The 115,343-nt window shown below is 33.8% G+C and carries 103 protein-coding genes (1 of these 103 cut by a window edge); 64 read left to right on the top strand and 39 right to left on the bottom strand.

The window, feature by feature from the left end; translation table 11 throughout:
• A protein-coding gene (locus NZ698_RS11725) for a Fur family transcriptional regulator (RefSeq protein WP_263003321.1) crosses the window boundary here: on the bottom strand, positions 1 to 137 show its beginning. 283 nt of this gene lie to the left of the window's left edge; only the first 137 of its 420 coding nucleotides appear in the window; the start codon lies at positions 135 to 137; the stop codon falls past the left edge of the window.
• A gap of 97 nt (positions 138 to 234) precedes the next feature.
• On the opposite strand from NZ698_RS11725, the gene NZ698_RS11720 reads away from it, so the two are divergent.
• Positions 235 to 642: a type II 3-dehydroquinate dehydratase gene (locus tag NZ698_RS11720; protein WP_263003320.1), complete on the top strand. Its 408-nt coding sequence runs from the start codon at positions 235 to 237 to the stop codon at positions 640 to 642.
• A 134-nt stretch (positions 643 to 776) separates the two neighbouring features.
• On the opposite strand, the gene pckA is transcribed toward NZ698_RS11720, so the two are convergent.
• From pckA to NZ698_RS11670, 10 genes are all read right to left on the bottom strand, one after another.
• Positions 777 to 2,393 (bottom strand): phosphoenolpyruvate carboxykinase (ATP), encoded by a 1,617-nt coding sequence (pckA, locus tag NZ698_RS11715; RefSeq protein WP_263003319.1) that lies wholly within the window; start codon positions 2,391 to 2,393, stop codon positions 777 to 779.
• A 130-nt stretch (positions 2,394 to 2,523) separates the two neighbouring features.
• Entirely contained in the window at positions 2,524 to 3,426 is a 903-nt protein-coding gene (locus tag NZ698_RS11710; RefSeq protein ID WP_263003318.1) for a GYDIA family GHMP kinase, read from the bottom strand.
• Positions 3,427 to 3,437: 11 nt separating this feature from the next.
• Positions 3,438 to 4,313: an ACP S-malonyltransferase gene (gene fabD, locus NZ698_RS11705; protein WP_263003317.1), complete on the bottom strand. Its 876-nt coding sequence runs from the start codon at positions 4,311 to 4,313 to the stop codon at positions 3,438 to 3,440.
• Positions 4,314 to 4,368: 55 nt separating this feature from the next.
• Positions 4,369 to 6,093 (bottom strand): amino acid ABC transporter substrate-binding protein, encoded by a 1,725-nt coding sequence (locus NZ698_RS11700; protein WP_263003316.1) that lies wholly within the window; start codon positions 6,091 to 6,093, stop codon positions 4,369 to 4,371.
• A gap of 37 nt (positions 6,094 to 6,130) precedes the next feature.
• Positions 6,131 to 7,717, bottom strand: coding sequence for a bacillithiol biosynthesis cysteine-adding enzyme BshC (bshC, locus tag NZ698_RS11695; RefSeq protein WP_263003315.1), 1,587 nt, complete (start codon positions 7,715 to 7,717; stop codon positions 6,131 to 6,133).
• Between the two features lie 11 nt (positions 7,718 to 7,728).
• On the bottom strand, positions 7,729 to 9,666 hold the full coding sequence (locus tag NZ698_RS11690) for a putative porin (protein ID WP_263003314.1): 1,938 nt from the start codon (positions 9,664 to 9,666) through the stop codon (positions 7,729 to 7,731).
• Between the two features lie 77 nt (positions 9,667 to 9,743).
• Positions 9,744 to 10,553 (bottom strand): hypothetical protein, encoded by an 810-nt coding sequence (locus NZ698_RS11685; protein WP_263003313.1) that lies wholly within the window; start codon positions 10,551 to 10,553, stop codon positions 9,744 to 9,746.
• Between the two features lie 23 nt (positions 10,554 to 10,576).
• Positions 10,577 to 12,103 (bottom strand): RagB/SusD family nutrient uptake outer membrane protein, encoded by a 1,527-nt coding sequence (locus NZ698_RS11680; protein ID WP_263003312.1) that lies wholly within the window; start codon positions 12,101 to 12,103, stop codon positions 10,577 to 10,579.
• 17 nt (positions 12,104 to 12,120) lie between these two features.
• Positions 12,121 to 15,006, bottom strand: a complete 2,886-nt coding sequence (locus tag NZ698_RS11675; protein ID WP_263003311.1) for a SusC/RagA family TonB-linked outer membrane protein — start codon at positions 15,004 to 15,006, stop codon at positions 12,121 to 12,123.
• A gap of 378 nt (positions 15,007 to 15,384) precedes the next feature.
• Positions 15,385 to 16,053, bottom strand: coding sequence for a hypothetical protein (locus NZ698_RS11670; RefSeq protein WP_263003310.1), 669 nt, complete (start codon positions 16,051 to 16,053; stop codon positions 15,385 to 15,387).
• A gap of 176 nt (positions 16,054 to 16,229) precedes the next feature.
• Between NZ698_RS11670 and NZ698_RS11665 the strand changes: the two genes are divergently transcribed.
• Positions 16,230 to 18,158: a S8 family serine peptidase gene (locus NZ698_RS11665; protein WP_263003309.1), complete on the top strand. Its 1,929-nt coding sequence runs from the start codon at positions 16,230 to 16,232 to the stop codon at positions 18,156 to 18,158.
• Positions 18,159 to 18,620: 462 nt separating this feature from the next.
• On the opposite strand, the gene NZ698_RS11660 is transcribed toward NZ698_RS11665, so the two are convergent.
• The 7 genes from NZ698_RS11660 to NZ698_RS11635 form a co-directional block, all read right to left on the bottom strand.
• Positions 18,621 to 19,190, bottom strand: a complete 570-nt coding sequence (locus NZ698_RS11660) for a hypothetical protein (protein WP_263003308.1) — start codon at positions 19,188 to 19,190, stop codon at positions 18,621 to 18,623.
• A gap of 90 nt (positions 19,191 to 19,280) precedes the next feature.
• Positions 19,281 to 19,418: a hypothetical protein gene (locus NZ698_RS19570; RefSeq protein WP_438265572.1), complete on the bottom strand. Its 138-nt coding sequence runs from the start codon at positions 19,416 to 19,418 to the stop codon at positions 19,281 to 19,283.
• A gap of 2 nt (positions 19,419 to 19,420) precedes the next feature.
• Positions 19,421 to 19,831, bottom strand: coding sequence for a DUF6705 family protein (locus NZ698_RS11655; protein WP_263003307.1), 411 nt, complete (start codon positions 19,829 to 19,831; stop codon positions 19,421 to 19,423).
• Between the two features lie 38 nt (positions 19,832 to 19,869).
• A complete protein-coding gene (locus NZ698_RS11650) occupies positions 19,870 to 20,424 on the bottom strand; it encodes a DUF6705 family protein (protein WP_368407658.1) in 555 nt (184 codons plus the stop codon).
• A 34-nt stretch (positions 20,425 to 20,458) separates the two neighbouring features.
• Entirely contained in the window at positions 20,459 to 21,013 is a 555-nt protein-coding gene (locus NZ698_RS11645; protein ID WP_368407657.1) for a DUF6705 family protein, read from the bottom strand.
• 34 nt (positions 21,014 to 21,047) lie between these two features.
• Positions 21,048 to 21,620, bottom strand: coding sequence for a DUF6705 family protein (locus NZ698_RS11640; protein ID WP_263003304.1), 573 nt, complete (start codon positions 21,618 to 21,620; stop codon positions 21,048 to 21,050).
• Positions 21,621 to 21,627: 7 nt separating this feature from the next.
• Positions 21,628 to 22,998: a hypothetical protein gene (locus tag NZ698_RS11635; RefSeq protein ID WP_263003302.1), complete on the bottom strand. Its 1,371-nt coding sequence runs from the start codon at positions 22,996 to 22,998 to the stop codon at positions 21,628 to 21,630.
• Positions 22,999 to 23,164: 166 nt separating this feature from the next.
• Between NZ698_RS11635 and NZ698_RS11630 the strand changes: the two genes are divergently transcribed.
• Entirely contained in the window at positions 23,165 to 23,518 is a 354-nt protein-coding gene (locus NZ698_RS11630) for a helix-turn-helix domain-containing protein (RefSeq protein ID WP_263003300.1), read from the top strand.
• Between the two features lie 164 nt (positions 23,519 to 23,682).
• A complete protein-coding gene (locus NZ698_RS11625; RefSeq protein WP_263003298.1) occupies positions 23,683 to 24,426 on the top strand; it encodes a DUF6261 family protein in 744 nt (247 codons plus the stop codon).
• A 195-nt stretch (positions 24,427 to 24,621) separates the two neighbouring features.
• Here the strand turns inward: NZ698_RS11625 and infB are convergent, their stop codons facing one another.
• The 3 genes from infB to rimP all read right to left on the bottom strand — a co-directional run bounded on the left by infB (position 24,622) and on the right by rimP (position 29,415).
• A complete protein-coding gene (gene infB, locus NZ698_RS11620) occupies positions 24,622 to 27,615 on the bottom strand; it encodes a translation initiation factor IF-2 (protein WP_263003296.1) in 2,994 nt (997 codons plus the stop codon).
• Between the two features lie 78 nt (positions 27,616 to 27,693).
• On the bottom strand, positions 27,694 to 28,929 hold the full coding sequence (gene nusA, locus NZ698_RS11615) for a transcription termination factor NusA (RefSeq protein WP_263003294.1): 1,236 nt from the start codon (positions 28,927 to 28,929) through the stop codon (positions 27,694 to 27,696).
• An 18-nt stretch (positions 28,930 to 28,947) separates the two neighbouring features.
• Positions 28,948 to 29,415 (bottom strand): ribosome assembly cofactor RimP, encoded by a 468-nt coding sequence (gene rimP / locus NZ698_RS11610; RefSeq protein ID WP_263003292.1) that lies wholly within the window; start codon positions 29,413 to 29,415, stop codon positions 28,948 to 28,950.
• A 267-nt stretch (positions 29,416 to 29,682) separates the two neighbouring features.
• On the opposite strand from rimP, the gene NZ698_RS11605 reads away from it, so the two are divergent.
• The 19 genes from NZ698_RS11605 to NZ698_RS11515 all read left to right on the top strand — a co-directional run bounded on the left by NZ698_RS11605 (position 29,683) and on the right by NZ698_RS11515 (position 47,513).
• On the top strand, positions 29,683 to 30,996 hold the full coding sequence (locus NZ698_RS11605) for a UDP-glucose dehydrogenase family protein (RefSeq protein WP_263003290.1): 1,314 nt from the start codon (positions 29,683 to 29,685) through the stop codon (positions 30,994 to 30,996).
• A gap of 4 nt (positions 30,997 to 31,000) precedes the next feature.
• Positions 31,001 to 32,080 (top strand): dTDP-glucose 4,6-dehydratase, encoded by a 1,080-nt coding sequence (gene rfbB, locus NZ698_RS11600; RefSeq protein ID WP_263003288.1) that lies wholly within the window; start codon positions 31,001 to 31,003, stop codon positions 32,078 to 32,080.
• A gap of 19 nt (positions 32,081 to 32,099) precedes the next feature.
• Entirely contained in the window at positions 32,100 to 32,960 is an 861-nt protein-coding gene (gene rfbA / locus NZ698_RS11595; RefSeq protein ID WP_263003287.1) for a glucose-1-phosphate thymidylyltransferase RfbA, read from the top strand.
• Positions 32,961 to 33,061: 101 nt separating this feature from the next.
• The gene (locus NZ698_RS11590; RefSeq protein ID WP_263003286.1) at positions 33,062 to 33,910 is read left to right on the top strand and encodes an ABC transporter permease; all 849 of its coding nucleotides are present in this window, start codon (positions 33,062 to 33,064) and stop codon (positions 33,908 to 33,910) included.
• A 60-nt stretch (positions 33,911 to 33,970) separates the two neighbouring features.
• Positions 33,971 to 35,236, top strand: coding sequence for an ABC transporter ATP-binding protein (locus NZ698_RS11585; protein WP_263003285.1), 1,266 nt, complete (start codon positions 33,971 to 33,973; stop codon positions 35,234 to 35,236).
• A 54-nt stretch (positions 35,237 to 35,290) separates the two neighbouring features.
• A complete protein-coding gene (locus tag NZ698_RS11580; protein WP_263003284.1) occupies positions 35,291 to 36,265 on the top strand; it encodes a hypothetical protein in 975 nt (324 codons plus the stop codon).
• Between the two features lie 7 nt (positions 36,266 to 36,272).
• Positions 36,273 to 36,674, top strand: coding sequence for a sugar 3,4-ketoisomerase (locus NZ698_RS11575; RefSeq protein WP_263003282.1), 402 nt, complete (start codon positions 36,273 to 36,275; stop codon positions 36,672 to 36,674).
• Positions 36,671 to 37,123 (top strand): acyltransferase, encoded by a 453-nt coding sequence (locus NZ698_RS11570; RefSeq protein ID WP_263003280.1) that lies wholly within the window; start codon positions 36,671 to 36,673, stop codon positions 37,121 to 37,123. Before NZ698_RS11575 ends, NZ698_RS11570 begins: the two co-directional genes overlap by 4 nt.
• A 1-nt stretch (position 37,124) precedes the next feature.
• Positions 37,125 to 38,192 (top strand): acyltransferase family protein, encoded by a 1,068-nt coding sequence (locus NZ698_RS11565; protein WP_263003279.1) that lies wholly within the window; start codon positions 37,125 to 37,127, stop codon positions 38,190 to 38,192.
• Positions 38,189 to 39,289: a DegT/DnrJ/EryC1/StrS family aminotransferase gene (locus tag NZ698_RS11560; RefSeq protein ID WP_263003277.1), complete on the top strand. Its 1,101-nt coding sequence runs from the start codon at positions 38,189 to 38,191 to the stop codon at positions 39,287 to 39,289. The genes NZ698_RS11565 and NZ698_RS11560 overlap by 4 nt, the downstream gene beginning before the upstream one ends.
• Positions 39,290 to 39,298: 9 nt before the next feature.
• Entirely contained in the window at positions 39,299 to 40,249 is a 951-nt protein-coding gene (locus NZ698_RS11555) for a glycosyltransferase (RefSeq protein WP_263003275.1), read from the top strand.
• Positions 40,250 to 40,288: 39 nt separating this feature from the next.
• Positions 40,289 to 41,179: a glycosyltransferase gene (locus tag NZ698_RS11550; protein WP_263003273.1), complete on the top strand. Its 891-nt coding sequence runs from the start codon at positions 40,289 to 40,291 to the stop codon at positions 41,177 to 41,179.
• Entirely contained in the window at positions 41,176 to 42,300 is a 1,125-nt protein-coding gene (locus NZ698_RS11545) for a glycosyltransferase family 4 protein (RefSeq protein ID WP_263003271.1), read from the top strand. Before NZ698_RS11550 ends, NZ698_RS11545 begins: the two co-directional genes overlap by 4 nt.
• Positions 42,297 to 43,172, top strand: coding sequence for a glycosyltransferase family 2 protein (locus tag NZ698_RS11540; RefSeq protein WP_263003270.1), 876 nt, complete (start codon positions 42,297 to 42,299; stop codon positions 43,170 to 43,172). Before NZ698_RS11545 ends, NZ698_RS11540 begins: the two co-directional genes overlap by 4 nt.
• Positions 43,173 to 43,276: 104 nt before the next feature.
• Positions 43,277 to 43,981 carry a hypothetical protein gene (locus NZ698_RS11535; protein ID WP_263003269.1) on the top strand — a complete coding sequence of 235 codons (705 nt, stop codon included), beginning with the start codon at positions 43,277 to 43,279 and terminating at the stop codon, positions 43,979 to 43,981.
• Positions 43,978 to 44,760, top strand: coding sequence for a glycosyltransferase family 32 protein (locus NZ698_RS11530; protein ID WP_263003268.1), 783 nt, complete (start codon positions 43,978 to 43,980; stop codon positions 44,758 to 44,760). The genes NZ698_RS11535 and NZ698_RS11530 overlap by 4 nt, the downstream gene beginning before the upstream one ends.
• 29 nt (positions 44,761 to 44,789) lie before the next feature.
• On the top strand, positions 44,790 to 45,869 hold the full coding sequence (wecB, locus tag NZ698_RS11525; RefSeq protein ID WP_263003266.1) for a non-hydrolyzing UDP-N-acetylglucosamine 2-epimerase: 1,080 nt from the start codon (positions 44,790 to 44,792) through the stop codon (positions 45,867 to 45,869).
• Positions 45,866 to 46,546: an NAD-dependent epimerase/dehydratase family protein gene (locus NZ698_RS11520; RefSeq protein WP_263003265.1), complete on the top strand. Its 681-nt coding sequence runs from the start codon at positions 45,866 to 45,868 to the stop codon at positions 46,544 to 46,546. Before wecB ends, NZ698_RS11520 begins: the two co-directional genes overlap by 4 nt.
• Positions 46,547 to 46,607: 61 nt before the next feature.
• A complete protein-coding gene (locus NZ698_RS11515) occupies positions 46,608 to 47,513 on the top strand; it encodes a glycosyltransferase family 2 protein (protein WP_263003264.1) in 906 nt (301 codons plus the stop codon).
• A gap of 2 nt (positions 47,514 to 47,515) precedes the next feature.
• Here NZ698_RS11515 and asnB read toward each other — a convergent pair whose 3' ends face one another.
• Positions 47,516 to 49,339 (bottom strand): asparagine synthase (glutamine-hydrolyzing), encoded by a 1,824-nt coding sequence (gene asnB, locus NZ698_RS11510; RefSeq protein WP_263003263.1) that lies wholly within the window; start codon positions 49,337 to 49,339, stop codon positions 47,516 to 47,518.
• Between the two features lie 126 nt (positions 49,340 to 49,465).
• On the opposite strand from asnB, the gene NZ698_RS11505 reads away from it, so the two are divergent.
• Positions 49,466 to 50,476 (top strand): glycosyltransferase family A protein, encoded by a 1,011-nt coding sequence (locus NZ698_RS11505; protein WP_263003261.1) that lies wholly within the window; start codon positions 49,466 to 49,468, stop codon positions 50,474 to 50,476.
• A 2-nt stretch (positions 50,477 to 50,478) separates the two neighbouring features.
• Here NZ698_RS11505 and NZ698_RS11500 read toward each other — a convergent pair whose 3' ends face one another.
• Positions 50,479 to 51,486: a glycosyltransferase family 2 protein gene (locus tag NZ698_RS11500; protein ID WP_263003259.1), complete on the bottom strand. Its 1,008-nt coding sequence runs from the start codon at positions 51,484 to 51,486 to the stop codon at positions 50,479 to 50,481.
• A gap of 73 nt (positions 51,487 to 51,559) precedes the next feature.
• Between NZ698_RS11500 and NZ698_RS11495 the strand changes: the two genes are divergently transcribed.
• The gene (locus NZ698_RS11495; RefSeq protein ID WP_263003257.1) at positions 51,560 to 52,126 is read left to right on the top strand and encodes an acyltransferase; all 567 of its coding nucleotides are present in this window, start codon (positions 51,560 to 51,562) and stop codon (positions 52,124 to 52,126) included.
• Positions 52,127 to 52,205: 79 nt separating this feature from the next.
• Entirely contained in the window at positions 52,206 to 53,012 is an 807-nt protein-coding gene (locus NZ698_RS11490; RefSeq protein WP_263003256.1) for a glycosyltransferase family 2 protein, read from the top strand.
• Positions 53,013 to 53,049: 37 nt separating this feature from the next.
• Here NZ698_RS11490 and NZ698_RS11485 read toward each other — a convergent pair whose 3' ends face one another.
• Positions 53,050 to 53,826, bottom strand: a complete 777-nt coding sequence (locus NZ698_RS11485) for a class I SAM-dependent methyltransferase (protein WP_263003254.1) — start codon at positions 53,824 to 53,826, stop codon at positions 53,050 to 53,052.
• Between the two features lie 94 nt (positions 53,827 to 53,920).
• Here NZ698_RS11485 and NZ698_RS11480 point away from each other — a divergent pair, with 94 nt between their 5' ends.
• The 8 genes from NZ698_RS11480 to NZ698_RS11445 all read left to right on the top strand — a co-directional run bounded on the left by NZ698_RS11480 (position 53,921) and on the right by NZ698_RS11445 (position 61,376).
• A complete protein-coding gene (locus NZ698_RS11480; RefSeq protein ID WP_263003253.1) occupies positions 53,921 to 55,072 on the top strand; it encodes a glycosyltransferase in 1,152 nt (383 codons plus the stop codon).
• A complete protein-coding gene (locus NZ698_RS11475) occupies positions 55,059 to 55,955 on the top strand; it encodes a glycosyltransferase family A protein (protein WP_263003251.1) in 897 nt (298 codons plus the stop codon). The genes NZ698_RS11480 and NZ698_RS11475 overlap by 14 nt, the downstream gene beginning before the upstream one ends.
• A 131-nt stretch (positions 55,956 to 56,086) precedes the next feature.
• On the top strand, positions 56,087 to 57,235 hold the full coding sequence (locus NZ698_RS11470) for a glycosyltransferase (RefSeq protein WP_263003249.1): 1,149 nt from the start codon (positions 56,087 to 56,089) through the stop codon (positions 57,233 to 57,235).
• A gap of 50 nt (positions 57,236 to 57,285) precedes the next feature.
• Positions 57,286 to 57,843 carry a serine acetyltransferase gene (locus NZ698_RS11465; protein ID WP_263003248.1) on the top strand — a complete coding sequence of 186 codons (558 nt, stop codon included), beginning with the start codon at positions 57,286 to 57,288 and terminating at the stop codon, positions 57,841 to 57,843.
• 140 nt (positions 57,844 to 57,983) lie between these two features.
• Positions 57,984 to 58,649: a carbonic anhydrase gene (locus NZ698_RS11460; RefSeq protein WP_263003246.1), complete on the top strand. Its 666-nt coding sequence runs from the start codon at positions 57,984 to 57,986 to the stop codon at positions 58,647 to 58,649.
• A 22-nt stretch (positions 58,650 to 58,671) separates the two neighbouring features.
• Positions 58,672 to 58,974 carry a hypothetical protein gene (locus NZ698_RS11455; protein ID WP_263003245.1) on the top strand — a complete coding sequence of 101 codons (303 nt, stop codon included), beginning with the start codon at positions 58,672 to 58,674 and terminating at the stop codon, positions 58,972 to 58,974.
• 125 nt (positions 58,975 to 59,099) lie between these two features.
• Positions 59,100 to 60,695, top strand: coding sequence for a SulP family inorganic anion transporter (locus NZ698_RS11450; protein WP_263003244.1), 1,596 nt, complete (start codon positions 59,100 to 59,102; stop codon positions 60,693 to 60,695).
• Positions 60,696 to 60,740: 45 nt separating this feature from the next.
• Complete coding sequence (locus tag NZ698_RS11445) at positions 60,741 to 61,376, top strand: carbonic anhydrase family protein (RefSeq protein ID WP_263003242.1); 636 nt, start codon at positions 60,741 to 60,743, stop codon at positions 61,374 to 61,376.
• Positions 61,377 to 61,463: 87 nt separating this feature from the next.
• Here NZ698_RS11445 and pth read toward each other — a convergent pair whose 3' ends face one another.
• The 4 genes from pth to mfd all read right to left on the bottom strand — a co-directional run bounded on the left by pth (position 61,464) and on the right by mfd (position 67,596).
• The gene (pth, locus tag NZ698_RS11440; RefSeq protein WP_263003241.1) at positions 61,464 to 62,027 is read right to left on the bottom strand and encodes an aminoacyl-tRNA hydrolase; all 564 of its coding nucleotides are present in this window, start codon (positions 62,025 to 62,027) and stop codon (positions 61,464 to 61,466) included.
• A gap of 86 nt (positions 62,028 to 62,113) precedes the next feature.
• Complete coding sequence (locus NZ698_RS11435) at positions 62,114 to 63,046, bottom strand: hypothetical protein (RefSeq protein ID WP_263003240.1); 933 nt, start codon at positions 63,044 to 63,046, stop codon at positions 62,114 to 62,116.
• 100 nt (positions 63,047 to 63,146) lie between these two features.
• Positions 63,147 to 64,070: a hypothetical protein gene (locus tag NZ698_RS11430; RefSeq protein ID WP_263003238.1), complete on the bottom strand. Its 924-nt coding sequence runs from the start codon at positions 64,068 to 64,070 to the stop codon at positions 63,147 to 63,149.
• Positions 64,071 to 64,215: 145 nt separating this feature from the next.
• Positions 64,216 to 67,596: a transcription-repair coupling factor gene (mfd, locus tag NZ698_RS11425; protein ID WP_263003237.1), complete on the bottom strand. Its 3,381-nt coding sequence runs from the start codon at positions 67,594 to 67,596 to the stop codon at positions 64,216 to 64,218.
• Between the two features lie 254 nt (positions 67,597 to 67,850).
• On the opposite strand from mfd, the gene NZ698_RS11420 reads away from it, so the two are divergent.
• The 18 genes from NZ698_RS11420 (at position 67,851) to NZ698_RS11335 (ending at position 93,265) form a co-directional block, all read left to right on the top strand.
• Positions 67,851 to 68,243, top strand: a complete 393-nt coding sequence (locus NZ698_RS11420) for a hypothetical protein (RefSeq protein WP_263003236.1) — start codon at positions 67,851 to 67,853, stop codon at positions 68,241 to 68,243.
• Between the two features lie 178 nt (positions 68,244 to 68,421).
• Positions 68,422 to 68,667, top strand: a complete 246-nt coding sequence (locus NZ698_RS11415; protein WP_263003235.1) for a hypothetical protein — start codon at positions 68,422 to 68,424, stop codon at positions 68,665 to 68,667.
• A 285-nt stretch (positions 68,668 to 68,952) separates the two neighbouring features.
• Positions 68,953 to 70,452: a GH3 auxin-responsive promoter family protein gene (locus tag NZ698_RS11410; RefSeq protein WP_263003234.1), complete on the top strand. Its 1,500-nt coding sequence runs from the start codon at positions 68,953 to 68,955 to the stop codon at positions 70,450 to 70,452.
• Positions 70,453 to 70,796: 344 nt separating this feature from the next.
• Entirely contained in the window at positions 70,797 to 71,159 is a 363-nt protein-coding gene (locus NZ698_RS11405) for a hypothetical protein (protein WP_263003232.1), read from the top strand.
• 94 nt (positions 71,160 to 71,253) lie between these two features.
• Positions 71,254 to 72,489 carry an MFS transporter gene (locus tag NZ698_RS11400; RefSeq protein WP_263003231.1) on the top strand — a complete coding sequence of 412 codons (1,236 nt, stop codon included), beginning with the start codon at positions 71,254 to 71,256 and terminating at the stop codon, positions 72,487 to 72,489.
• An 89-nt stretch (positions 72,490 to 72,578) separates the two neighbouring features.
• Positions 72,579 to 74,657, top strand: a complete 2,079-nt coding sequence (locus NZ698_RS11395) for an FIDD domain-containing protein (protein WP_263003230.1) — start codon at positions 72,579 to 72,581, stop codon at positions 74,655 to 74,657.
• Between the two features lie 102 nt (positions 74,658 to 74,759).
• On the top strand, positions 74,760 to 77,093 hold the full coding sequence (locus NZ698_RS11390; protein ID WP_263003229.1) for an FIDD domain-containing protein: 2,334 nt from the start codon (positions 74,760 to 74,762) through the stop codon (positions 77,091 to 77,093).
• A gap of 153 nt (positions 77,094 to 77,246) precedes the next feature.
• Entirely contained in the window at positions 77,247 to 78,827 is a 1,581-nt protein-coding gene (gene dnaB, locus NZ698_RS11385) for a replicative DNA helicase (protein WP_263003228.1), read from the top strand.
• A 95-nt stretch (positions 78,828 to 78,922) separates the two neighbouring features.
• Positions 78,923 to 79,399 carry a ribonuclease HI gene (gene rnhA / locus NZ698_RS11380; RefSeq protein WP_263003227.1) on the top strand — a complete coding sequence of 159 codons (477 nt, stop codon included), beginning with the start codon at positions 78,923 to 78,925 and terminating at the stop codon, positions 79,397 to 79,399.
• A gap of 173 nt (positions 79,400 to 79,572) precedes the next feature.
• On the top strand, positions 79,573 to 81,825 hold the full coding sequence (locus NZ698_RS11375) for an FIDD domain-containing protein (protein WP_263003226.1): 2,253 nt from the start codon (positions 79,573 to 79,575) through the stop codon (positions 81,823 to 81,825).
• Positions 81,826 to 82,052: 227 nt separating this feature from the next.
• Complete coding sequence (locus NZ698_RS11370; RefSeq protein WP_263003225.1) at positions 82,053 to 84,320, top strand: FIDD domain-containing protein; 2,268 nt, start codon at positions 82,053 to 82,055, stop codon at positions 84,318 to 84,320.
• 131 nt (positions 84,321 to 84,451) lie between these two features.
• Positions 84,452 to 85,081 carry an NAD(P)H-dependent oxidoreductase gene (locus NZ698_RS11365; protein ID WP_263003224.1) on the top strand — a complete coding sequence of 210 codons (630 nt, stop codon included), beginning with the start codon at positions 84,452 to 84,454 and terminating at the stop codon, positions 85,079 to 85,081.
• A 30-nt stretch (positions 85,082 to 85,111) separates the two neighbouring features.
• Positions 85,112 to 86,689, top strand: coding sequence for an L-aspartate oxidase (gene nadB / locus NZ698_RS11360; RefSeq protein ID WP_263003223.1), 1,578 nt, complete (start codon positions 85,112 to 85,114; stop codon positions 86,687 to 86,689).
• Positions 86,690 to 86,708: 19 nt separating this feature from the next.
• Positions 86,709 to 87,569 (top strand): carboxylating nicotinate-nucleotide diphosphorylase, encoded by an 861-nt coding sequence (gene nadC, locus NZ698_RS11355; RefSeq protein WP_263003222.1) that lies wholly within the window; start codon positions 86,709 to 86,711, stop codon positions 87,567 to 87,569.
• 212 nt (positions 87,570 to 87,781) lie between these two features.
• Positions 87,782 to 90,490: a TonB-dependent receptor gene (locus tag NZ698_RS11350; protein ID WP_263003221.1), complete on the top strand. Its 2,709-nt coding sequence runs from the start codon at positions 87,782 to 87,784 to the stop codon at positions 90,488 to 90,490.
• An 89-nt stretch (positions 90,491 to 90,579) separates the two neighbouring features.
• Positions 90,580 to 91,020 carry a hypothetical protein gene (locus NZ698_RS11345; protein ID WP_263003220.1) on the top strand — a complete coding sequence of 147 codons (441 nt, stop codon included), beginning with the start codon at positions 90,580 to 90,582 and terminating at the stop codon, positions 91,018 to 91,020.
• A gap of 31 nt (positions 91,021 to 91,051) precedes the next feature.
• Positions 91,052 to 92,044 (top strand): aspartate-semialdehyde dehydrogenase, encoded by a 993-nt coding sequence (locus NZ698_RS11340; protein ID WP_263003219.1) that lies wholly within the window; start codon positions 91,052 to 91,054, stop codon positions 92,042 to 92,044.
• Positions 92,045 to 92,269: 225 nt separating this feature from the next.
• Positions 92,270 to 93,265 (top strand): cation diffusion facilitator family transporter, encoded by a 996-nt coding sequence (locus tag NZ698_RS11335; protein ID WP_263003218.1) that lies wholly within the window; start codon positions 92,270 to 92,272, stop codon positions 93,263 to 93,265.
• A gap of 54 nt (positions 93,266 to 93,319) precedes the next feature.
• Here NZ698_RS11335 and NZ698_RS11330 read toward each other — a convergent pair whose 3' ends face one another.
• Complete coding sequence (locus NZ698_RS11330; RefSeq protein WP_263003217.1) at positions 93,320 to 93,757, bottom strand: exosortase F system-associated membrane protein; 438 nt, start codon at positions 93,755 to 93,757, stop codon at positions 93,320 to 93,322.
• A complete protein-coding gene (gene xrtF, locus NZ698_RS11325) occupies positions 93,744 to 94,274 on the bottom strand; it encodes an exosortase family protein XrtF (RefSeq protein ID WP_263003216.1) in 531 nt (176 codons plus the stop codon). The genes NZ698_RS11330 and xrtF overlap by 14 nt, the downstream gene beginning before the upstream one ends.
• Positions 94,275 to 94,324: 50 nt before the next feature.
• Here xrtF and NZ698_RS11320 point away from each other — a divergent pair, with 50 nt between their 5' ends.
• The 6 genes from NZ698_RS11320 to NZ698_RS11295 all read left to right on the top strand — a co-directional run bounded on the left by NZ698_RS11320 (position 94,325) and on the right by NZ698_RS11295 (position 98,481).
• Complete coding sequence (locus NZ698_RS11320; protein WP_263003215.1) at positions 94,325 to 95,341, top strand: aminoglycoside phosphotransferase family protein; 1,017 nt, start codon at positions 94,325 to 94,327, stop codon at positions 95,339 to 95,341.
• A gap of 99 nt (positions 95,342 to 95,440) precedes the next feature.
• Complete coding sequence (locus NZ698_RS11315) at positions 95,441 to 95,845, top strand: GxxExxY protein (protein ID WP_263003214.1); 405 nt, start codon at positions 95,441 to 95,443, stop codon at positions 95,843 to 95,845.
• Between the two features lie 130 nt (positions 95,846 to 95,975).
• Positions 95,976 to 96,386, top strand: a complete 411-nt coding sequence (locus tag NZ698_RS11310; RefSeq protein WP_263003213.1) for a RapZ C-terminal domain-containing protein — start codon at positions 95,976 to 95,978, stop codon at positions 96,384 to 96,386.
• Positions 96,387 to 96,478: 92 nt separating this feature from the next.
• On the top strand, positions 96,479 to 97,192 hold the full coding sequence (locus tag NZ698_RS11305; RefSeq protein WP_263003212.1) for a nucleotidyltransferase family protein: 714 nt from the start codon (positions 96,479 to 96,481) through the stop codon (positions 97,190 to 97,192).
• Between the two features lie 6 nt (positions 97,193 to 97,198).
• Positions 97,199 to 97,951 (top strand): LOG family protein, encoded by a 753-nt coding sequence (locus NZ698_RS11300; protein ID WP_263003211.1) that lies wholly within the window; start codon positions 97,199 to 97,201, stop codon positions 97,949 to 97,951.
• A gap of 59 nt (positions 97,952 to 98,010) precedes the next feature.
• A complete protein-coding gene (locus tag NZ698_RS11295; RefSeq protein ID WP_263003210.1) occupies positions 98,011 to 98,481 on the top strand; it encodes a DUF6702 family protein in 471 nt (156 codons plus the stop codon).
• A 148-nt stretch (positions 98,482 to 98,629) separates the two neighbouring features.
• On the opposite strand, the gene NZ698_RS11290 is transcribed toward NZ698_RS11295, so the two are convergent.
• Both NZ698_RS11290 and NZ698_RS11285 read right to left on the bottom strand, forming a co-directional pair.
• Positions 98,630 to 100,021 carry a M949_1556 family lipoprotein gene (locus NZ698_RS11290; protein ID WP_263003209.1) on the bottom strand — a complete coding sequence of 464 codons (1,392 nt, stop codon included), beginning with the start codon at positions 100,019 to 100,021 and terminating at the stop codon, positions 98,630 to 98,632.
• A 24-nt stretch (positions 100,022 to 100,045) separates the two neighbouring features.
• On the bottom strand, positions 100,046 to 102,910 hold the full coding sequence (locus NZ698_RS11285; protein WP_263003208.1) for a carboxypeptidase-like regulatory domain-containing protein: 2,865 nt from the start codon (positions 102,908 to 102,910) through the stop codon (positions 100,046 to 100,048).
• Positions 102,911 to 103,156: 246 nt separating this feature from the next.
• On the opposite strand from NZ698_RS11285, the gene NZ698_RS11280 reads away from it, so the two are divergent.
• Together NZ698_RS11280 and NZ698_RS11275 are read left to right on the top strand one after the other, a co-directional pair.
• The gene (locus NZ698_RS11280) at positions 103,157 to 104,344 is read left to right on the top strand and encodes an endonuclease/exonuclease/phosphatase family protein (RefSeq protein ID WP_263003207.1); all 1,188 of its coding nucleotides are present in this window, start codon (positions 103,157 to 103,159) and stop codon (positions 104,342 to 104,344) included.
• A gap of 48 nt (positions 104,345 to 104,392) precedes the next feature.
• Entirely contained in the window at positions 104,393 to 104,812 is a 420-nt protein-coding gene (locus tag NZ698_RS11275; RefSeq protein WP_263003206.1) for a DUF6146 family protein, read from the top strand.
• Between the two features lie 55 nt (positions 104,813 to 104,867).
• On the opposite strand, the gene NZ698_RS11270 is transcribed toward NZ698_RS11275, so the two are convergent.
• Positions 104,868 to 105,464: a superoxide dismutase gene (locus tag NZ698_RS11270; protein ID WP_263003205.1), complete on the bottom strand. Its 597-nt coding sequence runs from the start codon at positions 105,462 to 105,464 to the stop codon at positions 104,868 to 104,870.
• Between the two features lie 175 nt (positions 105,465 to 105,639).
• Positions 105,640 to 107,529, bottom strand: coding sequence for a transcription termination factor Rho (gene rho, locus NZ698_RS11265; RefSeq protein WP_263003204.1), 1,890 nt, complete (start codon positions 107,527 to 107,529; stop codon positions 105,640 to 105,642).
• 145 nt (positions 107,530 to 107,674) lie between these two features.
• On the opposite strand from rho, the gene NZ698_RS11260 reads away from it, so the two are divergent.
• From NZ698_RS11260 to NZ698_RS11245, 4 genes are all read left to right on the top strand, one after another.
• Positions 107,675 to 108,064: a DUF4293 family protein gene (locus NZ698_RS11260; RefSeq protein ID WP_263003203.1), complete on the top strand. Its 390-nt coding sequence runs from the start codon at positions 107,675 to 107,677 to the stop codon at positions 108,062 to 108,064.
• A 216-nt stretch (positions 108,065 to 108,280) separates the two neighbouring features.
• Positions 108,281 to 109,204 carry a M28 family peptidase gene (locus tag NZ698_RS11255; protein ID WP_263003202.1) on the top strand — a complete coding sequence of 308 codons (924 nt, stop codon included), beginning with the start codon at positions 108,281 to 108,283 and terminating at the stop codon, positions 109,202 to 109,204.
• A 50-nt stretch (positions 109,205 to 109,254) separates the two neighbouring features.
• Positions 109,255 to 111,093, top strand: a complete 1,839-nt coding sequence (locus NZ698_RS11250) for an ABC transporter ATP-binding protein (protein ID WP_263003201.1) — start codon at positions 109,255 to 109,257, stop codon at positions 111,091 to 111,093.
• 22 nt (positions 111,094 to 111,115) lie between these two features.
• Positions 111,116 to 111,463, top strand: coding sequence for a DUF1801 domain-containing protein (locus NZ698_RS11245; protein WP_263003200.1), 348 nt, complete (start codon positions 111,116 to 111,118; stop codon positions 111,461 to 111,463).
• A 53-nt stretch (positions 111,464 to 111,516) separates the two neighbouring features.
• Here the strand turns inward: NZ698_RS11245 and NZ698_RS11240 are convergent, their stop codons facing one another.
• The 5 genes from NZ698_RS11240 to NZ698_RS11220 form a co-directional block, all read right to left on the bottom strand.
• Positions 111,517 to 112,212 carry a peptide-N-glycosidase F-related protein gene (locus tag NZ698_RS11240; protein ID WP_263003199.1) on the bottom strand — a complete coding sequence of 232 codons (696 nt, stop codon included), beginning with the start codon at positions 112,210 to 112,212 and terminating at the stop codon, positions 111,517 to 111,519.
• 327 nt (positions 112,213 to 112,539) lie between these two features.
• On the bottom strand, positions 112,540 to 112,842 hold the full coding sequence (locus NZ698_RS11235) for a PNGase F N-terminal domain-containing protein (protein ID WP_438265569.1): 303 nt from the start codon (positions 112,840 to 112,842) through the stop codon (positions 112,540 to 112,542).
• A 234-nt stretch (positions 112,843 to 113,076) separates the two neighbouring features.
• Entirely contained in the window at positions 113,077 to 113,730 is a 654-nt protein-coding gene (locus tag NZ698_RS11230; RefSeq protein ID WP_263003198.1) for a phosphatidylserine decarboxylase family protein, read from the bottom strand.
• A gap of 68 nt (positions 113,731 to 113,798) precedes the next feature.
• Complete coding sequence (locus NZ698_RS11225) at positions 113,799 to 114,671, bottom strand: phosphatidate cytidylyltransferase (RefSeq protein ID WP_263003197.1); 873 nt, start codon at positions 114,669 to 114,671, stop codon at positions 113,799 to 113,801.
• A 24-nt stretch (positions 114,672 to 114,695) separates the two neighbouring features.
• A complete protein-coding gene (locus NZ698_RS11220) occupies positions 114,696 to 115,277 on the bottom strand; it encodes an LUD domain-containing protein (protein ID WP_263003196.1) in 582 nt (193 codons plus the stop codon).
• Positions 115,278 to 115,343 lie beyond the last annotated feature (66 nt).

The following is a 115,343-nucleotide window of genomic DNA, read 5'->3' as shown; positions in this document are numbered from 1 at the left end:
GCATTTTCAAAATAGTTTTCAATTTCAGATAGCGAAAGAGCTGTATTTTGAGAACTTAAAAAATCGTACACCAAAATCCTCATGCTTGTAGGTTTGGTATTTTTGTCGATTAGTTTGTTTTCGATTTCTTCTTTCATGATAAAATCAAATCAGATTTGAAATTATAAGTTAGCAAAAAACTTGCAGACTTCATCTTTTTAAGCTTAAAACAAAAAGAATTCTTATTTTTATCTTATGAAAGTTTTAATTATCAACGGTCCGAATCTGAATCTCTTAGGCACAAGAGAACCTGAAATCTATGGAACTATTTCTATGGAAGATTATTTAGAAAAATTAAAAGGTGAATTTTCTTCCCATGAATTAAATTATTATCAGTCAAATATTGAAGGTGAATTGATCAACAGACTTCAGGTAGATGATTTTGATGCGGTCGTGATTAATCCCGGAGCTTTTACACATTATTCTTATGCGATCGCAGACTGTTTAAAAAACATTCAGAAGCCGAAAGTGGAAGTTCATATCAGTAATATTTACAAAAGAGAAGAATTTCGTCAGAAGTCTGTGACTGCTTCTTTTACGGATGCGGTTTTATCTGGTTTTGGAATGAACGGATATCGATTGGCTATTTTGAGTTTGAAATAAATTTCTGCAAATCACATATTTATTCAAAGATGATGCTAAATTGTTGCGTTAATTTTGCTCTTGGAGATCAAACGGATTATGCAGATTTATTTAAATAAAAAAGCCTCATCAATCGATGAGGCTCTTCACTATTTCTAAATGGTCTGTTCCTGCAATTGAGGACCAGAAGCAATCAGCTTTTTGGCTTCGTCATTACCGCAGTACTGCTCGAAGTTTTTGATATATTTTGCAGCAAGATCTCTTGCTTTTTCTTCCCATTCTGCAACGTCATTATAAGTGTTTCTCGGATCTAAAATCCCCTCAGAAACATTTGGTAATGAAGTTGGAATCTCTAAATTCATGATAGGAATGATTGTTTTATCAGCATTTTCAATTGATCCGTCGATGATTGAATCAATAATTGCTCTTGTATCTTTAAGAGAAATTCTCTTACCTGTACCATTCCAACCTGTGTTTACTAAATACGCTTTTGCACCGTGCTCTTTCATTTTTCCAATCAATGTTTTAGAATACATTGTTGGGTGTAATGTTAAGAAAGCTTCACCAAATGCAGGAGAAAATGATGGTTCAGGTTCTGTAATTCCTCTTTCAGTTCCGGCTAATTTTGAAGTATAACCGCAAAGGAAATGGTACTGAGCCTGATTTTCATCTAAAATAGAAACCGGAGGCAAAACTCCGAAAGCATCAGCAGAAAGATAAACAATCTTGCTTGCATGACCTGCTTTTGAAGGTAAAACGATTTTATTAATATGGTAAATCGGATAAGAAACTCTTGTATTTTCTGTGATTGAACCGTCTTTGTAATCAGCAATTCCGTCGTTAACAACAACGTTTTCTAGGAGCGCATCTCTTTTGATTGCTCTGAAAATATCCGGTTCTTTTTCTGCCGACAAATCGATTACTTTCGCATAACATCCGCCTTCATAATTGAAAACTCCGTTATTATCCCAACCGTGCTCGTCATCACCAATCAAATATCTTTTAGGATCTGCAGATAAAGTTGTTTTTCCTGTTCCTGAAAGTCCGAAGAATAACGCTACATCTCCTTCTTCACCTACGTTTGCCGAACAGTGCATTGATGCCATACCTTTCAATGGAAGGTAATAATTCATCATTGCAAACATTCCTTTTTTCATTTCTCCTCCGTACCAAGTTCCACCGATGATTTGTAATTTCTCGGTAAGGTTGAACATCACGAAATTTTCAGAATTCAATTCCTGTTCTTCCCAATTTGGGTTTGTAGTTTTTGAACCATTGATTACTGTGAAATCCGGCTCTCCATAGTTTTCTAAATCGTAATGAGAAGGACGGATAAACATATTCGTTACGAAATGCGCCTGCCACGCAACTTCAACGATAAATCTTACTTTTAGTCTCGTATCTTCATTAGTACCGCAAAATGTATCGACAACATAGATTTTTTTGGCATCAGAAAGTTGAGTTAAAACTAAATCTTTACAAGATTCGAAAATTTCGGGAGTTGTAGGAAGGTTTACTTTACCGTCCCAGAAAATAGTATCTTTCGTAACGTCATCCTGAACAATATATCTGTCTTTAGGCGAACGTCCTGTGAAAATTCCTGTCTGAACTGATACTGCGCCTGACTCTGTAAGCTCAGCTTTTTCAAACCCTTGGTTTTCAGGTGAAACTTCAGCTTGATATAACTCTTCGTACGAAGGATTATAAGTTAATTCATACTCTCCTTTAATCCCTAATTTTTGTAAATCCTGGATGATTTTAGCGTTTTTCATTTTACTTATATTTTCTGTTTCTTTTTGTTGGCTTAACCATAGTCATATTAACTAATTGTTAAACTTCGATAAATATAAACATATAAGTGAAAATGGCAAATAAAAAATGACATATATATTTAACTGAAAATCAATCAATTAAATCATTCCATTCAAAAACGGTTGAAAAACCTTTTCCCCAAAAATAGTCTTCATAGCCCTCAAATTTTGCACTCATTACAAAATCACCGCCCCAAGCGCCCAAACTTTTGACGAATTTTGCACAATCTGCAAAAAAAATTGATTTAACTGTCGGTATTTCAATAAAATAAGAAATACGTTGCTCATGTATCGTCATTAGGTCTGAAAAATTATCTAATTCATCACACAATAAAATATTTCTTGTGAGATCAGAAAATTCATTGACTAAATTTTGAGACTTCGTTTTAGACTTATAAAGATTGATTCCTTCGCGACTATCTTGCTTTTGATTTAAGTGAATGAAAATCAGTTCATTCTTAAATTTAGGATTGAAATTTACCTTTTCAAAACGAATTTCAGGTTTATTTTGAAATAGGACTGCCGATTTCGCATTTGCGACCGCAATATCATAACCACTCCCTCCCAAACTGATAGAATTGAGATGAAAAGGATCAATATCTGACCATTCCGCAAGATTGTTCATTAAAGTTGAACTGCTTCCTAAACCGTAATCTGATGGAAACTGTAGGTTTGTTTTTAGATGGTAGGTTTGTGAACCTTTAAATTGAATTTCAGAAAGACTCTGAACGTTTTTGAGAGTTTTAAGAATGAACTCTGCGCTTGAAGTAATATTGGTTTCTAAGATCTGCCAGTTTTTATAATCAATGACCGCTTTTAGCCATAATTTATTTTGATGATAAGCTTCCCAGAAAATGATTGATTTCCCGTCATGTATTTCTTCAAAGAAAAACTCTTGTCCTAGCTTTGTTGGTACAGCCAAGACAAGAGCTCCGTCTACAGCGAAATATTCTGAAGTCAGCATCAGCTTTCCCGGTGAATAAATTTCGCCCATTCTTATTTAATTTAAATTGCAGAAGCCGACGAAACTTCGCTGTCAATTTTTTTGATTAAACCCTGTAAAGTTTTTCCGGGTCCTACTTCAATGAAATTGGTAGCACCGTCTTTGATCATATTTTGCACAGACTGTGTCCATTTTACAGGACCTGTAAGCTGAGCAATTAGATTGTTTTTAATTTGTTCAGGATCAGTTACAGCCGTTGTTGTAATATTCTGATAGACAGGGATTGTAGCTTTTCTGAATTTCGTATTCTCAATTGCTGCTGCCAATCTCTCCTGAGCCGGCTGCATCAAAGGTGAATGGAAAGCTCCGTTTACAGGTAACAATAATGCTCTTTTTGCTCCTGCTTCTTTCAACTTTACGCAAGCTTCTTCTACAGAAGCAGTTTCACCAGAAATTACCAATTGTCCGGGACAGTTGTAATTTGCAGGAACCACAATTCCATCTATAGTTGCGCAGATTTCTTCAACTTTAGCATCATCCAATCCCAAAATCGCCGCCATAGAACTTGGGTTTGCGTCGCAAGCTGCCTGCATTGCTTTAGCTCTTTCAGAGACAAGCTTTAAACCGTCGTCAAATGATAAAACACCATTAGCAACCAAGGCTGAAAACTCTCCTAAAGAATGTCCCGCAACCATTTCTGCACCAAGTCCGTTTACCGCTTTCAATGCAGCAACCGAATGAATAAATATTGAAGGCTGGGTAACCTCAGTTTTTTTCAGATCTTCATCTGCTCCATTAAACATAATGGAAATAATATCAAATCCTAAGATTTCATTGGCATACTCCATCAGATCTTTGATGTCTTTACGGGAATCGTACAATTCTTTTCCCATACCTACAAACTGTGAACCTTGCCCAGGAAATACAAGTGCTTTCATTTATTGATTTAAAAATTAATACAAATATATAGTTAAAAGTAGAATTACTTTAAGTTTACGGAACCAATCTAATAACACGGAAACCTGTATTGACATAAGCTCCATTGGTTTTAGACTTCACAAATTCAAATTTTGTAGCAAGCTGAGTCTGCACTTTATTCATTTGTTTAAAGATTTCTCCTTTCTTATTTTCTCTTGCCAGCATATCATTCATCACATCAAAACCGATTACGGCATATTTACCCGGAGTTTTGCAGTATTTAGCTTTGTATGCTGCCAAGATTTCTTTTTCGAAGCTTCCATCGGTATTGATTTTTCTGTCCATCAGATAAACCAAACTTGCCTGACTCAATTCATCGACTTTCTTTTCAAAACTTGGTACAGAGTATAAACTGAATGCTTTCATACCCTGAACTTCTTTCGAAAGTGCAATCATTCTGCTTGAGAAAGCCTCTCCTACATTATCATTATCACTTGCCAAAATTGCAATTACAGGTGCAGACTGTCCTGTCATCATGTTTTGATCCAACTGAATATCTGCAGCAGAACTTACGATCGCGACATTAGCGTTTTTAACAGCTTTTTCTAAATTAGCTTTAATATAATTGGCATTTTCTCTTTTAGAATCTGCAACGATATATATTTTCTGATCAGAATATACTGCTTTTACTTCTTCAACGATTTTATCAGAATACGTCTGATCGTTGGTTTCAACAATAATTAAATTGCTATAATTATATAATTCAGGGGAGTTTGCAAATGGTGCAACAACGGGAATCTTCTGATTTTTTGTAAAGTCAAGCAAATCAATTACATTTGATTTGAAGAAAGGACCTACAATTAAATCTGTGTTATTTGGATTAATCTGCGTTAATGAACTTTTAAATGAGGCTTCATTACCTGAATCAACAATTTTAATATCCAGTTTTTGTCCGTTTGCAGCATTTCTTTCAATGGCTAATTTTGCTCCGGTAAGGAAATCGACTGCCATTGATCTGTATTGGGTTTCGTTGGTGCTGTAACCGAAAGGCAACATCAAAACTATACTCAATGCATCGCCACTTTTCTTGGTATAGGCTGCGTCTAATTTTTTGATTTTAAGAACCATTCCGGTTTTCAAACCTCTTGATAAATCAGGATTCAATGCAATCAGCTCGTCGATTGTAATTCCGAATTTATTAACGATGGAGAAAACTGTGTCTCCTTGCTCAACAGTATACGTCGCATATTCGTCCTGACTGGAGGAAGTGTGAACCGTTGTTGATTTTTCGTTTCCGGAATCTACCTTTGTTTTTGTATTGCTTGGCAGAACCGTTTCTACGGGTGCTTCAGTAGGTTTTGCAGGAGCAACTGTCGCAAGATTTCCACCATATTTTTTAATACTGTCTATTGGCAACGTAATTTCATCACCAATCTTCATGTGAGAATCTAATTCAGGATTTAATTTTCTTAAATCTGCTTCAGAAATTCTGTACTGCTTTGTAATACCGTAAATCGTCTGTTTCGGCTGAAGATAAATTTTCCCTGTTTTTGAAGAAGATACAGATGCTGAAGTTACTTTTACAACTGCAGCACTCCCTCCTTTCACATTAAGAACATCACCAATCGCCAATTTTCCGTCTTTGATTTTTGGGTTGAGTTTTTGCAACTCATCAATAGTAATCCCATATTTCTTTGAAATATTATACGGATTATCACCTTTTATAACCGTGTGCGTCTTCTGAGCAGAGACACTCAGAAACATACATAAACCAGACAGTAAAAAAAACCTCTTAATCATTTTCGATATTATAATGTACAAAAATACTTCTTTAAAATTAAATGGCAACAATTATTAATTTTGATTGTTCAACTTCCATTTCCTCCAAACAGTTTTCGAGCCACGAATAGCCATAATCTGCAAAAAACACAGAGAAATTAAAAATTCTCTCCTGCCATGTTTTTGCAGGATGAACATTTAAAAATAACATTTCTAGCCGTTCAAGCAATTCGTTTTGCTTAATTTTTTCTGCATGAAGCAATCTTTTTTTCATTCTTTCAAAAGATTTCAACTGACGGACTTCTTCAGCTTTCACCAAATTTCCAAAAGATTTTTCAGTGGTTTCTGCCAAACTTTTCAATTCTGAAAAATTATGAATTAAGCTGTTTTCCTTTTCGTCAAGACTTTCAAGGATAGAATTGTTCTGTAAAATTTTTGCGTTGGTAATTTTGGTAAAATTCTGAAAAAAATCTTCAATCTTTAAATCCAGTTTTTCAATTTTACCTAAAGTTTTCTCTTTAATAAAAAGCATTGAATTTCTTGGAATCAAAATCGGAAAAGGAATATTGACTTTTGTAAAATAGTCTTTTAATTCCAGCCAATACATGATCTCTGCATTTCCACCGATGTATGCTAAATTGGGCAGAACTTTCTCCTGAAAAACCGGTCGCATCAAAGCATTCGGACTGAATCTTTCCGGAAAGTTCTCTAATTCAACTAAAATCTCTTCTTTCGTAAATTTCTTATCTGTATCTACAACAAAATAATTTTCACCATCGAAATCGATTCTGTCCCTAGTTTCCGAAAGATAAAACAAATTAATTTCTCTCGGATTTACCTGAACTTTACCATATTTTCCTGTCAGAAAATCTACTTTTTCTTTCGATGTTTTATGCAAGCTGAAATTGAGCAATTCATCTTTAAAAATATCTTTAACCTGATTTTTTAATGCTTTGGAATCGCCATCAAGAATCAGCAATCCGAATTCTGAAAATAATCTGTTGACCAAAATTTGTATCGCTTCAGTTAAAGTATTTCCGACTTTATACGCTTCTTTAAGCATCAAAATCAATTCTGTTCCGAAAATAGAATCTTTAAATTCCTTTTCAAATTCAGAAATAAAAAAGGTATCGTTGATTTTTATTCTACCTACAGCTCCACCCGATTTCTCGTTGATTTCGTAAAAATTATTTTCGGTTTTAAAATGATTAATTTCAGCAAAATCATGATCTTCAGAAGCCATCCAATACACCGGAATAAAACTGAAATCAGGAAATTTCTGTTGTAAATTAGTACAGGTTTTTATGGTCTGCAAAATCTTATACACAAAAAAAACAGGTCCTGAAAAAAGATTCAACTGATGTCCTGTAGTGATCGTAAACGTATTGTGAAATTTTAAACTTTCGATGTTTTCTCTCTGTTTGGACGAAAGTTTTAATTCTGAAAGCTGATCTGAGAATGCTTTATAAATGATTTCTCTTTGAGAATTGTCAAAAAAGTTTTGTTTCTGATTGATCTGCTGAGCAAAATTATCAAATGAAAAAGTTTGTTTTTCAAAACCTTCTATTTCTTGATTTAAAAAATCTTTAACCAATTGAGGAATACTCTCAATATCGTTAAATGCTATTTTATTGACTGTTTTCAATTGGATTGAATTTAGTTGAACAAATACCATACAATTCCGATATTCAGCCTGAAATCATAGACCGGATAATGAGGAAATGCGTAGGCTTTGTTATATGAAAGAAAAGTTCCGATTTGTTGTCCTTCAATATAAAAGAACATTTTTTTTACTTTCATGTTAACATAAAGATCTGCGATAGGCTGCCCTCCGATAGAGAAGGAATCTGCTGTTGGTAGAATATATTCGTTAAGAATTGGGAAATATTCTCTTGAAGCAAATTTTGAGAAATAATACACTTTGATCCCTGCCTGAATTTCCGCAGCGTTTTTAAATGCTTTCGATTGGAAGAAGAAATTTGCTCTTCCGATGAACGATGGCATTGGTAAAAGTTCTTTATTCGTTAAGGCGCTCTGAAACTGAACTCTTGTATTTAAGTGAAATTTTCTATAGCTGAAAGTTGCATCGCCTCCGATTTGAGAGATGTTTAATGAATTGTCACTTTGACGAGGCATTGCTGATGAATCGAAATAGGTATAATTATCTATCCTGAAATAATTGGCAAACAATTCAGATTTGAACCATTTCAGATTAATATTACCACCAATTTCTGTTACTGTCTGATTTTTCGCATCCTGAAGATAATAATTAAAACTTCTATAAACAGAAGAATTGGCAAGATAATTAAACGACGGGTAAACACTTTGGAAATTAACCTTTGCATTGACAAAATAATCTTTGATCGGCTCAAACTTGATGTTGTTTGTTGTTTTCACATAATTGCCAAATTGACTTCCATTTGAAAATTCTAAAAATGAATTTAACTGAAATTTATCAAATAATTTTACCTGCAAATTTCCTACTGCTCCCAATCTGTTTTCTTTTAACTCGGCTGGAACGTCAACAAGTGGCAAATCAATTTCATTTAAACCAAATTTCAACATTTGATATCGTACACCTGCGTCTAGCTTAAATTTTTCATTATCTAAAACCAAACTAACTGTATTGCTGAAATTATTGGAATATTTTTTTGTTGAAGGCGAAAATCCGTTTACAATTTCGGAAGCTGTATCATACCAGTAATTTTCTAACCCATCTTGGAAATAATAATATTTATTTCCTTGATTTGACAAAGTATGTCTTATCCTAAAAGGAAATTTTTCCGAATCGAAAGGAGTAAACTGATGACTTAAATAATAACGTCTGTAGGAAAATTGAGAACTTGACCCAGTTAAATTAACCTGAGCATTTTCTTTGTTACTTTCACTGTTGCCAGATTGAAAAAGCGCATCATCTGAGATTCCGCCATTTTCTTCATTATTAACATTTTGATGTAAATAGTGAGCAAATAGTTCGTAGTTTCCACTTTTTGAAATGTAATGACCGGAAAATAAAGTATTGTTATTGGCTGCTAAAGAATTTCTGTAAAAACCTTGCGAGCGCAATCCCATATATTCTACAGCAAAATTGAATCTTTTACCGATGTTTTGAGTATAAGTGGATGATAGCGCAGCGCCATTTCGCATTGCGGTATGATAAATAAAAGTTGCGGTAGGAGTTTTGACGTCGTAATATTTAATATCATTGACACCTAAAATACCATAGGATTTATTTGCCGGCAAAAGTGATAAATTTCCCTCAGCATTCACTTCATAAGATAAGGGATTGAATCCTGCACCAATATTAGCAAATTGAACCCTACCAAAATTATCCCTATTATTATATTGTGAAAAAACATTTGTTTTATCAAATGTCATCACCGTATCAAAAACTTTCTTCTCAGAAAATTGCGTCTGATATTGATAATCCTGAATGGTTGGTTTGAATATTTTTAAAGAGTCTTTCTTACCGGAGTCAATTACCAAAGTATCTGACAACTTTTTATCCAATCGGTTGGAATCTGTTTTGTTGACGATGACTTGAGCTTGAAAAAACGAGCAAAAGAAAAATATGAAGACAAGTAAGTATTTCATTAAGCGTAATATTACGCAAAAGTAATAAAAAAAAGCCACCTTAAAATAAGGTGGCTTTGAGTATTTTTTAATAAAAATTAGTATCCTGTGAAAACATCTGCATAAGATGTAGCCCCACCAGAAGTGTAAGTTGCACCTCCTGGTGTACCATAAGATAATCTTAAATTCATTATTTTATTGCAAAAATCTACAGTTCCTCTTGAACCATCTATAGCTGGTTTAATAAAAATTACACCATTGGCTCCATTTACATAACCTGTTGATTGTTGTGTAACAGGAAGACTTACTTCACCAGTCAAAGGATTAAAGTTTACAGTAATATCAAATCCTGTTTCGATATAATCTTTAAGGATAAATGTATTTGCTACAGTTCCTGCGACAATTTCAACATCATAGGTACCAAATAATACATTTTTTACTGAAAACACTCCCGGGAAAGTTGCTGCAGGGCATACCAGTGTGAACGCAACTTCCACTTTTTTATTAAATGGTGCCGTACCTAATGTGTTTGATTTCAAAGTGAAAACTGCTTTTTTTCCTAATTTGGCTGCACTTTCTTTAACATTAATTTTAAAATCTCCAACAGCAGAACCGCTTTTTAAAACATCTGTACCTTCTACGATAGTAAAATCTGTGCCTAAAACAGCTGTTGAATTTGCAGCGTCAAAGACTATTTCTACTGTATTGTCTGATTGTGAAGCTTTCGTAACACCATAAGTAACTAAGTAATCTGCATTGTTATTATTTAAGATAACATTTGCTATTTGAGCAGTCTTATCAAAGTTTACTAAAGAATCTCCCTCATAATAAATTTCTTCCTCATCTTTGCAAGAATTAAAAACAAATAGTAATGATACTAATGTAACTAGACTTAAAATTTTTTTCATAACTAAATAATTAAATGTTATAATTAGTAACCAGGATTTTGCTGAATAGTTGGATTTCCATTGATTTCAGCCGCTGGAATTGGTAATGTAAATCTATTATCAGAAATAGAAAGCGTAAGAGGAGCAGTAATAATATCATCTGCAGCATTTCTATCAATACTTACAGCTGCTTCAGCTCCTAATCTTCTAAGATCAACATAACGATGACCTTCAAAGCAAAGTTCTACCCTTCTTTCTTTCAAAATATCTCTTAAAGCTTCTTGTTTGCTTGCATAAACTGGCACAGCAGCAGATCCACTATATTTTCTCGCATCTCTTACAGCTTTAACATAATTAGCAGCTGCGGTAAGACTGGTTTGCGCTTCACACTCTGCTAAAATTAAGTATATTTCTGAAAGTCTGATTACCTTAATATTATTTTTAAGTGGTTGGTTACCCTTTCCAGGATATTTGTCAATCACGTAAATATTATTTGCAGGCGTAGAAGTAGGATCAATAAATGCATATCTTCTAATATCATTTGTATTTGAAGTTAGGTTTGCAAATAAATTTAAACCAAAAGCAAATAAAGGTGATCCAGTAATGTTTGTTGTATTAGTTGTATATAGGGCTGCTATATTTCCACCTGTCCCACCTACTAATCTAGCCAAAGTAAAAATACTCTCTCCAGGAGCTGTATCATTCCAAATTTTTCTGTATGGGTTTGGGTTAGCTGTTTCACTATAAAATACATTATTCCAAGTAGTACTACCAACAGTTCCTGGAGCATTTGGAGTAGACAATGTAAGTGTTAAACCAGAATTATTTACAACATCTAATGCGTATTGCTTAGCCAAAGTATAATTTCCTCTGTAAGTATACATTCTTGCTCTCAGTGCATTAACCATAGTTTTTGATACAAAAAACGGAGATGCATGACCGTTAGTTGTCTGATAGGCTGCATTGATATTGTCAAATGCAAACTGAAGATCTGCCTCAACAAATGACCAAATTGCGCCATTGGTACTTCTAGGTAATTGATCGTTGATTCCTGGAACAGAATCTGATAAAATAACACCTAAAGCATTATTATCTTTCATATTTGTTGAATAATATGATTGTAAAGATATATATGCAAGTGCTCTCACCGCTCTAGCTTCGGCAAGTATATTATTATAACCAGCCTGCTCACCAGCAGTAGGAACAATTTTAGCAGCTGCTTCCAAAAGCCTATTCACTCTATTAATTGTAGTATAATAACCTAGCCAAATCCCTGAAGAATATCCATCATTTGAATTAAGGATAAACCTATGCAAGCCAACATCTTGACCAGTATTTGAAGGACCTAATCTCACCTCGTCAGTAAAGACTGAAGTAAATTTAATTTCATTAGATGTATCAATACTAGTATATACAGATCCAGCTAAATATTTTTCTAAATCTGAAGTAGAACGAAATACGGCTTCATCAGATAGCTCACCATCTTGAACAATATCATACGCATCAGAACATGATACTGTTAAAGCGGCAGTAAATGCTATAATTAAAATTTTATTTATATATTTTCTCATTTCTTTTATATTTATTATTAAAAATCGACGCTTGCTCCTACTGAAATTGTTCTTACATTAGGATATACAGATGTTGAAACAGTAAATACTGGCTCAGGATCATATCCTTTCCATTTTGTCCAAGTTAGTAAGTTTTCTCCTTGTATAAAAAGTTTCGCTCCCTTGATCCCTGTATTTTCAAGAACAGATTTAGGAAGAGAGTAACCTAACACAACATTTTTAAGTCTAATAAAAGACGCATCTCTTAAAAATCTATCTGAACTTCCTGACAACGCAGCATTCGCAGCAGATAATGAAGGGATATTTGTATTTGTATTTGTTGGGGTCCATGCATTTAACAAATCAGAAGAAACATTATATCCTCCTACAGTTGTGGCATCATACACATAATCCATTTGGTTATCATATCTCCAAGCGCCTTGTTGGAAAGTAAAATTCACATCTAAAAAGAAACCTTTATATTCAGAATTAAAACCAAAACCTCCAGTCCATTTAGGTAAGTAGTTTTTACCAGTAGCAACAGCATCTGTATTTGGATTTGGATCTTCAGTTAAATTACCATCTTTATCCAAGAATAATAAATTACCATTACTAGCATTTACTCCAGCATATCTTACTAAAGTCCATTCGGCAAGTTGTCCACCAACAACATTTCTAATTGTTCCAGTTTCATCACCTTTTACAAGGCTTAAGATTTTGCTCTTATTATAAGCAGCATTTGCAAATACCGTAAATCTAGCATTTTCATTTTTAAGAAGAGTATATCTTAGCATTCCTTCAACCCCTTCATTTTGCATAGATCCATTATTACCATTGATACCATATAAGCTGGTGATTGCAGACAAATTGATATCATTATACAGCTTATCTGTTTTCTTCTTATAATAATCAAAAGTACCTTCTAATCTCCCTTTTAAAGTTTTAAAATCTAGACCAACATTAAACTGAGAAATTTCCTCCCATTGCGCTGTAGGATTACCAATAACGCTCGTGTAATATGCTCCGTTTATATTATTATATCCTAAACCAACGGTATTTGTGTTTCTTACTAAGTTTGTTCCTACTAATAATGGATTTGTTCCGTAAGCAGCAGCAACAATCATTTGGTTACCCTGAGTACCATATGAACCTCTTAATTTTAACATATCAAATCCTGAACCTTCCATAAAGTTTTCTTGATCGACATTCCATCTACCAGATACTGACCAAAAAGTAGCCCATTTGTAATCTCCAACGAATCTGTAAGAAGCATCTCTTCTTACTACTCCGCCAACACCATATTTTCCTTTATAATCATAATCTAATGAACCAAAGTAAGCCAACGTTCCTGCGGTAACTTTAGACGCACTAATAGTAGGTCTATAAAATGTAGGATTATTAACATCAAATGGAACATATCCAGTTCCAGCACCGAAAACATAATTTAATGGGTTTAAACCATTCTGAGTTTGCCCAGTTGCAGAATAATGAGTTTTAACATAGTCAAAATAAACACCTGCATCTAATGTATGATCTTCATTAAAGATTTTATGAAAATTCATACTCGTTACTGAGTTAAAGTTAAACTCATTAGTTTTAGTCATACTCTCTGATCCACCGAATGGATTAGGCACAGCAGCCGTAGCGGAAGTTGATGCAACAACTATTGCTAAATATGATTGAGGAGTTCTTGCAAAGGTTCTAGTTCCATATTTATAATCAACACCAGAACGGTTAGAGATTGTCAACTCATCAGTTAGTTTGTATGATGCATTAAAATTCGTCAAAATACTTGTTTCAGTAAGTTCATTTGGCAAAGTTCCTTTTAAAACATCTTCTAAAACATAAACATTTTTACCATTTCCAAAGTCTGATCCGATTGAATTAAATAAAGCTTGTCCGCTGCTAAACTGACCTGAAGCCAATGTTGGCAATGCAGTAATACCTACTAATAAAGGGTTTTGAACAACATTAGCATCAATAGTTGTAGAAGTTTCTTGATCTAACTGATGTCTTTTAGAAAAAGCAACACCAACATTTGCACCAAACGTGAATTTCTGATTTTTAGATTTACCATTGAAGTTATTTCTTAAAGTAAATCTTTGAAAATCAGTTGTAGGTACAACACCTTCTTGATTCATATAACCGAAAGAAGTATAATTTGCAATATTTTCACCTCCAAAAGCCATTGCAACATCATGGTTTTGTGTAAGTCCTTGTCTGAAAAGCACTTTTTTCCAATCTGTATTTGTGCTATATCCAGCAATTTGAGCATCAGTCATGCCAACACCCTGCCCTTGTCCAGCAGCTCTTTGAATTGTCAACAATTGTTGAGAATTTGACAGATCATACTTCGTTTGTGGCAATGTGCTAATTCCAATTGTTCCATTATAGGTAACACCAAATCTATTACCGAATTTTGCTGACTTTGTTTTAATAATAACAACACCATTAGCTCCTCTATTTCCATAAATTGATGTAGCACCTGCATCTTTTAGAAACGACATGCTTTCAATATCACTTGGATTTATATTTCGATATTGAACAGCATTGGAAATCATACCATCAATTACAAACAAAGGATCTGATTGAGAATTAATAGAAGACACCCCTCTAATAATTAAATCAATTTTTGCGGATCCTGGGGAACCGGAAGTTGTACTAACACTTAAACCGGCTACTTCTCCTTGTAACGAACTTAAAAATGAAGAATTTGGTCTATTTTCTAACCTTTCTCCTGAGATTGTTACTGTAGCAGTATTGTCCTTAGGTTTTGACGAAGTTTTACTATAACCTAAAATAACTACTTCATCGATTTTTGTTTCTAAAGTATCTTTCTTGGTTGCAGTTTCTTGCGCGAGTAAGCTTTGCCCACCAATAAAGAACAAAACACCAGCACTTAATACACTTAATTTAACGTTCATATTAACAAAATTTAATATTATTTGCTGCAAATATGTTAAAAAATATTAATACTCGCAAATTTTTTAACTTTATTCTATCTATGTGAATAGAATTTAATGAATTATTCAATCATATATCATATACACCATTTATATAAAAAGCCTTATAATGATATATTTTAACAATTTAATTTTAACGGAAAATAAATTATAAAATTTTAACATTTAAAAATTTCAGTTTTGAATATTTGTTGAAGTAAAAAAATGTAATTATCAAAAACAATTAGTTTTATTAAAAAGGTTCCGTACTATTTAAATTGATCACGAACCTTATAGATTTATAAGGATAATTTTATTCCAATAAATTTTAATTATAACTTTATTTTAAATTCAATAGTCTTAGATCGCCTTTAAAAAATTAATCACATCCGCTTCCTGAGAAAAGTTTGGTTTTTTCGCTTTTATATATTCCTCTATTTGAGATTTTTTTGATGGAAATAAATCGATTACTCTTTTTTTATTATCTGGGAATTGTAAAATCTTGCCGCCTTCGTCTGTTATAAAGTACTTAGGTGATTGTCTTTTGTATTTTGATGGAACGTCAGAATCATAAGATGATGTAGCCGCTCTTCCTTTCTCTAAAGTTATCTTTTCTTTTTTATATAATACAACATCTCCTTTTTTTGCGACTTGGAATAAATACCCTTCTGTCTCATTACCTTTTTCATCATAATATTTTACGAGTTCCAGATATTCATTGGTAGGAAGAAACTTTACAACTTTATACTCGGGTATTTTAGAAATTATAAATCCTTTTTCATCTTTTAAAACCTCCACTTCATCTTTGAAAGCATTATATTTGGCTTTTACATTTGCATTTGCATTTACAATTTCTGCATCAATATAAGATTCTGTAAAAAATTGTGATCCTAAAATTTTCGAATCCTTTTCAGACTCAGAGAAAACACCGTTTCTAATCATAATACTTCTATCAGACTGATCAAAAGATACGTTTTGTCCAGAGATAGAAGTACCAATGGCAAATAACAATAATGGTATAATTTTCATATTTTAATTAATTTTAATATTCAAATATAACATTAAATATTCAATATAAAAAACATTTGAAAGTATCACAATCCCACAATTATTAAGGATATAAAATAAATAATAACTAACATATACATATATTTAATGAATTTATAAAAAAAATATGTAAGTTTGCGTGGACTAAAGTTTTTGAAATGAAAAATAAATATTATTTATTTGCTTCCTTGGTTTTACCTTTCTTTATTAATGCTCAAAGCAGTCAAGAAAGAGAAAGGATAGCAAGTTTTTCTAATAAAGAAGGAAATAAAATTCTTAAAGAAGAGTTATTGAAAGAAGATAGAGAAGCTAAAATAAGAGTTTCTAATTACTTACAACAAAATCCAAATATCAAAAAAGTTACTTATTTCGGAGATAACAATTATGGTATTAAAGAAATAATGGATGTAACCCCAACTGGTGAAGTTTTATATGCACAAACATATAATGAAGGTGCTGCCAATACTGCAAGAGCAAATAGACTTTACAGTGGCGGAGCTTTAGGTATTAATATACAGGGGCAAAATATGATCGCTGGTGTGTGGGACGGAGGAAATGCTCAATCCACTCACCAAGAATTTATGGTGAACGGTGTAACAAAAATTAATCTTTTGGATGGTGCAGATTACCAATCTCACCCTACTCACGTATCAGGAACTATTGCAGCTCAAGGAATTGTAGCGGCAGCAAGAGGAGTTGCATTCAATTCTTCAATAAATTCCTATAACTGGGATTCTGACCTTACAGAAATGTTAACCGAAGCATCTGCAGGACTTTTAACCTCTAATCATTCATATGGTATTGGACAATTGAGCAGTTTGTGGTTTTATGGAGCATATGATTCCCGTGCAAGACAGTTTGACAATATTTGCTATAATAACCCATATTATCTTCCTGTAGTTTCAGCAGGAAACAGCAGAAATGACACAACAGCTCCGGGCACAACACAATTAGCTGCAAAATATGGTTGGGATATGATCTTTGGACATGCCAATGCTAAAAATATAATAACTGTAGCAGCCGTAAATAATGTACCTACATATGTCAATTCTGCAAGCGTAATAATGTCATCATTCAGTAGCTTTGGGCCATCAGATGATGGAAGAATAAAGCCAGACATATCTATGAAGGGAGTTGCTGTATATTCAAGTAATAGTTCTACTGCAAATAATACATCTTATGCATCGATGCAAGGTACTTCAATGGCCTCACCGGGTATTACAGGTGTAGTTTTATTAATACAGCAATATTACAAACAGTTGTATAATACTTATATGAAGGCTGCAACTGCTAAAGGATTAATTTTACATACAGCAGATGAAGCAGGTGATGATATTGGACCAGACTATCAGTTTGGATGGGGACTTGTAAACGCACAAAAAGCAGCGATTGCAATTCGTGATAAAAATTCTACTACAGCTACTAGTAAAAGTGTTATTGAGGAACTTACATTGAGCCAAGGACAAACCTATACAAAAACAGTAACTGCAAGTGGAACTAATCCTTTAAAAGTATCAATCTCTTGGACTGACCCTCAAGCTCCGACTTCAAACTCAGGAACAGTAGATCCTACTACGGTTTATCTTGTGAATGATTTGGATGTAAAAGTGGTTAAAAATGACACTACATACTATCCTTGGAAATTACAGGGTATGTCAGATTTTGCTTCTCCAGCAACACGTACTTCAACAAACAATGTTGACAATTTTGAAAGAGTTGATATTGACAATCCTTCAGGTACATACACAATTACAGTTACTCACAAAGGCACATTGACCAGCGGAAGCCAGAATTTCAGTTTAATTACTACTTCTGACAATCTTTCGACGCTTTCTACTAATGACATCATTGCCGCAAACGATACTAAAGTTGATTTTTATCCTAATCCTGCTAAAAATTATATACAGATTAACGAAAAAGACAAAGATCTACTAATCAATGTTTATGACGTTTCAGGAAAATTAGTTTTAACTTCTAAATTGGTAGATAGCAAAATCAATATTACTACATTAGTTAAAGGTAACTATGTTGCTAATTTCACTAACAAAAAAGGCGTAACTAAAACCTTTAAGTTTATAAAAGAATAAGTAAATAATTTAAATTATAATAAAAACGGTGCTTCTTATTTTAGAGGCACCGTTTTTTATTTATATACTTAAAATTACATTTCCTTTTCTAAATTCAATTGTATTAAGAACCCCCAGTCTATAAAAACCATTATTGAATCATTTTCTCTAATTTTAAAAATAGACTCAATAATATTTGGTAATCCTTTTCACTGATTGGATTTCTTATAAAAGATTTCCCATGACAGCTAAGTTCAACAATTCTTTCTTTATTATACTTTTTTTGTGAGGAAAGAATCCTAACCAAGATTTTATCACTTATCTTTCTTATTTAAATTTATGTTCAAATTCTACATATTCAATTTCATTTTTTTAAGACGTACAAGAAAAAATAAGAAATAATGATAACACAAAACTCTAACAATCATATTCTACTGCTTTATCATTGTCAATTCTCCTTTTGGCAAAGAAGAGTTTGATAAATTATTTTATTTTGACATAATAAATATGAACTTCATCATCTAGAGCTTTTTTCCTTTTTAATGGATTTTTTATCATTCTCCTTTCATCAAGGGTAAAATGTTTATCTCCATTTTTGTCAACTCTCTGCTCTAAGATTAATCTTTTCTCATTATTTATTTCCCTAAAAGACAAAACCCAAACTTCATTCTTGCCAAATCTAATTGTAGGAAAATCAGAATCGGTTTTTTGGGGATAAGCTTCAATTAATAAATCCTGACTTGAAACTTCTTTCTCATTACAACTTGTATCTTCAATGAAAATAATTTTTTCGTCGGTAAAAACTATTAAACTTGTAAATATTATATCTGTATCTTCATTTCTGAGTTTTTTTTTCAGCTTCCATTTTCCCTTTAGTTTATCAACTGTTTCTTTTCTACATATGGGTAATAAATAATCAATTTTGTTATTTGATCTTTTACTTAAATCACTTACGGAATCAGTAGTCTTTATTTGATAATATAATTTTAAAGCCTCATTGTAATCTCCTTTAACTTCAAAATAAAGAGCCTTTCTCTCATAATCTAATAACATTTCATGAGTCGGGTTTTTGATTTGGCTTTGCGAAAGAAAGAGGTGAAGATTAACAAAAAGGTGATACATTTCACATTAGCATTCATCAATCTACTGTTTAGTTAAAATAATATTCACAGGTAAATCTATCGTTAAATCTGGAACCGGATCGCCGTGTATCCTAATGCGAGTTCCCTCATAATTCTCAAATGATATGATTTTTAAACTTGTACTATTTATATAATCCATTTTTATGCGCATGATATTGTTTCTTGAACTATGCTTGAAACTCCTAACAAATTGATTGTAATTATCATCCCAAAATCCAGACGAATAAAGTGAATATAATTTTGATTTTGAAAAGAATTTATATTTTCAAGCGTACTTTCTATTATTATCCCATTTTTAGTATATTTATGAAAGCCAATCAAAACATCTTCACAAGTATCTTCTTTCCATACATCAAGAACTTTTTCTTTCTTTAATACAATTACCAAAGTTTCATTGCCATTTGTCCATTTCCATGTTCCGATAAATTTATCAAATTGATTGTTTGGGGTGTAGCTAGAGCATTGAATGGAAGCAATAGAAGTATTTGGGTTGAATTGTTGAGAAAATACGGATGTTGGCAAAATCATCAACGTCAAAATAAATAATTTCATATTTTTCATATACTAAAACCTCCCGAAAGATGTTCAAATTATTGTTTTGTTAAAATAATATTCTGCGGAAGAGTTATCTCTGAGCTAGGAATGGTTTCACCAGGCAAATAAAGTTTTGTTCCTGGATAGTTCTTGATAGATTTTATTTTAATATGGGTAGCATCAATATATTCTACTTCCATTTTGACGTGACTACCAGTAGATAAATTATCAATACCTGCCCAAAGTATATCACCGGGAATGACACCAGCACCAAATATTGACTTTAATTTTTGACTAAAATTAGTATTCTGATGTTGTAACGAGTTTTCTATAATAACACCATTCTTAATGTATTGATGAAAGCCAATAATATAATCAACGCAGGAATGATCATCTTCAATTATATTATATGTTTTTTCTTTTTTCAGAATCATTTCAAAACTATTGTTGCTGGAAGTCCATTTCCAATGTCCTACAAATTTATCCATAAGAGGATTGGGAATATAGCTTGAGCACTGCATAGGAGTGATCGTTACATTGGGTGACAACTGCTGAGACTTCGCAAAATGTGAAGTAAATAATAAGAGTATTATTAAGGATATATTTTTCATAAACTGCAATAGAAACCTTTGAAGGAGGTTCATATTATTGCTTTGTTAAGATAATATTCTGTGGAAGTGTTATTTCTGAGCTAGGAATGGTTTCGCCAGGAAAATAGACTTTTGTTCCTTGATCGTTTTTTAAAGATATTATCTTAATGTGATTGCTGTCAATATATTCTACTTCCATTTTAACATTATTGCCAGTAGATAAATTATCAATACCTGCCCAAAGTATATCACCGGGAATGACACCAGCACCAAATATTGACTTTAATTTTTGACTAAAATTAGTATTCTGATGTTGTAACGAGTTTTCTATAATAACACCATTCTTAATGTATTGATGAAAGCCTATAATATAATCAACACAGGAATGATCATCTTTAATTATATTAAATGTTTTCTCTTTTTTCAGAATCATTTCAAAACTATTGTTTCCGGATATCCATTTCCAATGTCCTACAAATTTATCCATAAGAGGATTTGGGATATAGCTGGAGCATTCCATAGGAGTAATCGTCACATTGGGTGACAACTGCTGAGACTTCGCAAAATGTGAAGTAAATAATAAGAGTATTATTAAGAATAGATTTTTCATCATTCTATAAAAAGCCTCAGAAAGAGGCTTATATCTATTGTTTCGTTAAAATAATATTCACAGGTAAATCTATCGTCAAGTCTGCAATTGGATCTCCTGGAACAGTAATACGGGTTCCTTCATAGTTCTCAAACGAAATGATTTTTAAACTGGTACTATTTATATAATCCATTTTTATGCGCATGATATTGTTTCTTGAACTATGCTTGAAACTCCCGACAAATTGATTGTAATTATCATCCCAAAATCCAGACGAATAAAGTGAATATAATTTTTGATTTTGAAAAGAATTTATATTTTCAAGCGTACTTTCTATTATTACTCCATTTTTAGTGTATCTATGAAAGCCTAAAAGAATATCTTGACAACTTGAATCATGTTTAAATGGAACTAAAACTTTTTCTTTTTTCAGTACAATCTCTAAAGTTTCACTTCCATCTGTCCATTTCCATGTTCCAATAAATTTATCAAATTGATTATTTGGGGTGTAGCTAGAGCATTGAATGGAAGCAATAGAAGTATTTGGGTTGAATTGTTGAGAAAATACCAGCGAAGGGAAAATCATCAATATCAAAACATTTAATTTTAAAATTTCAAAATTTTTCATAATATTATTAATTACAAGGTGTTGTTATTTTTTGTCCAAAACTTGCGCCTCTTTCTATCATAGTCCAATTATTTAGTGAAGGATCTCCTTTTAAAAGCTTTAATCCTGAACTATAATTCCACATAAACTGTAGAAACCCATCTTCGTTTTGAGATGCCGAATTTCCATGCTTAACACCAGAACTGTGATAAAGCCAATCTACATAATTCTGATCAGCATTTAAGTATTCATTAATAAATAAACTAAAAGCAGCTAAATCATCAATCACAAGCATATACTGTGTACCCTGCGTAGTTGAATTACCAGGAGTGATTACGCCAAAGATGAATGTGCTTGGATCTTTAATTCTCCCCCTCATTTGCATATAGCTAAATGAAGCAAGATCGAATGGTGTAAAGATAGAAAATCCTGTAGGATTGTGATTATGGATATAACCATTAATAGGACTGCCGACACTAAATTTCATTTCATTTTTGCCCAACTCACCTAAAAATTCTTCTTCACTTAGATTCCCCCCATTTTCTGTAAGAGTATATCCTGTTTCTCTATATTTACCGGTAGCAGGATCTGTCTGTGTACTTTTGATTTTCAAAGTTGTCAACAAGTTTTTAGTCTTAGTATTCTTTCCAATAGCTGCAATTTTTTCACAAGGGGTTTTTGTACTGTCTTGTGCAATGCCATTACCACCCAAAGAAGAGTTGTCACAATTCTGATAAGGAGGGCAGCTTGATGGTGGTGGTCCTCCGCAACCGTTATTTTGGTAATCGCTGAGGTCATCACATTCACCAGATCTGCCGGGCGGTATTCTTATCTCTACATAAGAAGGGATGTTTGCCGGCCAGTTAATCACCACTTCCTCTATCTCAGTTTCACCTATTGTTTTTTTGTAGGTCTTATCTATTTTATGCTGCAAATAAGACTGAGAAAAAGCATCCTTTGCTTTATCGATAACGTAGTCTCCGGAGTTGGCATTGTAAAACTGAATATAGTCTTCGTCACTGTTGATATTGGCAGCTAATACTTTTACTACGGTATTGTTTAGCACTACCGGGAAAAGTACCGTCTGCGAACCATCACTTCCAGTAAAAACCTGCGAAGCTTTACTAAAATCTGGTTTTGCAGTATTGTTCCCCAACTGTAGAGTATCTTCAGGATGAAGATCATAATATCTTTTGTAAAGATATCTGAAGCCTTCCTGATAGATCAAATCCCCACCTGTTGTTTTCTGTTGTAGCTTTTTTGCATTTGCAAATGCAGCAAACTTTGCACGTTCTTGGCTTTTTTCGTCTTCCGACATTGCATGATCGCGTATGCAGGATTGTATGGTAAGAGATGAGAAGATAATGGCGACAAGCCATTTCAAGTGCTTTTTAGTCATAAATATAATTTTTTTTAATCAATTGTGTTTTATATGATGTAAATATAAAACTTTTATGTGACAAATGTAAAATAAAAGCTTTAATAACAGAGTGTAGAAAATTACTGATTTCCGTATTATTTTTCTAAAAGAAATTTTATGTACTTTTGAAAAAAATACTTCGATTATGACGCTAGGTGAGAAACTGAAAAAAGCAAGAATCAACAAAAACTTTACGCAGGAATATCTTGCCGAGGTTCTGAATGTTTCGCAAAAAACCTATTCCAACTTTGAGAATGACAAAAGCAAACCCGCATTTGCACAGGTGGAAGATATTGCCAAGCATTTAGATGTAAGTGTTCTTGATTTTTTGAGTAATGATGGGATGTCTTTCAATTATGATAATACACATGGGGGAAATAATGGTTTTATCTATCAAAATCAACTTCCTGAAAAACTCGTCGAGCAATACGAAGAACGCATCAAAGAATTAAAAGAACAGGTAGACTACTGGAAAAGCAAGTCTGAGGACAGCAACTAGCTTTCTACCTTTCCGGAAAGCTTCCTGCACCCTCGCAACAGACTTTCCGGAAGCAGGGAAAAGTTGTCGCACCCCTGCAACAAGCTTTCCGGTAACCGGGAAACTATCTTTCAGCCCTGCGACAAACATTCCGGAAAAAAGACAAAACAAAACATTTTTATAATATGAACGCAATTGAACTAAAATTACTTCGTAATGCAGAATATCTGCAATACGTAAAAGACTACCTAGGAATTATCAACCTGAACACGCCGGAACAGTTAGGGATTGAAGCAAAATTGACAACACTGACAACAAAAGCAACAGAGCTGGAAGCACTGTACAAAAAAGCACTGGCAAGTGACAAAACGAAGGAACTTCTGCTACTGGATGAAAGAAGAGATGATGCCGTAAACGGGATTTATTATTTTCTTCTTGGTTACACCTATTATTTTGAAGCCGACAAACAACAGAAAGCCCAGCTTCTTCTTACCAATATGGAGTTATACGGCAGTGGGATTACGCGTCTCAACTATCAGGCAGAAACCGCTACGGTCAATAATCTTCTCCGCGATTGGGAAAACAAATCTGATCTTGCAGATGCCATCACTTCATTCAATATATCTGCATGGGTCAATGAGCTCAAAACTGTCAATGAAGAGTTTAATGCCAAATACCTATCCCGTACGCAGGAGTATGGCGATGCAAGCCCGGAAACCATTAAAATAAAAAGAGAAGAAACCAATACTGCTTATTATGCATTAAGAGACAGAATAGATGCGCGTCACTTACTGGTAGAAACTCCGCCGTCACCTTATGCTACCGTGATCAATCAGCTGAATGCATTGACGGATCAGTATAATAAATTGCTGATTAATAGAGTAGATAATTCGTCACAAGGAACTCCTGAAAATACTGATCAACCATAAAACAATGAAAGCCACCTGATCGGGTGGTTTTTTTATACTTAGTTTGTATTTCCGGAGGAATCTACATTCACAAAAAACATTGTTTAGATTCCTCCGGAATGACAAACTAATCTATTAAATTTATGACAAACGCACATAAAACAAAAACTGCCCGCATTGGATGATGCGGGCAGTTTTAATATATATAACTGAATATTATTTCAATTTTTTCTTTACAGCAACTTCTTCATATACTTCAAGAATGTCGTTCTGTTCGATGTCGTTGTAACCTTTAAGGTTCAATCCGCATTCGTAGCCTTTTGTAACTTCTCTTACATCGTCTTTGAAACGTTTTAAACTTTCAAGCTCACCATCAAATTTCACAATACCGTCTCTCAGTAATCTTACTTTCGACTGTCTTGTTACTTTTCCGGTAAGAACCATACAACCTGCAATGGTACCGATCTTAGAAATCTTGAAGACTTCACGGATCTCTACATTACCGATTACCTGCTCCTGAATCTCCGGAGAAAGCATTCCCTCCATCGCTTCTTTTACCTCATCGATTGCTTTGTAGATAATAGAATATGTTCTGATTTCTATTTCTTCTCTGTCTGCCAATTCTTTTGCGTTGGCACCGGCTCTTACGTTGAATCCGATGATAATTGCATCTGAAGCCGCAGCTAAGTTGATATCAGATTCGGTGATCTGTCCTACACCTGAGTGAAGAATGTTGACACTGATTTCTTCTGTAGATAATCTCTGTAACTGATCAGAAAGTGCTTCTACTGAACCATCCACGTCACCTTTCAAGATAATATTCAATTCTTTGAATTCTCCTAAAGCGATACGTCTACCCAACTCTTCAAGTGTTGTATGCTTCTTAGTTCTGATAGAAAGTTCTCTTTGTAACTGCTCTCTCTTGTTAGCGATCGCTTTACCTTCACTTTCGTCAGCGTAAACTCTGAATTTATCACCTGCTGTTGGTGCTCCGTCAAGACCTAAGATCGTTGCCGGAATAGATGGACCTGCTTCTTCAAGGTTTTTGCCTCTTTCGTCAAGCAAAGCTTTTACTTTACCGTGATTTTTACCTGCTACTACATAATCTCCAACTCTCAAAGTTCCAGTCTGTACCAACATTGTTGCTACATATCCTCTACCTTTATCTAATGAAGCTTCAATAACAACTCCCTGTGCAGCACGGTTAGGATTTGCTTTTAATTCAAGCATTTCTGCCTGAAGCAAAACTTTCTCTAAAAGGACATCCATATTGTTACCCATCTTAGCAGAAATTTCCTGTGCCTGAACATTTCCACCCCATTCTTCAACAAGAATATTCATTCCTGAAAGTTGTTGACGGATGTTATCCGGGTTCGCATTTGGCTTATCAACCTTGTTGATAGCGATGATCATTGGTACGCCTGCAGCCTGTGCGTGAGAAATTGCTTCCTTAGTTTGAGGCATCACATCGTCATCGGCAGCGATTACGATGATTGCAATATCGGTAACCTGTGCACCTCTCGCTCTCATCGCGGTAAAGGCTTCGTGACCCGGTGTATCTAAGAATGTAATTCTCTGACCGTTTTCCAGTTTCACATTGTATGCACCGATATGCTGAGTAATTCCTCCAGATTCACCGGCGATAACGTTGGTTTTTCTGATGTAATCCAATAATGAAGTTTTACCGTGGTCAACGTGACCCATTACCGTTACAATCGGAGCTCTTGAAACAAGGCTTTCTTCTGTATCGATATCTTCTTCAGAATCTGCTTCTTCAAGATCAGCATCCGAGAATTCAATTTTAAATCCGAATTCGTCAGCTACCAATAGTAAAGTATCAGCTTCCAGTCTTTGGTTCATGGTAACCATTACCCCAAGAGAGAAACATGCAGAGATTACTTCGGTTGCACTTACATCCATCAAACTTGCTAGTTCACCGACCGTGATGAATTCTGTAACTTTTAATGAAGTGTCTCTTGCATCTGCTTCTTGCTGACGCTCATCCTGCTCTCTACGGTAAGATCTCTTATCTTTTCTGTGCTTAGCAGATTTAGATTTACCACCTTTATTGGTTAGTTTTTCAAGGGTTTCCTTGATTTGGTTTTTAACTTGCTCGTCAGTCAATTCGACTGGCATTGTTCTTTGACCAGGTCTGTTGTTGTTTCCAAAACGGTTTCCACCACCTTGTCCCGGAGGTCTATTTCCTTGAGGACCACCCTGTCCTGGAGGACGGTTTCCACCTGGGCCACCCGGACGATTTTGACCGCCTTGTCCCGGAGGTCTGTTCCCTTGAGGACCACCTTGTCCCGGAAGACGGTTTCCACCTGGGCCATTCTGACCTTGAGGACGGTTTTGTCCGCCTTGATTATTTCCGCCTTGCTGGTTGTTCCCAGTATTTTGGTTCGGACCACCCGGCTTTTCAATTCTCTTTCTTTTCTTTTTGGCTCCTGAATTTGATTTTGGCGCAAACTGAGTCAAGTCAATTTTTTCACCTACGATCTTTGGTCCGTCAAGCTTTTGATAAACCGTTTCAATCTTCTGAGATTCCTGAGGTTCTTCCGCTACAGGTGTTGGTTTTTTTTCTTCCACTTTCTCAATTGGTTTTTCAACCGGTTTAGGTGTTTCTTTTACGGGCTCTACCGGTTTTACCTCAGCTTTTACCTCCTCAACTTTAGGCTTATCTTTTTTAGCAGGTCTGTTTCTATTTCCCTCAATTTGAGACAAATCGATTTTATCCAACACTTTAAACTCCTGCTTTTCTGGTGTTGGTTTAGTTTCAGAAACCACTTTTGGTTCTTCCTTCGCTTGTTCTTTTACCTCTTCAACGACCTCCTTTTTCTCTTCAACGGGAGCAACAGGTGCCGGAGCCGGAGTTTCTTGTACAGCTTCAGGTTTTTTAGGCTCCAAATCAATTTTACCTAAGATTCTGGTTTCTGGTTTATTAGCTTTAGCTCTTATTACTTCAGGTGTTTTCTTCTCCTCAATTTCCAGTTTCTCTTCCGGAACTTTAGAAATAACCACCTCATGGGAAGCTTTGCGTTGTTCGCCGTCTTTGGCAAACTCAGCTTCCAATGCAGAATATGCCGCCTCTTCTAATTGAGCGTTAGGATTGTTTTCAACCACGATATCTTTAGACTGTAAAAACTCAACTAGTCTGGACATCGATATATTGAACTCCTTAACCGCTTTATTTAATCTTATTTTTGGCATCTATATTATTTACTGTTTTTTTAATTCTTAAAATTAAAGTATTCTTTTTACTGTTTATTAAAATTTATTTCCGAAATTTTAATCTTCAAATTCCTCTCTTAAGATACGTTTTACATCTTCGATGGTTTCCTCTTCCAGATCAACCATATTCAAAAGACTTTCCGTTTCTTTATCTAAAACAGATTTTGCAGTAGTAAGACCTACTTTTTTAAATTCATCTAAAATCCACTGTTCGATATCATCGTTGAATTCTCTCAAATCAACATCATCATCTTCACTAGCTTCTCTATACACATCAATCTCATACCCCGTCAACCAAGAAGCGAGTCTGATATTTTGTCCTTGCTTACCGATTACTTTAGAAATCTCTTCAACTGGAGTATAAACCATTGCGTAGTTTGTCTCTTCATTGATGTCAATTTTATTGATGGTAACATTTCCTAAAGCTCTCTTCACTAATATTTCAGGGTTTTTCGACCACTGAATTACATCTATATTTTCGTTTCTCAATTCTCTTACCACACCGTGGATTCTTGATCCTTTTACTCCGACGCAAGCTCCTACAGGATCTATTCTGTCATCGTATGCATCAACAGCTATTTTTGCTTTTTCACCAGGAATTCTCACTGCTTTTTTAAGAATGATGGTTCCGTCCTGAATTTCAGGGATTTCCAATTCCAATAATTTCTCAAGGAATTTCGGAGCTGTACGAGAAATAATGATCTGAGGTTTTGAACCTTTAAAATCAACACTTTCTACAATTGCTCTGATATTTTCACCTTTCTTAAAGAAGTCAGAAGATATCTGATTTTCTTTCGGCAAGATAAATTCGTTATCTTCATCATCCAACAAGATCACGTGTTTGTGACGGATATGATGAATTTCTCCGGTTACAATCTCTCCGATTCTGTCTTTGAACTGCTCGTAAAGCATCGCATTGTTATGCTCCTGCAATTTCGTAGCCAAGATCTGCTTCAATGTAAGAATATTTCTTCTTCCCAACTGAGCCACAGGAATTTCCATGGTAAAATCTTCACCTACTTCAAAAGTCGGGTCGATTTTTTTTGCTTCAGTGATTTCAATTTCCAAATCATCATCTTCAGACATTTCGTCTTCAACGATTGTTTTATTTAAAAATATTTGAAAGTCACCTTTATCCGGGTTTACAATGACATCAAAATGATCATCAGAATCAAATCTTTTTCTCAAAAGAGTTTTTAGAGAATCTTCAATAATTGCCATCAGATCGATCTTACTGATCCCCTTTTCGTCTTTAAAATCACCAAAGGATTCAATCAACGCTATATTATCCATTTATCTTTTTTTCTTTTATTAAAATTTAACTACTACCAATGCTTTTTTGATCTCAGAGTACAAAATTTCTTTCTCCTCTTCCACATCTACTTTACCTTTACCGATATCTTTCGGTTTTCGATAACGAAGAATCAATGTAACTTTCTCATCATCAACTTTAGCCAATTCTCCTTCTATAGTTGAAGAATCTTCTAACATGATTTCGATTTCTCTTCCTAAGTTTTTATTAAACTGTCTCGGTGTTGCCAAAGGCTCACTCAATCCCGCAGACATTACCTGAAGGCTGAAATCATGCTCATCACGATCTGCATTGAATTCTATTGCACGGCTTGCATCCAGACAATCCTGCAGAGTCACTCCGTTGTCACCGTCTAAAATCACAGTAACGTCATCTGCTGCAGAAATCTTTAAATCAATAAGAAATAAATCCTCTCTTGTCTCAAGGAAATTACTTAATAATGTTTCAATATTTTTTCTAAACTCCATATATTTATTAATGATGATCTACCTGTACGAAAAAAGGCTTTCTTGCGAAGCCTTCTCATTTTTCCGTAAATCTTATGCAAATATATGACTTTTTTATAAAATAAACAAATACGCTTCATAATCAATTGAATAACTTTTTAAAAAACTCAGATTATTTACCGGAAATAATAAGATTTATCAATGATTTTGAACAACTTATTGTTTATTTAAAAAGACCATGAAAGTATTTTTAGTATTTTTGTCGAGAATTTTTTAAAAACATATATTTTGAATATTACAATAGTAGGAACAGGCTATGTAGGATTGGTTACAGGAACCACGCTTGCAGAACTTGGAAATTCTGTATACTGTGTTGATATAGATGAAAAAAAAGTAGCGGACATGAAAAACGGCATTGTGCCGATTTACGAGCCGAATCTTGAAGAAATGTTCCTGAGAAACATTCAGGCAGAAAGGCTTTTTTTTACCACCAATTTAAAGGAAGCATTAGATAAAAGCGAGGTTATTTATCTCGCATTACCAACTCCACCCGGTGAAGACGGTTCTGCAGACCTTTCTTACGTTTTAAAAGTAGCCAATGATATTGGTGAAATGATGACCGAATATAAAGTTATTGTTAATAAAAGTACAGTACCGGTAGGAACAGCAGATAGAGTAAGTGAAGTTATTTCTTCAAAAACCCAAATAGAATTTGACGTAGTTTCCAATCCTGAATTTTTGAGGGAAGGTTTTGCTGTTGAAGACTCTATGAATCCGGCGAGAGTTGTGGTAGGATCAAGTTCTGAAAAGGCAAAAGATATTATGGCTCAAATTTACCAGCCATTTACCAATACCGGAATTCCTATTATTTTCATGGATGAAAAATCATCTGAGCTGACAAAATATGCGTCCAATTCATTTTTAGCCGTGAAAATCACCTTTATGAATGAGATCGCTAACTATTGCGAAAAAGTAGGCGCTGATGTTGATAAAGTGAGACTTGGCATGGGAAGTGACGACAGAATCGGAAACCGTTTTTTATTCCCGGGAATCGGATACGGTGGAAGCTGCTTCCCGAAAGATGTGAAAGCCTTGATCAAATCCGGAAAGGATGAAGATTTTAATTTTCAGATTTTAGAAGCTACAGAAAACGTTAATATTTCTCAGAAAGTAATTCTTGTTTCAGAGATCGAAAAATATTTCGGAGGAAATCTTGAAGGAAAAACAATTGCAGTTTGGGGACTTGCCTTTAAAGCAAATACGGACGATATAAGAGAAGCATCTTCTTTAGATAATATAGATATATTGCTGAAAAAAGGAGCAAAAGTTATAGCATACGATATCATTGCTGAAAAAAATGTCAAGAAAATTCTGGGTGACAAAATACGCTACGCTAAAAACATGTACGAAGCACTGGAAAATGCGGATGCTTTATTTATTGCAACAGAATGGCCTGAATTTAAAAATCCGAATTTTAAAATGATGGCTGAAAAAATGAATAACAAAGCTATTTTTGACGGAAGAAATATGTATCCACTGGAAACTCCTGAACAAAACGGCTTTTATTACAAAAGTATCGGACGAAAAACAATTTTAAACTAAGAAAATGAAAAATATAATCATCACAGGAGGTGCCGGCTTTATCGGATCTCACGTTGTAAGAGAATTTGTGAAAAACAATCCAGACTCAACCATCATCAATCTTGATGCATTGACTTACGCAGGGAATCTTGAGAATTTAAAAGATATCGAAAACGAACCAAATTACGTTTTTGAAAAAGCCGACATTACAAAGCCTGAAGAACTAAGAAAGGTTTTTGAAAAATATAATCCCGATGCTGTCATTCATTTGGCTGCAGAAAGCCATGTCGACAGAAGCATCACAGATCCGATGGCATTTATCAATACGAATGTCAATGGAACAGCAAATCTTCTGAATCTTTGTAAAGAATTCTGGACATTAAATCCCGATCACACTCACGGAAGATTTCCAAATGAGAAAAGAATCAATCTTTTCTACCATGTCTCAACAGACGAAGTTTACGGAAGTTTAGGAGAAACAGGATTTTTCCTTGAAACAACTGCATACGATCCGCAATCTCCTTATTCTGCATCAAAAGCAGCTTCTGACCATTTGGTAAGAGCTTATGGAAATACGTATGGAATGCCGTTCATCGTTTCAAACTGTTCGAATAACTATGGACCTAATCATTTTCCTGAGAAACTGATTCCGCTTTGTATTTCAAATATTATTAATGAAAAGCCATTACCAATTTACGGTGACGGAAAATATACGAGAGACTGGCTGTTTGTAATCGATCATGCAAAAGCGATTCATCAGATTTTCAATGATGCTAAAACCGGAGAAACTTACAATATTGGAGGCTTCAATGAGTGGCAAAATATTGATTTGGTGAAAGAACTCATCAAGCAAATGGATGAGAAGCTAGGAAATCCTGAAGGTCATTCTGAAAAACTGATCACTTACGTCAAAGACAGACCGGGACACGATAAACGTTACGCAATTGATGCCAACAAACTAAGCAAGGATTTGGGCTGGAAACCTTCAGTGACTTTTGAACAAGGTTTAGGAAAAACAATCGACTGGTTTTTAGAAAATAAAGAATGGCTGGAAAATGTAACTTCCGGAGATTATCAGAAATATTACGACGGACAGTACAATTAATAACATACACCAAACTTTTATGAAAGGAATTATTTTAGCGGGCGGTTCAGGAACAAGACTTTTTCCTCTTACAATTGCTGTGAGTAAACAATTAATGCCGGTTTATGACAAACCGATGATTTATTACCCGCTTTCAACATTATTGTTGGCAGGAATTAAAGATATTCTGATCATTACCACACCGCATGATCAGGCAGGTTTTATTAAACTGTTGGGTGACGGTTCACAAATCGGCTGCAATATAGAATATGTAGTACAGCCAAGTCCGGATGGTCTTGCTCAAGCTTTTATTTTGGGAGACCAATTCATCGGTGATGATTCTGCTGCATTGGTTCTAGGAGATAATATTTTCTATGGTTCTGAAATGGGGACTTTATTGAAAAACAAAACCAATCCTGACGGAGGCGTTGTTTTCGCTTATCATGTTGCAGATCCTGAAAGATATGGTGTTGTAGAATTTGATGAAAATTTCAAAGCTGTCTCCATAGAAGAAAAACCTTCACATCCAAAATCAAATTATGCAGTTCCCGGTTTGTATTTCTACGACAATGAAGTTGTGGAAATCGCTAAAAACATACAACCTTCTCCAAGAGGAGAACTTGAAATTACCGATATCAACAATGTATATTTAAGCAAAGGTAAATTGGAAGTCGGCGTTCTCGACAGAGGAACAGCATGGCTTGACACAGGAACATTCGATTCTCTGCAGGATGCATCAGAATTTGTAAGTGTCATTGAAAAAAGGCAAGGTTTCAAAATAGGATGCATTGAAGAAATCGCTTTCAGAAACGGATTTATAGACGAAGAAAAGCTATTGGAAACTGCCGTAAAGTATGGCAAAAGCGGATATGGAGCTTATCTGAAAAAGCTTGTGCTGTAAAACAAAATTGAAATCTTTTAATTACTATTAGTAAATCCCAATTTAGTAACAAAAGATGTTAATCAATTAATTATTATAAATTTGCAAAAAATTTCCCACAAATGAATGAACCACAACAAAAGTGGACCGAAACCATAGAAGATAGCCATTCTCTTTTAGATTTAAAGCTTAAAGAAGTATGGCGATACAAAGACCTTGTTTATATGTTTGTAAAGAGAGATTTTGTATCAAGTTTCAAACAGACTGTTTTAGGACCTGTTTGGTTTTTTATAAATCCTATTTTCACTACCTTAGCCTATCTTGTCATTTTTGGCAATATCGCAAATTTACCTACAGACGGGGCTCCTAAAATCTTATTTTACCTTGCCGGAGTAATGCTTTGGAATTATTTTTCAACAAGCCTGACAGGAACATCGTCTACCTTTTCGGGTAATGCAGGTATTTTTGGTAAAGTATACTTTCCCAGATTGGTAACCCCTATTTCGGTTGTTATTTCAAACTTAATGAGATTTGGAGTACAATTTCTACTTTTCTTAGCATTTTGGGCATATTTCCTTTTCAAAGGCAATATTCACCCCAATATTTGGATGCTCGCTACACCTTTTTTAATTATCCTCATGGCTGTTTTTGCATTAGGTACTGGAATGATGTTTTCTGCATTAACAACTAAGTACAAAGATCTTAATATGTTATTGGGTTTTGGAGTAAGTTTATACATGTATGCTACACCCGTAATTTATCCAGCATCTGCTTTAAAAGGAATCTGGAAAGAACTTGCCTACTACAATCCATTAACCGGAATTTTTGAATGTTTTAAATACGGGTGGTTGGGTAAAGGTGATTTTTCAGTACCTATGTTGGGTGCTAGTACAATACTTGTTTTTTTAATTTTGGCTTTAGGTACAATCATTTTCAATAAAGTAGAAAAAACTTTTATGGACACGGTATAATGTGTATCTATACTAAGCACGATTAAAAACACGGATTATAAATTTATTAAATTAAAATACATGCTTGCATTAAAGGCAGAAAACATATCAAAACAATATCGTTTAGGACAAGTTGGAACCGGCACATTATCACACGACCTTAACAGGTTTTGGTATAAAGTAAGAGGAAAAGAAGATCCTTATTTAAAAATTGGGGAATCCAATGACAGATCTACCAAAGGTACATCTGATTATGTATGGTCCCTCAAAGATATTAATTTTGAGATAGAACAAGGTGACGCTGTAGGAATTATAGGGCGAAATGGCGCAGGTAAATCTACTTTACTTAAACTTCTAAGTAAAGTAACAAAACCGACAACCGGAAAAATATATACCAACGGAAGGATAGCATCCTTGCTTGAGGTAGGTACTGGTTTTCATCCTGAAATGACTGGTAGAGAAAACGTATACCTTAATGGTGCCATTTTAGGAATGACTCGACAGGAGATCAAGAGAAAATTTGATGAAATTGTAGATTTTTCGGGAGTAGAAAGATACATAGACACTCCGGTAAAACGCTATTCATCAGGAATGTATGTTCGTTTAGCATTTGCTGTTGCAGCTCACCTGGAATCTGAAATTCTTATTGTAGATGAAGTTCTTGCTGTAGGAGATGCGGAGTTTCAGAAAAAATGTCTGGGTAAAATGGGTGATGTAACCAAGGGAGAAGGTAGAACTGTTTTGTTTGTGAGTCATAATATTACAGCGATTAAAGAGCTTTGCAATACAGGAATTTTGCTAGATAAAGGAAAATTAATCAACCATGGAGATGTTAACAAGTGTATCATTGAATATCAAAAAAATAGCGACGTCAAATTTTCTTACAATTCAAGAGAAGATAAAGAAATTTTCGAAAATGAAAAAATTAAAGTAAATCTTTATAAGACAGAGCCTATTAATGGTGATATTGTCGACATAAAATCAGGTATTCTTGTTACAGTATCTTTTAGTTCAAAGTTAGAGAGCATTAATTTAGATTTATCTTTTATACTCAAAAACAGTCAAGATCTTACTGTAATGAGCACAGGATTAGTTTTAACAGAAAATAAGGATTCGCAAAAGGGAGAATTCATCGTTAGCTTTGAAATTCCTCCTTATACACTTAATGAAGACTCATATTATTTCGATTTTTTCTGGGGTATCAATAGATCTGAAATTGCATATAGAACAGAATCTTTTGGTTTTGAAATACATGGCATGAAAAATCAGTTTGGAGAAATCGTGAAATCTCCGGGGGTTTTATTCCCTAAAATACTTCACAAAGTCTCTTATGGTAATAAATTTTAATTTCTTATCTATCTGAAAACAGATAAGAATTAATTAAAAAAAAATTAATTGATTATGATTCTTAATATTATTTTTTCATTTAACCGTGCAATCCAGCTAGATTACTTGCTGCAATCAGCACTAAAGAATTTTAAAACACAGTCGAAAATAGTTATTTTGTATCATACTACAGGATCACATAAGAAAGGTTATGATTTGCTTAAAGAAAAGTATGCGGATAAAAATGTAATTTTTTATGAACGAAAAAATGTTATTTTTGATTTTTCCTTTCTAAAAACAATAAGAACAAGAACAAGCCTTAATTTTTTTTTGAATAAAAATTTGCTCAATAAAAATGGGGACAATTTTAAAGGTTTGCTTCAAAAAATTATGCGCAAAAGCAACTGTGAATTTGTAATGTTCAATACAGATGATGGTGTTTTCTTTAATGATGTCATTATTTCTGAAGAAGTATTTAATATAATAAGAAAAAATCCCGAAAATGCATCATATCGATTGTATGTAGGTGATAATTTAGATGGGTATCCTGAATATCTAGAAAATAAAGGAGACTATTATCAATGGGATTATTATACAGATAAAGAAATACATCATTGGTCATTTCCATTTTCAGTTGACGCCACCATTTACCACACCAAAGGTCTGCTAAAACATTTAGAAAGAATACTTTATCATAACCCTGTAACACTAGAAGATAGAGGCTTTCGGTATATGTGTAAATATAAACTTATGCGTATTGGTCTTAGTCCTATAAAATCATCACTTGTTGCTACAAAATTAAATAGAGTCTCTCAAGATTCTCTTAATCCTACAATTCATATAAAACCCGATTTTTTAAATGAAAAATTTATTGAGGGATACACTTTGGATCTAATAATTCCTGAAAAAATAGATAATGCCAACATAGTACCTTCGGAAATTTATCTTGTAAAGGATAATCACAGAGAACTAATATATTCCTTAGACGATCATGGGAAAAAAGTACAAGGTCTTTTGGGAATTGAGGGAGCAAAAGCACAATTAGAATAATAAGATTATGAATATTCCCCATATTATTGAATTTTCAAAAATAGGTTCGCCTGATTTAGGATATATTACTGTAGCTGAAGAACAAAAAAATGTACCATTCGATATAAAAAGAGTGTATTGGACTTATTACACTCCTCAAGATATCATTAGAGGAGGTCATGCCCATAAAAAACTTCAGCAGATCATTTTTGCCGTATCGGGAACTATAGAATTTAACACCCTTGATCTTCAAGACAATACAAATACCTTCATCTTAGATTCTCCTGCAAAAGGCTTATATCTACCAAAACTCATCTGGAGAGATATAAAATTCAGTCACAGCGCAGTATTGCTTTGTCTTGCATCTGAACTTTATGATGAAAAAGACTATTTCAGAGACTTTGAAGACTTTAAAAATTATAAACCATGATACATCCGTTAGCAGAAGTTCAGTCTACCAACATTGGTGATAAAACTTTTATTTGGCAATTTTGCATTGTACTAAAAGGCGCTAAAATTGGAAAAAACTGCAATATAAACTGTCAGGTCTTTATTGAGAATGATGTAATTATTGGAGACAATGTTACTATAAAACCAGGAGTACAGATATGGGACGGTGTATCTTTAGGAGATGATGTATTTATTGGCCCAAATGTAACTTTTACCAATGACTTGTTCCCAAAATCTAAAAACAAAGATTTTGAATTAAAAAAAACAATTGTAAAAAAGGGTGCTTCTATTGGGGCAAATGCCACAATTTTAGCAGGAATTACCATTGGAGAAAACTCCCTTATTGGTGCAGGTAGTGTAGTTACTAAAAACATTCCTGAAAATGAAATTTGGGTAGGAAATCCTGCAAAATTTTTAAAAAAAAATTAGTGTGAAAAAAAATTTACCCATTTTAACAGGTTTAAGATTTTTTGCAGCGCTCTATGTTTTTATTTTTCATATAAACTTAACACAACCTGTAGATTTTCTTGGCACATTCATCTATTCTTTTATAAAACAAGGAGCTGGAGGTGTTAATGTTTTTTTTATTCTTTCAGGGTTTATATTGTTTTACAACTACTATGGTAAACAAATTAATTTTTCAGAATTTATTCTAAAAAGACTTGCAAAAATATATCCTGTATATTTAGCAGGTTTTTTCATTTGTTTAATTATAGTAAAAGTAATGCAAATTGAAATTAAAGATTTCTTTGAGATTCAGGTAATGAATTTACTAATGGTTCAGTCTTATTTACCCAAGTTTGCACAAGTTTGGTATGGTGGAGGATCTTGGTCTATTTCAACTGAATTTTTTTTCTATCTATGTTTTCCTTTACTTTTACATTTAATTTCAAATCTTTCAAAAAAGAAGGCAATACTAGTTTTTTTTCTTTGTCTTTTATGTTCTATAATGCCTGGAATATTATATAATCTAAAATTGGTTCCTTTTGCTCTTCATTACGCTTTTCCTCCTGCACGAATATTTGAGTTTGCATCGGGAATGATAGTCGCTATGTTAGTAATAAAATATAGAATAACTTTATCTATTATAATTATTTATACAGTTATCTTATGTTCATTTTTATTTTTCTTATTTGTTGGGCGAAAACTTGAAGGATATGTTATTCAGAATATAATTATTATACCATTAACAAGTATTATTCTTATAATCAGTACAACTCCTAAAAAACATATTTTAAATTTTTTAAGAAACAAATTGTTTGTTTATTTAGGAAATATTTCATACAGTTTTTATATTATTCAAATACCTATTTTGATTATTCTTGAGAATATAGATCATTTTAATATATACAATAGATTTGTTACAATAATTATTTTATTCTGTATAAATATTTTAGCAGCAATGATACTTTATCATTTAATTGAAAAACCATTCCATAAAATATTGACGAAAAGAATAAAAGATATATTTAATAAAAACACAGAAACTTTGATATGATAAAATTTCTTGATTTACAAAAAATAAACCTACAGCATCAAGCCGAAATAGAAGCACAGCTTTTAGAAGTTTTCCGTTCTGGTTGGTATTTACTTGGGGGAAAATTGAAAAACTTTGAGGATAACCTTTCTTCTTACATTGGCAGTTCTCATGCAATTGGTGTTGCCAACGGATTAGACGCATTACGTCTCATCCTTAGAGCGTATATAGAGATGGGGGTAATGGCTGTTGGAGATGAGATTATCGTTCCTTCCAACACTTATATTGCATCGATTCTTGCAATCTCAGATAACGGACTTATTCCTGTATTAGTAGAGCCCGATATCAATTCTTATAATTTTGATATTTCTAAAATTGAAGAAAAAATAAGTTCAAAAACAAAGGCCATATTGATTGTTCATTTATACGGACGCATTATTTTTTCTGATCAACTCCATCAAATTGCTCAAGAAAACAATCTTAAAATAATAGAGGATAACGCACAAGCAATAGGTGCAGAATGGAATGGCAAAAAATCTGGAAATCTTGGTGACGCAGCAGGCTTTAGCTTTTATCCGGGGAAAAATCTTGGTGCACTTGGAGATGCTGGTGCAATTACCACAAATGACGATCAGCTTGCAGTAACAATCAGAGCTTTGGCAAATTATGGTTCTAACCAAAAATACATCAATATTTACAAAGGTCTTAATTCCAGATTGGATGAAATTCAAGCTGCAATTCTGGATGTAAAATTAAAATATATAGATTTTGAAAACGTAAAAAGAATTGACATTGCAAAGCGTTATATTTCTGAGATTAAAAATCCGAAAATAATTCTTCCCGAGTTACCCGAAAATGAAAAAGAGCATGTATGGCATCTTTTTGTAATACGAACAGAAAGCAGAAATGAATTACAAAATTATCTTGCTGAAAAAAACATTCAGACATTAATTCACTATCCTATTCCACCTCATCAACAAAATGCTTACAAAGAATGGAATAGTATGTCTTTCCCAATTAGTGAGAAAATTCATAACGAAATACTCAGTCTACCAATATCTCCAGTTTTAGAACACGAGGAAATTGAGATTATTATTAAGGCATTAAATAATTTCTAAAAATTTCAAATGACAGATAATCCTTTAGTTAGTATTTTGTGCTTATGTTATAATCAAGGAAAATTCATTAAAGAATCTCTTGAAAGCATAAAAGCACAAACTTATAAAAATTTCGAAATTATTATTTGTGATGATTTCTCACATGACGAGTCTGTTGAGATCATAAAATCTTGGATATCGGAAAATAAAGATTTAAAAATAGAATTTATAGAGCACCACCAAAATTTAGGAATCACAAAAACTCTGAATGAATTATTGAAAATTTCGCAAGGGAAATATATTCAAATTTTGGCGCTTGACGATATTTTGATAGAGGAAAAACTAGATAGACATGTTGCAATGTTAGAAAATTCATCTGATGAGTATGCATTGGTATTCTCAGATGCTCATTTAATAAATCATGAATCGAAACTGTATCAAAATAAATTTATTGCCCGTCATTTTTCTTATTTGAGTTTAGAGTCTCAAAATTTTTACGAAATGCTACTAACCAAAAACTTCATTCCTGCGATGTCCGTATTAATGAAAAAAAAACATATAATGGCGGAAAATGGATGGGATGAATCTTTACCTTTTGAAGATTATGACATGTGGCTTCGTCTAAGTAAGAACCACAGTTTTTTGTTTGATGATGTTATAACATGCAGCTATAGATTACACGACAATAATTCTCACCGAAAAAAAAATGTAATCAATTACAATGCTTTTTTTAATATATTCATTAAACATACTCAAAATATAAGGGTAAGAAATATATTATTTAGTTACTTAGAAGATATTTACCGAGAAAAGTTATTAACTAATGAACATAAAATTTTTTATAGCCATTATCCTATGAAGTCATTTTCGGAAAGATTTATAAAAAATAATTACAATCCGAAAATCTACAGAGTAGTGCTGGAAATACAGCGTTTTACAAAATATTTCCGAATACTTATCAATAGTATTTTTAGCAAATAATATATTGATAGAAATATTTTTATTTATTAAAAGATCCTCATGAATAAAGTTTCCATAATAGTTCTCACCTACAACCAAGAAAATTTTATCGAAAAAAATCTGCAGAGCATTTTTATGCAACAGGCCAATTTCACGATAGAACTGATTATATGTGATGACTGTTCAAAGGATAAAACGGTATTAATAATTGAAGAATATATAAAACACAAACCTTCTCATATTGAAATTAAATTTTCTTCCCATCAAAGAAACTTGGGCTCCACTCCCAACTTTTATTTCGCTTTACATCAATGTACTGGAAAATACCTGGCTTTTTGTGAAGGCGATGATTATTGGACTGACGCAAATAAACTTCAGATACAATATGATTTTTTAGAAGGAAATGAAGATTACTCAATGTGTTTCCATCAGGCTAAAAATATTTCTCCTAATCCATTAATAAACAATACTATATTTGCAGAAATAGAAGACAGAGATTATTCTGCAGTAGAGATTTTTCAACACTGGATTGTGCATACAACTACAGTATTTATGAAGGTAAATGTTTTAAAAAACAAAGCAGCGCAAGAGCTTTTTAACCATCCTGAACTATTATATTTTGATACTTTTCTGTATATGGCATGTTCTTTAAATGGAAAAATTCATGGATCAAGTAAAACCATGTCGGCCTATCTGCGGCACGAAGAGGGAATATCCAACGGCATTAATTACAAAAGAGATTTGAAACACAATCATCTGGATGAAATTATTGCTGAAACTTACGGTGGAAAAGTAAGAGAGCATGCCAATTGGCAGGTCTTTTCCAGAAGCAGAATAGCTTTTTTGAACCTTCTGAAGCAACGAAAATACAGATTAGCATTTCGACACTTAATGTGGATTATAAAGAAAAAAAACAACTTGAAAATCTATTTAAAAAAGAATTATTTATGAAGATTGGGTTCTACAGTTCAATGCCTTTAGAAGATAAAAAAAACTGGTCAGGAACTATGTTTAAAATGTACGAGCAGCTCCTAATTCAAGGCTACGAGGTTATCTGGGTTCCTAAAGTTAGATTTACAGAAAAAGAAGAAAAGCATTTTAAGCTAATTGAAAAGTGGTTCAATAAAATTTTCAACAGAGGATATAATCGTCATTTATTTATTTATAAAGCAAAAATTGCTGCCAAAAGACTTGAACAAAATTTAAAAAACTTTAAAATAGATGTACTTTTTAATCCAACTCATGTTAACGATTTTGCCTATCTGAAAACCGACATCCCTGTAATCTATTTGAATGATGCAAATGTTGCACAATTGCTGAATTATTATCATTACTATACCGGTTTTGGAATCTTATCAAAAATAGAAACTAAATATCTGGAAAAGAAAACATTGAAAAATGCAGCATATTCTATATTTTCATCAGATTGGGCAAGCAATTTTGCTTCAGATTTTTATGGTATCAATAAAGAAAAAATAAAAACAATAAAATTCGGGGCAAACATCGCTGTACCCGAAACAATTGAGTTTAATAAAAACCCCACGGAATTCACCTTTCTTTTCTTAGCGGTTGACTGGGTTAGAAAAAGAGGAATGCTCGCCTACGAAAGTTTAAAAATTTTAAAAGAAAAAGGATATCCCGTTAAAATGCTGATTGTAGGTTGCAATCCTAAAATAAAAGCTGATTGGGTAACAATAATTCCTTTTCTTAATAAAAATAATCCGGATGAGTTTAGAGAGATTCAAAATCATTTGCTAAGTTCACATTTTCTGTTTGTCCCTACGAAAGCAGACTGTACACCTATTGCGTTCTGTGAAGCTGCGGGATACGGTCTCCCTGTAATTTCTACAAATACGGGCGGCGTTTCTGCTCATGTGATTGACGGCTACAATGGCAGTTTGCTTTCTCCTGAAGCAGAAGCAGAAGATTACGCAGATGAGATTGAAAAATTGCTAAAATCTCCTGAAAAAGTAAGAGAATTCTCGGAAAATGCTCGAAAGCTTTATGATAAAGAACTCAATTGGAAAAACTGGGGCAATGAGTTTACAACAATTATAAAAAACCTGAGATGACTTTAACGATATTCACACCTACTTACAATAGGGCATACCTATTGCCAAAGTTGTTTGAAAGTTTACTACGCCAAGGTTCACAGAATTTTGAATGGCTAATTGTAGATGATGGTTCTACGGATAACACAGCGGAACTTATAAGTGAGTTCCAAAAACAGGCATCATTTAAGATAACGTATTTTTATCAGGAAAATCAAGGAAAACATATAGCAATAAACACTGCATTAGACAAAATTTCAACCCCGTATTTTCTAACTATTGATAGTGATGATTTTTTGAAAGATACAGGTTTAGAAATAGTTGAAAAAAAACTTTCCCTCATCAGTTCAGAACACAAAATTATCGGTATAGCATCACCTATACATATTTTAAATAATAACATCTCTTACACACAAAAAATATTTACCAACATTATAGCAACTACAAACGAACTCAAATTTAAATATGGTTTTGTGGGAGAGCTCACTTTAATTTTTAAGACAGATTTGGCGAAAAAATATAAATACCCCATTTTTAGAGGCGAAAAATTCATGCTGGAATCTGTTGTTTTTGATAGAATGGACAGTAAATATAAATTTTTGTACATTAATGATTCAATTGTAAATGCTGAATACAGACCCGATGGACTCACTCATCAAGGAAAAAAAATATTATTAAATAGTCCTAAAGGTGCTGCACTAGCTTATGAAGAGAAAATGAACAATAAACAATTCCCTCTATCTCACAGAAAAATTTTTGCTGAAAACTATTGGGATTATGAAAGCTTAAATACTGAAAATTTAATTTCAAAATTCAATAAAATTGATGGATTAAAAGTAAAACTTCATATGATCATTTATTTTATCAGCAGAATTTTACAAAAAAAAATTTAGCTTCTGCATTATCATATTAATCAATTAAAAACACATTACAAATGCTTTGAAAAATAAAAAATAAAATACTCTCAAAAATTTTATCAGAGAACGAAACAGTAGTGTTGGTTTTAGAAAAAATAGGCAACCAAATATATACAGGTCCTTTTGCAGGCCTAATAATTCCTGATATTCTAAAACCGATTCTTAAATTATCTGAAACACTTGGTTTATATGAATCGGTATTGCACCGTAATTTTTCTGATTTAATCAATAAAAATATCGAAAACATTATGATTATTGGTGGATATAAAGAATACTATCCTGCAGGGTTGAGTAATCTTTTAAGACCAAAAAACATGTATGTATTTGAGATGGATAAGAATTTTCAACCTTATATTGAGGCTTGGATTTCGATAAATGATTTAATACCTTATCAAACATTTGGCGAAGCCAAAGAAGAAATACTCCTTAATTGGGAAAACAAAATAGATTTTCTACTTATTGACTGCGAAGGTGCTGAAGATTTTCTGTTGCAACCTGATAAATTTCGTTGGCAAAAAGAAACAGATATTTTGGTAGAAATACATCATTTTTATGACAACAAAATTCTTGGTAATTTAGTATCCCGATTCTCAGACACGCATCATCTTACAATCATTTATGATGAAATTGCTGAAAACGAAAAAATTCAGAATATTTTAGATGGATTGGGAATAAAAGGCACGTTTAGAGGGCAGCCAACACATCGTTGGATTTTTGATGAAAACAAGAATAAAATAATTACATCTGGCATTTTTGTATATATGTCGTTAAAAGATAAGCAATGATCCCAAAAAAAATACACTACTGCTGGTTTGGCGGAAATCCAAAACCTGAATCGTTCTACATCTGTCTTGATTCCTGGAAGAAAAATCTTCCCGATTATGAAATCATAGAATGGAATGAAAGCAATTTTGACATCAATTGTTGTGAATATGTACGTCTTGCAGCAGAAAAGAAAAAATGGGCTTTTGTTTCAGATTACGCAAGAGCTCTTGCTTTATTTGAACAGGGAGGAATTTACATGGATATTGACGTTGAGGTGAAATTTTCTCTCGATGAATTTCTTGTTCACCGAGCTTTTTCCGGATTTGAGATTAAAGGATCTCCCTTTACTGCACTTTGGGCAACCGAAAAAAATCATCCCTGGCCAAAAAAAGTATTGGATTTTTATAATGAAAAAACCGATTTTAATTTAACCACAAATACTGTCTTTGTCTCTGATTTATTGATCAAAGAATATAAAGTCGATCCCAACAAAGATGAGTATCAGGAATTAGCCGATGGAATCGCGATCTATCCTTCCACTTACTTTTGCCTAGATTTGCCTAAAAATTATGCAGCTCATCATTTTGTGGGAACTTGGCACGAAAGAGATACACCAAACCCGTTTAAAGATTTTGTACATGCACATTTTAATCTTAAAAATATAGTGGAAATGGAAAGCGGCAAAAAGGAAATTCATAACGTGGTAAACAATATGCAAAAGTTTTCTGCGGATGAGATTCTTAATCAATTTCCTTTAAAAATGCTTTTAAAACATATTGTTAAACGTTTAAAACGATAAGTTTTATTATTTTTACAAAAACATATCAGATGAATGATAAAATTGCGATTATTTACGGAACAAGACCTGAATTTCTAAAGGTTTTTCCAGTAATTGACGAATTCAGAAAAAGAAATCAGACAATCTGTATTGTCAATACCGGACAACACGACTCTCTGCTTACAGAAATGGAACAAAGCTTCACCATAAAGCCTGATTATCAGCTTTCTGTACAATCATTATCTTTTAAAAATTCTAATCTGATCGCAAAATTGATTGATGAAATATCCAATTTGGTTCATCAGGAAAATATTCAGAAAATTATTGCGCAGGGTGACACATTTACAGTTTTAGCATCATCTATGGTTGCTTTTCTTGAGCAAAGAAAATTTTATCATATAGAAGCAGGTCTTCGCACATCTGATATTAAACTTCCTTTTCCGGAAGAATTTAACAGACGCGTCGTTTCGTTAACGACAGATGTTAACTTTGCTCCTACAGAATTATCAAAACAAAATCTTTTAAAAGAAAATATTTCAGAAAATAATATTTCTTTAGTTGGAAACAGTATTGTTGATATGATTCAATATGTTACGAAAAAGGAAAATATAGCCGTCGAGTACAAAGACTTTGTTTTTATTACCGCTCACAGAAGAGAAAACATTGGTCAACCATTAAAAAACGTTGCTCAGGCGATTAAAGAATTGGCCGAAGAAAATCCTGAAACCCAATTTGACTGGGCTCTACATCCCAATCCGAATACGCGAAAAATTATCCTGGAAGCTTTCGAAAACGGAACTCCTGAAAATATAAATTTCACAGAACCACTCTCCTATCTTGAAGCTATCAGAAAAATGGCAAAATCTAAGCTTATCATCTCAGATTCAGGCGGGATACAAGAAGAAGCACCAAGTTTGCAGAAAAGAGTATTAATTTTACGAGAAGAAACCGAAAGACCAGAAGTAATTGAATGTAATTGTGGTATCTTGGTAGGAACAGACATTCAGAAAATTAAGAGCAGCTTTAATTTCATTTATAATAATCCTGAGGAATATATTTTCAAAAGTGAAAACAATCCTTTTGGCGACGGAAAAGCAGCAGAAAAAATCGTTGAAAAAATATTAGAATGATTGTTGGCAGAGGACTTATAGCTTCATTATTTGTTGATTTTGACAGAGAAGACACGATTTTCTTTGCATCCGGAGTTTCAAATTCTTTGGAAACCAGAACTGAAGAATTTGATCGGGAAGAAAATTTGATTAAAAAAACTGTTGCTGAAAATCCAGATAAGATTTTTGTTTATTTTTCTACCTGTAGCATTTACGATTCATCCAAAACTGGTAGTGATTATGTACTTCATAAGCTAAAAATGGAGCAGATCATTAAAAACTCATGCGAAATTTTTTTGATTTTGAGAATAAGTAATGCTGTCGGAAAAGGTGGAAATCCCAATCTTCTGATGAATTATATCTTAAAAGCCATAAAAAATAATGAGACGATTAATGTTCATACCAGAGCAACACGTAATCTCATAGATGCTGATGATATCAAAAATATTACCTTTGACCTGTTGCTGGATAAAGATGATCTTAATAAAATCATCAATGTTGCTTACATTCAAAATTATTCCATAATTGAAATTTTAGAGATCGTAGAAAGATATTATAATATAAAACTTGATATTAATCTGATTAAAAATGGGTCAGGTTATGATATAAATATTCCACATATAGAAAATTATTTTATAAAAAATAATTTGATAAATAAGGAACAATACATTCAAAATATGTTAAGAAAATATTACTAACAATTATTCTTTTTACGTTAAAATTTAAAAATCTATTCTAAATTTATTACACAATTTTAAAATGAAAAAAATTGCCTTTGTCATCCCATATTATAAAATTAATTTTTTTGATGAAACCCTACTGTCTCTTGAGCAGCAAACTAACAAAAACTTTAATGTTTATATAGGAAATGATAAAAGTCCTGATGACCCTTCAGATATTATCAATAAATATCCTAATTTAAACATAACATATAAAGAGTTTGAAGATAATTTAGGCGCCAAAGACTTGGAGGGACAATGGATAAGATGCATCGACTTATCAAAAGATGAAGAATGGATATGTATTTTGGGAGATGACGATTGTCCTAAGAAAAATTTTGTTGAAGAATTTTATAATGTCTTACCTATAGTCTACAAAAAAAACATCAATGTAATTAAAGCAGCCATTACATCTATAAATTCTCAATCAAAAGTAAGGGGAGAAGATCTCATTCATCCGGAATATGACACCTCAATAAATACATTTTGGAGAGATAGAAATCATAAAACACACACAAGCATCAGCGAAAATATATTTAGAAGAAGCTCTTACGAAAAAAAAGGCTTCAGGGGATTTCCATTAGCTTGGGGAACTCCTTTAGTTGCCTGGATTGATTATACGGATGGCGGATTGATTTATGGAATGAACAACACTCAAATGTCTGTAAGATCCTCAGAAATTAATCTCACTAGGGTCAATTCTTTTAGAGATCAAAAAGATGTTGGTGAAGCAATGGTATATGAGATTATTTTCACGGATTATCACGATAGTTTCAGCGATTCTCAACGGCTCTTTTTACTGAAAAAATATCATGCAGTTCTTCATTATTACAAACTTAAAAATAAGCTACCCTCATCAATCATCAATCTTTATGGAAAGTACGGTGGTTTAAAAGCACAGTTGTTTTATATTCTTCGAGAGATTAAATGGAAGTTCAGTAAATAATTTTACGCATGTTCTTCCATCCAAATTCCTAAAACCAGAAGTGACCAGTGCTTATAGTTGTAATTTAAATTTTTCTGAACCTGTTGAAAATCTAGTTTAAGAAAGACTTTAGAGTTTGGATTTCTTAAAATATTTGTTGAAAGTTTTTCCATTGCAGGAATTCTAAGCCATTTTTCTACAGGTGCTCCAAAACCTTGTTTTCGCTTATTTAAAATATTATCTGTCAGCAATTTGCCAAAAGCTTTCCTCAATATAATTTTGGTCTGATCAGTATTTACTTTATATTTTGCGGGAAGTGCAGAACAGAATTCTACCAAATCCTTATCCAAAAAAGGCGTTCTCAACTCAATCGAATGCAACATTGCAATTCGGTCATCTTTTACCATGTAGTCTCCAGGAATTATGTTGGTAAGATCCATCTTCATTGGGGTATTGAGATTTGTTTTATCTAAAACAAAATTATAAGTATGTTCATACTCCGAATAGGATTTCAGAAGCAGATTGGTTTCTTTTTTTGTGAAATTATTGTGTACTTTTTCTTTTTGATAAGAAACAATATCGGGAAATTTTGCTCTGAAAATTTTATCCAGAAAATAATCCTGTCCGTTTTTAAAACCAACTTTTTCACTAATGGTAGATCCAATTTTATAAAAGGTCAAAAATTGCGAATTTAAACTTCCTTTATCCAGAATTTCCTTTTCCTTTTGATACCATTTATAACCGCCGAAAAGCTCATCTCCTGCATTTCCTGTAATTACAACTGTCATGTTTTTTGCAGCCTCTTTACAAATCGCATAGGTAGCTAAAATTGCTGTATCCGCAAGCGGCTCATCAAGATTTTGTAAAACTTCTACCAACAACTTTGGGATTTCCTCATCTTTTAAAGAAACCTCCTTGTGGTTTGTATTATATTTCTGCGAAATACTTCTTGCTTCCGGCATCTCATTCCATTCCCCTTGATATTCAAATCCTAATGTTGTAAGGTTTGAATTATATTTAGAAGACAGCGCAACCAAAGTTCCCGAATCAAGTCCACCACTTAAAAAAGCTCCTACTTTGACATCTGCAATCAACTGCTTTTTTACAGATTTTTGTACAAGTTCCTTAAACTTTTCTATTGCATCCTCTTCAGAAATATTTAATTCTTCTTTGGGTAAATTCCAATATTGTGAAACATCAATTTTACTATCTTTTAGGATTAACTGTGAAGCTGGTGGTAAAACTTTTATATTTTTATAAATACTTTGGTGACTGTCTACATAAGAATGACGTAAAAAATGAAGAACCGCCTGATCATTCAACTCTTCATCTACTAAACCTGTAGCCAAAATAGCTTTAATCTCTGAGGCAAAAATGAATTCACCATTCTTACCTGTCGCATAATAAAATGGTTTCTCTCCGAAACGATCTCGTGCACAAAATAATTTCTGTTGCTGTTCATCCCAGATTGCAATAGAAAACATTCCGTTAAGATGCCTTGGAAGATCGTAGCCATATTTTTGATAAAGCGCAAGTATAACTTCTGTATCGGTATTACTTGTGAAAGGATAGTCAGATATTTCGTTTTTTAAATCTCGGTAGCCATAAATTTCACCATTGAAAACAATACATTCATTTTTTGTACTTGAATACATCGGCTGATGGCCATCTTTTGAAAGATCAACGATTGCTAAACGTCTAAAACCCAAAACACAATTTTGAAAATACTCATGACCCTCATCATCCGGACCACGATGTATAATAGAATCTGTCATGTTTTTCAGATTTCTCTTATAAAAATCATCGTTTAAAATATTTTTTTTTACAATACCTGCAATTCCGCACATAGATCATTAATATCTCACAAATTTAAAACTTATTTACGAAATTGATTAATTATAAATTTTACATTAATACAAAACTCTATTTTTCACATTTAAATTAATAAAATAATTTCGGATATTTGTATAAATATGAAAACACAACCCCTCATTTCTATCATTACAACTTACTATAACTCTGTACAATTGGGAGATTTTGTAAAATCATCAATGAAATGTTTACAAAACCAGACCTACAGAAATTTAGAATTAATCTGCGTAAATGACGGTTCTACAGATTCTACTTTGGATGATTTAGAATATTTCGCAAAACAAGATCCTAGAATTAAAATTTACACAAAAGAAAATGAAAAGTATGCGCAATATTCTAAAGCTTACGGTCAGGATAAAGCTTCTGGAGAATTTATTTTTCTTTTTGACCATGATGATCTCATTGATTTGGATACTATCGAAAAATGTTACCAAACTTTTTTAAGTCATCCCGAACTTGATATTGTAAGTCCCATGGTAATTACAAAATTCACCGATGGAAAAATCAAAAACATCCATAATATTTATCTTTCAAAGTCTTCAGAATTTGAATTTAAAAAATTTGCCGGATCTCAGATTATTCGTGATACTGTCGGCAGATATGACAATCATATACGTGGCTTGTACAGAGCAAAAGTTTTTAAATCTCATTCTTTTCGCTTTACCGAACCACTTTTAAACGCTGATGAAATTGTAGAACGCCTCATTTTTGAAGAAGCAAAATTTGTTGGTAGCTGTAATGCAATTTACACCCATTTTATTCATCCAGATTCATCTGCAAAACTACTTTCTCCAAAGAAAATTGACATCATAAGAACCGATTTCTTATTACGGAAAATCTTTTTACAGAAAGGAATTTATGAGCCAAGAAAATCTATTTTCGAGTTTACAGCTTATAAAAATCTTGTAAATGCTATTAAAATTTTTCACCTTTTTTCAGACAAAATGACTGCTGAAGAAAAATTGCAACAGAAAAAAAGACTTCTGGATTCTTATTGTTCTCTTGAAAAAAAGACCGTTCTATCCCAATTCAAAGGGATTGCTAAAATATATAATACTTTTTTACTTTCGAATTTTAATATAATGTCAGTTTTTTACAAGTATAAAAATTAACATTATCTTTCAAAACGCCATATAAAAAGTTTTGTAGCAAGATATGGAGGAATATTCTGGAAAAAGTTTTTCTTTTTTAGACCAAGTGAAAAACCTGAATCGAAATAGTCAAAAAAACTTAATTTCGTCAGTTTTTGCATTTTAGAAATATTAGTACAAAGATAATTTCCGTCTTTCAAAGATTTCCACTGCATAATAAGAACCATTTCTTTGAAAAGAATAATTTTCTTTTTAATAAGCTTTTTAATTACTGCATGGGGCTCTTCATTATAAGATTTTGTGAAGTGCTCCAAAATTGTAAGGAAGTTTTCAAAATTTTTCTTTTTTCTGTTAAAAATTACCGACTCTCCATGAAGGTAGTACAAATAAGTAATATCGTCAACAATTGCTAGTGTTTTTGTTTTAAGAAGCAAATGGAAAAACCACAGTTCGTCCTGCGCAAACAATCCAGGTATAAAAAAAATTTCATTATCAACAACAAACTGTCTTTTGATCAGTTTATTCCAAGATGAAGATGGGAAATCCCCATTGCTATAAGATGAAAATATTTCTAAATTATCATCAAAGTATTTTTTTGTTGATATTGTAGGGAAACCAAAATCTTTTGTAGTATTATCAAATGTATTAATCCATTTATTTTGAGCAATAATGATTTGCGCATCAGTCTCTAATGCTTTAGCTACTAATAATTCAATGCAATTTGGCGTAATCTCATCATCACTATCAAAAAAATAAATATATTCTCCAGTTGAATTCTTTATTCCTGTGTTTCTAACAACTGAAAGTCCCGAATTCAATTCATGTTCTATGATCTTTACATTAAAATCATAATTTTCACTAGCAAATTTTCTCACTAATGACATACTGTTGTCCGGAGTGCAATCATTCACAAGAATTATTTCTAAATTTTCATATGTTTGATTTTTTACGGACTCAAGACATCTTATGATGTATTTTTCACAATTAAAAACAGGAATATTAATACTGATAAGGGGTCGATTACTTTTCATCAAATTGTTTGCTATTAATAAATTGCGAAATTATAAAGAATTTTAATACTTTTGAATGAAAAACATTTTTTAGATGAAAAGTATTTTAGGTTTTATTTTTTTAAAACTCAGAAATTTCTCAGACAGTTGTATTGCAGATAAAAAAAAGAGTCTTTTTTTTACAAAGAAAAGCAATATACATTCTTCTTTTAAAATAGGAAAAGATAACCATTTTGACATCTCTTCTGACGCTGAATTTGTAATTGGATCAGGTGTGGAAATCAATCAATCCAATTATGTTACTGTAAAATCAAATGCCAAACTGACAATTGGTGAAAACACTTATATAACGAGAGCAACAATTTCGTGTCTTGGTGAAATAGAAATTGGAAAAAATTGTATCTTAGGTGAAGGGATGAAAATTTTTGATCATAATCATCAGTATACAAAAGATCCTTTCACAGTATCAAAAACAAATTTCAATATTGGAAAAGTAAAGTTGGGAAACAATGTATGGACGGGTGCAAATGTCATAATCTTAAAAGATGTCACAATTGGAGATAATGTAATTTTAGGAGCAGGATGTGTCATTCATAAAGATGTTCCTTCAAATTCTATTATAATTAATCAACAGAATCATCAGATAAAACCAATACAATAATGTGTTTTTTCAAACTTTTAAGTGTGAAATAACTTTATACTTAAAGATATTATCGTTTTTTTATTCCAATCTAACTTTCATGATAAAATTCTCAATTCTTATTGCGCATTACAACAACTATGATTACTTTAAGGAATGTTACCACAGTATTCTGAGACAGACTTATCAGAATTATGAAATCATTTTGGTTGACGACTGTTCTGCCGATGAATCTTACCAAAAGATAGTAGCACTTACAAAAGATGATTCTAAAACAAAAGTTTTCAGAAATGAAGAAAACAGCGGTGTAGGATATACAAAAAGAAAATGTGTAGAAATGGCATCAGGAGAAATCTGCGGATTTGTAGATCCAGACGATGCTTTAGTAGAAAATGCTCTGCAAATTAGTATTGAAAATCACATTAAAAACAATGTAGTTACTTACTCATCATTCTATTTGTGTGATGATCAGCTAAAGCCAATCCGTACATTTCAGCATTCTAGAGCTGTAAAAAATAATGATAAAAAATTTTTTAATGTTTTTTTAGAAGCCAATCACTTTTTCACATTTAAAAAAGAAGCGTATGATAAAACTGTTGGTATCAATTCAGAACTCACTTCTGCGGTTGATCAGGATTTGTACCTAAAGCTTTATGAAACAGGAAGTTTTAAATTTATCAATATCCCCCTTTATTTTTATCGTTTACATGATAAAGGTGTTTCTCAGGAAGCTTCAAAAAAAAAGAAACTCAATACAAACTGGCATCAGGTTATTTTAGAATCTGCAAAACGAAGAAATATAGAATATCTCTACGGCAAAAAAATTGATGTTATAGAAAATCTTCCGGAATTTCTGAAAGTAAAGCAAAACAATATTATAACAAAAATTATCAGGAAATTTTTATAAATAAAAAACCACAGAGAAAATTTCTGTGGTATTCGTTTTAATTTTTTATAACAACTCCGGCATATTTGCAGTCAAATTCTATAATATGTGGGGCAAGACCTTTACTTTCACAAAAATCTTTGAAAGCTGCATTGTCGCCAATATCATCGCTCATAAAAATCCCGCCCTTTCTCAATTTGTCCCACAACAACGTGTAAGCCCAAATTCTTCCATCATAGGTTTTATCGCTGTCATAATGTACAACATCTAAAGAATCTGCCTTTGCAAAAATCTTCGGTAAAGATTCTTTGTCTGCAAAACGATATAGATCCCAGTTGTTTTTATATTTTTCAGGAATTACACATCCAACAAAATCTTCACTCTGATTTTGCATAATATATGGCATATCTGAACTGAAAAGTGTTCCGTTTCTCTTTACTAAAGATGCTAAAGCAGCAAAAGAAGACCATCCGTAAGCAACACCGGTTTCTATTGATTTTTGTGCAGAAACATATTCATTAATGTAATAAATAACACTTAAAGAACCTGCTCCACCCATTTTTATGGGTGCTTTTTCCTGAGCTAGCACTGCAGCTTCAAATTCTTGGGGGAAGATTTCCTGAAAAGGAACGAAAGTAATTTTTAATATTTTTTCAATAAATTCTTTTTCAGAAACTGCTAAATTTTTACACCATATTTCAGCTTCTTCTTTACCGCGCAAAGCTGATGAACGATTGAAAAGGTTTTTCCAAATTTTTCGTCTCAACTCGGGATAAAGGTCGGGACGTTTCAGGTATCCAAAAAATGTTGTTGCAATTTCAGCGACTTTACTCATACAATTATGTTTTGAGATGCAAAAATACAAAAGAATTGCTCAAACAATCTTATATTTGCTTTTTTAAGAATTATTTTTTTTGAAAACTACACAAATGCATCAGAAAATAAAAGTGCTTTTCCGCCACAGATCTATGGAAATGGGAGGTGTGGAGAGAGTTCTGATTGATCTTTTAGAAAATCTTCCTAGAGATCTTTTTGATATTACATTTTTCCTTACTTTGAATCAGGGCGAATTGAGAAGTGACATTCCAAAAGATATTAAAGTTATTACTTTTCAAAAAGGAAAAGAAGATATGAGCAACAATAAACTGCTCAGAACATTTCAATTGATCAAGAGAAATCTGACTCTTCTTTTTTACAGGAAAAACCCAAAATTACTTTACAAAAACATTATTAAAGGTGATTTCGATATCGAAATTGCACCTACTTATGCAGAGTTTGACAACATTTTATCAAGTCCTTTAAAATCAAGAAAAATTGCATGGTTTCATACGGATGTAAGTTACGATCCAGATCAGGAAAGAGTTTTGAGCCGAATCAATAATCTGAAAAAATTTGACTGGGTAATTTTCGGATCAAAACAGACAAGAGACGTAATTAAAGATCTTTACCAAATTGAATATCCTAAAAGCTCTGTGATTTACAACGCCATTAAAATCAACGATGTAAGAAAAAAAGCTGAAGAATTTCCTGTAAAATATGATCTGCATCCTGTGTTTTCTTCAATGGGAAGATTACACAGCAGAAAAAACTATCATACTTTAATGAATATTCATAAGAGATTGTTGGATGAAGGATTTTTACACTCAATAGCTGTAATTGGCGGCGGCGGTGAAATGGAAAATTTAAAAAAACAGGCAAAAGAGCTTAATGTTGAAAAAACATTTTTGTTGCTCGATACACAGACAAATCCGTATCCTTATATTAAAAATTCAGATTATTTTGTATTACCTTCAGAATCTGAATCTTACCCTTTAACTATTGGTGAAGTAATGGGACTTAATATTCCAATTGTCAGTACTAATGTCGGCGGTATTCCGGAAATGATTGATCATAATACAGATGGTTATTTGGTAAATCCTGATGAAGATTCTATTTATCAGGGAATGAAACTGTTTCTGACAAATTCTGAAATTCCTGAAAAAATAAAAGAAAATACAGAAAAAGCCGTTGAGAAATTTGACAATCAAAAGATCTATAATGAAGTAACCAAAGTGTTTCTCAGCCAATATGAATGCTCCTAAAGTAACCATTCTTACTCCATCCTACAATCGTGCACACACATTGCTACGGGTTTTTGAATCTTTGCAAAGGCAGACTTTCAAAGATTTTGAATGGATTGTCATTGATGATGGCTCGACTGATAATACTAAAGATTTAGTTGAAGGATTTAAACAAAAAGCTGATTTTAAAATCCGCTATTATTATCAGGAAAATCAACATAAATTTTTAACTTTCTTTCGTGGAATTGATTTGGCCGAAGGTCAATATTTTTCACCGCTTGATTCTGATGATGCTCTTCCTCCAAATTCTATGGAAATTTTGGTGAAATCTTGGGAAAGCATTTCAGCCAGTCAGAATATTGTTTTTGTTTCCACGCTTTGCGAAGATCAATTTGGTAATATTGTGGGAGATCGATTTCCGAAAGATCCTTTTGTATGCAGTATTTTTGATATGCGGTACAAATACAAAATAAAAGGTGACAAATGGGGAATGGGAAAAACAGAAATTTACAAAAAAATGAAACTCAACTTCGGTGATCTTGCCGGAAAAGGCTTCATTCCTGAAGGAGTTTTTCAGTTCCAGTTTGACAAACTTGGTTTTCATTATTGCATTAATGAGGTTACGAGAATTTATTTTAGGGATAAAGATGATGAGCAATCTCTCGCCAATCAATTTTACGATAAAAAAAATGCATTTGGCTTGGCAGAAAACTACAAGGCTTTTCTCAATACCTACAGTTCAAAAATCTGGAGCAATCCAATGACAATTCTTAGAAACTTAGGTGGTTACCTAAAATTCTCAAAGATTGATGGCAGGTCTCTAAAGAAAATCACCTCGGATTTGGATGCGTCTGAAATAAAAACACTTGCCTATTTAATTTATCCATTTTCAAAATTTATTTAAAAAACGCTTCAATCAAAAAGCTTATTTGGAAATTATATTTTTGGAAGATACCACAAACCATTGCTTCAAAATTTCAATATATCGAAGAAAAAATTTAAATTAGTTCTTTCTTACACAATCCCTCAAACAAAATGATCAAGAAAAAAATCCTCATACGTATCGGTTCTCTTCGTCATGGAGGAGCTGAAAAAGTATTGGTAACTTTCCTCAAAAACCTACCTGAAGATAAGTACGAAATTGACTTATTACTAAATTTATACTCAGGGAAATATCTAAGTGAAGTTCCTGACTGGGTGAACGTTATTTATCTCAACAAAGGTGAAATGATCACTACCAACAGACTTCAGGACATCCCTGAAAAAGCAGCAAGAGTTATTTTTCAAAAGGTTTTAAAAGAATTTCCGGATCTTTTATATACGCTTATTTTAAAGGATAAAAAATACGATATCGAGTTTGCAGCTATTCACGGAATGCGCGACGAAATCCTCCACTCCACCAATCATTCTTCAAAAAAAATCATTTGGATTCATAATGATCTTTCGCAGGTGAAAGAGTATACTAATGAAGAAATCAGAAAATTTTTTGGGTTCGATTCCATTATGGTGATTTCAAAAAAAATAGAACAGCTATTCCATGATTTGGCCAAAAATGAAACTGAAAAACAGAAAATTGTAAAGATTTACAATCCTTTGGATACTGAAGAAATTTTAACCAAAGCTCAACAACCGATCATCAACTATGAGTTTGATGAGAAAATTCCGACATTTATTTCTGTGGGAACAGTTTTTCCTCAAAAAGGTTTTGACAGACTTCTTAAAGTTCACAAAAAGCTACTCGATGAAGGTTTTAAACATAAAATTTTGATCGTAGGTGACGGTTATGATTTTGAAAATATTAAACAATTAAAAACTGAATTGGGAGTTGACGATACTGCAACAATGTTGGGTTTCACAGACAATCCTTATCCTTATTTTAAAAATTCTGATTTTTATATTTTAAGTTCAAGATATGAAGGTTTCCCGACTGTTTTGTTTGAAGCAATTACTTTAAAAAAGAAAATTATTGCAACAGAAGTTTCCGGCGTCAGTGAAATGCTGAACAATGGAGAATTGGGTCTGATTGTAGACAACTCCGAAGAAGGAATTTATTTGGGAATGAAAAAAGCTTTAACAAATCCTGAATTTTTCTCAAGATTTACCGAAAAACTTGAAAATTATACAATGCCTTTTAATCTTGATCATTCTGTCGCAAGAATAGTTTCTGTATTAGATGAATTATAATTAAAATTCAATCATAACAAAAATAAAAAGAGAATTCCTAAATTTGCTGCATGCCCAAAAATTACTCTATCATACAAAAAGACTTTTACAGAGAAAGCGGTCAATGGCTTTCGCCGATTCAGATTTTGATGAAATGTATCAATCCGAATCTTCATTTTATCTACATTCTCAGAAAGGCGCAAAAATTTGACAAAACTCCAGTTCTAGGATTTTACTGGAAGATCGTTCTTAGACATTTTCAGATAAAGTATGGCTTCCAGATTTATCCTGAAACTCAGATTGGCGAAGGTTTGTATTTGGGACATTGGGGAAGTTTGGTGGTTAATCCTAAAGCTGTAATTGGTCGAAACTGCAATATTGCGCAAGGTGTGACCATTGGTCAACAAAACCGTGGAAAAAACGAAGGCTTTCCTATCATTGGCGATGATGTATGGATTGGTCCTAATGCTGTAATAGTGGGAAGTATCACTATTGGGAACAATGTTTTGATTGCACCAAATTCGTACGTTAATACTGATGTACCTGATAACTCTATTGTTGCAGGAAATAAGGCAAAAATATATCCTAAAACTGATGCAACTGAAGGGTATATCAATAATAAAGTATAATATTTATCTTTATTAAATTATGTTAAAAATGATTGATAATTCAGTAAAAATTATATTTTTGTAGAATTATTGATTTAGTCTATTGAATTTGAAAATAATTTAAACGAAATAAATAATCATACCCTTTTAAAATTTTATTTATGTCACAATCGTACGAAGCTATTTTTGAAAACAACAAAAAGTGGGTTGAATCTAAAATTGAAAAAGATCCGAAATTCTTTGAGGAACTTGCAAAAACTCAACATCCTGATTATTTGTACATCGGATGTTCAGACAGCAGAGTAACCGCAGAAGAATTGATGGGTACAGAACCGGGTGAAGTTTTTGTGACCAGAAACATTGCTAACGTTGTCAATACTTTAGATATGAGCTCAACTGCTGTTATACAATATGCGGTAGAACATTTGAAGGTAAAACACATTATCGTTTGTGGTCATTACAATTGTGGTGGCGTAAAAGCTGCGATGACTCCCCAAGATTTAGGATTATTAAATCCATGGTTGAGAAACATTCGTGATGTATATAGAACTCATCAAGTTGAGCTGGATGCTATCGCAGACGAAAAACGATATGACAGACTTGTAGAACTTAATGTTCAGGAGCAGTGCATCAACGTAATTAAAATGGCCTGCGTACAGGAACGTTATATTTTAGAAGAATATCCTGTTGTACATGGTTGGGTATTTGACCTGAGAACCGGGAAAATTATTGATTTGGAGATTGATTTTGAGAAAATCTTAAAAGACATCCAAAAAATCTATAATCTTACAAGTTCTGACTGGGTAATGAGCAGAAAGACCAAATAATCTTTCGTTAATTTTTATTAGAATGAAATTCTGGAGTATTATTACATTGATGATCGTCCTCAACTTTACAGCATTGCCGAGCATTGCTGCTATTGCGGACTGGAAAATCATGAGAACCAATGTAATAGTCAATGAAGAAGAAACTCATTCTCACTATTCGTCGCTCTTTTCCGTTTACGAAAAAACACTTCCAAAACCTTTGAATGTCTATGATTATCTTAGATTTTTTGAAGCTGATATTGAAGGTACATCTTTCACACTTATTGATGATGATTTTCATCTTTCCCCTTTACTGAGCATATTTTCTCCGCCTCCGGAAGCTTAGTTATTTTTCAATTTCCATATTCAGATCGTCTTCGATTTTGAACATTTCTACTTTTCATTAATTTCAGTCTTCTTGGATTGATTTTAATCGATAAACTATTTACATCAACGTATTTTTCAATTATCATGAAAAAATCAAAATCTTTCTTTGGAGGAATCAAAGAAAACTTTCCTTCGGGTCTAGTCGTATTTTTAGTCGCACTACCCCTTTGTTTAGGAATCGCTTTAGCATCTGGAGCACCACCACTTTCGGGCATTATTTCCGGTATTGTCGGAGGTTTGGTCATCGGATCAATCAGTAATTCAAATATTTCTGTATCGGGACCTGCAGCCGGTTTGACAGCAATTGTTTTAACAGCAATTACAGATTTGGGCGCATTTGAACTGTTTCTTTGTGCGGGAATTATCGCCGGATTGATTCAGCTTGTTTTAGGATTTGTAAGAGCCGGAAGTATTTCCAATTATTTTCCGAATAACGTAATTGAAGGAATGCTTGCTGCAATCGGTATCATTATTATTTTAAAACAAATTCCTCACGCTTTGGGATTTGATAAAGATTATGAAGGTCACGAATCTATTTTTGATAAAGGTTTAAATTTCGGATATTTTACAGAATTATTCGATGCAATTCATCCGGGAGCCGTTGTGATTACATTAGTTTCTGTTGGAATTCTATTAGCATGGGACAAAATTCCTTTTTTAAAAAGAATAAAAATGCTTCCAGGAGCTCTTGTAGCAGTAGTTGCAGGTATTTTATTGAATGAAGTTTTTAAAATGAGCGGAAGTTCTTTAACCATAGAAAAAAATCATTTGGTTTCACTTCCTGTACCTCAAAGTTTTGATGATTTTAAAAATCTTATCATCATGCCCGATTTTAATGGATTTACCAATCCAAAAGTCTGGATTGCCGGAGCAACCATAGCCATTGTAGCCTCTATAGAAACGCTTCTATGTATTGAAGCTTCAGATCGATTAGATATCCAGAGAAGAATTACCGATACCAATCTCGAACTGAAAGCTCAGGGAATCGGAAATTTGATTAGTTCATTCATCGGCGGACTTCCGATGACTTCGGTAGTTGTAAGAAGTTCAGCAAATGCCAATGCAGGAGCCACTTCCAAAGCTTCAACGATGATTCATGGTTTTTTATTGTTGATCTGCGTTTTGTCTATTCCGTTTTTATTAAATTTAATTCCGTTGGCAACTCTGGCCGCAGTATTGCTTTTGGTGGGATATAAGTTGGCAAAACCTGCAACGTTTAAACATTTCTGGCATCTCGGAAAATTCCAGTTTATCCCGTTTGTAGCAACTGTTGTGGCAATCGTTGCAACTGATTTACTGAAAGGTGTAGGAATTGGTCTTGCAATTTCAATTTTCTATATTCTTCAGGGAAATATGAAGCGTGCATATTATCTGAGCAGAGAAAAACTGGATGATGCAGACGAAATTTCAATCAAACTGGCCGAAGAAGTTTCTTTCCTGAATAAAGCTGCGATCAAAAAAACGTTGAAAAATATTAAACCAAATTCCACCGTGATTATTGATGCTACCACGACGTCATATATCGCAACCGATGTATTGGAAATGATTCAGGATTTTGCCAACATCAGAGCAAAAGAAGAAGACATCGAAGTACAGTTAATGGGATTCAAAACTTCATACAGAGATTATGAAACTGACGAAGATTCTCACATCATCATTACTCACAAAAGAGCAATGTAACAATCAATTTTAATTTAAATATAATTCATAAAAAAATAAATTTATATGAAAGCACATACTTCCGAAACACAGTCAACAATAACTCCTGAAAAGGCATTAGAATTTTTAAAGGAAGGAAATCACAGATTTGTCGGCAACCTGAAAGCAAACAGAGATCTTCTGGAGCAGGTAAATGCTACACGAGAAGGACAATGGCCTTTTGCAGTCGTTTTGAGCTGTATTGACAGTCGTACTTCTGCCGAACTAATCTTTGATCAGGGATTGGGCGATGTTTTCAGCATCAGAATTGCCGGAAATTTTGTTAATCAGGATATTTTAGGTTCAATGGAATTTGGATGCAACGTTGCAGGTTCTAAGCTTGTAGTCGTTTTAGGTCATACTAAATGTGGAGCATTAAAGGGCGGACTTGATGCTGCTAAAATCGAAGGAATGGGTATGGATAACCTGAATCACCTTATCGATCATTTTAATCCGATCATCAATACAATCATCGAAGATGGCGAAGAACGTTCTTCTGCAAACTTAGCCCTTCTTGAAAGGTTAAATCAGCATAATGTAAAGAATGCAATTGATGATATTCGCAAACAAAGCTCGACTCTGAAAAGACTTGAGGATGAAGGCAAGATAAAAATCGTCGGAGCTAATTATGATGTAGAAACCGGTGTCGTAACCTGGTTATAAAATATTTTTCTCCTTATTAATGTAATTCGGGCGGGAGCTTTGCTCCCGCCCGAATTTTTTTTATATCAAATTTAAATATATCTTAAATCATTTGCCGTTGAATGCAGACATTGTATTTCCGATTCCTGCAAACACAAATGACAGACAAGCCTTTGAGAATTTTTCAATTCTTTCTCCTAATTTCTCTCTTTCTTCTTCGTTCCATGTTCCCAAAACATAATCGACCTGTCTTCCTTCAGAAAACTCAGCAGAAATTCCGAAACGAAGTCTTGCATAATTCTGAGTCTGCAAACTCTCATGAATACTTTTCAGTCCATTATGACCTGCATCAGAACCTTTCATTTTCATTCTCAAAGTCCCAAATGGCAAAGCTAAATCATCTGTAACAATCATTATATTTTCTAATGGAATATTTTCTTTCTGCATCCAGAATTTTACTGCATTTCCGGATAAGTTCATATAAGTATCGGGTTTCAGTATAAAAACTTTTCTGCCTTTATATTTTCCCTCTGCCATCCATCCAAAATTAGCGGTATTGAAGGAAACACCTAAGCTTTCTGCTATCTTTTCGGCAACCTTAAAACCAATGTTGTGACGTGTATTTTCATATTCCGGGCCTTTATTGCCCAAACCAACAATTAAATATTTCATGAGAAATTTTTTGCAAAATTAAGAGTTATTAAACAAAAAACTCAATCCTGTGAAGAATTGAGTTTAAATATTTTTTTGATAAAGGATTACAATGGTTTGTAAATATAATTTACTCCAAAACCTCTTATCATATAAGTCTGCGCGTCATATCTGTAATCTGTAGAGAAAATTACTGCAGTTGGAATTGGCGGTACCAAATCTGTAATAGACACTCTCTTCGGACTATTGGGAGATAACATCGAAGATGCATCATCATTGTAATCAGTTGCTAAAATTGTTGAAACTTTATAAGCGAAAGGTAAAAGTGTGTATGGGTTGATTTGAGAATCATAATTCAAAAATTCATACGAATACTTTTCAAGGGCAGGACCATTAACTCCGGCGTTGATTTTACCGTAATTTCTTTCTGCTTTTGAAACATTGTCTCCTAAATAAGTATAGGTTGTTTTAGAATAATCTTTGTATACAAAAGGAGTACCCACAACATCAGGACCATTTTTCATATTGATAACATCTAATTTTCCTGTTGTAGAGCTGTAAGTCAAATCATATAAGACTTTCACCTTAGAATCCAAAGTATAAGGCCCAGGAATAATTGAAGGAGGTATAGGTGCAGCTCTTTTATAAATAGATCTGTTTTCTGAAATGATTGTTAATCTTCCTAAATTTCCGTAAGTGAATAATTGTGTGTAAACGATACTGTCTTTATCTAATATTCCGTCACCATCATTATCTAAATGACCTTTGAAATCGATCTGACTGATTTTATCACCGCTCCACATCACATTTGCTGCAGAATATTTATCTGTAATAACGTTTGACAAAAGAAGTCCGTTATAACGGTATTCCGCAATCGTATCAGAATCAGTAATTTCTCTGAACAAAGCTCTTGGACCATTGAAACCACTTGATTGATTAAGGTCAATCAGAGGGTCTCCTTCTTCATTAACCATATCTTTACAAGAGTGAATAGAAGAGACACCTGCAATAAGTAAAATAAAATAGAAAAGTTGTTTCATTTCCGAAGGGGATTATTTATTTTTTCACAAATATAATTTTTTTTTGAATAAAAAGCACCTTTTTATTTATATTCTCACAAAACTAATAAACAAAAACAACTTATAAAGCCTTATAAATATATTTCTGGGCTTGACCCTGATCTGAAACCGGATAATTCATCGAATCATAAATATAAGTAAAATCACCACTTACCAATGGAGCTGGTACCGATCCGATAGGTGGAAATACAATATTGAAACTCTTAACATTATTAGCTGACAAGGATTGAAAATTAGTAGGATGTACCAAACTCCACATTACAAAAAATGTCTTTGGTAAAGTTGTATACGGGTTTATCTTATCATCGTAAAGAGGATAATTATATGTACCTGCCGACATTAAAGTGGACATATTCGGAACACCAGTTGCACTTGTTGTTCCATTTTCTGCCACCACTTTTGTAATATTATCACCTGTATTAGTAAAGGTATAATTGGTAAACTGAATGTAGGTAGTCCCAGATTTTTTCTTCTCAACAATCTTTGTCATTTTTCCGGAACTATCATAGGTATAGGTATATTCCATCCCGAAATGCGGAGCACCTCCCAAAGTTGTTTGGCAAGAAGTATAATTTATTTTTCCGCTAGAATCGTAGGTGATATCAAAATCATATGCAATATTATTAGCCGGAACAGCACCATTGATTTCCTGCCCAAATTTTACTTTTGTAATTTTTCCTGAGGTATACGTTGGTGTTCCAATAAAAAATGAAGTTGGACCACTTGCTTCTTGAAAAATAGCTTTCTGAAGGACATTTCCAGTGGTGACAAATTCTTGATTAGTCACATTGTTGACAACTATTTTATGTAAAATTCTTGGCCCTGTAATGGTAGGTCCAGTTGTGCCGCTACCACTACCACTACCACCTGTAGAGGGATTATTCGTATTATTGTTGATGGGATCGTTCGTTGTGTTATCACAAGAAGAGAACGTAAAGCTAAGAAGTAATGCCGCCACTACTTTAAAAAAGTTTTTTCTGATCATAGTTTTTATTTTTAATCGCACAAATATAATTAATTTTCAACACGAGCTGAGTTATTTTAAATATTTAACAAAAAAAATCTAAAAACTTTCGCTTTTAGATTTAGATTATGTTAAATGATTCGAAATTCTGAAATAAAGATTAATCCTAAATATCAAGAATAGACTTTAGCAAAACATTCACCTCATCTACATTTTGCACCCCATCTTTTCTCATCATCAGCTGATTACCTTCTTTACCGATTTTCTCTTTAAGTTGCGCTTTGGCAGGATTTTGAGTTAGATAATTAATGATATGTCTGAATTTATCGGTTTGATAAAACTTGTCTTGCGGATTGTTCGGGAAATAACCGAGAAAGATTCCGTTTTTCATGACGATTTTTTCAAATCCAATATCTGCAGCCAACCATTTCAGAGCAACACTTTTTAATAAATTGATAGCTTCAGAAGGCAAAGCTCCAAAACGGTCTGTCAATTCAGATTCAAATTTCTGAAGGTCAATTTCATTATCAATTTCAGCTAATTTTTGGTACAATAACAATCTTTCTTCCGTGCTAGAAATATAAGAATCGGGAAGCATCAATTCAAGATCTGTATCAATATTGACTTCTTTTACTGTTTTAAATAACTTCTGACGATCCGCTTCATTTTCAAATAGATTTTCAAAATCTTTATCGTCTTTCAATTCTTCCAATGCTTCTTGCATCATTTTCTGATAGGTTTCGAAGCCCATTTCGTTGATAAATCCGCTTTGTTCGCCACCCAATAAATCTCCTGCCCCACGAATTTCCAGATCCTTCATCGCAATCTGAAAACCACTTCCCAAATCTGAAAACTGCTCAATTGCTTCAAGTCTTTTTCTTGCATCAGAAGTTACCATATCCAATGGCGGTGTAATCAGATAACAGAACGCTTTTCTGTTGCTACGTCCTACTCTTCCCCTCATCTGATGAAGATCTGCCATTCCGAAACGTTGCGCATCATTAATAAACATCGTGTTCGCATTCGGAACGTCTACTCCACTTTCTACAATGGTTGTCGCCACCAAAACGTCATACTTCCCTTCCATAAAATCAAGGACGTTTCTTTCAAGCTGTTTTCCTTCCATTTGTCCGTGACCAGTAATGACTCTTGCATCAGGAACCAATCTTTGAATCAATCCTGCAATATCTTTCAGATTTTCAACCCTGTTGTTGATAAAATAAACCTGCCCGTCACGCTGCAATTCATACGAAACTGCATCACGAATAATTTCTTCACTAAAACCAACCATATGCGTTTCCACAGGCTGCCTGTTTGGCGGTGGCGTTTTAATCACCGATAAATCTCTTGCAGCCATTAATGAAAACTGTAAAGTTCTCGGAATCGGCGTTGCAGTGAGAGTCAGCGTATCTATATTGGATTTTAATGTTTTTAATTTATCTTTTACCGCAACACCAAATTTATGCTCCTCATCAATAATTAATAAGCCTAAATCTTTAAATTTCACTTTTTCAGAAGCCAATTGATGGGTACCAATAACGATATCAACTTTTCCGTCTTTTAAACCTGCTATCGTTTCAGATTTTTGTTTTGCGGTTCTGAATCTGTTTAAATAAGAAATATTCACCGGAAAATCTTTCAATCTATCCTTGAAACTTCTGTAATGCTGAAACGCCAGAATTGTAGTGGGAACCAAAATCGCAACCTGTTTTCCGTCTGTCGCAGCTTTGAAAGCAGCACGGATCGCAACTTCCGTTTTTCCAAAACCTACATCTCCACAAACCAGTCGATCCATCACGGTTTCGGCTTCCATATCATTTTTCACATCGATGGTTGCTTTTTCCTGATCGGGAGTATCTTCGTAGATAAAACTTGCTTCCAATTCATTCTGAAGATAAGAATCCGGTGTATAAGCAAATCCTTTTGCAGTTTTCCTTTCCGCGTATAATTTAATTAAATCAAAAGCAATCTGCTTGACTTTGGCTTTTGTTTTCTGTTTTAAAGATTTCCAGGCAGGTGAACCTAGTTTGCTCAAAACCACTTCTTTTCCGTCGGGACCGTTGTATTTTGAAATTTTATGGAGTGAATGAATACTTACATATAATAAGTCTCCATTTTTATAAGTCAGTTTAAAACATTCCTGAATTTTTCCGTCGTTATTCACTTTGACCAATCCCATGAATTTTCCGATTCCGTGGTCGATGTGAGCGATATAATCTCCTACTTTTAACGACATCAGATCTTTCAATGTCAATTGTTCAGATTTGGCAAATGTGTTTTTGGCTTTGTATCTTTGGTAACGGTCAAAAATCTGGTGATCAGTATAGACAAGAAGTTTGTGATCAGAATCTACAAAACCTTCGTGAAGTTCAGATTTAAAACTTTTAAATGAAATTTTAGAAGAACCTGACTGAGAGAAATCAATATCTTCAAAAATAGATACTAATCTTTCTTTCTGTTTATCGGTTGCAAAAGAAATCCAGGTTTCAAAACCCTGCTGTTGTTTTTCTTCTAAATCTTCAATCAGCAGCTCAAAATTTTTATGAAACGACGGTTGCTGTATCTGGTTGAGCTGGAGTGTTTCAGAATTTGAAAGTTCGAGAGTTTGCGGACTAAAATCTATGGTTTTAAATTTTTTATAATCAAATAAAAATTCTTCATCCGAAATAAACAATTCCTGCGGCGTTCTGTGCGAAATATCTTTGCTTAAAGTTTCATATTTTTCCAAAGATTTTTCATAAAAACTTCTGATTTTGTTTAAACCTACAACCGCATTTTTAGATATCACAAAACTGTCTTTCGGTAAAAGCTCAAGCAAAGAAACACGATTTCCCGAAACTGAAAAATTCATATTGGAAACCAACTGAAAATCTTTTACTTTGTCAACAGAAAGCTGAGTTTCTATATCGAATGTTTTTATATTTTCCACTTCATTTCCAAAGAAAGTAATTCGATAAGGCTTTTCATTTGAATAAGAAAAGACATCTACAATTCCTCCACGCACAGAAAATTCTCCCGGCTCAGAAACAAAATCAGTCTGCTGAAACTGATAATGCGAAAGCAATTCATCCACAAAATCAAAATCGAGCTGGTCGCCTACTTTTATATGGTGAGAAATCGCTTTAAAATCTTCCTTCTTCAAAACCTTTTCCGACAAAGCTCCCATATAAGCAACAATGATCTTCGGAGATTTTTCAGAATTTATTTTATTGAGAACGTCTGTTCGCAAAACCAAATTGGCATTCTGAGTTTTCTCAACCTGATAAGGTTCGAGATGGGTTGCCGGAAAATACAAAACCTTTTCTTTCCCAAGCAAATCTTCCATTTCGGTATTGATGTACAGAGCTTCTTCTTTATCATCTACAAGATAAAGAATAGTCTTTTTTCGTGTAAGAAAAAGTTCGGCAGTAAAAATAGAAACTGAAGAACCTGCACTTCCTTTCACGGAAAGATGCTGATGATTTTCAAGTTGCACAAAAATTTCTTTTCCGAATTCTTTTTTCAAAAGATCAGGAAGAAAGCTTTCTTTTATGGTTTTTAAATGCATAAAAATTAATATGGGTATAAACGACAAAAGCGATTTCGGGAGAATTCCGAAACCGTTTTTAGCATTACAAAGATAATGCTATTTTTTCTTTAAGCTAAATTGAAATATATTCAAATAAGGAATGATCAACAGTAAACTATTATAAATCACAATTTTTCATTAAAACCCTAAAAAAAAGTTAAAAATAAATCACTTTGAAACCTGCGGCACAATGTTTGAAAAGTCTTCTCCCATAAACCGAAATATTAAATATTATGAAAAATGTAATCAAAATTTTAGGCGTTTTTATGCTGGTAATGTTCACGGCAATCTCATTCACTTCATGTAGTGATGATGACGATCCGGCAAACAATGATTTCTTTGCAGGAACGTACAAAGGAAGTATCTCTTACAATGATGGCTCTAGTAACATATCCACAGACAACGGAAGTGTATTTGTAACAAAAATCGCAAGCGGAACAAAGTATAATTTTGCTTTCTCAAACAGTATTCCTGATCTGAACGGGGTAGAATTTGAGCAACAAGGTGACAACACTTTAGTAAGTGTAGGTTCTACAGTAACATCTTACATCAGAATTGACAACAATGATTTAAAAATCGCTTACGCAAAGGATGGAAAAATCTGGACAGCTAACTGTACAAGATAACAAACTATTCATACATATCAGAAACCTGTTTCTCTTTTGGGAAGCAGGTTTTTTTATATTTAAAATATGTTTAATCTTTTTTTAATCTGTGATAAACTTTAGTTAAGTCCACAAAAATAGATTTTCATGTCAAGATTTTACATAAATTTACTTAAACAAAAACAATAAATATCTACGAATGAAAAAATTTCTTACGGCAATGTCAATCGTTTTAGGATTAGGACTTGCAAATGCCCAACAAGCTGTTCCGGCTACAAAAGCTGCAGTAAAGCAAACAACGAAAACTGTAAAGGCCGCAAAACCGGAAGCTGCAAAACCAGCAGCAAAGCTTAAAAAAGATGGTACACCTGACAAAAGATTTAAAGAAAATCAAAAATTGAAAAAAGACGGAACGCCTGACAAAAGGTATAAAGTGAACAAATAATCAACATTAAAAAATGTTGTCTTTTCATAATCAAATTTCGAAGAACCGATGAATTTTATTCGTCGGTTTTTTTGTGATTAATTGTGCAAATAATATTTAAAATTTGATCTCTTGCGGATTTATCTGATTATGCAGATTTATTTTCACCTAACAATCTGCATAATCTGCGAAATTTAATATATTTTGAACCTAAAATTTTCATTTAATAAACGATTGAAAATTCAGAAATCACTATTTAATTTAAAATATTTGATACAATTCTGTACTTATTTATAAATTTGAACCATGTTAAACTTCTTCAAGAAAAATGCGGCACTGATCTGGGCAAAAAAACATGTGCAGAAAGCAAATGATTTTAAGCAAAATGCAGAAAAAAATCAGGAAAGGCTGCTTTTGGGTTTGGTTAAAACTGCCGAGAAAACACTTTTCGGAAGAGAACATCAGTTTGAGAATATTAAATCTGTTGAAGATTTTCAGAAAAACATACAGATTGCAGACTATGAAGATCTCAAACCTTATATCGAAAAGGTAAAAAAAGGACAACGAAATATTCTCTGGACAGAAACTCCGGAATATTTTGCCAAAACTTCAGGTACCACATCAGGTTCGAAATATATTCCGATCTCAAAAGAAGGAATGCCGTTTCAGGTTGCGGGAGCTCAAAGTGCTTTATTCCATTATATTTCAAAAAAAGGAAATGCAGATTTCGTCAACGGAAAAATGATTTTTCTTCAGGGAAGTCCGGAACTCGAAGAAATTTTCGGCGTAAAAACCGGTCGCTTATCAGGAATCGTGGCGCATCTTATTCCAAATTACTTACAAAAAAACCGTTTACCAAGCTGGGAAACCAATTTGATGGAAGACTGGGAAGCGAAAGTCGATAAAATTGTGGAAGAAACGGAAAAGGAAAACATGACTTTGATTTCCGGAATTCCGCCTTGGTTGATTATGTATTTTGAGAAGCTGATTGACAAAAACGGCAAAAAAATAAAAGAGCTTTTTCCAAATCTTCAACTCATCGTTACAGGCGGCGTCAATTACGAACCCTATCGTGAAAAGATGGAAGAACTTTTGGGAGGAAAAGTTGACATTGTACAGACATTTCCTGCTTCTGAAGGTTTTTTCGCATTTCAGGATGATTATACGAAAGAAGGACTTTTACTTTTGACCAATCACGGAATTTTCTACGAATTTGTTCCGCTGGAAGAATACGGCAAACCGAATGCTCGACGATTGACTTTAAGAGAGATTGAACTCAATAAAGATTATGCGTTGATTTTAACGACAAACTCAGGATTATGGGCATATTCTATTGGTGATGTTGTAAGATTTATTGATAAAAATCCGCACCGAATTTTGGTAAGCGGAAGAACGAAACATTTCACCTCCGCTTTTGGTGAACATGTGATCGCTTTTGAAGTAGAAGAAGCAATGAAAGCAACGGTTGAGAAATTTCCAGCACAAATCACAGAATTTCATCTGGCTCCGGAAGTTAATCCGCAAGAAGGTTTGCCTTATCATGAGTGGTTTATTGAATTTGAAAAGGAGCCGGAAAATTTAGATTTATTTAAAAATGAACTGGATGACCAGCTGAGAAAACGCAATACTTATTATGATGATTTGATTTCCGGAAATATTCTTCAGAAATTAAAAATCAGCAAGCTTTCAAAAAATGCATTTCAGGAATATGCTAAATCTGAAGGTAAACTGGGCGGTCAAAATAAAATTCCCAGATTAGCAAATGATAGAAAAATTGCGGATATTTTGTCACGAAACGTCATTTAACTTTTAGTTTAAATCAAACATGTATATTTAGAAAAACTTTTTTATGAAATTTTTAATTGCAGTTTTAGTCTCACTTACATGCTGTTGCCGGAGTTACCATTATTACTGTGACTCTAATTAATTTGATAAGAGTAGATTCAGAGACTTCTTCACTTGACGACTATAAGTATCAATTGGATTAGTGAAATACGGATTGATCTAAAAAAAATAAGAATTAAGATATCTTGATATTGAATAAAATCCGGAGCAAAAACTATTGATTTATAAAAATTTAAACACATTTTTTGGATTATAAAAACATATATTCAAAAAAATTGATAAATTTGAAAAACTAAAATTTTATAATGAAAGCATCTGTACTTTTAAAATCATCTTTACTAACAGGTTTATTTGTCATCTCATCTTGTGCTACCACAAAGTACAGCGAAAACATTTCAACAAATAATTATTCAAATCTTGAAGCAGGAAAAATGTATGTTGTAACGCCAAGAGACGGATCTAAAAAACAGACCATTCTTTTCAGAAATATCAGTGGTGATAACATTATCGGTACTGCAGGAAAAAAAGACAGTGCTGAAGTAGTAATTCCTAAATCAAATATTGCATCTGTAAAAGACAGATCAAAAGCAAGAGTTGTAGGCGGAGCGGTTGTTATCGGTGCTGCTGGAGTTGCTGCAATCGTTATAAGTTCTTTGAGAGCTGACTAAAATAGATTTTATCTTTCGGAAGAAATTTTTATTATCTTTTGAAATCTCAACATAAAGATAGCCCTGAATGAATATTTAGGGCTATTTTTGCGGAATGATTTCTCTTAGCCCGCTCAAAACTTTAGAAAATATAGAATTCAGGAATCTTCTTACAGGAAGATTTTTTATTGTTTTGGCATTCAGAATGCTTGCCACATTACTTGGATGGTGGGTTTATCAATTAACAAAAGATCCTTTTTCTATTGGTTTAATCGGACTTTCGGAAGTAATTCCGGCGGTAAGTTGTGCATTATATGCAGGGCATGTGATTGATATGAACGAAAAGAAGAAATTACTGCTTATCTGTACTTATCTTTATGTTTTTCTGATCGGATTGCTTTTGGTTCCGGCATTTTTTAATGTTGAACTACATTTTACAGGACACGAAATTACCTATTACATTTACGGAGTTATTTTTTTCACAGGAATTGTAAGAGCCTTTATTGGTCCGATTGTTCCGTCGATGATTCCGAAAATCGTACAGAAGGTAAATCTTCCAAGTGCAATAACATTAAATCAGGGTACTTTTTTGATTTCATCGGTTTGCGGACACGCTGCGGGAGGATTTTTGATTGGTTTAGTTGGTGTAAAATGGACATTGATTGTAATTATTTCCTTAATTTGTGTTGCTTCTATCTTTTTTTGGCTACTCAATAAGCAGTTTTCAGAATATAAAAAAGAAGAAATCAAGGTTTTAGAAAGTATGCGTGAGGGAATTTCCTATATTTTTAAAACGAAAGAAATCCTTGGAGCGCTTTGTCTAGATATGTTTGCTGTACTTTTTGGTGGTGCAGTCGCAATGATTCCCGTTTTTGCGACAGATATTTTAAAATCCGGCGCAGAAGGTTTCGGATTTCTGAATGCAGCTTCAGATATTGGTTCGATGATTATCATCGCTACGCTTTCTATTATTCCTTTAAGAAAAAATCAAGGTAAAGTTTTACTTGCTGTTGTTGCCGGTTTCGGACTTTGCATTATTGGCTTCGGTTTGTCACATTATTATTGGTTGTCGTTTATGTTTCTGGTTTTAAGTGGAATGCTTGATGGAATTTCTGTTGTTATTCGCGGAACTATCGTCCAGTTGAAAACTCCGGATCACATAAGAGGGAGGGTTTTAAGTGTAAATTCGATCTTCATCATGTCGAGCAACGAAATGGGACAATTTGAGAGCGGGCTCGCTGCAAAACTCCTTGGAGTTGTACGTTCGGTGGTATTTGGAGGAAGCATGACTTTACTCATCGCATTGATTGTAGGAGCCACAAATCATAAATTAAGAAAAATGCAATATTAAGACATAATCAACGTTCTACTTAAATATCTTTTAAAACCTTAACCTAAGGTTAATATTTTTTTTATATTTGTATTAAAAATTTTTCGAAAATGAAAAAAACTCTACTCATTTTTTTATTGATACTGTCTCAAGTATTTTCTGCACAGTCAGATTGCCCCACAGCGATTACCGTATGTGGAAACTCGGGTATATCGTATACGCCTACAGGTCCAGGTAGTATTCTGGAGGATCTGCAAGGATGTCTTTCCACAGACGAACATTTTTCGGTTTGGTATACGTTCACTATAGCAACTGGCGGAACATTAACATTTACCATTGATCCTAACAATTTTACGGATGATTATGATTTTGGAGTATATGGGCCAAATAAACCTTGTGGAACCCTAGGTGCACCAATCAGATGTAATTATTCCGGAGCTGACGGACCAACTGGTTTATCTACTGATGCCACTAATCCCAACGGAGGTGGAGGAACAGCTCAGGGTCAATGGAGCAGTGCTATGAATGTACTTCCTGGAGAAACTTATTATCTTGTTGTTGACAACTTTTTAAGTTCAGCAAACGGATTTACATTAACATGGGGTGGAACTGCTACTTTAGCATCTCCATTTAATGATCCGGGATTGATCACAAATCCATTTATTGCTCCAGGACTTCCTAATGCAAACCCTACTTCTCCTAATGAAGTTATAATTTGTACAAATCCCGCAACATTTAATTTCAGCTCATTAACTCCTTCTATTATTAATGGCAATGCAAACTTTACTGTTTCTTATCATTATAATACGAATGACCTTTTGACGGGTTCTAATCCTATCACAACTCCTATTATTGTAAATACTACAGATACTTATTACTATAGCATTACTTATACAGATCCGACAAATCCGAGTAATCCTATCAATAAATGTAAGCAAACCGGTGAGTTTAAATTTAAGGACGGATCTATTGTGGCTACAGATGCAACTCTTACAGAATGTAACAATAATAACGAGGGAACAGCTGTGTTTAATCTGACTACAGCGAATGTTATCAATATCCCTACCGCTACCAAAAAGTATTATCCTTCAATGTTTGATTTGAATGCAAATACTAATGAGATTACCAATCCTTATCAGTACCTATCTGCAGGAGGATCAGTTTTCGTACTGGTAACTTCTCAATTTGGGTGTACAGATATTGCAGAAATCAAATTAAACTTCTTTCCGGTTGTTGTAGTGACAGAAGCTACATTAAGAGCTTGTTTTATCGAGACAAATCCTTCAACAGGTTTATTTAATTTGCAAAATGCTAATGTAACAACATTAGGTGGTGCTACTAAAAAATATTATCCGTCTGCAACAGATGCAATTAATCAGACTAATGAGATTTTAAACTTTACAAATTATATTGCACCAAACGGAGTGATTTATGTGAGAGTAATGAGTGGAGATGGATGTTATACCGTGGCGAAAGTTAATTTGGTTGTAATTCCACCGGTATATTCTACTGTATTGATTGATAAAGTAATTTGTATTGAAGATAAAACAACATTGGATGCAGGACCTGGATTTACAGGATATGAATGGAGCACAGGAGCAACGACTCAAACGATATCAAATGTAGGAGTAGGAACTTATTGGGTTAAATTGAAAACAGGAGACTGTATAGCACTTCAAAAAGTTAAAGTCTATGCGACTGAGCAACCTGTAGTTTCAAACATTGATATTACGAACAATTCTGTTACGGTGAATGTTGTAGGTGGAACGCCGGCTTACCAATATTCATTGGATAATACACATTGGCAGGATTCTAATATATTCACAGACCTTACAAGAGGAGATTACACAATTTATGTAAAAGACGTATATGACTGTAATCCTATAGAAGTGAACTTTTTGGTTCCAAATATGATCAATGTTATCACACCAAACGGAGACGGAATCAATGATGTTATTGACTATTCTGCTTTAAGTAGCAGATCTAATTTGGTATTAACCATCTTTGACAGATACGGTACTAAAATTCATCAGGCAGATAAAACAAATAACTTCACTTGGGACGGAACTATAGCCGGTAAAAAAATTCCTACAGGAACATATTGGTATTCCGTAACCTGGAACGAAAACAATAAAAATAAAACACCTATCAAATTCTCAGGATGGGTAATGGTAAAAAACAGAGATTAATCTCTGTGATAATAACAGTAAAGAAATCGCAATTTTGCGGTTTCTTTACATTTTATACCTCATTGCATTATTTTGTTTAAATTTGCTTTAAATTCATTTCACATGAAAAAATTATTACTCTTTTTTGTTTTAATAACTTCACAGTTATATTTTTCACAATCAGATTGCGTCACAGCGATTCCAGTTTGTGGAAACTCCTCCTTTTCATATACACCTACCGGTTCAGGATCAGTTGATGAAGATTTACAAGGTTGTTTATCTAGTGATGAAAATTACTCTGTATGGTATTCTTTTACTATAGCAACTTCAGGAACACTGACTTTCACTATAGATCCTGCGGTTTTTGCTGACGATTATGATTTCGGCGTTTACGGTCCCAATCTTACTTGTGGTACTTTGGGCGCTCCTATACGATGTAATTTCTCCCCAGCAGACGGCCCTACTGGTCTTTCTTTGACAGCAACCGATCCCAATGGTGCGGGTACCCAGTGGAGCAGTTATATGGATGTAGTAGCAGGACAAACTTATTATTTAGTCATTGATAATTACCTCAGTACATCTAATGGTTTTTCATTAAATTGGGGAGGTACAGCTACTTTAACTTCGGCATTTAACAATCCCGCACTTACCCCAAATCCATTTATAACTCCTGGTACACCAAGTGCAACCGTTGGTGCTCCCAACGAAATATTGAAGTGTGCATTGCCAATGCAATTTGACTTCACAACGCTTTCTGCAGGTATCATCAATGGAAATACTAACTTTACAGTTACATATCATGATACTGAAAATAATGCCATCACAGGAGCTTCACCACTTACTACTGCACTTATAAATGGAACTACAGTTTATTATTACAGACTTAAATATACAGATCCTGCAGATCCAAACAATCCTATAAATGGATGTTTCCAATTAGGGATATTTAAATTTAAACAGGGAAATATTGTCGCATCTGACGCCACAATTACAGCTTGTAATACAAATGGCTTTGGGACTGGAACATTTAATCTCACGACGGCAAATGTGTTTGGAGATCCAACTGCAATAAAAAAATATTTCCAAACATTAAATGATCTGAATGCGGGACTTAATGAAATAACAAACCCTACAGCTTTTGTTTCTGCAGCACCAAAAACAGTTTTTGTAAAGGTAACTTCTTTAGAAGGATGTACTGATATAGCTGAAATAACATTACAATTCTTACCGGCTCTTCCTGTTACTAATGCAACAGTTCTTACTTGTAATAATAATATTACAGGAAGTGGTGTTTTTGATTTGACATCAGCAAATGTGTACACAGGAACAAATATTACTAAAAAATATTATTTAACTTTTGCGGACTTAACTGCAGGAACAAATGAAATCCCAAATCCTGCAACATTCACTTCAGGTGTTCCCAAAAAAGTTTTTGTAAAAGTTATTAATAGTGCTGGCTGTACCGGTAATGGTGAGCTAACATTACAATTTTATCCTACAGTAATTGTAAATTCTGCAACAATAGAGTCTTGTTATATACCTGCAAATATTACTACTGCAGTTTTTGACCTTACAGCTGTAAACGTAACCTCTCAAACAGGCGTTACAAAAAAATATTACACTACTCTGGCAAATGCTACTGCAGACACTAATGCGATTCCAAATCCTTCATTATATATTACTACAAATAGTGAAGTTTTTATCAAAGTATTTAATTCAGATGGCTGTTTTTCTATTGCTAAAGTTACGTTAAAAGTTTTACCTCCTGTAAAATCTACAGTTCTAAAAGATAAAACAATCTGTATTGAAGACAGAACTACTCTTGACGCCGGACCAGGATTTGATGGTTACGAATGGAGCACAGGTGCAACTACGCAGACAATTCAAGGTGTACCTGTAGGAACATATACGGTTACATTGAGAACAGGAAAATGTTTTACAGTACAACAAGTGAATGTTTATGCTTCACAACAACCTGTGATTGCAAGTTTAGACATTACTAATAACACCATTACAGTAAATGCAACAGGCGGAACAGCTCCTTATGAATATTCTTTAGACGGAACTACCTGGCAGAACTCAAATGTATTCACAAATCTTCCAAGAGGTGAAAACAAAATTTACTTAAAAGACTCATTCGATTGTAATCCTATCTTGGTTCAGGTAACAGTACCAAACTTAGTCAATGCGATCACACCGAATGGAGACAATGTAAATGATGAACTAGATTATACATCTTTAGCTTATAAAAAAGATTTAGTCTTAACAATTTACAACAGATATGGAAACAAAATCTACCAGTCTGACAAGATGAGAAATTACAAATGGGACGGTACTTCCAGCGGTAAGAAAATCGTTACAGGAACATACTGGTACACCATTACATGGGGCGAGAATGACGCAAACAATACCCAAACGAAATACAGCGGATGGATATTGGTAAAAAACAGAGAATAAATATCTTTTCATATATTAAAATCACCTCAGCAATGAGGTGATTTTTTTATTAACATCATTCAGCTCCTTTTGATACTGATAATTTATAAGTTATCAACAATAATTATTAATTACTCTTTTCAGATTATTTTTTAAATAAACTATATTTGCAGCATGGCGCAGAAAGAAACATTATCATCTCTTACACAAGGAAACTTTGCCAGAGAATTGTCGATTGCAGATGGAAAAATGCCCCCGAATGCAGTAGATTTTGAAAGATTGGTTATTGGTACTTTTTTAATTGACAAAAAAGGACTTGATCACTCTATTGACCTTTTGACACCCGAAGTTTTTTATGATCCAAGGCATTCAGTGATCTTCGAAGTTATCTTAAAACTGTACGAAGGAAACAGTCCTGTAGATTTGATGACCGTTATTCAGGAACTTAAGAAAACTGAAAAACTAAGTTCTGCGGGTGGTGATCACTATATTATAGAACTTACGATGGGTGTTAGTTCTTCTGCCCACATCGAATATCATGTTCGTGTTATCTTAGAAAAATATATTCTGAGAAGTTTGATTAATGTTTCAGCGAATGTTATTGATACTTCTTACAAAGAGTCTACAGATGTATTTGAACTTTTGGATAAAGCCGAACAGTCATTTTTCGAAATCACCAACGGAACTATTAAAAAAGGCTTCGATACTGCAAATACATTAGTAAAACAAGCGATAGATACTATTAAATCTTTAAAAGATAAAGAAGGAATTTCCGGAGTTCCGTCAGGATTTACAGGAGTTGATAAAGAAACCGGTGGCTGGCAAAATTCAGATTTAATTATTATTGCAGCACGTCCTGCGATGGGAAAAACCGCATTTTTGCTTTCAATGGCTAGAAATATTGCAGTTGGTCACAAAATTCCGATGGCTTTATTCTCGCTCGAGATGGCATCTGTTCAGCTAATTACCAGAATGATTGCTTCAGAAACCAAAATTTCTTCTGAAAAATTAAGAAAAGGACAAATGAGCGATGAAGAATGGCAAAGACTTTTCTCCAACGTTTCAGAACTCGAAAATGCTCCTTTATATATTGACGAGACTCCTTCCCTATCGATATTTGACTTCCGTGCAAAATGCCGAAGACTGGTAATGCAACACGGAGTAAGAATCATCATGGTTGATTATCTTCAGCTAATGACTGCAAGCAGCGGAGGAAAAGGCGGAGGAAATCGTGAACAGGAAATTGCAATGATCTCGCGTTCATTAAAAGCTATCGCCAAAGAATTGAACGTTCCCGTAATTGCACTTTCTCAGCTTTCAAGAACAGTAGAAACCCGTCCCGGGAAAAGACCTCAGCTTTCAGATTTGAGGGAATCAGGAGCGATTGAGCAGGATGCGGATATTGTATCGTTTATTTTCAGACCAGAGTATTATAAAATTGCAGTTTGGGATAATGATGAAGAAGGTCAGGAATCTTCTACCGAAAACCAGGCCGAATTGATTATCGCAAAACACAGAAACGGTGCCACCGCAGACGTAAGACTTTCTTTCATGAAACATTTTGCAAAATTCGGAGATTTGGGAGAAACTGATTACGGTTATCCTTCAGGAGGATCACAATCTCCCGAACCTAGTGGTTTTGAAAAAATAAAAACAACAATTCAACCAGGTGCAGCATTTGATTTACCAGACAATTCGAAAGTTTCCGGTTCTTCAATGAATGATTTGGATGATGAAGACGATTTTCCTTTTTAGAAAATAAAGGTTCTGGTTGAGAATTAGGTTTAAAACCCTATCAAACTTGAACTGTCATTTTATTTAAACTAAACATTATCTTCAACCTACATATTTTGAGAATTGAAATCTACACAGACGGTGCATGCAGCGGAAATCCCGGCAAAGGAGGTTATGGAATTCTTATGAAAGTTCCTGAGAAAAATTATCAGAAAACATTTTCAAAAGGCTTCAGAAAAACCACCAACAACAGAATGGAACTTCTGGCGGTAATTACTGCTCTCGAAAAACTGAAATCTACCGAAAACGACATTCATGTTTTCACAGACAGCAAATATGTTTCCGACGCTATTAATCAAAATTGGATTGCAGGCTGGATCAAAAGAAACTGGAAAAACGTAAAAAACCCCGATTTGTGGAAGCGTTTCATTGTACTTTTTAATCAACATCAGCCTAAAATGCATTGGGTAAAAGGTCACGCTGGTCACTTTGAGAACGAACTTTGCGATAAACTGGCAGTCGCAGCAGCCAATTCACCCAATCTTGAAATTGATTCTTATTTTGAGAATATCGACAGTAATTCTCTGTTTTAATAGTTTAAATTTTGAATCATTCTAATTTCAGATTAAATATTTTAGTTATTCTATTATAAATCACAACATATTTTACCATTTACATATATTTTTTCATAAAATTAACATTATATTTATATTTATTGATCAGGATTTAATACCTTTACGCGTCTAATCATAAAGTACCATGATCAATGAATAAAAATCTACTGTTTTCTTTTTTCATATTCCTTTTTTGTCTTTCCGGAAAACTCAGTGCCCAAACATATCAACTTGCAGGAAATCCCGTAACAACGACAGGATGGACAATGGTTTCTCCTACCGTCGTAAATACAGATTTTATCCAGCTTACTCCGGATACGAATAATCAATCCGGATCAATAAGACTAAATGATCCCATCAACTTAAAATTCTGTGATAAATGGAGAGTCGAATTCGATTTCAGAATGGATTCTAATCAAACCGCAAACGGAGATGGTCTTGCTTTCTGGTATTTAGCAAATCCTCCTGTGGCAAGTGTTTTAGGATCAGGATTAGGCGTTTCTCAGAATGCAGTTGGTTTTATTGCAGGTTTTGACACTTACAACAATACTACGACGGCAGTAATGAGTAAAGTTCATGTTGCTTACGGACAAGTAGTAAACACAACCGACACCAATAATGTTGAGTTTTTCAATACTCCCGGAAGTTCATTCCATTCCCCGGACATGAATACGACTTTGCCTTTTCAAGGGCTAACTTATAAACATGTTGAAGTAAACGCACAAGTAGATCCAGCAATTCCAGCAAACTGGATTGTACAGATAAAAATTGACGGTACGGTAATCTGCAATCAGTCTTTTGCACCTTCAGGCGCTGCTGCTGCAATGACGGTTGGATATTTTGGATTTTCAGCTTCTACAGGTGGAAACAGATCAAGACATTCTATTAAAAATGTAAAAATATACACTGATAAAGTAAGTATTTTGCAACCCAATGCAACACAGACTTACTGTCCAAATCCTTCAACAGGAATTGCGAGCGCAAATTTAACTTTATTCAATCCGCAATTTGTTGCAACACCTGCTAATTATACCTTTACATATGCTGTAGGAGGAACTACAATTACCAATCCTACAAATTATCAGTTCAGCGCAAATACAACAGTCAATGTATTTATAAAAGATAATGCCGGAATCTTATGCGATAACCCCGACGGACAGATTCAGCTTTCGCTATCACCTTTCACGGCTACCAACAGAACGATTTCAGAATGTAATAATAATAATGCAACTACTGCTACATTTAATCTTACAACGGCAAACGTAAGCACTGTTCCAGGTATTACTAAAAAATACTTCAGAACAATGGCAGATCTTAACGCAGGAACCAATGAGATCACCAATCCAACTGCTTTTATATCTGCACCTACAATTGTGTACGTAAAAGTAACAACTCCTCAAGGATGTACAGGTACAGCGCAGATAACATTAAATTTCCTTCCGCTTCCTGTGGTAACTGATGCTACATTGCAGTCTTGTGCAGTTCCGATAAATCCTACAACAGGTTTATTTGATTTAACATCTGCTCCTGTAACTACGGAGGCAGGTATAACTAAAAAATTCTATACCACTCTAGCGAATGCTTTAGCCGGAACCAATGAAATTCCGAATCCGACTCTGTATATTTCTACGAGTACAGATGTTTATGTAAAAGTAACAGCAACAGTTAGCACTTGTTTTATTATTAAAAAAATTACTCTCAAAGTAATTCCTCCTGTGAAGTCTACCGTTTTAAAAGATAAAATCATCTGCATTGATGACAGAACGACTTTAGACGCGGGACCTGGCTTTGACGGTTACGAATGGAGCACAGGAGCAACTACTGCTTCAATCCAAGGCGTACCTGTAGGATCATATTGGGTCATATTAAAAACAGGAAACTGCTACACAACTCAAAATGTTACTGTAAAAGCATCCTCAAACCCGGTAATTGCAAGTTTAGATATTACAAACAACACCATCACTGTCAATGTAAACGGCGGAACAGCTCCTTACCAATATTCTTTAGATGGAATTAAATGGCAGGATTCTAATGTTTTCACAGGATTACCAAGAGGTGAGAACAAAATTTTTGTAAAAGATTCTTACAACTGCGAACCTATTGAAGTACAGATCACTGTTCCGAATCTTCTCAATGCAATTACTCCAAACGGAGATAATGTGAATGACTTCATCGATTATACTGCTTTAGCTTACAAGAAAAATCTTGTCTTCACAGTATACGACAGATACGGAAACAAAAAATTTGAAGCTGACAAAATGAGAAACTTCAAATGGGACGGAACTTCCGGCGGAAAGAAAATCCAGACAGGAACTTACTGGTTCAGCATCACATGGAACGAGAACGATAAAAACAGCACCCCAACAAAATACAATGGATGGGTACTCGTTAAAAACAGAGAATAGCACTAAAAAAATCACTCCTTATTTGGAGTGATTTTTTGTTACAGGAAATGTGAGTGAAAAATTTAACACAAACAATCATTTAAAGAGAATTTTATACAAAATAATCAATATATAAATAAACTTTATGAATTATATTAAACTTTTAAAAACTATCGACAACTATAATTCATTTTCACTAAATTATATTTAAAATAAACTAAACATCACCAATAAACTAATTAAATAAAATGAAGAAAACATTACTATTTTATTTTTCAGCATTACTATTATTTTTCTATCAAAACACAGCAGCTCAAACGTATCAACTAACCGGAAACCCAGTCGTTACTACAGGATGGGACATCGTTCCTTCGGCGACCGTGCCAAACGATTTCGTACAGCTTACCGCAGACCAAACAGGTCAGTTTGGTGCGATTAAACTTTCCAATGCCATCAACTTAAAATACTGTGATAAGTGGAAAGTTGAGTTTGATTTCCGAATCGACGGAAACGGAACTACCGCATACGGAAGAGGTGACGGATTGACTTTCTGGTATCTGTCAAACCCACCAACTGCATTTACAACAGGAGGAGGATTAGGAATTCCGGCCAACGCAAACGGATTGATGGTTGCTTTTGACATCTTCAACAATTCAACTGAGGGACAGATGAGCAAAGTTCATCTTTTGTACGGAACCAACAATACTCCTGCAGGAAACCCGAATATAGAATACAACGTAACAGCAGGAAGCACTTTTCACTCTCCGGATTTGCAATCAACACAACCTTTCGTGGGACCTACTTACAAACATGTTGAGGTGAACGGACAGGTTGATCCTGCCAATCCTGTTAACTGGATTATTCAAATTAAAATTGATAATGTGGTGATTACCAATCAATCTTTCGCACCTTCAGGCGGAGCGATCGGAATGACAACCGGTTATTTTGGGTTTTCAGCCGGAACAGGAGCGGCGAGCGCAAGACATTCAATTAAAAATGCTAAAATTTTCATTGATAAAGTTCCAATTCTTCAAAATACAATCACTCCTTTTGTATGTACTAATCCTTCAACAGGTAACGGTTTTGTCGATTTAACTTCTTATGTGACTCAATTTGTAAACAATCCTGCGAATTACATTATCACTTATTATGTTTTGGGAAGTTCAACGCCAATTGCAACTCCTACCAATTTTCAGTATACAGGAAGCACAACAATCTCAGTGGTTATCAAAGATCCGACAGCAACCTTATGTGACAATGGTGATGCGAGAATTATCTTAAACCCGACTCCATTCGAAGCAGTCGATGCATCACTCACAGAATGTAATAACAATAATGCCGGTGTAGGAATATTTAATCTAAATGACGCTGCTGTAACAACATTAACAGGAGTTACCAAACAATACTATCCTACTCTTGCAAATTTGAATGCAGGAACCAATCAAATCATGAACTTTGGCGCTTTTCCAGCCGCACAGGGAACAACAATTCATGTAAAAGTAACGACAGCACAAGGTTGTGTTGACAATGCAATCATAACTTTGAATACGTATCCTGTTGTAGCTGTAAATGATGCAACATTGAGAGCGTGTTCTGAACCATCCAACCCTTCTTTGGGAGTTTTTAATCTGACAAATGCAAATGTTACTACACAGGCAGGAACGATAAAAAAATACTATCCTTCTTTAACAGATGCAATGAACGGAACAAATGCAATCAGCAATCCTGCAACATACACCGCTCCCAATGGAGTTGTTTACATTAGTGTTATTACTGTCGAAGGATGTTTTTCCGTTGCTAAAGTGACATTAATTGTAATTCCACCTGTATTTTCTACCGTTTTGGTTGATAAGGTAATTTGCATTGAAGACAAAACTACATTAGATGCAGGTCCGGGATTCACCGCATATGAATGGAGCACAGGAGCAACTACCCAAACTATCAGCAATGTCGGAGTAGGAACTTATTGGGTAAAACTAAAAACAGGTGATTGTACCTCAACACAAACCGTGAAAGTTTATGCTTCTGAACAGCCTGTTGTAACTTATATTGACATTTCAAACAAAACAATTACCGTCAATGTAAACGGTGGAACTCCTGCTTATCAATATTCTATGGACAATGTTCATTGGCAGGACTCTAACGTATTTAGTGAAATTTCAAGAGGTATACATAAAATCTACGTGAGAGATTCTTACGAATGCGAACCAATTATTGTAAATGTCACTGTACCTAATCTGATCAACGTGATTACTCCAAACGGAGACGGACAAAACGACTTCATCGATTATTCTGCGTTAGAAGGAAAATTAGATTTAACATTTAATGTATATGACAGATATGGATCTAAACTTCACCAAGGCGACAAAACCAACAGATACATTTGGGACGGAACCGCCAACGGAAGAAAAGTTCCTACCGGAAGCTATTGGTATTCTGTAACATGGAATGAAAACAACCAAAACAAAACTCCAATCAAATTTTCAGGTTGGATAATGGTAAAAAATAGAGACTAATTTTTTTTCATACTTTAATTATATTGAAGCCACTTCCGTAAAAAAGGAGTGGTTTTTTTATTTAAAAATTTAAAAATAGAATTTCGGCACAAAACTCTCTTTATTCATATTCAATTCTTAAATTTGTCTTTATGAATTATTTGGAAGCTTTAAGCAGAAGATATTCTGTAAAAAAATTCAATCCCGAATCAATCATTCCACAGCAAATACTTCTCAATATTCTTGAGTCGGGAAAACTGGCGGCAAGTTCTCAGGGACTTCAACCTTATAAAATATTCGTAATTGAAAGCCAAGAAATGAAGGAAAAGCTGATACCGGCTTTTTATAATCCTTCACAAATTTCCACCTGCTCTCATCTCATTGTTCTCATTTCTAAAAAAATTATTGAAGATAATTATCTTGACGGATATTTCAATCATATCTCGGAAGTGCGCAAACATCCTGTAGAAAATTTAGATTTATTCAGAAAAAGCATCACAAAACATTTCAGCAGACAGGAACATGATGATATTCTGAACTGGGCAGAAAAGCAATCGTATATTGTTTTGGCCAATTTGATGTATGCTGCAGCCATTGAAAATGTAGACACTTGTCCGATGGAAGGTTTCAGGCAAGAGCTCATTGAAGAGATTTTAGATATAGACAACGAGAAAGAAAAAGTCACAGTGACGCTTGCTTTGGGCTATCGATCGGAAGAAGATCAGTTTCAGCACATGAAAAAAGTAAGAAAACCAAACGAAAAATTGTTTAAATTTATGTAATTATTTAGACGATTGTCTTAAAGCAAGAATATGATAAAAGCGGATGTATTAGTAATCGGTTCCGGAATCTCCGGACTTTCTTATGCCATAAAAGTTTCAGAACAATTTCCCGATGCGAAAATAATCATTGTAACAAAATCGGACGAAGACGAAAGCAACACAAAATATGCACAAGGCGGTTTGGCTGTCGTTACAGATTCGAAAAATGATAATTTTGAAAAACATATCGAAGACACAATGCGAGCCGGAGACGGCGAAAATAAACGTGATGTTGTAGAAATGGTCGTAAGAGAAGCACCCGCAAGATTTAACGAAATTGTAGAATGGGGTGCTAATTTTGACAAGAAAAATGGCGAATTTGCTTTAGGAAGAGAAGGCGGCCACACCGAAAACAGAATTGTACATCACAAAGATATTACAGGTTTTGAGATTGAAAGAGCTTTATTGGAAACAGCGAAAAGCAGTCCAAATATCGAAATCCTGGATCATCATTACGTTATTGACATTATTACACAGCATCATGTTCCTGGAAAAGAACTTAATGAAGGTGAGATTAATTGTTATGGTGCTTATATTTTAGATGAAAAGTCTAAAACAATTAAGAAAATCACTTCAAAAATTACTTTAGCTGCGACCGGCGGAGCAGGACATGTTTATAAAAACACCACAAATCCTGTCATTGCAACAGGAGACGGAATTGCTTTCGTAGCCCGTGCTAAAGGAAAAGTGACCAATATGCAGTATTATCAGTTTCATCCAACTGCGCTTTACAGCAAACTTGACGGAATGTTATTTTTAATTTCCGAAGCTGTACGTGGTGATGGTGCAAAACTAAGAACGAAAAAAGGCGAAAAATTCATGCAAAAATATGATGAGCGTGAAGAATTAGCCTCAAGAGACATCGTCGCAAGAGCAATTGATGCAGAAATGAAAGTTACCGGAGATGAATTTGTAGGATTGGACTGCAGAGAGATGAATCACGAAAAATTTTTGGAACATTTCCCCAATATCTATAAAAAATGTAAGGACGAAGGGATCGATCCTTTCACTCAATTAATTCCTGTCGTTCCGGCCTGTCATTATTTAATGGGCGGAATTGAAGTGGATAAAGATGGACAATCTTCACTCAATAATCTTTTTGCTGTAGGAGAATGTACCAATTCAGGACTTCACGGAGCCAACAGACTGGCTTCGAACTCTTTACTGGAAGGTTTGGTTTATGGTCATAATGCAGCAATGAAAACCGTAGAATTACTCAAAGAAAATAAATTTAATTTTGACGATCTGAAAGCCGTTCCCGAATGGAATGAAGAAGGAATGAAAATCATTGACGAAATGGTGATCGTTTCATATCTAAGAAAACAGCTTCAGGAAATGATGAGCGATCTTGTAGGAATCGTAAGAAGCAATAAGCGTCTGAAAATGGCACTTCAAAAGCATCAGGAAATTGCAGCAGCTGTTGACGAAATCTACCACTACTCTATTTTATCACCTCAACTTTCAGAATTAAGAAATCTAACGACCGTCGCGCACCTCATCATCACCCAATCAATGGAAATGACAAAAAATAAAGGCGCATTTTACAATAAAGATTTAGTTCAAGCATAATTGATTATTAAAGAAAATAATGAAAAGACCAAACTACGCAACCGATAAGGTTTTAAAAAAGTTCATTAAAAACGCTTTAGAAGAAGACATTCAGGATGGCGACCACTCTACTTTGTCTACCATTCCACAAGATCTGGAGCAGAGCGCAAAACTTTTGGTAAAGGAAAACTGTATTTTGGCAGGAGTTGAACTGGCTGAAATTATTTTTACAACCTTTGATAAAAATTTAAAAGTAGAAAGATTCATTAAAGACGGCGAAACTGCAAAAGTTGGCGATGTAGCTTTCATTGTTACTGGAAGCGCAAGATCTATATTGTCTACAGAGAGATTGGTTTTAAATTGCATGCAACGAATGAGTGGAATCGCCACACTTACTCAGGATTGGGATTCTAGGTTGATTGGCACAAAAACCAAACTTTTGGACACCAGAAAAACGACTCCCAACTTTAGAGTTTGCGAAAAATGGGCAGTTGCAATTGGTGGCGGAACCAATCACAGATATGGCTTGTACGACATGATTATGCTGAAAGACAATCACATTGATTATAACGGAAGCATCACCAATGCCGTGAAAATGGCAAAAGATTACGTAAAAAAATCAAAGAAGAAGCTTAAAATAGAAGTTGAAACACGCAATCTTGACGAAGTACACGAAGCGATCAATGCAAAAGTTGACAGAATAATGCTTGATAATATGGATCTGGATACAATGAAAAAGGCTGTGAAATTAATTAATGGCGCTTGTGAAAGTGAGGCTTCAGGAGGAATTACTAGAGATCAGTTAAAAGAAATCGCTACTACAGGAGTGACTTTTATCTCAGCCGGAGCACTTACACATTCTGCTAAAAATATTGATTTAAGCTTAAAAGCTGCTATGTAAAACATTACATTTTTAATAAAAACACTGCCACTTTGTTAAAAATTAAATAATATGATTTTTTTCACATTAAAATTCATTATTTTTACATTGTGCTGTAAATCAATTACATAACCCTTATTAAGACTGATTAAAAATTAACATTAAGTTAATAATAGTTAAAATTTATTTGCCGAATTTTGCGGTAAATTTAATTCTAACTATTACTTACGATTATGAAATTAATCAACAAATCAATGCTAACGGTGGTTATCACACTTTCTACAGCTAGCGTTTATTATGCACAACAGACTCAGGACACTGTTAAATCTTCAACAAGGTCTAAAGACATTGACGAAGTAGTATTAATAGGTGTTGCTGATATTGCTAAAGATAGAAAGACACCAGTTGCAGTTTCAACAATTAAAGAAGCTCAGATTGTTGAGAGATTAGGAAATCAGGAATTTCCTGAAATCCTAAACACAACACCATCTGTGTATGCTACTAAAGGTGGTGGTGGTTTCGGAGATTCTAAAATCAATATTAGAGGATTCGCACAGGAAAATATCGCTGTAATGGTAAATGGTATGCCTGTAAATGATATGGAAAACGGACGTGTTTTTTGGTCAAACTGGGCTGGACTTTCTGATGTAACCTCTTCTATGCAGGTTCAAAGAGGTTTGGGTTCTTCAAAATTAGCCATTGCATCAGTAGGAGGTACAATAAATATTTTAACGAGAGCAGCAGATAAAAAACAAGGTGGAATCGTTTCTCTGACAGTTGGTAATAATGACTATCTTAAAACTCTTTTTGCTTATAATACAGGTAAATCTGAAAAAGGCTGGTCAACATCATTCTTGATGAGCAGAGCTTCTGGTTCTACGTTTGCAAGAGGAACTGAATTTGAAGGATACAATTATTACTTTGCTTTAGGATACAACAAACCAAGAAGCAAACATGATTTCCAGTTTACAATTACCGGTGCTCCTCAAGCTCATAACCAAAGAAGTACTTATTCAACTATAGGGAATTATATTAAATATAACTCAGATAAAGACGGAACTCCTGACACAAGATATAATGCAGACTATGGTTATTTGAATGGAGAAGAATATAGCTTAAGAAGAAATTATTACCATAAACCGGTAATGTCATTAAACTGGGATTGGAACATTTCAAGTAAATCTAAACTAAATACTGTTGCTTATGCTTCATTTGGTAGAGGTGCGGGAACAGGAAATATAGGAAATGTAGGAAACTTAGCAAATACTACAACAAGAAATTTAGAATCTTTCAGAACAGCTGAGGGAATTCTTGATTTTGATGCACTTTCTGCAGCTAATGCAGCATCAAATGCTGACAGAGGTATTCTTATCAGAAACTCGTCGATCAATTCTCATAACTGGTACGGAATTATTTCTAGTTTCAATCACAAAATCACTGATCACTTAAATTTCTCAGTTGGTATTGATACCAGATATTACTATGGTTACCATTATCAAGTAGTTAGTGATCTTTTAGGAGGTTCTTCATATAGAGATTCAGCTAATAGAAATCTGTACTTTCCAAATAACAATAATGTATTTGTACCTGGCTATAATTATGTTTCGAACACTTCCAAAGCAGAACCCAATTGGAATCCATTTGGAGGAAAAATTGATGCTTTAGAAAACAGAATCGGATATAATAATGACGGTGAAGTGCTTTGGTATGGTGGATTCGGACAATTAGAATATTCTAATGACAAGTTATCTGCGTTTGTTTCTGGAGCTATATCAAACCAAGGTTTCCAAAGAATTGATAACTTTATTGTTGATGGAAGATCTCTTCTTAATGGAAACGTTGCGGGATATGCTACAAGTAACACAAACCCGGCAATTATTCAACCTACAGCTTTGAATCCTGCTCTTAATACTAAAACAGGATTCAAAAATCTTATCGGATTTAATGTAAAAGGGGGTGCGAACTATAATATTAATGAAAACCATAACGTTTTTGCTAATGTCGGTTATTACGAAAAACAACCGTTCTTAAACTCTGTTTATCCAAACAACAAAAACTTCCTTAATCCAAACTTAACTAATGAGAAAATTTTTGGAGTTGAGGCTGGCTATGGCTTCCGTTCAGGAATTTTCAATGCTAATGTAAATATTTACAGAACTTCATGGAAAGACAGATTCCTTAGAAGAACAAATATTACAACTCCTTTTATAGATCCAACGACAGGTCTTCCTGGCACTACAAATACAGCATATGCTAATATTTCAGGTATTACGGAAGTACACCAGGGAATTGAAATTGATGTAACAGCAAATGTTCACAAAATGTTATCATTTAATGGAATGCTATCTATGGGTGATTGGTATTACAAAGGGAATGCAACAAGTGACTTATTTACAGAAACTAATGATCCTATTATTTTACCGAGTGGCTCATCAAATAGTACAGTTTATTTGGACAATGTAAAAGTGGGAAGTTCAGCGCAGTTTACAGCAGCTGGAGGATTTACTTTCAAACCTACAGAATGGTTTGCTTTAGATGGTACCTACAGAGCAGTTAAAAATTTATATGCTAACGTTAATCCATTAAACTTCCAGACAGCAGCAGCAGGTAATAAGGGGGCTTTAGAACTACCAACATTCGGATTAGTAGATTTAGGGATTACATTTAAAATAAAACTTAGAAACCCAAGACAATACTTTACTGTAAGAGGTAATGTTTATAACGTATTGGATAAAGTTTATATCGCAGAGGCAAATACAAATATTCATGCTAATCTTACAGCACAAGAATATACAGATATCAATGGCGGTACGCTTGCTTCAAATGCAGCAAACTTCGCAACATATCAGGCAGCTGGTAACTACAGTGGTGTAAATCAAACTAACCAAGTTTATTTCGGATTCGGAAGAACATGGTCTGGAACACTATCATTTAATTTCTAATATTTAGATTTTATTAAATACCAAATCCCGGCTTTATAGCTGGGATTTTTTTTATATTTGTACACTTAAAAAATAGAAAAAACAGAAGTATGGATTTTTACAAAATTTTTCTGAGTGCCCATAAAGGAATTGGGTATTTAGAGTTGCTGCTGATAACGTTATTTGTTATTGCGCTTTTAACTACAATGTTCGGATATAGCGGAAAAGTGAATAAATTTCTAAAAAAGACTACCCTCTTTACAATGATTTTTTTCCACGTGCAATTCCTCATTGGAGTATGCTTACTATTCATCTTCTCACCAGGATTCAAAGCAGCTTTGGATGCAGGAATATTAATGAAAGATGCATATAGCAGACAAACATTTGTAGAACATCCATTTTCAATGCTTATTGCTGCAGTTTTGATGACCATTATCAACAAGAAAGTAAAATCTAATGATACAATTTCCTTAGGAATTGTTATCATGGGATTGATTGCAGTAGGCTTATTTGCATTTGCATTTCCATGGACGAGAGTCTTTGGAGCTTAATTATATATTAACTTAATTTTTTTAAACAACAATGAAAGTAGCTGTAGTAGGTTCAACAGGAATGGTTGGACAAGTGATGCTTAAAGTTCTCGAAGAGAGAAATTTCCCTGTAACAGAATTGATTCCGGTAGCTTCGGAAAGATCTATTGGTAAACAGGTGAAGTATAAACAGGTAGATTACACTATCGTAAGCATCGATGACGCTATAGCTGCCAAACCTGATATCGCAATTTTCTCTGCAGGCGGATCAACTTCTTTAGAATATGCTCCCAAATTTGCAGAAGCTGGAATTACCGTAATCGATAATTCTTCTGCATGGAGAATGGATCCTACCAAGAAATTGATAGTTCCTGAAATCAATGCAGATGTTTTGACGAAAGAAGATAAGATTATTGCAAATCCGAACTGTTCTACCATTCAGTTAGTGATGGTTTTAGGTCCGTTGAATAAAAGATATGATTTAAAAAGAGTCATTGTTTCTACATATCAATCTGTTACAGGTACAGGAAAAGCAGCTGTTGATCAGTTGAATGCTGAAATCGCCGGTGACGATTCTGTTGCTAAAGTGTATCCTTATCAAATTTTTAAAAATGCATTGCCACATTGCGACGTATTTTCGGATGACGATTACACGAAAGAAGAGATTAAATTAATGAAAGAACCTAAAAAGATTTTAGGTGATGATACATTTAATTTAACAGCAACAGCAGTAAGAGTTCCGGTACAGGGAGGTCATTCTGAAAGCGTAAACATCGAATTTGAAAACGAATTTGAATTAGACGAAGTAAGAAAAATCCTATCAGAAACTCCCGGAGTAATCGTAATGGATAACGTTAAAGACAACGAATATCCGATGCCGCTTTACTCAGAAGGAAAAGACGAAGTTTTCGTTGGAAGAATTCGAAGAGATCTCTCACAGCCGAAAACACTCAACCTCTGGATTGTGGCAGACAATCTGCGAAAAGGCGCTGCAACCAACGCAGTACAGATCGCAGAATACTTAGTAGCAAACAACTTAGTATAAACTAACAAAAAAGAAAAGAGTCTCCAAAAGAGATTCTTTTTTTTATCGAATATTGGCTTTAAACTTAATATTTAATTTTTCTGAAATTTTGTTTCCCCAACCCTAAAGGGAGCAAAGTTTCTTTGAAAAAACTCTTCAAAATTACACCCTTTAGGGTTGGGGAAATTAATTTTGAAGAGTTTTGAATGATACAAAACATTGAACATTAAAATTCAAGACTGAAAAATGACGACAAAAAATACCACTAAAGATAAAATAGGTTTCCAAAGGCTCATTGCCATTTTTGGGATCATTTTATTCATCGGAAAAATCATCGCATGGAAACTCACAAATTCTGATGCTGTATTTTCTGATGCAATGGAAAGCATTGTGAATGTCATAAGCGCTTTCATGGGATTGTATTCTCTTCACTTGGCTTCAAAACCAAAAGACGAAGATCATCCTTATGGACATGGGAAGGTGGAATTCGTTACAGCAGGAATTGAAGGTGCACTTATCGCCATTGCCGGAATCATGATCATCTATGAAGGCATCAACAGTTTGGTAACCGGAAAAATTTTAAAAGGTCTTGATTGGGGAATAGCTATCATTGCAGCAACAGCAGTTGTCAATTATTTCTTAGGATATATTTCCATTAAAAAAGGTGAAAAAGAAAATTCAATGGTTCTTATATCATCTGGAAAACACTTGCAGTCGGATACCATAACTACTTTGGGAGTTGTTATAAGTTTAATTGTGGTTTATTACACCAAAATTGATTGGATCGATTCTGTTGTAGCGTTGATTTTCGGTCTTTACATCATTTTTGTAGGCTACAAAATCGTCCGTAAATCTTTAAGTGGGATCATGGATGAGCAAAATCCCGAACTTCTCAACAGCATCATCGATCTTTTAGAAAAGAACAGACATACAGAATGGATTGACATTCACAATATGAAAATCCAACAGTTTGGAGCTTCTTTACATATTGATGCACACATCACTTTGCCATGGTATTACAGCCTTCGCGATGCGCATAACGAAATGGAAAAAGTAATCCTCCTTTTAGCAAAAAACACAAAAAGAACGGTTGAGTTTAATTTTCATATGGATGACTGCAAACCCATATCCTGCCCGGTTTGTCAAATCATGGATTGCCCAGTTCGTGAACAGGCTTTTGTCCAAAAAGTAAAATGGACCGCCGAAAATGTCACCAGAGTTGAAAAACATACGGCTAATTAGTCTGTCTGAATACTCAATATTTTTTTTAAGTAAAAATAAAAGTATAGATATACATCACGAGTTTTTCAGCAAGATTTGTTTTCTGTAATAAAACAGCGGAACGATCAGCAGCAAAATCAAAGGCTGAATAACAAACCTCCTCATGTAGAAAGAAAAAAGATAACCAATTTCAAATCTGCTGTGAATGCAGTACAAATAAATTGGAAAAGTGATAGCAAAAATAATTGTAATTAAAACTGCTCCCTGCAAAGTCCATTCTTTATTTTTAAATAAAAAATGAATGATCACACATGAGAAAAAAAGGTTTAATAAAAATCTGAAAAGATGACTGACAATCAATTTTCCCCATTCAAATTCAGGAAAAGAAATATTTTTATTGGCTTCATGGAAGTAATTCAGAAAAGGATCATAAAAAACGTCATTTTCTATCATCCTCACACCAACGAGACCGCAAACTCCGGCAAAAACAAAAAACCAGCTAAGAATTTTCATTTTTTAAGGCAAAAAATTTAATCCAGACCAGCCAGAGAATTACTACACTTCCATAGATTACCGCAGGAAAAAGATAATCATGCGCCAACTTATTGTATTGCGGATAATCACTAGTTACGATATTCAATCCTACAATACGAAAAACATTCATTATATACAAAGCAAGAAGACTTATTCCCACAAAAACAAAAGTTTTAGCTCCTTTATAAAAGGCGAAAATAAATGACACGAAAAGAATAATAACAGAGACCGCATTACAACCTTCCACCATTCTCGTTACATATTTTCCTTTCACAATATAACCAACCTGCTCATTCGGAACGTCATCAAATAAGTACGTCGGAAAGTTGAATTTGTTTTGAATAAACATCACATGATCGGCAATCAAACGTGAGTAAGGATCGAGTCCCTGAGCTTTAAAACTGTTCAGATAAAACTGATAACCAAAGAGCAACACCAGATAAATGATGATGAAACGCAGCAGAATTCCTAAAACAGGCTTAAAGTCCTTTAGCATGATACAAAGATAGAAAATCGAACGTAAATTAGTATATTTGTTACCATATTATGACTTCTGAAAACGCAAAAAGATTTTTTGAAAACCATTTTGGCGAAAAATCAACTCAATTTGTCACTTTAGCTCAAAGCGGTTCTGCGAGAGTCAATTTTTTGGCTCAAAATCAAAGAGATACCTTCATTGTTACGTACAACGAAAACATTCCGGAGAATGAAAGTTTTCTTTATTTTTCCGAAGTTTTTTCAGATTTAAATCTCAATACTCCGAAGATCTATAAAATTTCTGAAGACAGAAAATTATACATTCAGGCATATATGGGAAGTCAGACACTTTCAGAAATTATTTCAAAAGAAGGGTTATCTGAAAATGTAGAATCTTTGGTAAAACAGACTTTAGAAAAACTTTTTCAGCTACAAATTGAAACACAGAATCAGATTGATTTTACTAGAACTTTTGAATATGAATGCTATGACGAGTTTCCAGTAACTCATGATTTATATTATTTCAAAAATTTTATTGCCGATGTTTTGGAGTTGGAATACCATAAATCTACCCTTTTAAAAGAATTTAAAAAAATTGTCAACCTCATCGAAAATCTTGAGCCACAAGGCTTGATGATCCGTGATTTTCAGGCAAGAAATATTATGGTAAATAAGAAAAATGAAGTTTCATTTATCGACTACCAGTCCGCAATGAAAGGACCTTTGATGTATGATGTGATTTCTTTTTTGTTTCAGGCAAAAGCTAATTTTCCTGAAGATTTTAAAAATAAAATGCTTGAATTCTACATTCAACAGTTTGAAAATAAAGAAACTCAAGCTCAACTAAAAAAATCGGTTAAACCTATTCAACTGATGAGATTCTTACAGGTTTTGGGTGCTTACGGTTTCCGAGGACTGATTCAAAGAAAACAGCATTTCATCGCAAGTATTGAAAAGGGAATTGAAAACATCACTACATTTTCCGAAAATTGGAACGAAATGACAAATTTCCCTGAACTAAAAAAGGTGATTGAGCAGTTGAGTTTGGATAAAACGAAGTTGAAAATTGAAGAAATATTGAAATGAATTGAAACATTAAGGGAATGAAAGGTTTAAGATTTATTAAGTAAATCTAAAGATTTTTTGAGCAAGAACTTTTACATTTGTTTAAAACAAATTTTACAAATGACGAAAAAACAGATTACTCAATTATCTTATGAAATTACGGGTTTTGCTATTAAAGTACATAAAAATTTAGGAGCCGGACTTTTGGAAAGTATCTATGAAAAGTGTTTGGTGCATGAACTTATTAAAAATGGATACAGCGTAATACAACAAGTAAAAGTTCCTATAAATTATGACGATATTACAATTGATGCTGATCTTAAAATAGATTTACTGGTAAATGATTGCATCATCGTAGAATTAAAAGCCGTAGAACAAATACTTTCTATACATGAAGCACAACTTCTGACATATATGAAAATACTAAAAAAACCACAAGGTTTACTGATCAATTTCTTCACTGATAATATTACAAAATCCTTGAAGCCTTTTATTAATGAATATTTTAAAAATTTACCAGACTAAACAATACAACGCTTAATTTAGATTTATCTAAACCTTAAAATATCTTATAAACTAAAAAATCTTAATGGTTTAAAATTAAATTATAAAAATAATTATTCGAAATCTATCATCGTTATAAAAAATAGAAAAAATGCTACACATAGACATCCACAGTTTTTCATATAAAAAAGGAGGAATTCCCAAAGACGATTCCGGAAACGGAGGCGGATTCACATTCGACTGCCGTGGAATTTTAAATCCAGGAAGAGTTGAAGAATATAAAATCCAAACAGGAAATGACATCGGCGTTCAGGAATATCTTGAAACAAAAACCGATATGCCTAAATTTTTAGAATTAATTAAAACACTTGTCTCTATCAACATCGACAATTATTTGGGTAGAGGTTTTGAAAATCTTCAGATCAATTTCGGATGTACAGGTGGACAACACAGATCAGTTTATTCCGCTATAAAAATCGCTCATTTTATCGAAGAAAAATATGGTGAAAAAGTAGAAATCAGTCTTCATCACGACGAACAGCACCAACTTAACAATAGGTAATCAGTAATGTGCAATAAGTAATACTATAGCTTCGCTGTTATTACTTACAAATTTTTAAATTACTCATTACCAATTACTCATTACCCACATTTATGAAGGCATTAATTTTTGCAGCAGGAAAAGGAACCCGACTGAAACCCTTTACCGATCATCATCCTAAAGCTTTGGCTAAAGTAAACGGGATCCCACTTTTGGAAAGAAATATTACTTATCTGAAAGGTTTCGGGATAACAGATTTCGTGATCAATGTGCATCACTTCGGAGATCAGATCGTAGATTTTCTAAAGAAAAATGATAATTTCAATTGTAAAATCGAAGTTTCGGATGAATCTGAAGAGCTTCTTGAAACGGGAGGCGGTTTGATTTTTGCTAAAAAATTTCTTGATCATGGGGAAGATTTCATAATCATGAATGCTGATATTCTGACTGACATTAATATTAATAATTTTGTAGAATACCACAAGAATATCAAAGATTTCGCTACTTTAGCAGTCTCAGACAGAGAAAGTTCGCGAAAATTATTATTCAATGATGATTTGGTTCTGAGAGGATGGCTGAATGTACAGACAGGAGAGCAAAGACTTGCCGAATTTAACAAAGGATTTAAACCTTATGCATTTAGTGGTGTACATTGCATAAATCCTGTTATCTTTGATAAAATTAAACGGACAGGTAAATTTTCTGTGATGGAAGAATATCTGGATCTGATGCAGACCGAAAAAATTCATGGTTTTCTGCATGACAGCATCCTGATCGATGTGGGAAGACCGGCATCTGTAATTGAAGCCGAAAAATATTTTAAATAAAGAACAATGGGAATTGAAAGTAGCAAGGATGAAAGTTTACAAAATCCTGAATTAGATATCAACGAATCAATATTACACAATAGTTTCAGACAGAAAACATGGGATGAGATCGTTACCAAAGACAGCTGGATGGTTTTCAAGATCATGGCAGAATTTGTGGATGGCTACGAAAGGATGGCTAAAATAGGTCCTTGTGTTTCTATTTTCGGTTCGGCAAGATTAAAGCCGGAAAGTAAATATTACCAAATGGCTGCAGATATTGCCGAAAAGATCACCAAAGTTGGCTTTGGAATTATTACAGGAGGCGGTCCGGGAATTATGGAAGCCGGTAATAAAGGCGCTTTCAATGCCAAAGGAAAATCAATCGGATTAAATATCGACTTGCCGTTTGAACAGCATTTCAATCCTTACATTAACAAAATGTATTCTCTCAATTTCGATTATTTTTTTGTGAGAAAAGTGATGTTTGTAAAGTATTCTCAAGGATTTATCGTGATGCCGGGAGGTTTTGGAACTCTGGATGAGTTGACGGAAGCTATTACATTGATTCAAACCAATAAAATCGGAAAATTCCCAATCGTATTGGTAGGAACCGAATTCTGGAGCGGATTATTGGATTGGTTTAAAGAGACTTTACTAAAAGAAGGAATGATTTCCGAAAATGATCTTGACCTTTATCGTGTGGTAGATACCGCCGATGAAGCAGTAGAACACATTAAAGCATTTTATGAAAAATATGCTGTGAATGTTAACTTTTAATTGGCATTATATTTGAGCCACATATATTTACTAAGATGATTAACAATCTTAAAACTAAGATGAAAAAACTTTTATACATATCGGGTATTTTATCATTATTTGCATTCATGAGTTTCATGGCGGCAGATTTCTTCTCATCGATGACGAAAGTTGATTATATTGATGGAAGCAAGACATTGAAATTCACAACAAAGATGAATACCAGTCATATTTCGGATGCCATCAAGATCAATCGCAGCACAGCAGGTTTTGAAGCCGAAGTGAAGAAATATGTAAACAACAATTTTGATGTTTATGTAAACAATTCTCCCAAAACTTTAACTTTCACAGGAAGCCAGGTAAGTGGAGAAACTGTATGGGTATATTTTGAGACTGATGGTGTTTCGGATGTAAGCAGTTTAAAGATTAAAAATACAATTCTTTTAAGTGCTTTCCCTAAACAGATCAATTTGGTAAATATTGCCTACAAAGGAAGCCAAAAAACAATGAATTTCCAGCGTGGAAAAGAAATGAACGAGGTTTCTTTTTAATAAGATCTTTATTTAAATTATATAGCCACTGCTTTTTTTGCGGTGGTTTTTTTGTTTAAGTTTTTAAAATATTAAAGTAAAACGAAAGCATAAAAAAAGGAACCACAATATTGCGATTCCTTTTTCTTAAACATGAATTGTTTTAATATTATAAAGCCTGGATGTTATCCAACTGTAGTGTAGTTGTAATTCCACCTGTAGTACCAGTATATTCAAAAAGGATATACCCATTACCTGTCACTGTTGCAGGAATGTTATATGTACCTGCAGGAGCTAATGTTCCATATCCTGTAAGTGGCGTTTGAGGGATTGTGAATGCTGAAGTAATATCAGTTTTAGTAACTGCAGAGATATCACCTAAAGCTGTATAATTTGTAGTATAATAAACTTTTAAAGCATTACCATTCCAGAAACCTACGTTTACGTCAAATTTAAACTGATTTGCAGCAGTAAAATCAACTGGTACGGCAAAATAAGTAATATAACTTCCTGATCCCGCATTTGCTGAAAGCTGAATATATTTGTTATTGCTGAAGGTTTTTAACTGCCAGTAACGGTTTCCAACTAACGCATCATTCACATATTTAGGATAAACTTCTAAATTTGCAGGTGTCAATGAATAGCTTTCAAAATTCTCCAAGAAACTTCCTGAAAAAGTGATCGCAGTACCCCCTTTTGGTGGTGTAGAATCTATTCTTGTACCTGTAAAAGCAAGATCACTTGATTTTCTGATCAACATTTGCCAAGTAGTATTGTAACGACTTACTACAAAAGTTGCATTACCATTTCCTTTTGGTAATAATTTTGAACCCTCTGAAAAGAAACCTGAATTTCTGACTACAACAGAATTTCCTGCAGCATCTTCTAAGTTTCTGTCGGTATCTACACCTGCTCCCAATAAATAATCAATAAATGTTTTATTTACAGGTAAAATATCACCCGTTGTAAATTGTACGTTAGGAACAGTTACCAACATGTTGATATATTTTGCATCTTTTGCATCATTCAAAGTAGCAAGCTGAATAGGTTTTAAAGCTACAACCTCAAGACCATTCCCATTGCAAACTCCAGACATATATCTGCTTACCAATGCTCCCGGAATTCTACCGATGTCATAAGTTGGATCTACAGAACCAATCTTAACAACTCCTCTGTCTGTACCTAATCTTAAACCTTTAGCGTTAATTCTGATATGTGCTCCCACCGGAAAATCTGCATAGTTACTTGCTTTGTCTACTTCAATTTGTAATGCAGCTGTTGGATTTTCAGCTTTATCCTGGAAAGAAATAGTTTTGTAGAAGTTTCCGTTTTCATCAGATGAAGTAACATAACCATCAAAGATTTGGTCAGTAGAAATCAAAACATAACCTGTAGCAGGAGCCAAAGCTTTAAAATTTGCTAAAGTAATATTGGTCGCAGCAAATTTGTTGTTACAGTTGATCGGTGGTGTATCCCACTCGTCTTTCTGAACACAAGAAGTAAGAGAAAGTGCAGCAAATGCAGCTCCTGTTACGATACTTAAGTATTTTTTTATATTCATCTTAATTATTTTAATTATAAGTTTTTAAAATCTGAATTGTAAGTTGACGAAGTATGATCTTCCTTGAGTGTACCAATATTTTGGCCCAAATAAAGTGAATTCTCTGTCATTATCTTGTGCAAAAGTTGGATATTTTGCATTTCTTGTCTGCTCAAAGCCTCCTGTAATGTATCTTGTATTATCAAATACGTTATTTACGGTTGCTGAGATAAGAACATAATATTTACCAATCACCCAAGATTTTCCTGCATTCACATTAAAGAAAAATGCTGAAGGTAATTTGTTTGGTTCTAAAACTCTTCTTACTTCCGAATCTGTAAGACCATAAAAAGGAGTACCTGAAACATTATTCTGTACAAAAGATTCTGTTCTAATCAATGCTGAAGGATCAAGATAATTGTCATCAAGATAATTCCAGTTACCACCAACCCACCAATATTTCGGTGAATTATATCTTGCACCTACTGAATAAGCCTGTTGAGGAGTGCCTCCTTGTTTGTAATTTTTGATGTAAGCTTTTCCTAAATTTACGTAAGAAAGACCATTTGCGAAAGTTCCGGTTGCATCAGATGCAAAGTACGTTACAGGATCATTCTGATAAGTAAACTGTCCGAAACTTGCTAGACCTTGTAAAGATAATGTAGGAATAACTTTTACATCAACACCTAATTCAGCACCCATATTTCTTCTTTTCACATCAGTCATTACCTGAGTTACAAATGCACTCTGAACGTTTGTCTGATTACCATCTGCATCTACACCCTCTAGAGGAATACCATCTGCAAAAAATCTCTGTACAGAAGTTTCGTTGCTTGAATTGATTAAATATCCTGTCAATCTCAATTTCAAAAATGGTGAAGAAATCACATAACTAAGATCATTAGCATTGATCACCATATTCTGAACATTTGGAGCTACAGAACCATTTACTCTTGGATTGATAAACAAATCTTCTAAGTAAGGAGTCTGTGAAAAATAAGCACCATTATAAACAAGGAAATTTCTTCCATTAAGTTTATAAATTGCCTGACCTTTCAAACCATAATTCCAGAAGTTGTAATCCTGACCTTTCCCGAATGAGTCTTTATATAAATAATGATTAAATAATCCTTCTCTGCTAGAAGAAGAATATCCTGCCATCGCAGAAACAAAAACATCAAATTTCCCTGTTGAGAATTTAATCCCAGGATTTACTTTGAATTCCTGTCTTCTGAAAATGTAATCGTAAGTCATTTTATCACCTACTTTTTTTGTCACATTTTCTTCGCCTTCATTATATAATCCTGATTTTCCAGGTTGATTAGTTGCAGCAAAAGGATCTCTGTTCAATACAAAATCAGCTCCTAAAAGATCATTTACTTCTCTGTATTGCTCAGAACGATAATTCTGATAAGATAAGTTTAATAAAAATTTAGTAGTATCATTAAAGTTGTGAGTGAAATGCGTCGCAGCATTGAAGATTTTATCATCACTTACATCATTTACAAGATAATATAAAGCTCTTCTTCCTGTTTGTCCGTAATAAGTTCCGGCAGGTTGTTGCATATTTCTTCTGTAAAGGTTATCCCAATTTAATTGAGTAATATTAGGATCAGCATTTTGCCAACCAGCCATAGAAGTCTGATAAGCATCCTGCGCTGTTGTCATCGCTCCCGAAGGATCTTTAACAGAAGCATTCGGATCTAAAGAATCATAATAACTTGGCAAATTTCTGTAATAAGTTGGTGAAGGATTTTGTACATTCTGCCAATCTAAACGAGAACCTTTATCTTTACCAAACTGATAAGAAACTGATGTCCAAAGATTTGATTTCGGAGTAATCTTCCAGAAATCCTGAAGCTGGAAAATTGGCTGGAAACCTTTTCTCACTCTTTCACTTCTTTGTTTCCCATCCTGATATCCCCAATAAGAATTATAATGTACTCCTCTGTAATCATAAACTTCTTGTGTACTCGGACTTGCTGTAGACCTTCTGTAAGGCGCAGCAATAAAGTTGAATGTCATGCTGTGCTTGTCATTGAATTTTTTCTCAACTCCTAAATATGCACCGTAAGCATCATAAAAAGTACCTTCCTGAATTCCTTCTTCAGCCCATCTTCTTGCTCCCATTACAGTAAACGCCCAACCTTTGCTACTCATTCCTGAGCTGTATCTCAAAGATGTTCTGTTTCTGTAGTTTCTGTTGGTCAAAGACTGTGTAAACTGGAATCCTTTTCTGTATTCGCTTGCTTTCGTATTTTTATAAATAACAGAACTGTTACCTCCAAAAGCATATTCCGACGGAGAGTGGTTTTGAGAAATCTCAGGATATCTTGTGATCTCGTTAAGACCTCCCCAGTTGCCAAAATCTACGTTTCCGTTATCAGATTTGATCATAGAGACACCATTCAGCATGGTTTCTCCCATTCTACCATCAATTCCTCTTGGTCTGTACCAGTAAAAACCTAAGTCAAAAGCAGCAATTCTACTGAAAACATCCATTGAAGATTGTAATAATCCAACGGTTGATGCCTGACTGCTGTTGTCTTCATCATCGTCACTTTCAATAATTGTTAAACCCTGATCTGCGCTTGTAAGACTAGAATTTAAAGTAAGAACACCTAAATCCTTTCTTTTTTCATCACTGGTCACATCAAACGCCATTACTTTTGTCTCGTAATTAGGTTTTGTGATAACCAACTCGTAATGTCCCGGCATCAAATCGACTAGTTGGAAATAACCAATTTTGTCAGCCGTCACATCATTCTCTGTCCCTTTCACATCTACTTCCGCCTGCTCAATCGGCTTTCCTTGAGCGTCCTTCAAATATGCAAAAACTGTGGTCTGTGCAAAATAAAAAGATGCAGGAAGTAAAGTAAATAAAGAGACTAATGATAGTTTTTTAATCATGCGTATATATACTTTGTTTTAATACTTTTTATGTTCGTTTTCAATGGGTTAAAAACTTTGGGGGCACAAATTTAATAAAAATTTATATTTAATAAATTTTTTAACATTATAATTTGTTAACATTGTTAAATTTCTATAATGTATCACAAATACAAATAATATTTAGATGATAAATTTACATTTAATTAAAATGGCATGAATTAAAATTAAGTAAATTTGCAGATTAAATAATTGTAATATTCTGAAATGAAAAAATTTTTGAGTGTTGTAGCGGTCATTTTTTCGGTAATGACATTTGCACAACAAGGTAAGGTAAAAAGAGTGGCAGCAGTAGGATTTCTCAATGTAGAAAACCTTTGGGATACCATTCGTTCTGCTGATTATATAGATGGAACAAAAGATAAAACCAATCCTGCATTTCACAGAAGCATCCCTCTCGATTCCATTAAATTTTTGGAAGCTGAGAAATATGACGGACAATGGAGTGATGGATTACTAGTTGGTAAAAAAGTGATAAGATACCAAAGCGGTTCAGAAGAGTTCACTCCTGCAAGCGGTAAAAACTACAATACTAAGATTTACAAGAAAAAACTGGAAAATGAAGCAAAAGTAATTGCAGAACTAGGTTCTCAATATACAAAAACAGCTCCAGCTGTAGTGGGACTTATCGAAGTTGAAAACAGACAAGTCATTCAGGATCTTGTAAAAGAACCTGCTTTAGCAAAATATGATTACGGAATTGTACATTACAATTCTTATGATTACAGAGGAATCGATGTCGCATTAATTTACCAAAAGAGAAGATTTACAGTAACTAATTCCTTTAAAAAAGAACTGAAAGTATTTGGCGAAGATGGTAAACGAGAGTACACAAGAGATATTTTGGTCGTCACAGGCTTGCTTGATAATGAGAAAGTAGCTTTCTTTATGAATCACTGGCCTTCAAGAAGAGGTGGTGAAGCAGCTTCTCTACCTAAAAGAAATGCAGCGGCAGCTCTACTAAAACAACAAATGGACAGCATAAGAACAGTAGATCCGTCAACAAAACTTTTTGCAATGGGAGATTTCAATGATGATCCTGTAAGCGCTAGTTTAAAAAACTATTTAAAAGCTGCAGCTAGTGAAAAAGATTTGAACGACGAAAAACCATACTTAAACCTTATGTATCCTTTATATAAAAAAGGTGTAGCGTCATTAGCTTATCAGGATGCACCCAATTTATTTGATCAGATTATTGTCTCTAAAAATTTAGTTTTAGACAAAAATCCAAAAGAATATTCAGTTTATAAAGCAGAAATTTATGCTCCTGCGTATTTAGTCAATAAAGAAGGAAATTACAAAGGCTACCCTTTCCGATCATGGAACGGCGACCAATTCACGGGTGGTTATAGTGATCACTTTCCGGCGTTTGTCATTTTACAAAAAGAACCATAATCATAAAGCACTCTTCATCGAGTGCTTTTTTTCTGTAACTTTATGATTATGAAAAATTTAATTATTTTACTATTCTTAATTTTAATTCCTTGCAGTTCTTTTGCTCAAAATGATCCGAAGAATGACAAAGAAGAATCTGCAATGAAACCAGAGAAAAACGATGATGGTGAGTGGGAACTTACCGTGATCGACACACAATTTGATTATTTTTTGAATGCCATTGCAAAACCGATTACCCAATATTCTGAATCTATGTTGAAAAGCAGAAATAGAATGCTAGTCACAGAATGGAATTCTTACTACACTTCGGGTAAGTACAGAAATGTAATAGAATCTGCAATAGATTACGACCCAAGAGAAAACTATGGGATCAAGTTTGAATATAAACTGTATCAGGTTTTTTCTTACGTGAGTTGGAAATACAATCTCAGAATGAATGGACTGAGTGCTTCTGATAGTTTCAGATAAAAAATAAAAAAGGTTCAGAAAATTCTGAACCTTTTTTATTTTAAATAAGCTAAAATTATTTATTAAATAATTCTTCAACTTTATCCCAATTCACCACATCAAAAAATGCAGTTACATAATCAGGTCTTCTGTTTTGGTAGTTTAAATAATAAGCATGTTCCCAAACATCTAAACCTAGAACCGGAGTTCCTTTTATATCTGCAACAGGCATCAAAGGATTATCTTGGTTTGGAGTCGAAGTTACAGATACTGAACCGTCTTCGTTTTTAACTAACCAAGCCCATCCAGAACCGAATCTTGTTTTTGCAGCATCAGCAAAATCAGTTTTGAATTTATCGAAACCTCCATAGTTTTCAATCGCATTGCTTACATTTCCAACCGGAGTAGAACTTCCGCCCGGAGTTAAGATTTCCCAGAATAAAGAGTGATTAAAATGACCACCTCCGTTATTTCTTACAGCAGGTTTTTCAGAACCATTTTTACAAACATCTTCAATAGATAATTCCGTAAGATCAGTTCCTTCAATTGCTTTATTTAAATTATCTACATAAGCTTGATGATGCTTTGAATGGTGGATTTCCATTGTTTTTGCATCGATTGTAGGTTCTAGAGCATCGTACGAATATCCTAATTTTGGTAATTCAAATGACATAAGTTTAATTTTTAATGTTAATATGTAAATTTAGCCAATATTTAAGCCAATATCAAAAATTGCAGATTATTTTAATAAATCTTTAACATTGATAGTTTAATTAGAAATTTTAAATTTATTAAAACAAAAAGCACAGACCGAAATCTGTGCTCTTATAAACAATATTAACGTATGTCTATCTATTCATAGACATTAAAAATTCTTCGTTATTCAGAGTTCCTCTGATATTTTTGTTGACAAATTCCATTGCTTCGATAGGATTCATTTCTGAAAGATATTTTCTGAAAATCCACATTCTCTGGGAAGTCACCTCATCAAGCAACAAATCATCTCTTCTTGTACTTGAAGAAACTAAATCGATAGCAGGATAAATTCTTCTGTTAGCAATTTTTCTGTCTAATTGAAGCTCCATATTTCCGGTACCTTTGAATTCTTCAAAAATAACCTCATCCATTTTTGAACCTGTATCAATCAATGCAGTTGCAATAATTGTCAATGATCCGCCATTTTCAATTTTTCTTGCAGCACCAAAAAATCTTTTCGGTTTATGTAAAGCGTTTGCATCTACACCACCGGAAAGTACTTTTCCTGATGCAGGAGTTACGGTATTGTAAGCTCTTGCTAATCTTGTAATTGAGTCTAACAAAATAACAACATCATGACCACACTCTACCATTCTCTGAGCTTTCGCTAAAACGAGATTGGCAACTTTCACGTGCTTATCTGCAGCTTCATCAAATGTAGAAGCAATAACTTCCGCATTTACGCTTCTTTCCATATCGGTAACTTCTTCAGGACGTTCGTCGATCAAAAGTACCATCATATAAACTTCAGGGTGATTGGCTGCGATAGAGTTGGCAATATCTTTCAGCAACATGGTTTTACCGGTTTTTGGCTGGGCAACAATCATCGCTCTCTGACCTTTTCCAATCGGTGCAAATAAATCGACGATTCTTGTAGACATCGTAGAGTTGTCTCCCGAAAGATTAAATTTCTCTTCAGGGAAAAGCGGAGTTAAATATTCAAAAGCAACACGATCCTTGATAAATGCCAAATCACGTCCGTTTACTTCTGTTGGTTTTAATAATGAAAAATATTTTTCACCTTCTTTTGGCAAACGGACAATACCTCTTACGGTATCTCCTGTTTTTAAACCAAAATTTCTGATCTGTGCTGTAGAAACATACACGTCATCCGGAGAAGAAATATAACTGAAATCTGATGAACGTAAAAATCCATAGTTATCAGGTAAAATCTCTAAAACACCTTCAATACTGACCATTCCGTCGAAATTGAATTCTTTTCTGGATTCAGTTTCTTCCTGTCTGTCAGAATTTCTGTTCTGATTTTGATTAGGATTCTGGTTTGGGTTCTGATTAGGATTGTTTTGGTTAGAATTCTGATTTTGGTTATTGTTCTGATTTCTGTTCTGAAGATTTCCACCGTTTTGTTGCGATGGATTCTGAACTCTTTGATTTGGATTCTGACCTTGTTGTTGCTGTTGTTGTGGTCTCTTAGGTCTTTCTTCTCTCGTTTGTGCTTGTGCAGGAATTGCTGCAGCTGCTTGAGAATCTGTATTTGTTGGAGTTTCCTCTTTTTCCTGAGTTTGTTCTTCAGAAGTGTTGGCAGGAGTTACTCTTTTTCTTTTTTGTTTTGAAGCATTGTTTGCAGGTCTTTCTTCTACAGCGCCTTTTGCAGGTTCCTTTATGATTGCTTCTGCAATAACTTCTTTTTCTTCTGTCACTTCTTCTGTTTTGACAGGTTCTGTTTCTTCTTTGGGAGTTTCTGTGGCAGCTTTTGGTCTTGCCGGTTTTTTGGGTGCTGGTTTTTTAGGAGCAGCTTTCACCACTTTTTCTGCTGCGGCAGGTTTTTCTTCAGTTTCCGTGTTGCTTTCTGTAGTATTGAAGTAATCTTTTGCAACTTTAGGGTTGGAAGCCTGAAAATCAAGGACGGCGAAGATTTTATCATTATCTGTGCTGTTTCTTGCAACCTTAACGCCCAAATCTTTTAGGATTTTAGTCAATTCCGTTACGGATTTTGACCTTAACGTTTCTATGTTAAACATATATAAAGTAAAAATGTAATTAGTTGTGAGTAAGAAAAGTAAGTCCGGTGACTTTTGTTTTCAAGTACATTGTATATTGCAAATCTACACTTATTTTTGAATTGTGCAAAATTTATGTTATTTTTGCTCCTGAATTTTAAATTCTATGCTACAAAGAATACAAACTATTTGGATTTTGCTATCCGTTTTAGCGGCGGCATTCCTATATATTACAGGACAGGATGTAGAAGTTTTCGGAAACGTTTCGATAATCAGCATCTCATCAATTGTTTTGGTTTTAATAGGCGCTTTCAGTTTGTTTAGCTTTAAAAACAGAAAAAGACAAATCATGCTGAATAACATCAGCATCATTATAAACGCTTTGTTGATTGGTATATTGGTGTACTGGCTGCAAAACTTATCCGGAGGAATAGATTTTCCTGAGAAGGGTATTGAGCCGATTTTCCCATTGATTGCGGTAATCTGTTTGCTTTTGGCAAATATTTTTATCAAGAAAGATGAGAGGCTCGTAAAATCTGTAGACAGACTGCGATAACCTTACAATGATTTTTTTTGAGTAAGAACAGCTTCTTTTTTAGGAGCTGTTTTTTGTTTTATACCAACTGATTTCACAGATCTATACGGATGTCTCAATTTTATTTTAAATTTGCTAAATCTTACTTGAAATTTACATGAATTATTATTTGTTTCGCTCAATGCAACATTTCAAATAAAATCACGACAAATTCAACAAAAATAAATATTTAATAATATGAAAAAACTAACTTATCTTATCTTCGCTCTATTCTCCGCAACTGCTTTTGCACAGGATGTTTCTCAGGACATGGTAAAAAACGTCATCTCAACTCTTGCTTCTGACCAAATGAAAGGTCGCGAAATAGGGACACCGGAAAATGAGTATGCTGCCAATTATATTGCGAAGCTTTTCAAAGAAAATAAATTAGAATATTGTACAGGTGATTCTTATTTGATTCCTTTTGACTATAAAGGAAAAATTGCCTATAATGTTTGCGGAATCCAGAAAGGAAAATCAGAAAAAACATTGGGTTTTTCAGGACATTTTGATCACATTGGTTCAAATGATAAACCGGGCGATAATATCTACAACGGCGCAGATGATGACGCAAGCGGAATCACAACTTTAGTAGGAATTTCTGACTATTTCAAAAATAAAAAGCCGGAATTTTCAATGGTTTTCATGGCATTTAATGGTGAAGAAAAAGGAATGTTGGGTTCAACTGCAATTGCAGCAGACAAAAAATTAGATAAGATTTATAATAATCTTACAGCACTTTTCAATTTTGAAATGGTCGCAACCGAATCTGAATTTGGCAAAAATGCAGTTTTTATTACAGGTGACGAGTTTTCTGATCTTGATGAGTTGATGAACAGTCATTCTGAGAACGGTTTAAAAATACATCCGGATCCTTATGCATCTGAACAATTATTTTACAGATCAGACAATGTAAGTTTTGTAAAGAAAAAAATTATCGCTCACTCTATTTCTACTGCAAATATGAGTAAAATCAAACATTATCATCAGGTAAATGATGATATGACGATCGTTGATATTGAAAACCTTACACAAATCATCAACAGTTTTGGAAAGACTTTGGAAAAATTAAATACAAAAAACTTCAATCCCAAATATAACAGTAAAGTAAAATTCAATTAAAAACGTCTTATCATTATATTTTAATTAATTTTGCTATCCAATTTTATTGAATGAACGAATATAGAAAAATACTGAAATTCGCCAGACCTCATCAGAAATATATTTACGGAAGTTTATTTTTCAATCTTTTGTATTCTTTTTTTCAGATTGCCTCATTAGGAGCCATTCTACCTGTATTGGGAATGCTTTTCGGTACCATCAAACCTGAAAAATATGAATCGGCGCCGGTTTATTCCGGTGATATAGTAGATGCGCTGTCTTATCTTAAAGAATATCTCAATTACACCGTACAAAATCTGGTAACAGAATATGGCAGCTTAAATGTCTTGGCTTGGCTTTGCATCATCACTGGATTTATGTTTTTATTGAGAAACATTTTCAGATATTTAGGATCGTATTTGCTGATCAATTATCGTGTAGGAGTTACAAAAGACCTTCGAGGCGCAATGTATCGTAAGATCTTGTCTCTTCCGGTTTCATTTTTTACAGATAGCAGAAAAGGTGATATGATGTCTCGTATGTCAAATGATGTAGGCGAAGTAGAAGGGAGTATTTTAGGAAGTTTGGTAGACTTGATTAATTCACCATTCATGTTAATCAGTACTTTGGTGACTCTATTTTTCCTAAGTCCCGAAATGACACTTTTCTCGCTTTTAGTTTTACCGGTTATGGGAACACTGATCGCTTTAATAGGGAAAAGCCTCAAAAAAGATTCTCATGAGGCTCAGAACGAGATGGGAACTATCTTTTCAATCGTTGATGAAACCTTAAAATCTTCTAAAGTTATTAAGATATTCAATGCCGAAAAAATAATGAATACCCGATTTATGGGTTCCATGCAAAAGTGGATCAACAGCTCTATAAGATTAGGCAGAAAAAAAGAACTGGCATCACCGATGAGCGAATTTTTGGGATCAATTACTTTTTTAATTATTGCATGGTACGGCGGAAAACAGATTATTGTTGAAAAAAGCATTTCTCCGGAAGACTTCCTGGTATTTTTGGGAATGTTTTTCCAGATTTTGCCTCCGATGAAAAGTTTATCAACATCTATTTCAAATATTCAAAAAGGAGAAGCTTCTTTGCACAGGGTTTTGGAAATTCTGGAAGCAGATGTGAAAATAGAAGAGATCGCAGAGCCTGTTTCTATATCAAATCTGGATGCTCACATCGAGTTTAAAGACATTGGTTTCTATTATGATAAATCAAATTTAATCCTGAAAAACTTTAATCTGAAAATTCCTAAAGGAAAAACAGTAGCACTTGTTGGACAAAGCGGAAGCGGAAAAACAACCATTGCCAATCTTTTAGCAAGATTTTATGATGTTTCTGAAGGTGAAATTTTAATTGATGAAACCAACATTAAACATTTAAAACTAACAGAATACAGAAAACTGTTGGGTATGGTAACACAAGAATCTGTTTTGTTCAATGATACAGTTTACAACAATATTTTGATGGGTAAACCTGATGCAACGAAAGAAGAAGTAGTTGCTGCTGCAAAAATTGCCAATGCAGATTTATTTATCACTCAACTTCCGAACGGTTACGAAACCAATATCGGTGACGATGGAGGAAAGCTTTCCGGCGGACAAAAACAAAGAATTTCTATCGCAAGAGCAGTTCTGAAAAACCCACCGATTATGATTTTGGATGAAGCAACTTCTGCTTTGGATACAGAATCTGAAAAATTCGTGCAAGATGCGCTTGAAAAAATGATGGCAAACAGAACATCACTTATCATCGCACATAGACTTTCAACCATTCAGAAAGCAGACTGGATCGTCGTAATGGAAAAAGGCGACATCATGGAACAAGGAACTCACCAAGACTTGATGGCTAAACGTAGCACTTATCACAAATTGGTAGAGCTTCAAAATTTTGATTAAATCTTTTTAAATTTAATTTAAAATGAACCCCATACAAGAGTATTTCTTCAGAATCGACGAACCTGAAAGAAGTACCCTTTTGTTTTTAAGGAAGAAGATCTTAGAATCGGATACAGAAAACATTACAGAAACATTGAGTTTCGGACTTCCGTTTTTTAAATTTAAGAAGAAAATGCTGTGCTATCTGTATTACAGCAAAAAGCATCAGAAACATTACATCAGCTTTTATCACGGTGATCGATTAGATTATCCTGAGTTGCTTTCTGAAGGCAGAAAGAAGTTTAAAATCTTGTTAATTAATGAAAATGAGGATTTGCCAGTAGAATTTATTTTAAACCTGATAAACCAAGTCAAAAGACTTATTAAATAAAAAAAAAGAGAAACCGATTTACAGTTTCTCTTTTTTTATTTAATATCAGAAATTTATTTTCTGATAACCTTATGTTTGAATTGAGTTCCACCTTCTAAAGTGATATCCAATAAATAAGATCCGGAAGGATATGATGTAAGATCAACTTTCGAATCTCTAACTTCATTCAGTTTTCTTCCTTCAAGAGAATAAACTGTAATATTTTTCACCTTTTTTTCTGATCTGATATTGACAAAATCTGAAGTCGGATTCGGGTAAATAGATACATCAACGGTTGATGCGTCTTTGACCGCCAAAAGTTGATTGTTGCTCTGCATATAGATTGAAAGCACAATACGCCCATCCTGATTATAAAAAACAGCGGAAGGAACTTCATACTTCAATACATGATTTCCTGCAGCAAGCGTTGTTGCTGTAAAACTTCTGATCGGAACAGAATCACCGGGACACCAATTATTCCAGCTTGTCCACCAAGGTGTACTTTGTGGATTAGCACCATAAATTCCATTCCCTTGAGTATTATATTGCCTGTATGGCTCACACGTTTTCCCTCCCGGTGTGAAAGTCAAAACCTGAGCATTATCTAATGAAACAAAGTTTTGTCTTCTTATATATTCTTCACCATTGGTGTTGGCGCCATGTGGCGTTGTTACGATAAAAAACTTTGCATTTGATGTGCTTTGGTTTAAATTAAAATTCACCAATCTTACAGTCTGTCCCGCCTGATCTGTACTGTTATAATTGTTCAACTCATTAGAATCCAGGAAAGGCAGTAAATTATTATAAGTATTGGTTACTGCGGGATCGTTGTATGTAAGGAAGTCAAGCGTTCCGGCAAAAACATCATTTCTTCCCGAGCAAACTGCAACCTGTGTGTTCGCTGCATAAGGAACTCCAAAAACATCTAATTCTACCCAAATATCATAAGCAGCTCTAAGTGTTGTACTACTGAAAACTCAATAAAGATTATCTACATCAAAACTGTAAGGAACTTCAGTTGGGAAAATATTTTTGTTCATAAATGGCGTAATATATCTTCCGATTTCAATTCGCTTTACAAGAGGATCACTCAACGTCTAAGAAATCTGATTTTTTGGAACCAAAGCAATATGCACCCCACCAATTCTGTCATAATTATCACAGAGCGCACCAATAGTAACATTCATTTGGATTTTATTCTGGAAAGAATTTAGTTCGGCATCCGTCAGTTTTTTTGTATATCTGTAATTGGCCAGTCTGATTGTATTTGCCGGAACGGGATTAGAAACATTTCCTGCATAACCATCGTAGAAAACGATCTGAGAAAAGACATTGATATTAGTTTGTGCATTGATGAAAGTTCCTATGACGAAAAGTAAAGGAAGTAGAATTTTTTTCATTTAATCTTAATATTTATAAATTGTCATCAAAAATAAACTTTTAACTAATGATTAACAACAATAAAGTATTAAATGAGTAGGTTATTTTTAATGAAAATTAAATATTTTTTAAAATATGATAAAGTTTTTAAATTTTGAATAACTTTTTCATTACAAACAATTTCAAATTGCAGTTACATTCAACGAAAAAACCGCCTCTCTCGAAACGGTTTTCTTTATTTATTAATTTAAATATTAATCCTTCATTCTTGCAATCACATCGATTCCACCTTTTGTCTTGTCACCGATTTTACAGATAATTTCTGTGTCTAAAGGCAGGAAAATATCCATTCTTGAACCGAATTTAATAAAACCAAACTCATGCCCTGCTTTTGCAGAATCTCCCTCGTTACAGTAGAAAACAATTCTTCTTGCAACATATCCTGCGATCTGTCTGAAAACTACTTTATGATTGGTTAAACTTTCCACAGCCACGGTAGTTCTTTCATTTTCAGTAGATGATTTTTCGTGCCAAGCTACCAAATATTTTCCCGGATGATATTTTTTATAAATTACATTTCCCGAAACCGGAAATCTACAGATATGTACATTCAGAGGCGACATAAAAATAGAGACCTGAATTGCTTTTTCCTTCAAAAATTCTGTTTCCTCAACTTCTTTGATCATTACGACTTTTCCGTCTACAGGTGCGATTACATTTTCCGTATGATCTAAAATATCACGATTTGGAACCCTGAAAAACCAAAACACCAAACTGTAAATAATCAATAATGGGATAATGATTAATAGCGACCACATTTCCAGAAAATAAATAGACGTAATAGCGAGTATTACAAAGAGTATTGTAGCTACTACGATTGTTCCTTTCGATTCTTTATGTAATTTCATTGAGGATATGTATAGTTTTTAAATTAGTCATCTGAAAAGTGTAAACAAATGATGACAATGTTTTGAGTTTAAATAAATTTTTCTAAAATAAAGTACAAATATACGACAGGAACGCAGATTAAAAAACTATCAAGCCTATCTAATACACCGCCATGTCCTGGAATGATATTTCCGCTGTCTTTTACACCGAAAGTTCTTTTCAGTTGACTTTCTACTAAATCTCCCAACGGAGCGAATGCTGCGATCAGAAAACCAACAATCATCCAGTTTCCGCGAAGTTGCGGTTGATAAATTTCAACAAAATAAGAAAGAACCAGTGTAAGAACCACTCCACCTGCATAACCTTCCCATGTTTTTTTCGGCGAAATTTTAGGAGCCATTTTATGTTTACCTAAAAACTTTCCAACCAGATAAGCGAAAGTATCACTGCTCCAAATCAGAATAAATAGGAAGATAACTTCTAAAGAAAAATTGCTGTCGTATGAAGAGAATTTTGGTAATCCTAATGCAAATGAGAACGGCAATGCTACATAGATAACAGTGAAAATAAGCTTTCCACTATCAAAGTATAGTTCACTTGTAAATTTAAATAAAGTCACAACCGCAATGACAATCAGTGCAAGCGCAAGTATCTCCGAAAGCCTGAAATTGAAATAAAAATCGTGATGAAAAAATCTTTTTGAAAACATATAAAAGATCAACAACACTATTGGCAAGACAATCCATTTTTCGTAGCCATTTCCAAATTTCATGATCTTGATACACTCCCATGTTCCAACTATCAGAAGAAAAGTGATCAATCCATAGTAAAGATATTGTTGCTTTACAATTCCGGGAGAAATATGATCGAAAAGCTGGGCACCGAAAGGTGTAGTACAGAGAATAATGACTGCGATATAAACAATCCCCGAAATGGTTCTCTGAATAAGATTTTTGTCCAAAATTTAAAATTTAGAAATTTTTTGCTAGTCTTCCAGCAGCAATAGAAACAGTTTGGTATTATTATTTGCCGCAGTATCAAGTTTAGAATGATTTCCGCTGATTGAGGTAAGATTTTTTATATTCCCAGTACGTTTTATTTTTCCCATGGCGTCGTTCAGATTATTGACGATCTGAGAAACATTGGCCATAATGATAATTTTCGATGGCAGTCGGGAAGAATGATAATGAAGAATATTATTGTGCGAAAGCATGATTCTGCCGTCATAAGCAATAAGATATTCACAGGTGATAAATGCGGCATCATTACCCGCTTCAAGTTGTGGTGTATGTGCAGTCTTTACAACATTCAAAAAATTCTGAAGATCTTTGTCACAACAAAATACAGAGTTTACTCCTTCAATTTTGAGGATCTGGTTCAAAGTCTGCAAAGCTTCAGCTTCATCAGCGCAATAGTTAAAAAAACCTCCGGAATGGGTAAACAATTGGGCAAACTTATAATCAAGATCAGCGTTTTTCAGCGAATCTCCTAGCTTCTCCAGACTTTGTTTGTCGTCTTCTTCAGGCTGATTGGTTAGTTTGCTTACAATTCTCTTAAATAAACTCAACTTAATGTTTTTTAGTCAACTTACTACAAAAATAGAAAATTAATTAGAATTGCTTCTAATAATATC

It is taken from the genome of Chryseobacterium edaphi, from assembly GCF_025628985.1.
GTDB lineage: Bacteria > Bacteroidota > Bacteroidia > Flavobacteriales > Weeksellaceae > Chryseobacterium > Chryseobacterium edaphi.
This window is presented reverse-complemented; position numbering and strand designations above follow the sequence as displayed.

Bases quoted from the DNA above. Each gene is read 5' to 3' on its own strand.
- NZ698_RS11495 (WP_263003257.1), top strand. From the start codon at position 51,560: ATGAAAAGTATTTTAGGTTTTATTTTTTTAAAACTCAGAAATTTCTCA.
- NZ698_RS11590 (WP_263003286.1), top strand. From the start codon at position 33,062: ATGAATGAACCACAACAAAAGTGGACCGAAACCATAGAAGATAGCCAT.
- NZ698_RS11560 (WP_263003277.1), top strand. From the start codon at position 38,189: ATGATAAAATTTCTTGATTTACAAAAAATAAACCTACAGCATCAAGCC.
- NZ698_RS11295 (WP_263003210.1), top strand. From the start codon at position 98,011: ATGAAAAAACTTTTATACATATCGGGTATTTTATCATTATTTGCATTC.
- NZ698_RS11280 (WP_263003207.1), top strand. From the start codon at position 103,157: ATGAAAAAATTTTTGAGTGTTGTAGCGGTCATTTTTTCGGTAATGACA.
- NZ698_RS11345 (WP_263003220.1), top strand. From the start codon at position 90,580: ATGGATTTTTACAAAATTTTTCTGAGTGCCCATAAAGGAATTGGGTAT.
- NZ698_RS11580 (WP_263003284.1), top strand. From the start codon at position 35,291: ATGATTCTTAATATTATTTTTTCATTTAACCGTGCAATCCAGCTAGAT.
- NZ698_RS11630 (WP_263003300.1), top strand. From the start codon at position 23,165: ATGACGCTAGGTGAGAAACTGAAAAAAGCAAGAATCAACAAAAACTTT.
- NZ698_RS11300 (WP_263003211.1), top strand. From the start codon at position 97,199: ATGGGAATTGAAAGTAGCAAGGATGAAAGTTTACAAAATCCTGAATTA.
- NZ698_RS11470 (WP_263003249.1), top strand. From the start codon at position 56,087: ATGATCAAGAAAAAAATCCTCATACGTATCGGTTCTCTTCGTCATGGA.
- NZ698_RS11710 (WP_263003318.1), bottom strand. From the start codon at position 3,426: ATGGGCGAAATTTATTCACCGGGAAAGCTGATGCTGACTTCAGAATAT.
- NZ698_RS11680 (WP_263003312.1), bottom strand. From the start codon at position 12,103: ATGAGAAAATATATAAATAAAATTTTAATTATAGCATTTACTGCCGCT.
- NZ698_RS11660 (WP_263003308.1), bottom strand. From the start codon at position 19,190: ATGTTATTAGATTATGAGAGAAAGGCTCTTTATTTTGAAGTTAAAGGA.
- NZ698_RS11645 (WP_368407657.1), bottom strand. From the start codon at position 21,013: ATGAAAAATCTATTCTTAATAATACTCTTATTATTTACTTCACATTTT.
- NZ698_RS11435 (WP_263003240.1), bottom strand. From the start codon at position 63,046: ATGAAACAACTTTTCTATTTTATTTTACTTATTGCAGGTGTCTCTTCT.
- xrtF (WP_263003216.1), bottom strand. From the start codon at position 94,274: ATGCTAAAGGACTTTAAGCCTGTTTTAGGAATTCTGCTGCGTTTCATC.
- rfbB (WP_263003288.1), top strand. From the start codon at position 31,001: ATGAAAAATATAATCATCACAGGAGGTGCCGGCTTTATCGGATCTCAC.
- dnaB (WP_263003228.1), top strand. From the start codon at position 77,247: ATGGCGCAGAAAGAAACATTATCATCTCTTACACAAGGAAACTTTGCC.
- NZ698_RS11670 (WP_263003310.1), bottom strand. From the start codon at position 16,053: ATGAAAATTATACCATTATTGTTATTTGCCATTGGTACTTCTATCTCT.
- NZ698_RS11640 (WP_263003304.1), bottom strand. From the start codon at position 21,620: ATGAAAAATTTTGAAATTTTAAAATTAAATGTTTTGATATTGATGATT.
- NZ698_RS11625 (WP_263003298.1), top strand. From the start codon at position 23,683: ATGAACGCAATTGAACTAAAATTACTTCGTAATGCAGAATATCTGCAA.
- NZ698_RS11550 (WP_263003273.1), top strand. From the start codon at position 40,289: ATGAATAAAGTTTCCATAATAGTTCTCACCTACAACCAAGAAAATTTT.
- NZ698_RS11465 (WP_263003248.1), top strand. From the start codon at position 57,286: ATGCCCAAAAATTACTCTATCATACAAAAAGACTTTTACAGAGAAAGC.
- NZ698_RS11270 (WP_263003205.1), bottom strand. From the start codon at position 105,464: ATGTCATTTGAATTACCAAAATTAGGATATTCGTACGATGCTCTAGAA.
- nadC (WP_263003222.1), top strand. From the start codon at position 86,709: ATGAAAAGACCAAACTACGCAACCGATAAGGTTTTAAAAAAGTTCATT.
- NZ698_RS11365 (WP_263003224.1), top strand. From the start codon at position 84,452: ATGAATTATTTGGAAGCTTTAAGCAGAAGATATTCTGTAAAAAAATTC.
- NZ698_RS11430 (WP_263003238.1), bottom strand. From the start codon at position 64,070: ATGATCAGAAAAAACTTTTTTAAAGTAGTGGCGGCATTACTTCTTAGC.
- NZ698_RS11335 (WP_263003218.1), top strand. From the start codon at position 92,270: ATGACGACAAAAAATACCACTAAAGATAAAATAGGTTTCCAAAGGCTC.
- NZ698_RS11310 (WP_263003213.1), top strand. From the start codon at position 95,976: ATGCTACACATAGACATCCACAGTTTTTCATATAAAAAAGGAGGAATT.
- NZ698_RS11555 (WP_263003275.1), top strand. From the start codon at position 39,299: ATGACAGATAATCCTTTAGTTAGTATTTTGTGCTTATGTTATAATCAA.
- NZ698_RS11460 (WP_263003246.1), top strand. From the start codon at position 57,984: ATGTCACAATCGTACGAAGCTATTTTTGAAAACAACAAAAAGTGGGTT.
- NZ698_RS11250 (WP_263003201.1), top strand. From the start codon at position 109,255: ATGAACGAATATAGAAAAATACTGAAATTCGCCAGACCTCATCAGAAA.
- NZ698_RS11720 (WP_263003320.1), top strand. From the start codon at position 235: ATGAAAGTTTTAATTATCAACGGTCCGAATCTGAATCTCTTAGGCACA.
- pckA (WP_263003319.1), bottom strand. From the start codon at position 2,393: ATGAAAAACGCTAAAATCATCCAGGATTTACAAAAATTAGGGATTAAA.
- NZ698_RS11330 (WP_263003217.1), bottom strand. From the start codon at position 93,757: ATGAAAATTCTTAGCTGGTTTTTTGTTTTTGCCGGAGTTTGCGGTCTC.
- NZ698_RS19570 (WP_438265572.1), bottom strand. From the start codon at position 19,418: ATGGATTATATAAATAGTACAAGTTTAAAAATCATATCATTTGAGAAT.
- NZ698_RS11340 (WP_263003219.1), top strand. From the start codon at position 91,052: ATGAAAGTAGCTGTAGTAGGTTCAACAGGAATGGTTGGACAAGTGATG.
- rimP (WP_263003292.1), bottom strand. From the start codon at position 29,415: ATGGAGTTTAGAAAAAATATTGAAACATTATTAAGTAATTTCCTTGAG.
- NZ698_RS11445 (WP_263003242.1), top strand. From the start codon at position 60,741: ATGAAAGCACATACTTCCGAAACACAGTCAACAATAACTCCTGAAAAG.
- nusA (WP_263003294.1), bottom strand. From the start codon at position 28,929: ATGGATAATATAGCGTTGATTGAATCCTTTGGTGATTTTAAAGACGAA.
- NZ698_RS11490 (WP_263003256.1), top strand. From the start codon at position 52,206: ATGATAAAATTCTCAATTCTTATTGCGCATTACAACAACTATGATTAC.
- pth (WP_263003241.1), bottom strand. From the start codon at position 62,027: ATGAAATATTTAATTGTTGGTTTGGGCAATAAAGGCCCGGAATATGAA.
- mfd (WP_263003237.1), bottom strand. From the start codon at position 67,596: ATGCATTTAAAAACCATAAAAGAAAGCTTTCTTCCTGATCTTTTGAAA.
- NZ698_RS11320 (WP_263003215.1), top strand. From the start codon at position 94,325: ATGACTTCTGAAAACGCAAAAAGATTTTTTGAAAACCATTTTGGCGAA.
- NZ698_RS11500 (WP_263003259.1), bottom strand. From the start codon at position 51,486: ATGAAAAGTAATCGACCCCTTATCAGTATTAATATTCCTGTTTTTAAT.
- NZ698_RS11450 (WP_263003244.1), top strand. From the start codon at position 59,100: ATGAAAAAATCAAAATCTTTCTTTGGAGGAATCAAAGAAAACTTTCCT.
- NZ698_RS11285 (WP_263003208.1), bottom strand. From the start codon at position 102,910: ATGATTAAAAAACTATCATTAGTCTCTTTATTTACTTTACTTCCTGCA.
- NZ698_RS11520 (WP_263003265.1), top strand. From the start codon at position 45,866: ATGATTGTTGGCAGAGGACTTATAGCTTCATTATTTGTTGATTTTGAC.
- NZ698_RS11540 (WP_263003270.1), top strand. From the start codon at position 42,297: ATGACTTTAACGATATTCACACCTACTTACAATAGGGCATACCTATTG.
- NZ698_RS11585 (WP_263003285.1), top strand. From the start codon at position 33,971: ATGCTTGCATTAAAGGCAGAAAACATATCAAAACAATATCGTTTAGGA.
- rfbA (WP_263003287.1), top strand. From the start codon at position 32,100: ATGAAAGGAATTATTTTAGCGGGCGGTTCAGGAACAAGACTTTTTCCT.
- NZ698_RS11635 (WP_263003302.1), bottom strand. From the start codon at position 22,998: ATGACTAAAAAGCACTTGAAATGGCTTGTCGCCATTATCTTCTCATCT.
- NZ698_RS11665 (WP_263003309.1), top strand. From the start codon at position 16,230: ATGAAAAATAAATATTATTTATTTGCTTCCTTGGTTTTACCTTTCTTT.
- infB (WP_263003296.1), bottom strand. From the start codon at position 27,615: ATGCCAAAAATAAGATTAAATAAAGCGGTTAAGGAGTTCAATATATCG.
- NZ698_RS11235 (WP_438265569.1), bottom strand. From the start codon at position 112,842: ATGAAAAAAATTCTACTTCCTTTACTTTTCGTCATAGGAACTTTCATC.
- NZ698_RS11305 (WP_263003212.1), top strand. From the start codon at position 96,479: ATGAAGGCATTAATTTTTGCAGCAGGAAAAGGAACCCGACTGAAACCC.
- wecB (WP_263003266.1), top strand. From the start codon at position 44,790: ATGAATGATAAAATTGCGATTATTTACGGAACAAGACCTGAATTTCTA.
- NZ698_RS11480 (WP_263003253.1), top strand. From the start codon at position 53,921: ATGCATCAGAAAATAAAAGTGCTTTTCCGCCACAGATCTATGGAAATG.
- NZ698_RS11690 (WP_263003314.1), bottom strand. From the start codon at position 9,666: ATGAAATACTTACTTGTCTTCATATTTTTCTTTTGCTCGTTTTTTCAA.
- NZ698_RS11375 (WP_263003226.1), top strand. From the start codon at position 79,573: ATGAATAAAAATCTACTGTTTTCTTTTTTCATATTCCTTTTTTGTCTT.
- NZ698_RS11655 (WP_263003307.1), bottom strand. From the start codon at position 19,831: ATGAAATTATTTATTTTGACGTTGATGATTTTGCCAACATCCGTATTT.
- NZ698_RS11415 (WP_263003235.1), top strand. From the start codon at position 68,422: ATGAAAAAATTTCTTACGGCAATGTCAATCGTTTTAGGATTAGGACTT.
- rho (WP_263003204.1), bottom strand. From the start codon at position 107,529: ATGTTTAACATAGAAACGTTAAGGTCAAAATCCGTAACGGAATTGACT.
- NZ698_RS11545 (WP_263003271.1), top strand. From the start codon at position 41,176: ATGAAGATTGGGTTCTACAGTTCAATGCCTTTAGAAGATAAAAAAAAC.
- NZ698_RS11395 (WP_263003230.1), top strand. From the start codon at position 72,579: ATGAAAAAAACTCTACTCATTTTTTTATTGATACTGTCTCAAGTATTT.
- NZ698_RS11275 (WP_263003206.1), top strand. From the start codon at position 104,393: ATGAAAAATTTAATTATTTTACTATTCTTAATTTTAATTCCTTGCAGT.
- NZ698_RS11700 (WP_263003316.1), bottom strand. From the start codon at position 6,093: ATGATTAAGAGGTTTTTTTTACTGTCTGGTTTATGTATGTTTCTGAGT.
- NZ698_RS11245 (WP_263003200.1), top strand. From the start codon at position 111,116: ATGAACCCCATACAAGAGTATTTCTTCAGAATCGACGAACCTGAAAGA.
- NZ698_RS11410 (WP_263003234.1), top strand. From the start codon at position 68,953: ATGTTAAACTTCTTCAAGAAAAATGCGGCACTGATCTGGGCAAAAAAA.
- NZ698_RS11515 (WP_263003264.1), top strand. From the start codon at position 46,608: ATGAAAAAAATTGCCTTTGTCATCCCATATTATAAAATTAATTTTTTT.
- NZ698_RS11570 (WP_263003280.1), top strand. From the start codon at position 36,671: ATGATACATCCGTTAGCAGAAGTTCAGTCTACCAACATTGGTGATAAA.
- NZ698_RS11420 (WP_263003236.1), top strand. From the start codon at position 67,851: ATGAAAAATGTAATCAAAATTTTAGGCGTTTTTATGCTGGTAATGTTC.
- NZ698_RS11485 (WP_263003254.1), bottom strand. From the start codon at position 53,826: ATGAGTAAAGTCGCTGAAATTGCAACAACATTTTTTGGATACCTGAAA.
- NZ698_RS11650 (WP_368407658.1), bottom strand. From the start codon at position 20,424: ATGAAAAATATATCCTTAATAATACTCTTATTATTTACTTCACATTTT.
- NZ698_RS11370 (WP_263003225.1), top strand. From the start codon at position 82,053: ATGAAGAAAACATTACTATTTTATTTTTCAGCATTACTATTATTTTTC.
- NZ698_RS11260 (WP_263003203.1), top strand. From the start codon at position 107,675: ATGCTACAAAGAATACAAACTATTTGGATTTTGCTATCCGTTTTAGCG.
- NZ698_RS11290 (WP_263003209.1), bottom strand. From the start codon at position 100,021: ATGAATATAAAAAAATACTTAAGTATCGTAACAGGAGCTGCATTTGCT.
- fabD (WP_263003317.1), bottom strand. From the start codon at position 4,313: ATGAAAGCACTTGTATTTCCTGGGCAAGGTTCACAGTTTGTAGGTATG.
- asnB (WP_263003263.1), bottom strand. From the start codon at position 49,339: ATGTGCGGAATTGCAGGTATTGTAAAAAAAAATATTTTAAACGATGAT.
- NZ698_RS11455 (WP_263003245.1), top strand. From the start codon at position 58,672: ATGAAATTCTGGAGTATTATTACATTGATGATCGTCCTCAACTTTACA.
- NZ698_RS11405 (WP_263003232.1), top strand. From the start codon at position 70,797: ATGAAAGCATCTGTACTTTTAAAATCATCTTTACTAACAGGTTTATTT.
- NZ698_RS11400 (WP_263003231.1), top strand. From the start codon at position 71,254: ATGATTTCTCTTAGCCCGCTCAAAACTTTAGAAAATATAGAATTCAGG.
- NZ698_RS11530 (WP_263003268.1), top strand. From the start codon at position 43,978: ATGATCCCAAAAAAAATACACTACTGCTGGTTTGGCGGAAATCCAAAA.
- NZ698_RS11390 (WP_263003229.1), top strand. From the start codon at position 74,760: ATGAAAAAATTATTACTCTTTTTTGTTTTAATAACTTCACAGTTATAT.
- NZ698_RS11505 (WP_263003261.1), top strand. From the start codon at position 49,466: ATGAAAACACAACCCCTCATTTCTATCATTACAACTTACTATAACTCT.
- NZ698_RS11675 (WP_263003311.1), bottom strand. From the start codon at position 15,006: ATGAACGTTAAATTAAGTGTATTAAGTGCTGGTGTTTTGTTCTTTATT.
- NZ698_RS11230 (WP_263003198.1), bottom strand. From the start codon at position 113,730: ATGAAATTACATAAAGAATCGAAAGGAACAATCGTAGTAGCTACAATA.
- NZ698_RS11575 (WP_263003282.1), top strand. From the start codon at position 36,273: ATGAATATTCCCCATATTATTGAATTTTCAAAAATAGGTTCGCCTGAT.
- NZ698_RS11350 (WP_263003221.1), top strand. From the start codon at position 87,782: ATGAAATTAATCAACAAATCAATGCTAACGGTGGTTATCACACTTTCT.
- NZ698_RS11315 (WP_263003214.1), top strand. From the start codon at position 95,441: ATGACGAAAAAACAGATTACTCAATTATCTTATGAAATTACGGGTTTT.
- nadB (WP_263003223.1), top strand. From the start codon at position 85,112: ATGATAAAAGCGGATGTATTAGTAATCGGTTCCGGAATCTCCGGACTT.
- NZ698_RS11475 (WP_263003251.1), top strand. From the start codon at position 55,059: ATGAATGCTCCTAAAGTAACCATTCTTACTCCATCCTACAATCGTGCA.
- NZ698_RS11255 (WP_263003202.1), top strand. From the start codon at position 108,281: ATGAAAAAACTAACTTATCTTATCTTCGCTCTATTCTCCGCAACTGCT.
- NZ698_RS11685 (WP_263003313.1), bottom strand. From the start codon at position 10,553: ATGAAAAAAATTTTAAGTCTAGTTACATTAGTATCATTACTATTTGTT.